Genomic DNA, 113,119 nt, shown 5'->3' on the forward strand with positions numbered 1-113,119 from the left:
ATAACCGATGTCATGCCGACGTCGGCATGACATCGGCCGGGCCCTCAGGTCGCTCTTGCTCATCCGGAACGACGCCTCGACGTGCCACAGGTCGTGATAGCTCGCGATCACCTCTCCGGCGGGCATCACCTCGGCAGGGATGTTGGTGACGTAGCCCTTGAGCCCGGCCACGCGCCGCGCCCTCGCGAGGGACGCCTCGTCCAACGTCTGGGTCCCACTCTTGGTGGTGACGAATCGTGGGGTGCGGGCGGCCTTCTCCCCGGCGACGACGGCCTTGGCCCGGTTCTCCTGCAGGGTGAGGGTCTTGCCGTCCCGGACGGCGCGTTTACGGGAGTAGGCCCACACCGCCCGCCAAGACTTCGCGTGTACGGCCGGGTCCCACACCGGCTCAACCTTCTTGTTCGAGTCGTTGATCGCAGTCGCTGCCCTGGTTGCCACCCGTGGGGTGATGGTGTCGATGACCTGTCCGTCGGTGAACGCGTCCCCGTGCCAGCGGAAGTGGGAGGCCAGGTCGGCCGGTGCCTTGGTGACGCGGGAGCCGACGATGAACCGCAGCCCGGCCTCGTCCAGGTCCTTGAGGTTGCCGGCCGACAGCATCCCGGCGTCGGCGACCACGACCATGTCCGACAGGCCGTGGCGGGCCTGGAACTGGCGGATGACCGGGATCATCGTGGACGTCTCTGCCTTGTTGCCCTCCCAGCAGCCGATCTCGAGCGGGAAGCCTCGCCGGTCCACGAGCAGCCCGACGATGATCTGCGGGTCGACCCGGCGCTCCTTCGAGTAGCCGACCTTGCGCAGCTCGTCCTCCTGCTCGGCCTCGAAGTACAGCGTGGTCACGTCGTACAGGCACAGCGACACATCCCCGCTGGCCGCGGCGTGGGTGAAGCAGGCGGTCGCGATCTGGTCGCGGTAGCCGCCCGTCGCGGCCCGCTGCAGCGACCGGAACACCGTGCGCAGCGACGCATGGGCCACGCCGATCTCGTCGAGGACCCGAAGCGAGTCGGCCTTGGACGTCGGCTCGATGATCCGCGCCAGCACCAACTGCGCGAACGCCGCATCGTCCACCGCGTCGAACCCGAGCCGGGCGTACACGCTGGCCAGCACATGCCACAGCAGTGCCGAGCGCTTCCCGGTGATCACCCCGGCCCGGCCCTGCGCCGGCACGCCGGGCAGATCCAGATCGAGCGACTCCTGGCCCGGTCGCAGTCGCCGCTTGGCCTCGGCCATCAGCACCGCGAGCTCCGCCTCACCATGCGCGGTGCCGACGTGCTCCAGAACGACATCGCGGCCGGCTCGGCGCTCCGCGATCTGGACCTTCGTGCTGCCCGACCGGCCAGGCGACTTCCGCACGAACACCACAACCCCGACCCTACCGACCGGCGGGGTGTGTCCTTTCCCTCCCGCTCAAGTCGCTGACCAGCACAAACGCCGACCCCACCCGCGATGGGCCGTCAAATGGCACGAGTCAGGACACACGCCGACGCCACTCCTGGTGCGGCTACCGCAGCCCGATCGCCTACGAGGCCTTCACCGCCGCTACGCTCCCGTCAGCGGCGTAATCCCACCCCGTGTCCAAGAACCGGGGGCAAGGCCCAACTCAGCGTGGGGCACCGACACGCAGAACCCCAGGGCTCGCATCGAATGGGGATATTCGACCCACCGAGTGATTGCCTGGTAGATCCGCCGGACCCGTTCGTGATCTCCCGTGTAGAGGCTCGAAAGCGCTCCGATGGCGTAGTCGCCAGAGTGCCAAGCCACGTCCCTTAGATCAGTTCCGTCGTCGACGCCGACATACTCGAACGGCGCCAGCAACTGGTCGTCGACCGCCTCCCAGAGCCGCAACTCCGTGGTGTAGCGACCACCGAACAGGTCGCTGATGTCTCTGCCGTCGGTACGCTCTGGTGTTGCCGTCAGTCCAACCAGGTCGCGCGGCCTAAAATGCGCGATCACCGATTCCCAGGACTCGGCTGCCGAGTGGTGTGCCTCATCGACGTACATCACTTCGTATGCCAACGGGTCGACATCAGTCAACCTGTTGTGCAGGGTCTGCACCATAGCGAACACATGGGCTTCGCTGGTGAGGCGACCGGAGGACCCGCGAAGTAGCTCCCCGAACGCCGGGTCCTGGAGAACTTGGCGGAATGTCTCACGGGCCTGCTCAAGGATCTGTTCCCGATGAGCCACGAAGAGCAGCTTGGGACGGGGGGCGCCGGGCTCACACAGCCGCGCGTAGTCAAGGGCCGCGATCACTGTCTTGCCGGTGCCAGTCGCGGCGACGAGAAGGTGGCGATGCTCATCGAACTCCGTCCGCCTCGTCGCCAGCGTGTCGAGGACACGTTGTTGATGCGGTCGCGCTCGTATCCGGAGCAGTTCGTACGCCGCTTGCAGCTGGTCGTTCAGCCTGCCGATCTCTCGACGTGCACGCCTGCCGAAGCCCGCAGCGGCGTAGCCCTTGGCTTCGTCCAGCGCGGCGTCCAATCGGTCGCGATCGTCCAGCCCGTAACGCTCATAGACGGGCGTGTTCCAGTAGGTGTCAAATACTTGCTGGATGCGGCTGAAGACCGCGGGGGCATCGGCTCGAGCGAGTCGAACGTTCCATTCCAGTCCTGTGTAGAGGGCCGCCTCGGACAAGTTCGATGATCCGATGAAAGCTGTATCGAGTTCGCCGGGGCGCCGGAAGAGCCACGCCTTGGCATGCAGCTTGGTGACCATTCCCTGGTAGTTGACTCGGACCTCAGCGCCCAAGTCGATGAGGTCATCGAGTGCTTTGCCGCTCGTCGATCCAAGGTACGTCGAGGTGATCACCCGGATACGGCCACCTCGATCAACGAGCGCCCGAAGGTCATCGCGCAGCGCTTCGATTCCCTTGTAACCCACGAAGGCGCAGATCAGATCGACCTCATCAGCGCATCGAAGCTCTTGTTGCAGGACCGATCCGAGGGACGGCTCGCCAGCACCATTGACCATGAGCTCACTCGTGCTCAGTGGGATGGATGGGTGCTCTGGTAAGGCAGCGGCGGCCAGACCGGATTCTCTGCGAATACCGCGCAAGACCTGAACTGGCGTGACCACCCGGTCGATAGCGAATTCTGTGCCGAGTGCATCGATCGCGGAGTTCACGAGTCCTGCGCTTGAGGACACGTCGTCCTCAGTAGTGGGCGCCCGTAGTCGCCTCGCAACGCGCAGGAGATGCTTTCCCAGCCGCTCGACCGCCTCGCTTCTGTCGAGCCGCGTGACGTCGACCCGATCGCTGGCTAGGAGCTCCAGCGCACCGGTCAATTCGGCAGTGATGAGCTCGTCGCGAAGGCCCGGCGGCAGTTGGTCACCACTATTCACGCGTCATCCTCCCCGAGTTCCAACTGATCGGAAGCTTAGGGCCGGACGGCTTGAGTGTGCGCAATACGACGGACGCGAACGTCGCGAACCGGAACCACCCTCGACGGCAGCTCCTCGGCGCCCTAGTCGGACGGAAGTGCCGGGTCAGTGGCGGCCCTTGCGCCCTCGACTGCTCGCGTCCTCGGGAGCGTCAGCCGAGCTGAGAGCGCACCGCGGCGATCGCTCCGGACACCTGTTGGTACCCATCGGTCGTGATGTCGCCCGAGGATGAGAGCCGGTCGACGTAGCTGTCGAGGTCGGACAGTCTGCGGCTGAGCTGGACGGAACTGCGGTCCACCCATCTGGCCACCTCGTCGGCGAGCTGGACGAGGTCCTTGCCGGCCGCGGCCGTGACGTCCCCGGCACTCACCGCGTTCCGAACCGTGGCGCGCAAGGAGCTCACCGCCTCGGTGAGGGTGCGCGGAGCGGTGGCAGCGGAGGAGGCCGTCGTCGCCGGCTCTGACGCACCCGATCTGGTTGTGGTCCGCGTGCTCGTCGTGCTCGTCGGTGTCCTGGTCGTCGTGGTGGACGTGCCGCTCGTTTCGGTTGCCGCGGGTGTCGTCGGGGAGGCCGAGGAAGCGCCCCCGCTCGTGCTGGGGTTGGCGGTGGCCGGGGCCGTCGTGCCCGGCGCCGCAACCGGTCCCTCCGTGTCGTCCCCGCCCAACGACAGGAAGAGGATCACGAGGACGAGGGCGACGGCTGCCAGGCTGCCCGTCACCCACGACCAGGGGATCGAGCTGACGCCGAGGACGCCGGCGACGCCGCGCTCCTCCGAGTCGTCCTCCTCGGCACCGAGGGCGGCGATCACCCGGGTCGGTTCGGCGTCGTCCCCCAGCCCGTCCCCCAGCCCGTCCCCCAGCCCGTCCCCCAGCCCGCCCCCCAGCTCAGCAGCGGCCCCCGGCTCAGCAGCGGCCCCCACCCCAGCGGGCAGCCCCACCGCAGCGGCTGCGCCCAGGACGGGCAGAGCCGCCACCACACCTCGATCGGCCAGATCGGCGGCGATCCGTCCGAGCCGGCTGACGACCTCGTCAGCGGACACCGGGCGGCGGGTCGGTGAGTATGCGAGGAGGTCATGGACGAGGCCGTTGAGCGCCGGGTCGACGTCTGGCTTGCCGTCCGACGGCCACGGGGCGCCGGTGCGCGCGGCTGTCGGCTCGGACCCGTCCGGCCCGGTCGCGACGACTGTCGCGGGTGCCGGAGGTCTCCCGCTCAGCAGGGTCATCATGAGGCAGCCGAGCGCGTAGAGGTCGCTGCGCGCGTCAGCCTCGTCCCCGGCGACCTGCTCGGGTGCGAGATAGGGCGAGACAACGGGCGACGGCGGCTCGTCCGCGGTCGCCGCACCACCGCCGAAGCCGCCGACCTGCACCACCCCCCGCTCCGGCGAAGCCACCACCACACCCGGCTCGAGAGAGCCGTGCACCACGCCGGCCCGGTGCGCCGCCGCGAGCGCTGCGGCGACGCGGCCTGCCGCGGCGATCGTCGCGCCATCGGTCATCCCGCCGTGCTCGTCGACGAGGGTGGCCAGGCCCAGACCATCAAGGGGTGCGTCGCTGAACTCGGCCGCCCAGGTGGACCCGTCCTCGCCGGAGCGCACCGTGACGAACTCACCGGGTTGCAGGTGGTCCTCCATGCCGTCCCCTTCAGACGAGCCGCCGGACCGTTCGGCGGAACGCGGCAAGGCTACACAGGCCGCGACCCACCCGGAGAGGGGCCGCGGCCGTTCAGCCGGGGCCCGAGTTTGAGCGACGGGGCGTGATCCTCTACGGTGACCCAAGTAATTAACTGTTCAACTACTGACTGGGAAGCCACCGTGACCTCTCTCCTCAAGCCCCTCCCCGCCCGCGATGCCGTCCTGCTGATCGCCCGCGTCGCCCTCGGCGCGATCTTCGTGGCCCACGGCTGGCAGAAGTTCACCGAGTGGGGCCTCGACGGCACCGGCGCGGCCTTCGAGCAGATGGGTGTCCCGCTGCCGGGCGTCGCGGCGACCCTGGCTGCCGTCATCGAGCTGATCGGCGGCCTCGCCCTCATCCTCGGCGCGCTCACCACCGCCGTCAGCCTGCTCCTCGCCCTCGACATGGTCGGTGCGGCCGTCCTGGTCCACGTGGCCAACGGCGTCTTCGTCACGGACAACGGCTGGGAGCTCGTCGCCGCGCTCGGCGCCGGAGCGCTCCTGCTCGCAGCGGCCGGCGCCGGCGCATACAGCGTCGACCGACTGCTCACGCCCCGCGCGCAGGTGCGCGTCGACGAGCGGGAGAAGGCCCTCGTCCACTGACCAGGCCAAGCCAGCTCAGCGGCATACGGCAGCCGTATGCCGCTGGGCTCGCCCGGGTGCCCCGAGCGGGCTCACGCCGGGCCACCGTCTCCGACGCTAGAGTCGGGAGACTCACCCGGTGAAGGAGTCGACCATGACGCACGGCACCTCGCTCGCATGAGTGCGCAACCGGTGTGGCCGGAGCTGCCCGTGGCGAGCTGGCAGCCGACCCGAGACACCCTGACCCTGTGGCTCCAGGTCATCGGCAAGATCCGCATCGCCCGCACCCCGCTGCTCAACCACTGGTGGAACGCTCCGCTCTACGTCACCTCGCGTGGCCTGACGACCTCGCCCATGCCGGGGGATGCGGGACGGAGCTTTTCCATCGATCTCGACCTGCTCGACCACCACCTCGACATCACCACCACGCGGGGCGAGCACCGACGCCTGACGCTCGAGCCGAGGACGGTCAAGGACTTCTACACCGAGCTCAACGGCCTCCTCGGGGAGCTGGGGCTCGGCACCGAGATCTGGCCGGTGCCCGTCGAGCTCCCGGAGGCCATTCCGTTCGACCAGGACACCACGCACGGCGCCTACGACGCCGAGGCGGTGACCGCCTTCTGGCGGACCCTCGTCGAGGTGCAGCGGGTCTTCGAGGTGTTCCGGGCGCGGTTCGTCGGCAAGGCCAGCCAGGTCCACCTGTTCTGGGGGGCGCTCGACCTGGCCACGACGCGCTTCTCCGGAAACGAGGCCCCACCGCACCCGGGCGGCATGCCCAACTGCGGTCCTCACGTCATGCACGAGGCGTACTCCCACGAGGTGAGCAGCGCGGGCTACTGGCCCGGCGCTGAGGGTGAGGGCATCTTCTACTCGTACGCCTACCCCGAGCCCGACGGCTACCGGGGACGTCCCGCCGGCCCGGCCGGCGCCCGGTTCGACACCGGCCTGGGCGAGTTCGTCCTCCCCTACACCGACGTGCGGACCGCTCGCGACCCGGACGCCGTGCTGCTCGACTTCCTGCAACGCACCTACGAAGCCGCGGCGGTCACCGCCCGCTGGGACCGCGGAGCTCTCGAGCGGCCGGCAGTGGCGACGTCGCGAACTTGACCTGCGTCAAGGACGGCCCGGCCTGCCCGTGGTGCACTCGGCGTGATGGCGGGACCCGCCCGCCGGAGACCGAGCTCACCACGTGAGCCGACCCGAGGAGGTCACCATGACATCGACCACCACCCACGACATCACCCCGATGCAGCGCGACGAAGCCGCCGCCGCCGCCATCCGGCGCCACCACGAGCATCTCGTCACCGAGCTCGGGCAGCTCGTCGAGGCGCTGCGCACGCCCGACGGAGCCGATGAGGGAGCCGATGACGGGGCCACCGCCAAGGCGCAGCTCGTGACCTGGGCCCGCACCGCCCTCGCCCCCCACGCGGCGGGCGAGGAGACGACGTTCTACCGGTCCGCCGCCGAGCTCGAGGCCGGCCGCCTCCTCATCGCCGGCATGGTCGCCGAGCACCAGGTCATCCTCGGCATCGTCGCCGCCATCGACGCGAGCACGGAGCCGGCCGCGACCGCCGCATGGGCGGAGGCACTGCTTCGCGTCTTCACGAGCCACGCGGCCAAGGAGAACGACCTCGTCCTCCCGCTGCTCGTGTCCGACCCGAGCACCAACCTCGCCGAGCTCCTTGAGCAGATGCACCACGACGCGCACTAGTCACGGCTCGAGCACACCCGCGGGCCCGGGCCGCGCCGTCGCCTCGCCCCGGGTCGCCTCGAGCTCGGCGATGAGGGTCTGGGCGTCGTACGGCCCCACGTGCCGGCGCTCGCCGACGAAGAAGGTCGGCGTGCCGCGGGCGCCGCTGGCCTCGGCGCTGACCACGTCCGAGCGGATGCGTTCTTCGTGCACCCCCTCGTCGATCTCGCGGATGAAGCGCTCGACGTCGAGTCCGAGGTCACCGGCGTAGCCGGCGAGGTCCTCGATCTCGAGGGCGTCCTGGTGCTCGAAGAGCAGGTCGTGCATCTCCCAGAACCGGCCCTGGGCCGCGGCTGCCTCGACGGCCGCGGCCGCGAGCTCGGCGTGCGGGTGCACGTCGGGCAGGGGCAGGTGCCGGACGACGTAGCGCAGGTCCTCCCCGAAGTGGGCCCGCACCTCCTTGATGACGCCGGTCGCGCGGCCGCAGAAGGGGCACTCGAAGTCGGCGTACTCGAGCAGCGTGACCGGCGCCGACACGGGACCGCGGATGTGGTCGTGCTCGGGGTCGACCGGGCGGTCCAGCACCATCGGCAGCCCAGCGGTCGTCTCGCCGCGCAGCACGGCGGCGAGCTTGAACACCAGCCACCCGAGCGCCGTCGCGAGGACGAGCGAGAGCAGGACGCCGACCGTCGCCTCGTCCTGGAGTTCGGGCCCGAAGGCGAGCCCGACGATGAGCAGCGACACCGTGAAGCCGATGCCCGAGAGCGCGGCGCCGCCGAGCACCTGTCCGGGGCCGAGGCACTGCGGGAGCGGGCCGACGCCGAGCCTCGCGCCGAGCAGGGCCGCTCCCCCGATGCCGACAAACTTGCCCACGACCAGCCCGAGCACGATGCCCCACGTCACCGGCGACCGGAGCGCCTCGGCGAGCACCCCACCCCGAAGGTCCACGCCGGCGTTGGCGAGCGCGAAGACGGGCACGACGACATACGCGGTCCACGGGTGGAGGACGAGCTGCATCCGCTCGTTGACCGGCACGGCACGCACCAGGGCCGCCTGGGCCGACCGACCGACATCGGCGAGCGGCGACTGCCGGAACGCGTGGAACTGCCGGGCGGCCTGCTCGACCTCGTGCCGCCGGGGCGCGTAGGCCGGGACGAGCAGGCCGGCCACCATTCCCGCCACGGAGGCGTGCAGCCCCGACTGCACCGTGGCGAACCACAGGGTGAGGATGGTGAGGGCGTACGGCCACGTCCGCCACACACCGAGGCGTCCGAGCAGGGCGAGCACCGACACGGCGACTGCAGCCAGGGCGAGTGCGAGCAGGTCGATGTCCTCCGAGTACACCGCGCCGATGACCGACACGGCGACGATGTCGTCGACGACGGTCAAGGTCAGCAGGAAGACGCGCAGCTGGGTGGAGGTCGTCGGTCCGACGAGCGCGAGGGTGCCCAGGAGGAAGGCGGTGTCGGTGCCGATGACGATGCCCCACCCGTTGGCGGCCTCACCGGACGAGTTGACGAGCAGGTAGAGCAGCGCCGGCACGACCATCCCGCCCAGCCCGGCGAGGAGGGGCAGGCGCAGCCGGCGCCGGTCGGTGAGCTCGCCGACGGACAGGTCCCGCCGCACCTCGAGGCCGATGACGAGGAAGAACACCGCCATGAGCCCGTCGTTGATCCAGTGGTGCAGGTCCATCGCGAGGCCCCGGCCGCCGACGTCGACGGCGAGCCGGGTCTCCCAGAGGTGGACGTAGGCGTCGGACCACGGGGAGTTGGCCCAGGCGAGGGCGAGGACCGTGGCGATGACGAGCAGCGTCGCCCCACCCGACTCGGTCGCGAGGTAGCGTCGCAGCGGTGCGGAGAGCTGGGCACCGAGCAGCCGCCGGTGAGTCTGTCCGGTCGTCGAGGCCACGTGCTGATCCTGCCGTGTCGCGCCACCGGAAAGCACCGGCTCGTCGTGCTGACTTCCGAGCCGACCCGGGAAGCTGTCGTATGCCGCTGAGCCGGCCCAGCGGCATACGACACCTCGGGTGGGTGGCTAGGTGACGTCCGCCTGCCGCTCACCGACGTCGAGCGCGGCGTCGAGCAGCTCCACGAGGTGGAGGACGCGCCCCTTCGAACCGCGGCGCTTGAGGCCGTTGATCATCTGCCGCTGGCACGGCATGTTGACGACGATGAGGTAGTCGAGGTCGGCCGCCTCGATCTCGTCGAGGTGGACATCGAGGACCCGTTGGGAGTCCTCGGGGCGCAGCAGCGAGTAGGTGCCCGCAGCACCGCAGCACGCCCCGGCGGACGGCAGCTCGACGTAGTCGGCGACGCGGCCGATCAGCTCCCGCGGCTGCGCCGTGACGTGGAGACCGTTGCGCAGGTGACAGGAGTCCTGCAGGCCGGCTCGGACCGGCCGCCCGTCGACCGTCACCCGGCCGAGCGGGGGCAGGCGCTCAGGATGCTCTCCCCAGAACTGGAGGAGGAACTCGGACAGCTCCCGCACCCGGTCGCGCCCCAGCACGTTGGCGACGTGGGCGCCGCAGCCACCGGCGGTGGTGAGGATGACTCCGGGCATGACCCGCCCCAGGTCCTCCGCCATGGAGTGAGCGGTCGTGGAGTCGCCGTTGTGCGCGTGGAGGGCGCCGCAGCAGCCCTGCCCGGAGGGCACGTCGACGACGCCGGGAAGCAGCCGCAGGACCGCCCGGGACAGCTGTGGGAACATCGCCCGCTCCGCGCAGCCGAGCATGAGGTGCGCCTGCACGTCGGCACGCGCCGGACCGGTCGGCTTCGCCGCGCCGCGCACCCGTCCCGCCGCCTCCAGCAGGGGCTTGGCCCGCATCCCGGCTCGCAGGGCCAGGGCCACGGGCGGGACGTGCCGCCCCCGCCACTGGTGGTCACGCCACTGCTCGAGGAGCGCGCCGTAATGGACCCCTGCGGGGCAGACCGTCTCGCACGCCCGGCAGCCGAGGCAGAACGAGGCCTGCTCCTGCAGCGTCGGGTCGTCCTCGTCGAGCCGACCCGTCTCGAGGGCCCGCATGAGCGTGATCCGGCCGCGGGGGCTGGAGCGCTCGTCCTGCGTCATGGCATAGGTCGGACAGGCCGGCAGGCAGAACCCGCACGAGATGCAGGCCGCGAGCAGGTCCTTGTCGAAGATGCCACGCTCCGTCATGAGCCCAGCTTCCCGGGGTTGAGGATGCCGGCCGGGTCGAAGGCGGCCTTGATCCGCTGGAGCAGCGCCATCTGCACGGGGCCGAGGCGGGCCGCGAGCCAGGGACGCTTGGCCGCGCCGACACCGTGCTCGCCGGTGATCGTGCCACCCAGGGCCATGGCGGCGTGGAAGATCTCGTCGAAGGCCGCCTCCGCACGGTGACGGGCATCGCCGTCGTCGGGGTCGAACACGATCGTGGGATGGAGGTTCCCGTCGCCCGCATGGCCGAACGTCGCGCACGTGACGGAGTGCCGGGAGGCGATGGCATCGATCGTCTCCACCATCTCAGCGAGGCGGGGTCGGGGGACGGTGACGTCCTCGAGCATGGTGATCGGCGCGAGCCGGGCCAGTGCGGGCAGGGAGCATCGGCGCGCGGTCAGGAGGGCCTCGGACCCGGCGATGTCCTGGGCGAGGGTCACGCCGCGGGCCCCGACGTCGGTGCACACGTCGGCCATGCGTTGCAGCGACGAGGCCACCATCTCGGGACCACCGTCGTCGCCGAAGAGCAGCAGTGCCCCGGCCTGCCGGTCGAGGCCGAGCTGGGCGTAGTCCTCGACGGCGTTGACGCACCGGTTGTCGAGGAACTCGAGGGTTGCCGGCAGGGTGCCCTCGGCGATGATCCGGGCGACGGCGCGACCGGCGTCGGAGAGGTGGTCGAAGTAGGCCAGGCCGGTCATCGCGGTCGCTGGCATGGGCAGCAGGCCGACGGTGATCTCGGTGATGACGGCCAGGGTTCCCTCGGAGCCCGTGAGCAGCCGCGTGAGGTCGTAGCCCGCGACGTCCTTCCAGAGCCGGCCACCGGTGCGCATGACCTCGCCGGTGGGGAGGACGACCTCGAGGCCGAGCACGTAGTTGCGGGTCACGCCGTACTTGAGGCCCCGCAGGCCCCCGGCGCACATCGCGACGTTGCCCGCCACGGTGGAGACGGTGCGGCTGCCGGGGTCGGGCGCGTAGAGCAGACCCTTGGCGGCGGCCGCGTCGGCGAGCGTCGCGGTCGTCGTCCCGGCCTGGACCACGGCGAGCAGCTCGCCCTCACTGACCTCGAGCACCCGGTTCATCCGCGTCAGGACGAGCACGATGCCGCCGTGCTCCGGAATCGTGGCCGCCGCGAGGTTCGAGCCCGCTCCTCGGGGCGTGACCGGGATGCCCCGCCGGGAGGCGAGCGCGAGGATCGCGCTCACCTCCTCGGTGGTGCCCGGCATGACCACGGCGTCCGGCCGGGCCCGGAAGAGGGGCGTGGCGTCGCGGGAGAAGGGTTCGACGTCCCCGTCGAGGCTCAGCACGTGCGTTGCACCGACGATGCCACGCAGCTCGGTCAGGACGTCCTCCGGCAGTCCGGGGCCGGAGCCCCGGAGGCGCGGGGTGGTGCCTTGGGTGCTCATGGCAACATCCAACCGAGAATCGGCGTCGACTGGAGGAATACGAGGACACAGAGGAAGAGGAGCAGTCCGACGCTCCACGGCAGGACCCGCCGCAGGATGGCCGACTCCTGCCCGTCCAGGCCGGCCGAGCTGGCCGCGATGGTGAGGTTCTGCGGGCTGATCATCTTGCCCACGACGCCACCGGTGGTGTTGGCGGAGACGAGCAGGCTCTCGTTGATCCCGGCGTGGGACCCGGCCGTCGCCTGGAGCTTGGCGAACAGGGCGTTGGCACTGGTGTCGGAGCCGGTCACCGCGGTGCCGATCCAGCCGAGGACGGGCGAGAGGAAAGCGAAGAAGGCGCCGGTGCCGGCGATCCACGTGCCGATGGAGATCGTCTGACCCGAGAAGTTCATGACGTATGCGAGGGCGAGGACGCTCGCGACGGTGAGGATGGCCCATCGCAGCTTGACGACGACTTCGGTGAAGTCGCGCACGGCCTGCTGGGCGCTGATCCGATAGACGATCGCCACGATGACCCCGGCCAGGAGCAGCATCGTTCCGGGGCTGGAGAGCCACTGGAACGTGTAGACGGTCGAGGAGATCGGCTTTCCGGCCGCGCTGATGACGTGCCCGTCGAGGCCGGGCCAGGCGATCTTCTGGTCCGTGCCCGCGAGGAAGCTCTTGACGGCGGGCACCAGCTTGGTGACGGAGAAGACGGCGATGACGAGCAGGTACGGGAACAGGCCCATCCAGATCCGTGCCGTCGGGAGTCGCTTGGGGGTGAGGCTGTCGGTCACGTCACCGGATCCTCCGGCGCGGCCGGGGCGGGTCATGGTCGTCGCACGTGCGGACCCAGCAGACCCGGCAGACCCGGCAGACCCGGCCGACCCGGAGACGACGCGACCCGCGGCCACGGCGTCGGCGTGCTCGAGCTCACGACCCGCCGCGAGGCGCTCGTGCGCCTCGTGGGCGCCGACGGGCGTCCACACACGCAGGAAGAGGACGGTGGCACCGAGCCCGGCGAGCGAGGCGACGATGTCGGTGAGCGCGACGGACAGGTAGTTGGAGGTGAGGAACTGGGCGATGCCGAAGGCCACTCCCGTCACGAGCGCTGCCGGCCAGACCTCACGGAGGCCGCGCCTGCCGTCGACGACGAGCAGGAGCAGGAGTGGGACGACGACGGCGAGCAGCGGCGCCTGGCGACCGACGATGGCCCCGATCTCGGACTCGGGGATGCCCGTCAGGGTGGCAGCGGTCGTGATCGGGATGGCGATGGCGCCGAAGGCGACCGGAGCGGTGTTGGCGAGCAGGACGGTGCCTGCTGCCCGGAGCGGAGCGACGCCGAGCGCGATCAGCATGGTGGCGGTGATGGCCACCGGGGCGCCGAAGCCGGCCAGGGCCTCGAGGAGCCCGCCGAAGCAGAAGGCGATGAGGACCGCCTGGATGCGGGGGTCCTCGCTGACCATGTTGAAGGTCGCGCGGAGGTCCTCGAACCGTCCGCTCGTCACGGTCAGCTGGTAGAGCCAGAGGGCCGCCAGGACGATCCACATGATCGGGAAGACGCCGAACACGCCGCCCTGGGTGGCCGAGAGGACGGCCAGCGAGGCGGGCATGCCGTAGCCGACGATCGCCACGAGGAGCGCGGTGCCGAGCCCGGCGAGGGCGGCCACGTAGGCCTGGGTCTTGATGACTCCGAGGAGGAGGAACACCACGACGAGGGGCAGCAGGCCGACCAGCGCCGAGAGCGCCAGGTTGCCGCCGATCGGTGCGAGGGACTGGGTGAAGTCGTCGGCCACGAGACCTGTGGCGATCGGGACTGTCGCGAGCATCAGGGGACTCCTTCTGCCGCCGTTGCTGGTGCGACGGCCGGCTTACGGCGCTGTAAGGGAAGGCTGTGGTGTTGCGATTCTGTGGTAGGACCACAGTAAGGTGAGGCCACCGTAGGGTGCGCCTAGGATGACGTCAAGTGGTGGGCCGACATTCGGCGGACTCGAAGGGTGCGAATGTGATGACGGCAGGTCCCGATGAGACGGGCGAGGGCTGGGCGCCGGTCACCCGGCCGCGCACCTACGAGCTCGTGCTCGACCGGATCGAGGAGCAGATCGCCTCGGGTCGACTGAGGGTCGGCGACCGCCTACCAGCCGAACGCGAGCTGGCCGCTGCGCTCGGCGTCAGCCGCGTCGCCGTGCGCGAGGCGATCAGGGTCCTCCAGGCGATGGGCCTGATCAGCCAGGCCACCGGGTCGGGCCGCGACGCCGGCACCATCCTGACCTCGGCTCCCGCGGAAGCGCTGACCCGGCTCATCCGGCTCCACGTCCTCGTCGCCAGCGTCAACTCGAAGGACCTCGTCCGCGCGCGAATCACCCTGGAGCGCGAGTCCGCCGCCCTCGCTGCCGCCCATGCCACCGAGGACGACCTGCGACTCCTGGCCGAGGCGCTCGCCACCATGGAGGACCCGGCCAGCTCGGTCGAGCAGTTCAACGACGCCGACACGGCCTTCCACGTCGCGATCGCCCGAGCCAGTGGCAATGCGCTGGTCGCCGAGCTGACCACCGCGCTGCGCAACGCGATGCGATCGACCCTGCTCACCCGGCTCAAGGGCCGTGCCGACTATCCCGATGTGGCCGCTCGGCTGAGCGGCGAGCATCGCAAGATCTACGACGCGATCGCCGCACGCGACTCCCAGCGAGCCGCGGACGAGGTGGCCGGCCACATCGAGGGCTTCTACCCCGACCTCGGCTCGCGAGAGGGGACCGCCGCCCAGACCACGAGCCCCAGCAGGGCAACGAGAACGACGGGCTGAGCCGGGAAGGTCTCGGCGTTGTACTCATACTGGATGTCGGACACCGGCTGGCTCAGAGCCGTGATCGCCCACCCGGCGAGGAAGGCACGGGCCAAGGCGGCGGGCCGGGTGCTCGTGGCCACGGCGCCGGCGGCGAGCCACGTGACGGACCAGACGATCATGATGGCCCCCCAGGTGCTGCCGGGCCGCTCCGACAGCCAGCCGGCATAGAGCATCAGCGTCACGGATCCGACCAACGCGATTCCCAGGCCGACGAGACTGCGCCGATCTGCCAGCCCGGCCCACGCGCCGGAAACCTGCCCTGAGCGCAGCACCGACGTCAGTGTGACGAGCCCGGCCGTCACGACGAGCAGCTCTCCTGCCACGCCGATCAGCAGTCCGGTGGGGATCGACGAGGTGTCCGTGGCCAGCATCCCGAATGCGGTGAGCAGGCTGGTGGCGGCCACCAGGGCGACGCCGAGGCCGAGTCCAGCCGCAACCAGGCCGCGCGGTTGGTCCACGACGACCGCGATGGCCGCAACGATCGCTGCCATCGCAACGATGAAGAGGCCCGCCGTGGGTCCGGGGAACTGGGCCTCGGCCACGTCGCCGTACACCCACGGGGCGGTGAAGCTGGCGAGGATGAGAAGGCCGCCGAGAGCGAACGTGGCTGAGACCGGTCGCCTGGCCCGGCTCGAGAGCAACGGTGAGTCGGTGACAGACGGGGTGGACCTGGGCGGTTCGACCGCAGCTGTGGGAGCTGTCTTCGGTGGTGGGGCCACCGCGGCCGCGACCGGCGTGACGCGCCGCTCGACCAAGGCATCGGCACGAGACGTGGACTCCGTCGCTTCGCTTGGGGCCTCCTCGACGGGCGTGGGGGAGGCGATCACCGGCACGACGACCGACCCGAGTGGGCTCGTGATCGTGACCTGCCCGGCGAACGGCTCGGTCGCCGGCGCCAGGGTCACGATGACCCGACCGTCGTCCTCGACCCGCGCTTCGAGGGGCGGGTCGGCCTCCACCGAGAGCTCTCGGACCAGGGCCGGCCCGTGCACCTCCACCAGCGCGCTCTGTGGCTGCGTGCCGACGCCAGCTCCGCCGAAGTCGATGGACGCTGGTACGACGGTCATCTGCGCCGAGGAGATGGCCGCCGCAGCGTCGTCCGCGACGGACTTCGTGTCGGTGCGCACGACCTCGCGCAGCGCCTCGAGCGCCCCGAGAGCAGCGGACGGGTCGTCGTGCAGCAGGCGGTCCCGCAGCTCGCTGACAGCTCCACGCCGGAAGGTGGGGTTCGCCTCCTTCAGGGCTGCCGCGACGGCCTCGGGGATCGGCGCGGCACGCAGACGCTTGCGCCGGCTGCGCGCGATGTAGAGGTCGCCGGCCATCTCGACGTCCCGGCCCGGCGTCTGCTTCGGGTTCTCGGCGCGGACCCGGTCGAAGACGTAGTCGTAGAGCTCGTCCAGCGACACGAGCCCGTCCTCGTCGCGGTCGGCGTCACCGGTCCGCAGGCCGTCGACGACGGCCGACGTGAAGACGGACGGCTTCGCGGTCTGGTCAGCAGCCAGCGCCGTGCCCTCGAAGGCGTACTCGATCGCGCTGGACGCGCTGATCACCGCACGTCCCCTGCCTCCTCCGAGACGGCCTGCCGGGAAGCTGTCCATGACGTTCACGGGACCTGCCGCTCGCACGGCGACCCCCTCACCGAAGGCCCCGCCGTAGCAGCAGTCGAGGAAGAGCACGATGCTGCGGGCCCGCGACGTCTTCATGCACCGCTGGATGAAGTCGGCGGACACGGCCGTCGATCCGAGCCGGTCAGGGCGCGTGTTCCGGGCGGCCACGAAGAGCTCCCCGGTGTCGCTCTTGATGCCGTGGCCGGAGAAGTGGAGCAGGAGCAGGTCGTCGGGGCGGCTGTCGGCGAACGCGTCCTCGATCCGCCCCTGGACCTCGTGCGACGGCTCGTTGTGCACGACCGTCACGCTGAAGCCGCCCACCTCAGGGTCGCCGAGAACCTCGGCCAGCGCGTCGGCGTCCGCTGCCGGCGCTCTCAGCTGGCCCAGGCTGGCGTGGTCGTACGTGTCGTTGGCCACGATGAGCGCGCGCCGCTCCCCGGTCATATCGACTCCTCGATGCCGTGCCTGCTGAGGAAGGTCCGAAGCAGCTCCTGCCGCTCGGCGTCGTCCGGGTCGTCGAGGACGATGACGTCACCGTCGATCTCGAGTCGGATGGATCGCTTTGCCTGCTGCCCGCGCCTGAGCCAGTCGCGGAGGCACGCGAAGAGCGTGGGCAGTCCCCCCGAGCCGAGCACGGCGACGGACAGAGCGCTGATCTCCGCTGGCCCCAGGGCGCGGGCGCCGTCCGGTGTCGCCGCAACGGTCGAGGTCGGCGAGCCGAGGTCGAGGTGGTCGGCGTGGCGGAGCTCGTCCCGAAGCTGTCGGTGCAGCACGTCACGACGTGCGCCATCGGCCCCGACCTCATCCAATGACAGCTTGAGACTCGCGTCCATTGGTCCACCTCACGGCGGTGCACCCCCTGCACCTCAGATGCTACTCGCGGAGAGGAGACGGCAACCGGCGTTCCAGATACGCACCCGTATGCCGCTGGGCTGGGGCGCGTGGTCGTGGCGCGGTCCCAGCGGGGCCGGCGAGAGACCAGCCCAGCACGAAGTGGACCAGGGCATCTCGGTCTTTACCAAGCCCTGACCAAACCCATAGGAAACGGGTCTGGCGTCCGCGTCGGCTCTGGTGTCACACTCGAGAAGCGCGGCCCAGGACGTGACGCCGCCCACATCCGTGATAGAACTTTCACCGAACCCCTCGTCAGGATGCCCAGTGCTCCGTTACACTGGACGCAGCGAAGGGTTGGGCCCGCACGAACCGCGCCCAGCCCTTCTGCATGTGCTGGCTCGCGCTGTCCCCCTGTCTGTGCGAGCCAGCTCAAGCGGAGACGGACCCGGTGCCTCAGGCACCGGGTCCGTCTGCTTTTCTGCTGGTGGTCGGTCGCTCAGGCCTTGGGGCGGGGCGTGCTGCCGCTCGTCTCGCTCGGCAGGGTGCCGACCGAGCCGTCGATGGCATCGGAGCCCAGCGTGGAGTCCACCGCCGTCACCTCGCCCTGCATCCCCGGCACAGCACCGGTCGACTCGTCGAGCTCTTCGTCGGCCAGGGTCGAGGCGCGCTCCATCTCGGTGTCGGTGACCAGATCGTCGGAGCGGTCCTTGGCGTCGGCGACGGCCGCCTGGCCCTTGGCGGCGAGGTCGCTTGCCTTGTCCTTCGCCTTGGCCGCGGCCTCGACGACCGCGTCCTTGGCGGTCCCCACCTTCTCTGCAGCCTTGTCCTTGAGCGAGCTGCTCGTGTCGTAGCCGGTGGGCGCACCGGTCGTGCTGCCGCTCACGGGCGTGGCCCACGGGTCGTCGGCCTGCTGCCGGCGATAGGCGGCGACGGCAGCAACTGCGGCAGCACCGAGGCCGATGACGATGAGCCAGGTGCGGCGGCCACGTCGGACCGGCTTCGCGACAGCCTCGCCGCTGAGCACCCGGTAGGCGTCCCGGACGCGGTCACCGCTCACCTTGGCCGTCTCGCGTGCGTGCTGCACGCGGGGGTCCGCGGACTCTCGCATCCGCTCCTTCGCCTCGTCAGCGCCTTGCGCGAGCGCGGCCGAAGCGACGCCGATGGCCGCTCCCACCTTGGGGAGCACGGACTCGACCAAGGTCGACTGGGCGGACTCGACCTTGGGTCGGGCCCGGTCCGCGAGATCCGCCGCCACTGGAGCGGCGCGCAGCTTCGCCTCGTCAAGGGCGGTCTTGACGCGCTCGGCTGCCTCGGCGGCCACCGGTGTCGCCTGCTCGCGCATGACGGCGAGGCGCTCTCCGGCGGTGTGGCCGAGCTCGCTGGCAGTCGCTGCCGCGTGCTCCCGAGCCTCGACGACCTGCATCTTGAGTCTCTCGGATCGGGTCGGTTTCGTTCGGAACATGCAACTTCCTCCTAGGTCGTCTGGTCCTTACCCACACTCCGACTGGGTCACCAGCCTCCGGAGCTCGGGACATCGGGAGCGTCCGGCTCCAGGGGCAGGTCGTCGATGGGTTCGCCGGTCTCGTCGTAGGCGCGCTGCGGGCGCGCTGCGCCGAGGCTGACATCCGGCTCCGGTGGCCCGTCCAGGGGTGCCTCCGGGTCGACCTCCACGGAGAGCACCTCCTCGGCGACCTCCTCCTCGTCGGGAATCGTGTCGAACTCGTCGGGCCTCGCCGTGGTGGCGGCTGCCCCGGTGGCAGCTCCTGCGGCACCGGCCGCCGCTGCGCCGGCCGCGGTCCCACCCTGTGCGTGGGTGCTGCCCTCGGCGAGCTTGTCGACCCCCTTGGCCACCTGCTCCTTCGCCTTGGCGATCTTGTCGGAGTACTTTCCCTCGGTCTTCTCGTCGAGCTTGGCGCCAGCCTTGTCGAGGACCGACCCGACCTTGTCCCTGTTGTCCGCCGCGAGGTCGCCGGCCTTCTCCTTGGCCTGCTCGGCCACCTTCTTGGCCTCCTCGGCCAGATGGTCCGCCTTCTCCTTGAGGCCGAGCTCGTCCGCCTTCTGCTTGAGCTTGTCGATGAATGACATGGGCGCTCCTTCGCTCGGGGGTTCTGTCTCGATCCTTCACCCGACGCGCCGCCGGGTCCACCCCTCCTCTACCCAGCGGTACGCCTGCGTCTGAGGCAGCCTGACGGGGCGTGCGAGGATTGGGCGCATGAAGGCAACCCTGCACACCAACTACGGCGACATCGTCATCGAGCTCTTTCCCCACCATGCGCCCAAGACCGTCGAGAACTTCGTCGGCCTGGCGAAGGGCGAGAAGGAGTACAAGGACGACGCGGGCCGCACCAACCCCACACCGTTCTACGACGGGCTGGTCTTCCACCGGATCATCCCCAACTTCATGATCCAGGGTGGCTGCCCCCTCGGCCAGGGCTTCGGCGGACCGGGCTACACCTTCGACGACGAGATCCACCCCGAGAAGGACTTCACCAAGCCCTACATGCTCGCCATGGCCAACGCCGGCAAGCGGATGGGCAAGGGCACCAACGGCTCCCAGTTCTTCATCACGACGGCCCCGACCACGTGGCTGCAGGGCAAGCACACGATCTTCGGTGAGGTGGCCGACGGCCCCTCCCGCGAGGTCGTCGACAAGATCGGCACCGTCCCGACCGGCGCCAACGACAAGCCCCGTGAGGACGTCGTCATCAACTCGGTCACCATCGAGGACTGAGCCGCATTGTCCGACAGTGGAACCGGCGCCCAGCCCCCCGTCTCTCCGGGGGCTGGGCCGCAGCCGGCAGGGCCCTCCGTCTGCCCGCGCCACCCTGACCGTGAGGCCTATGTCAAGTGCCAGCGATGTGGCCGGCCGGCCTGCCCCGAGTGCCAGCGACCGGCGGCTGTCGGCATCCAGTGTGTCGACTGTGTCCGTGAGGCGGCTCGCTCGGCCCCGGCGGCGCGGACGATCTTCGGCGGCCGGGCCACCGACGGGCGGCCCCTGGTCACCCAGGGCATCATCGCCGTCTGCGTGGTGCTCTTCCTCCTCCAGTGGGCGTCACCGGCAGTCACGGACGACTTCGCGTTCCAGCCGGTCCTCGGGTGGACCGAGCCCTGGCGTTTCCTGTCCGCGATGTTCCTCCACGCCCCCCGCTCCCTGTGGCACATCGGTTTCAACATGTACGCCCTGTTCGTCCTCGGCTCCTACCTCGAGCCGATGCTCGGCCGCGCCCGGTTCGCGGTTCTCTATCTGATCAGCGGCATCGGTGGGCAGGTCGCAGTGCTCCTGCTGGCCAACAACCCGACCCTCGATGCACCCCTCACGTCCGCGCACGAGTCGTGGTTCCAGCCCGTGGTGGGTGCTTCCGGTGCCATCTTCGGGCTGTTCGGCGCCCTGATCGTCCTCAACCGGCACCTGGGCCGCTCTGCGGCGGGGATCTACGGCGTGCTCATCATCAACGGCGTGCTCGGCTTCGTCATCCCCAACATCTCGTGGCAGGCGCACCTCGGCGGCTTTTTCACCGGCCTCGCCTGCGCGGGAGCGATCGTCCTCTTCCGACGCCAGAAGGTCCGTCACCTGACCTGGCTCGCCCTGGGCGCGGTGCTCGTGCTCCTCGTCCTGATCACCTTCGGCAAGTACCTCACGGTGCCGGTCGAGATCCGCGAGCTGACCGCCTTCGGGCGCTGAGCGGACGGCGCCGGCCCCATGCATCTGGTCTGTGTCATCGGGCCACCTGCCGTGGGCAAGCGACGCCGAACAGGGTTGTCCACCGCTGTGGACAACCCTGTGGAGGAGTTACATCGCTGTCATTCGTCCCCAGCTGGGGACAAGATGTGGATAACTCCGGTCAGCGCCACCGCATGGTCATGATGAACCCGCCCATGAGGAGGGCGAACCCGATGGCGAGGTTCCACACGCCGATCGCGCTGATCGGATAGCGGTACTCGGTGATGTAGTAGGTGACGATCCACAGCAGCCCGAGGACGAGAAGCGTGATGAAGGCGGGCGCCCACCACGTCGGGTTGGGCTCGGTGGCCTTGGACCTGGGCGGCGGGGTGTACGCCGCCGTCTTGCGGTCACGACCTTTGGACTCGGGCACTGCAGGCTCCTCGGATGAGAGCGTGGGTCAGAATGGGTGTCCACAGCCTAGTTGAGAGGGTTACCGCATGGTGAGCGACGTCCGGCCGGACCGCGAGTCCGACGACGCGCCCGATCTCGCGCCGCCCGATCCCGTGCCTCTCGATGACGCGTCGACCGAACCGGCTGCTCGCCCCCGGCTCGGTTGGCGTTTCCTCGTCCCGCTCGTCACCGCCGCAGCCGGGCTGATGTTCGCGATGAGCTTCCAGGCCGCACAGGGCGACGACCTCCGAGCCGACCGTGACCTCCCGTCCCTGATCATCGAGGGCAACGCCCGCAACGAGGAGAAGGCCAAGGAGCTCGACCTGATCCAGCAGGAGGTGGACGCCCTCACCCGGGCGAGCGGCCCCAAGGACAGCCGGCTCGATGCGCTCAACCATGAGTCCGAGGAGATCGCCGGGGCGGCCGCAGCCACGCCGGTCCGTGGGCCGGCCGTGGAGGTCGTGCTCGACGACTCGAGCCTGAGGCTGGACCAGCTCCCGAGCCGCTTCACCGCCGACGACATCGTGGTGCACCAGCAGGACGTCCAAGCCGTGGTCAACGCTCTCTGGGCGTCCGGCGCCGAGGCGATGATGATCCAGGACCAGCGGGTCATCTCGACCAGCGCGGTGCGGTGTGTCGGCAACACCTTGATCCTCCAAGGACGCGTCTACGCACCGCCCTACCGGATCGAGGCGATCGGCGACGTCGACGCGTTGCTGCAGGGCCTCGACGCCGACCCGACGATCCACACCTACCTCGACTACGTGCAGGCGGTCGGACTCGGTTGGGAGGTCAACACACACCGTGAGGCCGAGTTCCCCGCCTACTCCGGGTCCGTCGACCTCGACCACGCCACCCCGATCCGCTGACCAGGAAGCCGCCATGCCAGCCGCCCCCGCCCCCGCGCCCCGCGTGCTCGTCGTCGACAACTACGACAGCTTCGTCTACACGATCGTCGGCTACCTCGAGCAGCTCGGGGCCGACTGCCGTGTCGTCCGCAACGACGCGGTCGCCGCCAGCGAGGCCGCTGACTACGACGGGGTCCTCGTCTCGCCCGGCCCGGGCACGCCCGAGGAGGCGGGTGTCTCCATGGCGATCATCGAGGAGTGCGCGCGGACGCGGACCCCGATGTTCGGAGTCTGCCTCGGTCACCAGGCCCTCGGTGTCGTCTTCGGCGCCACGGTCGACCGCGCACCAGAGCTGCTCCACGGCAAGACGTCACTTGTCCACCACGATGGCACGGGCGTGCTCCGCGGGCTGCCGTCACCGTTCACGGCGACCCGCTACCACTCGCTGACCATCGACCCGGCGACGCTCCCGGCGGATCTCGTGGCCACCGGCCACACGGACTCCGGCATCGTCATGGCGGTGCGCCACACCGAGCTGCCGCTGCACGGGGTCCAGTTCCACCCCGAGAGCGTGCTCACCGAGGGCGGGCACCGGATGCTCGCGAACTTCCTGGCCGAGTGCGGCGACGCCGGGGCGGTCGACCGCTCGATCGGCCTGAGCCCGCTCGTCACCGCAGCCGTCTGAGCGAACGATCCGGTCTCCGGTCCCTCAGCGACCTCAGCCGCCGCCGCCCCCGTTGTCCGGCGGCGCAGTGGTGCTCGTGGTCGACTCCGTCGCGGTCGGCTCCTGGGTCACCGTGGTGGTCACCGTCTCGGTCGTGGGCGGAGGCTCGGGCGCCTTCGCGACCTCGACCTTGATCTCGGTCCCGATGGCGACCTTCTCGCCCTCCTTCTCCACGGAGAGCACGGTCCCCGGCGTCTTGTCCGACTCGACGTCGACCCGCTTCGGGTTGAGCCCCGCGTTGGCGAGGGTGTTGGAGACGAGGGACCAGTCACGGCCGACCTGGTCCTCGGGGACGACGGTCTTGCCACTGCCGACCACGAGGGTGACCGTCGTGTCCTTGCCGACCTCGGTCCCGATCGGCGGGTTGGTCTCGATGACCTTGTCCTTCTTGACGTTGGGGTCGTCGCGCTCCTCGACGTCGGTGTTGGTCAGTCCGGCGGACCTGAGCGCCTTCTCCGCGGCCTCTCGGTCGAAGCCGCGCACGTCAGGGATCGTGATGCTCTCGGGCCCGGTCGACACGGTGTAGGACACGACCGTCCCCTCGGCGACCTGATCGCCGGCCGACGGGCTCTGCTCGAAGACCTTGCCCGCCTCCATCTCGTTGGAGGCCTCGCTCCTGTTTCCCTGCAGCCGGTACTGCGTGAGGGCACGCTCGACGGCTGCCTCGTCCTTCCCTCTGAGGTCAGGCACGGTCGTCATGGCGACCGGGGGTTCCTGGTTGCCGAACCACGTGGCCGCGCCCCAGCCGACGAGACCGAGGACCGCGAGGACGAGCAGGGTGATCAGGGCGGCCCGGCCGCCCCCGCCGCGCTTCTGACGGGCCTCGTCCTCGTCGTGACCGACGGCCGGCATTCCGGCGGTGTTCTCGTAGCGTTGCCGCCGTGACGTGATGACCGGGGGTTGGACGGCGGTCGGTGTCCCAGCCGCGGTGTACGGCGCGGGCATCGTCTGCGTTGCGGCTGCTCCGACCGCGACGGCTCCGAGCGCGGCAGCACTGATCGGCCGACCGAGCCGGACGTTCTCGAGGTCCTCGCGGAACGACTCGGCGTCCTGGTAGCGCGTCCGCCGGTCCTTGGCCAGGGCGTGGAGGGTCACCGCGTCGAGGTCGCCCCCGACGGTGGAGTTGTACACGCTCGGCGGCTGGGGGGTCTCGCCGACGTGCTGGTAGGCGATGGCCACCGGCGAGTCGCCCTGGAAGGGGGGACGGCCGGCCAGCAGCTCGAAGAGCAGGCATCCGGTCGAGTAGAGGTCGCTGCGCGCGTCGACCGTCTGGCCCTGGGCCTGCTCGGGCGAGAGGTACTGCGCCGTCCCCACCACGGACTGCGTCTGCGTCATCGTGGCGGCACTGTCGGCGATGGCCCGGGCGATACCGAAGTCCATCACCTTGATGTGGCCGTCGGAGGTGATCATGACGTTGGCCGGCTTGATGTCGCGGTGGACGATGCCCATCCGGTGGCTGTAGGCCAACGCGTCGAGGATGCCCTCCGTGATCCTGATGGCCTCCGCCGGGGGCAGCTGCTGGTGGGTGGTCAGCGTCTGTCGCAGCGTGTCCCCGTCGACGTACTCCATGACGATGTAGGGCAGGGTCGTGCGGGTGCCGTTGGGTCCCTCGACAAACGTGTCGTCCTCGCCGGAGTCGAAGATCGCCACGATGGCGGGGTGGTTGAGCCCAGCCGCCGACTGGGCCTCGCGCCGGAAGCGCTTGAGGAAGTTGGCGTCGCGCGCGAGGTCCGATCGCAGCATCTTGATCGCGACCTGTCGCCCGAGCCGGGTGTCGTGGCCGAGGTGGACGTCGGCCATGCCGCCGCGCCCGATAAGCTCACCGACCTCGTAGCGTCCCCCCAGGACGCGCGGTGTCGTGGTCACGGCTTCTGCCTCTCGTTCGGTCCCTGCTTCGTCACTTGTTCCCCTTTCCCCGGCCGTTGCCCTTGCCGGGGCGGGTCGGCTCCTGGGGTGGCGCGTCGGCCGTCTGGGGTGGCTTCTCGCGCGGCCCCGTCGTGGTGGAGGTGGTCGACGTCCTCGTCGGCGTCCGGGTCGTCGTCGCCGATCCCGGTTCGGTGGAGGAGACGGTCGGAGCGGTGGTCGCGGGTGGCCGGGGCGTCGCCGTCGGGTCCGCGCTGCCGATCATCGACCCGAGGGCGAAGGCGCCCCACACGAGGATGGCGACGAACGGCACCGCGAGCCAGGCCACCGAGGGCCTGCGGCGCTCTTCCGTATGCCGCTCAGCTCGCTTCCGCAGCTCGGCTCGGCTCACGGGCGGGGCCGGGTCGGCCGACTCCGGGTGGTCGCCCGGACCCGCACCGGGCACGGCGGCGGCGATGGGCAGAGTCTGCGTCGGGGACGGCTGGGCGGCCACGGCCGTCGGGGAGGGGCTCAGCGGCGTACCTCCGGCTGGTGCGAGCAGCACGTCGGCGATGGCCCGCCCGTGGGCGGGGCGCTGCGCCGGGTCCTTGACCAGGCACGCCTCGACGACGGAACGCAGGTCGTCGGGGACCGTCGGCGGCAGGGGTGGCGGCTCGTCGTTGACCTGGGCCACCGCGGTCGCGACCGGCGAGCCGCAGTCGAACGGCTTGGAGCCGGCGAGCATCTCGTGGGCGATGACGCCGAGCGAGTAGAGGTCGCTGGCCCCGGTGGCGGTCTCGCCGAGCGCCTGCTCGGGGCTGAGGTACTCGGGCGTGCCGAGCACCTCGCCGGTGATGGTGTGGCCCTTGCCCTCGCCCGCGCGGGCGATGCCGAAGTCGGTGAGCTTCGCCTGGCCGTCGGGGGTGACGAGGATGTTGGCCGGCTTGACGTCGCGGTGGACCACGCCCGAGTCGTGCGCCGCCGCGAGCGCCAGCGCCGCCTGGCCGATGATGGAGCGGACCGTGGCGGGCTCGAAACCGCGGCCCCCGGAGTCGGCGATCAGCTCCGACAGCGGCTGGCCGGGCACGAGCTCCATCACGAGGTAGGGAATGTCGTTGTCGTCGCCGTAGTCGAAGACGGCGGCGATGTTGGGGTGGTGCAGCGCGGCGCTGTGGCGGGCCTCGTCGCGGAACCGGTCCCGGAAGCCCGGGTCGCGCGACTCGCGCATCAGCTTGACGGCGACGTCGCGTCCGAGCACGTCGTCGGAGGCGGACCAGACGTCACCCATTCCCCCTGACGCGATCGGGGCAACGAGGGTGTAGCGGGCGCCGAGGACGTGGCCCGGCTGGAACGAGGCGGTCACCGGCCGATCACCGCCTCCATGACGTCCTTCGCGATCGGTGCGGCGACGGCGGCCCCACCGACCTCGTTGCCGCTGACGCCGCTCTCCTCGACAACGACGGCGACGGCCACCTGCGGGTCGTCGGCGGGGGCGAAGCTGATGAACCAGGCGTGCGGCTTCTTCTCGAGGTCGTGCTGGGCGGTGCCGGTCTTGCCGGCCACGGCGACCCCCGGGATCTGCGCCCGGCGTCCGCTGCCGTTGTCGACGACCGAGACCATCATCGTCGTGAGGATGTCAGCCGTGCGGGCCGACACGGCCTGAGAGAGCTCCTCGGGGTCGGGAGCATCCTCGATGACGTCGAGGTCGGCGGTGCGCACCGTCTGGATCAGGTAGGGCGTCATGACCCGGCCGTCGTTGGCGATCCCGGCCGCGACCATGGCCATCTGGAGGGGGGTCGTGCGGACGTCGTACTGGCCGATCGCCGACTGCGCCGCCTGCGGCTCGTTGATCTCGGCCGGCATCGTGCTCGGCGCCACGCGCATCGGGATCTGGAGCGAGTCGCCGAAGCCGAACTTGCCGGCCTGGGCGCGCAGCTGCTCGCCGCCGAGCTCGAGGCCGAGGGATGCGAAGGCCGTGTTGCAGGAGATCTCGAGGGCGTGGATCAGGGTCGTCTCGTCGCCCGGGCCGCAGGGCTGGCGCGTCTCGTTGGGCAACGGCTGGTCGGTGAGCGGCAGGTCGAGCTCGGCGGGGCCGGGGACCGTGGAGTTCTCGTCCTCGACGAGCCCCTGCTCAAGGGCGGCGGCGGCGGTGACGACCTTGAAGGTGGAGCCCGGTGGGTAGAGATCACCGGCGATGGCCCGGTTGACGAACGGCTTGGACCGGTCCGTGGAGAGCTTCTCCCAGGCCGCGGCCGCCTTGTCCAGGTCGTGGCTCGAGAGCGGGTTGGGGTCGTACTGGGGGTGGCTGACCATGGCGAGGATCGCCCCCGTCCGGGGATCGAGGGCCACCACGGCACCGCGGTTCTTGCCGAGGGCCTCCGACGCGGCCCGCTGCGCCTTGGGGTCGATGGTCAGCTCGATCGTGGCACCGGCCGTCTCGCGCCCAGTGAGCAGGTCGGTGACCCGGCGAACGAAGAGGCGGTCCGCGTCACCGGAGAGCAGGTCGTCGGCGGCGTTCTCGAGGCCGAAGGGGTTGCCGACCGAGTAGGCGTAGAAGCCGGTGACCTGGGAGTAGAGCCGGGCCTGCGGGTAGGTCCGCAACCAGCGGTACTGGTCGTCGACCTCGACGGACTTGGCGACGGCCTGGCCGCCGACGAGGATCGAGCCGCGCTCCTTGCCGTAGTTGTCGAGGAGCGTGCGCTTGTTGGCGGCCATGCTGCGCATCGACCCGGCCTGTGCGAACTGGATGACTGTCGACGCGACGAGGAGCGCCCCGAAGAGCGCGGCGATAAGCACCGACAGGCGGCGGATGGCGGTGTTCACAGTCTCACCACCTGCGTCGCCTCCGCGGCGCCGGAGTCGGCCCCGACTCCCACCGGCAGCTCGGGGACGGGTCGACGGGCCTGGTCGGAGACCCGGAGCAGCAGGGACATGATGATCCAGTTGGCCAGCAGCGACGACCCCCCGAGCGACAGGAAGGGGGTGGTCAGCCCGGTGAGCGGGATGACTCGCGTCACGCCACCGATGACGATGAACAGCTGGAACGCCACCGAGAAGGTCAGGCCGATGGCCAGCAGCTTGCCGAAGCCGTCCCGGACGCCGAGGGCGGTGCGGACGCCGCGCTCGACGAAGAGCAGGTAGAGGACGAGGATCGCGACGGACCCGACCAGCCCGAGCTCCTCGGCGAGGCTCGCGAAGATGTAGTCGCTCTCGGCGAAGGGGGTGAGCCAGGGGCGGCCCGCGCCGAGCCCGGTGCCGGTGAGCCCCCCGGCCGCCATGCCCCAGAGGCCGTGGGCGAGCTGGTTCGAGCGCTCGAGGTTGTCGGGGGAGAACGGGTCGAGCCAGAGGTCGACCCGCTTCTGGAAGTGGGAGAACGTCGCGAGGGCGAAGGCCACGGCGGCGCCGAAGAGGAGCAGGCCGATGGCGATCCACGACACCCGCTCGGTGGCGACGTAGAGCATCGCGACGAAGACACCGAAGAAGAGCAGGGCCGAGCCGAGGTCCTTCTCGAAGACGAGGATGAGAAGGGCGAGGACCCAGGCGACGAGGATCGGGCCGAGGTCGCGGCCGCGCGGGAAGGTGAAGCCGAGCACGCGCTTGCCGGCCAGGCTGAGGACGTCGCGGGTCTGGACGAGGTAGCCGGCGAAGAACACGGCCAGGGCGATCTTGGCGAACTCGCCGGGCTGGAAGCTGAACGGCCCGACGCTGATCCAGATCCGGGAGCCGTTGACCTCCCGGCCCAGGCCCGGCAGGAGCGGCAGGAGGAGCAGGATGAAGCCGAGGGCGAGCGAGACGTAGGTGTAGCGGCGCAGCAGGCGGTGGTCGCGCAGCGTCCAGATCACCGCCACGGTCAGGGCGACGGCCAACGTGGTCCAGACGATCTGCTGGTTGGCGTTGCCGTCCGCCCCGAGCCGCCCCGCCGCGAGGTCGAGCCGGTGGATCATGACCAGCCCGAGGCCGTTGAGCGCCGTCGTGATCGGCAGGAGCACGGGATCTGCGTAGGGCGCCTTCCACCGCAGCACGAGGTGGACGGCGACCGCGAGGACGACGAGGCCGCCGGCGACGGGGATGACGTTGGCCGGGACGGTGCCGTTGCGGTTGAGGTCGACGGTCACCCAGGCCAGCACGACGACCGCGATCGCCACGACGAGGAGGGCCAGCTCCACGCCGCGCCGCGTCCTCGGGACGAGGGGCTCGACCGTCGTGGTCATCGGACCACCCCGGAGGTGGGCGTGGCGCTGGGGGCAGTCGTCGCGGTCGTCGGGGTCGTCGGGGTCGGGGTCGGGGTCGTCGGGGTCGTCGGGGTCGGCGGGCTCGTCGTCGGCGGCGCCACCGGGGTGTTCCCGCACGGGATGCCCGAGGCGGCGAGGCCACGACAGCGGACCGCCTCGGCGCGGAGCCGGTCAACCTTGGCCCGGGCGTCGGCCAGGTCGGCCGCCGGGATGGTCCGGGACACCGCCCCCTGCACGTCGGCAGGCAGCTGCGCCACGACGACGTCGCTGCGCACCTCGACGCCGGAGAGGTCGATCGGCCCGATCTCACCCGCGATCCCCCGGAAGATCGCGACCTGCCCGGAGTCACTGCCGACGAAGAACTGCTCCTGGGACCAGGCCCAGGCCGCGTAGCCACCGCCCACGAGGATGCCGAGGACGACGAGCGTGCCGACAGCGCGGCGCAGCCGCTTCGACCGGCGGGAGCGGCGGGTGCTCTCGGCTAGCTCGGGCGCGTCGTCGACCTCGTCCTTGCGCCCGAGCGCCTCGCGCGACAGGGCGGCCGCCTTCTCGGCGGGTGTGGTCGGGATGGCCTTGGTCTTCTCGCGCAGGCTGCGTGCAGCCGCGCCGACGACCTGCGGAACGGTGGTGGGCAGGTCATGGCCATCCGGGTCGACGACGTCCGCCACGATGACGGTGACGTTGTCGCGGGTGTGCGCCTTGAGAGCCACCTCGACGCACCGGTCGGCCGCCTCCTCCGGCGTCCTCGCCCCGGCCAGGATCTCCTCGATGACGTCGGCGCCGACGAAGTCGGAGAGCCCGTCCGAGCAGAGCAGGAAGCGGTCGCCGACCTTCGCCTCGCGCAGGGAGGTGTCGGGATCGTCGTCGGGCTGGCCCGTCATGACGCGCGTGACCACGGAGCGCTGCGGGTGGCTGCCCGCCTCCTCCTTCGAGATCCGGCCCTCGTCGACGAGCTGCTGGACGAACGAGTGGTCCTTGGTGATCTGGCTGAACGTGCCGTCGCGCAGCATGAAGGCTCGCGAGTCGCCGATGTGCGCCATCGCGATCTTGTTGCCCGTCCGGAGCATGACGATCGTCGTCGACCCCATGCCCGCGAGATCGGAGTTCTCGCGCATCGCCTTGGTCATCTTGGCGTTGGCCGAGCGCAGCGACCGCTCGAGCAGTCGGATGGCCTGGTCCGCGCCGATGTCCTCGTCGTCGAGCGGGGCGAGCTCGCCGACGATCATCGAGCTGGCCACGTCGCCCGCGGCATGGCCACCCATCCCGTCAGCGAGGACGAGCAGGTTGGGGCCGGCGTAGCCCGAGTCCTCGTTGCGGGACTTGGGCCCCAGACCCAGGTCGGAGCGCGCGGCGTAGCGCAGGGCGATGGCCATCACTCAGTCCCGGAACTCGAGGAGCGTCTTGCCGATGCGCAACGTCGTGCCGACCTCGACCGGCTGCGGCGTGGTGAGCTTGTCCCGCCCGATGAACGTGCCGTTGGTCGAGCCGAGGTCCTCGACGACCCAGCCGCCCGCACCCGAGGGGTCCTGCTCGATGCGGCAGTGGCGTCCCGAGGCGTAGTCGTCGTCGAGGACGAGGGCGCACTCGGGGTTGCGCCCGATGAGGATGGCCTGGCCCCGCAGCGGCAGCGAGGTGCCGGCCAGCGGTCCCTCGGTCACCACGAGCCTGGTGGGAACGCCCTTCGAGCGCCCCCGGCCGAACCGTCCTCGCGCGGGCGCCGGTGCCGGCGCAGCCGGCACTGCAGCGGCGGGGGCCGGCGCGCGCCGAGCCTCCTTGGCGGCCCGGCGCTGCTGACGCTCCTGCTCGCGCAGCGCCTTGCGCTGCGACCGCCTCGAGACGGAGGTGCCGTAGATGTCGGTCCGCAGGACCCCCACCACGCTGAAGACGAAGATCCACAGCAGCGCAAGCAGGCCCAGCCGCAGCAGGGTCAGGGTGAGATCGCTCATGCGGCTCCAGTCATCGCGGGCAGCGCCTCACCGGCGGCCCGCACGGAACGTGGCCGACGTCCGTCCGAGCGTCAGGCGGTCGCCGTCCTCGAGCCGCTGACTCGTGATGCGCTCGCCGTTGACGAACGTGCCGTTGGTCGAGTTGAGGTCACGGATCGACGTGACGAGGTGCGGTCCGTCGGTCGTCACCCGGATCTCGCTGTGGCGGCGGGACACGCCGGGGTCGTCGAGGACGATGTCGGCCGACTCGTCCCTGCCGAGGGTCGTCAGGCTGCCGAGGAGCGGGTAACGGTCGCCGCCGATGTCGAGCCAGGGCCGGGCAGACGGGTTGACCCGGGCCGGCCGGTGCGCTGGCTGCTCCTCGACGACGGTGCCGTCGGGCGTCTGGTGTCGTGGCGCGACGTGGCCCGCGTGGGCGGGCGTGGGCAGGTCGCTGCCGGGACGCTTGGCGGTCGCGGGGCGCACGCGGAAGACGCCGGTCTCGAGACCCTCACCCTCGATGAGGACCACCTCGAGCGGGCCGCCCGGCTGGTAGCCCTGCGAGTCGGCGTGCTCCTGGGCTGCGGCGACGAGGTCGTCCGAGAGCTCGTCCTCGTAGTCGCCGAGCCGCTCGTAGTCGGTGGGGCTCAGCTCGATCGTGTAGAGGTTGGGGACCATGGCCCGCCCGTGCCCGAGCAGGGCCGCCCGGTCGTCCATGGCACGGCGGATGGCAGAGGCGATCTCGACGGGCTGGACCTCGGACTTGAACGCCCGGGCGAAGGCACCGTGGACCGCCTTGGCGAGACCGTGCTCAACCCGGTTGATGATTCCCACGCCGTCTCCTCTTCTACCCGGCATCGCCCCGGGCGTCCCATGCTAACGGGCAGGCACTCACGACGCCCCATCCGCCGGGCGGTCCGTAGCCTCCTATTGCACTGCCCGTGAGGTCTCGGGTGGGTGTTCGCCAGATAACGATTGGGTTTGCCGTGGGGCCGATGCATGGGAGTATCGACGGGCGTGCCTGTACGGGCGCGTGCATGTGCTAGGCCAGCGAGGAGTGCTCGATGAGCAAGGACGAAAGCGGCAGTTCCGAGGGGCAGGGGATCCCCGGCTACTCCGCCAACAACACCATTCCCGGTGGGTTCTCCCTCCCACTCCCCACGGCAACGAACTCAGCACCGGACGCGATCGAGGACCAGACGCCGGAGCCCGCCGACCCCTGGTCCTCGACGTGGGACGACACGTCGTGGCAGCTGCCCGAGGCGGACTCCAGCACCAGCCTCTACGCCGCCGAGGAGCTGTCGCAGTACGCCCCCACCGGCTACGCCCCCAGGTCCGACTGGTCCGACTCCTACGACCACGGCGGCGAGCCGGCCGCCCCTGTCGGCGTCGCGCCGGGAGGCGGCTGGGAGCAGTGGGAGCCGACCGGCGCCACGGGCTTCAACCCCGACACCGGCCACTGGTCCGACCTGCAGCACAACGACGAGATCGCCGCCCGCTCCTCGGAGGAGTACTCCGGGTGGGCTCCGGCCGGCTCCCCCGCCCCGGCTCCCCTCAACGGCCTGCACTACGCGGGCAACCACGTCGCCGCCGAGCAGGCCCACGCCGCCACCCCCCCGGTCGACCCGGATGTGGCCGCAGCGGCCGTCGAGCTGGGCCGCGATCCCAGCTCAGCGGCATACGGCCCTGAGCCGGTGGCCCACACCGGTCACGAGCGACCGAGCGCCGACGACCTGATCACGGTTCGGTCCAAGGGCGAGCGGCAGAAGGTCAAGGCGAGCTCCGGCCTGCGCCGGGCCTTCGGACTGGGCCCGGGCCTCAAGGAGCTGCTCGAGCGCGACCGCATCGACCGGATCGCCCGGCCCCTGTCCGGCCGCAAGACGATCATGGTCATCAACACCAAGGGTGGCGGCGGCAAGACCCTCGTCACGCTGATGCTCGCGAGCTATCTCGGGCGCTACCGCTCCGGCTCGGTCCTCGCCTGGGACAACAACGAGACCGAGGGCACGCTCGGCATGCGCGCCCCGTCGCAGAGCCACCACCGCACCGTCGTCGATCTCCTCGGCGCGCTGCCCTCCATCGCCGCCGACCCCAACGCCGGCACGTCCGAGCTCGAGCACTGGGTCCGGGAGCAGCGCGGCCTGTCCTTCGACGTCCTCGCCTCCGCTGACGACGACGAGGCGATGCGCATCATCGGCGAGCAGGAGTTCGAGGACCTGCACACGCAGCTGTCCCGCTTCTACCGGATGATCGTCGTCGACACCGGCAACAACCGCCTCGCCCCCAACTGGCTGGCGGCCGCGGCCCACGCGGACATGCTCGTCTTCGCGACCTCCCTCAAGGACGACACGTCGGTCGTCGCGGCCAAGAACCTCGACGCGCTGGTGGCCATGGGCCGCGGTGACCTCGTCAAGAACGCCGTCTGCGTCATCTCCCACACCACGGCCAAGGGCAGCGACGTCGGTGCCGGCGTGCACACCCGTGAGCACTTCGAGCAGTGGGTGCGCGCCGTGGTCGACATTCCGTACGACCCTGCGCTCACCCCGGGCCTGCACCTCGACCCGCTCAAGATCAGCCGCAAGACGCACGAGGCCTGCATGGAGATGACGGCGGTCGTCGTCGACGGACTGTAGCCACCCCGGTTTGGCGATCTCGGGCGTCATGCAGCACACTGTCTGCTTGTCACGCGCGAGTGGCGGAACGGCAGACGCGCTGTCTTCAGGTGGCAGTGTCCTTATGGGCGTGGGGGTTCAAATCCCCCCTCGCGCACCGATCTGAGGCCCCCGTCGGAGTCATCCGGCGGGGGCCTCAGTCCTGCTCCCGCCCGCGGACCCCGCCCGACATCAGGCCTGGACACCGGGCACCGTGCATCTCGAGCTCGGCGAGGGTTGCCGCAGGTGCGAATGGTGGCCGTGACCGGCGGTCTGGGACACGATCGTCGTGAGCACCGAACCGCGGACCACGGCCGGGTCGTGCGCCCGCCTCCCTCCTGCCGGGCGGCGCGGCCACACTCGCAACGAGGCCCCGGGGCGGTGCCGAAGCACCGCTGGTGACCGGCTCGGCTCCCTCCATGCCGGGCAGATCCCACCTCGGGTCACCGGGCGGTGTCGAGCGGGCTCACGACCCGACGAGGGAACGCAGGGGTCGTGAGCCCGCTCCCGGCCGACCCCGACCGATCCGGTGCGTGTCGTCGACGCCGGACAGGGCCTGGGCCAACGGAGTCTGGGCGTAGAGCACGCTGCGTCCGGAACGCCAGCTGACGACGAGTCCGCTCGCGCGGAGGACGGCGAGGTGTCGGCTGACCGACCCCGCACTCTGCCGGAGGCGACGCGCGACCTGGGTCGTGGACATCGGGACGGCGAGCACGGCGAGCACGGCTGCGCGACCGCGGCCCAGCAGGGCGCCGAGGTGGTCGCGGTGAGCGTCGCGGTGGTCGTCGCGGTGGTCGTCGAGGTGGTCGGCGACGAGTCCCTCCCAGACCCGGCCGACGCCGCGGGCACCGTAGGTCAGCTCGACGCGCCCCGGGAGGTGGTGGGCGACGAGCAGGCACGGCCAGATGAAGACCGAGGGCACGAGCGTCAGCTGAGCGCCCTCGTAGGTGCGCGCGGCGTGGTGCGGTTTCGCGATGCGGAGGGTGTGGCCCTCGATGGAGATCTCCGGGTGCAGATCCTCGAGCAGCTCGAAGAGGCCGCCCCGCGTGGCCTGCGCGGCTCGGTGGGCCACGTCCTCCTCCAGGACGGCGGACATCCGCGACCAGTACGGGCTGATCGCGGCGTCCCAGTAGGCCCGGAGCGCCTCGGCGATGATCTCGGGTCCGCGCTCACCGGCACCGATGAGCTGCTGCGCCGCCCGCGGGAGCTCGCGCTGCGACCAGACCCACTCGACCTCCTCACGGATCCGCTCGGCTGGGAGCTGCCGGAGCTGCTCGAGCTGGTCCTCGATCGTGCTCCGGCGGGTGGCGGCCGGGGGATGGAGGAAGTCCGCATGCCGCGTGCCCGGAGGGGCGAGAGCACGGAGGAGGGCGAGATCCTGATCGGCCACCCCCCGCCGCGCGAGAGCGGCCCACGGGCGATGGAGATGGGCGAGTCGCGGGTCGCGGCCGCCCACGAGCACTCGGACGCTCGCCACGGTCTCGGCCAACGGGGAGACCGCGAACCTCGCGGTCCCCATCACGTCGACGTCCAGCTTGAGCTCGATCACACCACACCCCGTCGTCAGCTGCCCGGCCGTGGGCCCCCACGCCCGCTCCCCCGAGCGGCGCCCGCTCGGGGACCTCCCGATTGTCACTCGGGGGCGAGCGGGTGGGCAGGTCCATTGCCGGTCGTGACGCCGCCGGCCGACTGGGCCTCGCGAGGCCGACCCGGGCCTACGCTGGACGGGTGGCTTCCCTGCCGCTCTTCCCGCTCGGCACGGTCCTCCTGCCCGGTGCCCGGCTCCCGCTCCAGGTCTTCGAGCCGCGCTATGTGGCGCTGCTGCGCGATCTCATCGAGGCCCAGGAGGAGCGCTCGCCGGTCTTCGGCGTCATCGCGATCCGCGAGGGAAACGAGGTCGGGGAGGGTGCCGTCCGCTCGCTCCACGACGTCGGCTGCGCAGCCCTGCTCACCCACGTCGCCGTCCTCGGGGGCCAGCGGTTCTTCGTCATCGTCGAGGGCACCGACCGCTTCCGGCTCGGCGACATCGACTCCGGGGCGGCCACGCCGTACCTGACCGCCGAGGTGACCTGGCTCGAGGAACGGGACGGCGACCCCGCGCTGCTCGCGCCGCTCGCCGGACGGCTGCGGGCGGAGCTCGAGGCGTTCCGTGACCTGACCGACGAGGCCGTCGAGGGTGCTTCCGAGGTGGAGGTCCCCGAGGGCCCCCGCGAGCTGTCCTACGCCGTACCCCTCGTCGTCTCGCTCGACCTCGGCGACCGTCAGCGGCTGCTCGAGTGCCCGGACACCGAGACGCGGCTGAGGCTCGGGCTGGACCTGACGCACCGTGAGCGCGAGCTGGCCCAAGCCCTCGGTGCCACGCTCAAGGCGCCCCAGTCACCCTTCGACCTCGGCTGATCGGGACCACCGCGCGGCCGGCACGGGTGGCCGGCGGCCGGTCACCGAAGCGCGCCGAGAACCTCGGTGACGACGAGCCAGGAGCTGGCCGCGCAGACGACGGCGAACGTGACGTTCCAGACCACTCGCGGCACGTGGGTCAGGGCCGCGAGGACTCCGGGGTCGCTCGAGCGGTTGCCCGTGCCGGCCACGGCCGCGAGGTGACGCCAGGCGCCGATGACGAGGACGATGCCGGCGCCGACGAGGAGCTGGGCCTGGAGGACGTCGTCCCGCCACCACCACAGGGCACCGGTCGTGGCCAGCGCCGCGAGCATGACGAGCAGGGTCAGCGCGGACCGGACCCGGACGAGGGCGATGACCAGGACGACGAGAACCCCCGTGAGGAAGGCCGCTGACCAGCCGCGCCCGGCCACCCAGGCCATCGCCGCGCCGACGAGGGCCGGCGCCGGGTAGCCGGCCCAGGTCGACACGATGCGCCCGACGCCGCGCGGTCGGCCGACGGTCACCGCGTGACCGGACATGTCGCCCCGCAGGACGAAGCCGGTGAAACGTCGTCCGACCGCCATCCCCACCACGGCGTGCCCGAGCTCGTGCACGAGGGTGACCGCGATTCGCAGGACGCGCCACAGGGGCTCCACGGCGACGACCAGCAGCGAGCCCGCCAGCACCGTCCACACCGCCGCGGTGGTCAGGGTCACGCCGCCGGCGGCCGGCTCGAGTCGGGCGACGAGCTCGTCCATCCAGTCCATGGCCGCCGAACCTAGCGGACCGCGCTAACCGCTCGTCGTCGACCTCGTGTCGACCCGCTCGTCGAGCCAGCCCACGATGTCGTCCATGACCTCGTCGCGGTTCGTCTCGTTGAGCAGCTCGTGCCGGGCGCCGGGATAGAGCCTCATGGTCACGTCGCGCACCCCCACCCGTTCGTACTGAGCGGTGACCCAGCGGATCCCCTTTCCCATCTCCCCCACGGGGTCCTGGTCGCCCGAGACGAGCAGGATGGGGAGGTCCTTGGGCACCCGTGCGACGTTGCGGTCCCGGTTGACCCAGACGAGCCCCTCGACCTGGTCGAGCCACGCCCCCGTGGTGAAGAGGTTGCCGCACTCGGCGTCGGAGATGTATCTGTCCACCTCTGCCTCGTCGCGGGTGAGCCAGTCGAACGGGGTCCGGTTGGGCTTGAAGGCGGCGTTGAAACGCCCCGACGCGAGGCTGTCGAGGAACGTGCTGCGGTGCCGCCGCCCGAAGACGAGCGGCTGGAGCCGAGCGATGTTCTGCCCCAGGATGCGGACCACCCCCTGGTCCTTCGACGTCCCGGCCAGGACGAGGCCGTCGAGGTCGCTGCCCCACCGGATGGCGAAGGCCCGCGCCAGGAACGAGCCCATGCTGTGGCCGAACAGGAAGACGGGAAGGCCGGCCTGCTCGGATCGGGCCAGGGCGATGACCTCCCTGAGGTCGTCGACCACCGTGCCGAACCCGCTCTTGTCGGCGAAGTAGAGGTGGTCGGGAGTGCTCGCGTCCGCCGTCTGCCCGTGGCCCCGGTGGTCGGCTGCATAGACGGCGTACCCCGAACGGGTGAGCCGCTGCGCAAAGCGGTCGTAGCGGGCCGAGTGCTCGGCCATCCCATGCGCGATTCCCACGACCGCCCGGGGCTCGTCATCGGGGAGCCAGCGCCGGACGAAGAGCGGAGTCCCGTCGGCCGTGACCAGGGTGTGGGTGCTCGAGCGCATGCTTCTCCTTCGTGACGCCAGTGGCTCACACGGCACGGTAGCGCCGACTGAGCCCAGCGGCATACGACTGCGGCCGTCGAGGCACGTCCCTCCACCGGACCGCCGACCCCCACGGAGGCCGGTCTCGCGACGGAGGCGTTGTCCTGATCGGACAAGGCATCGGACAAGAAGCAGTCAGCGGGTCACGGGACGGTCACATGCCGTTGCCCTCACACAGGCGCTCTGCTGTCATCAGGACATGACAGCGGAGTCACGTGATCGGACGAGCCGGCCGACAATGGCCGACATCGCAGCCGAAGCTCACGTATCCGTCAAAACGGTCTCCCGCGTCGTGAACCATGAGCCGGGCGTCCGCCCGGACACGGCGGAGCGGGTCCGGGCCGTCATCGAGCGCGTCGGCTTCCGGCGCGGCGACAGTGCCAGCACCCTCCGTCAGGGCCGCACCTTCACCATCGGCTTGGTCGTCGAGGACCTCGCCGACCCGTTCTACTCGCACATCGGCGCCGCCGTCGAGCGAGAGGCGCGGATCCACCGCTACCTCCTCGTGACGGCTTCTGCCGAGGGCTCACCGACCCGGGAGCGCTCCGTCCTCAAGGGGCTGGTGGCCCGTCGGGTGGACGGCCTCGTCGTCGTGCCGGCCGGCGAGACGCCCGTCGCCGACCCGACGGTCATCGCCAGCCGGACCCCCGTTGTCTACCTGGACCGGCCCGTCCGCAGCGAGACACCGGTCGACACCGTGCTGTCGGACAACCTCGGCGGGATCCGCAGCGCCGTGGAGCACCTCGTCGCGCATGGCCACCGTCGGATCGGCTTCCTCGGAGACTCGCCCGACGTGTGGACGGCCAGGCAGCGCCGGGAGGGCTTCATCGCGACGCTGCGCGACCTGCGGCTCCCCGGCACGCCGCTCGTCGCCATGGGCCCGCACACGCCGGAGACCGTGCGCGCCGCGCTGACGCGGTGGATGTCCGGGCCCAACCCGGTCACAGCGGTCATCACCGGTAACACCCGGGTGACGATCCCGGCCCTCACCTCGCTGCACGCCTGGGCCACCCAGCTGTCGTTCGTCGCCTACGACGACTTCGAGCTGTCCGACGTCGTCGAGCCTGCGGCCACCGTCGTCCACCAGGACCCAGCCGCCATGGGGCAGAAGGCGGCCCAGCAGCTGTTCGCGCGGCTGCTCGGTGACGAGGGGCCGGCCCAGACGTTCGTCCTGCCCACGAGGCTCATCGTCCGGGCGTCGGGCGCGCCCCGCCGACCGGACCGGGACGTGCGGAAGGTGAGTGCCTCATGACGACCGTCGAGCCGCTGGTGCTCAACACCCCGCGCCGCTTCTACCGTGGCGGGGAGCGCATCCTCGCGTTCCGCGGGCTGCCCGTCCCGGCAGACTTCGACGGGCACCGCCCCGAGGACTGGCTGGCGTCGACGACGCACCTCTTCGCCGAGGGCGGCGGGGGCGTCACCCGGCTCGACGGCACCGACCTGCCGTCGGCGCTCGAGGCCGACCCCGAGGGCTGGCTCGGCGCCGCCCACGTGGCACGGCACGGCGTCGAGCCCGGCCTGCTGACCAAGCTGCTCGACAGCGGCGAGCGCCTCCCGGTGCACTCGCACCCGGACCGCGCCTTCGCCGTGCGCCACCTCGACTGCGACCACGGCAAGACCGAGGCGTGGATCATCATCGGCGCGGAGCCGGGCGCCACCGTCTGGGTCGGGTTCCGCGACGGGATCGCGGCGGACGAGCTGGCCGCCCTCGTCGAGGCCCAGGACGAGCGGCTGCTCGATGCCCTCAACCCGATCGCGGTGACGGCCGGGGACGCGATCCTCGTGCCGGCCGGGCAGCCGCACGCCATCGGCGAGGGCGTCCTGCTCGTCGAGCTCCAGGAGCCGACGGACTTCTCGGTCATGCTCGAGCACGCCCGTTTCGGGCTGGACGAGGACCATGCCTTCCTCGGCCTGCCGCGACCCACCGCGCTCGCAAGCGTCACGCGCGACCGGCTCACGTCTGACGGCCTCGCCCGGCTGCGCCGGCGCTGGACCGAGGTCCGCGGAGCCGGTTCCGCCCTGCCCGATGAGGCGGCCGAGTTCTTCCGCGCGCAGGTCGTCCGCGTCGACGGCGAGCCCGTGGTCGTCGACGCCGCCTTCGCGGTGACCGTGGTCGTCGAGGGGCGCGGGAGGCTCTCGACCGAGCACCCGAACGGCGGCGGGAGGCACATCGCGGCCGGAGACGTCCTGCTCGTCCCCCACGGCGCGGGAGAGGTGCGCCTCGAGGGCCACGTCACCGTCATCCGCTGCATGCCCCCGTCCGACGCGTCGCCGCCGGCCCCCACCGGCGCGCCCTCGACCGACCGCGTGAGCGGACCCAGCTAGCACAACCAGCCCGCTTCCGGGCACACACCACCACGCCGTGCCGGCACCCCGCAGGCATGGCAGGAACGAGGAGGATCAATGCGCAACAGGTCTGTTGCAACCGTGGCGATCGCGACGATCGCCGCACTCGGCCTCGCCGCGTGCGGGTCGTCGAACGAGCCAGAGGGGACGCCCGGTGGTCAGACGTCGTCGCTCGCGACGACAGCGGGCGGAGCCGGTGGCGAGGTCGGCGTCTTCACCTGGTGGGCTGCCGGCTCCGAGAAGAAGGGGCTCGACGAGCTCGAGAAGCTCTTCAAGGAGAAGTATCCCAACGACACGTTCGTCAACCTCGCCGTGGCCGGCGGCGCGGGCTCGAACGCCAAGGCGAAGCTGGCCTCCGACCTCAAGAACAACCAGCCGCCCGGCTCCTTCCAGGGCCACGCGGGCGCGGAGCTGCTCGACTACATCGACGCAGAGCAGATCGAGCCGGTCAACGACGTCATCCAGGCGCTCGGTGGCGACAAGGTCTTCCCGAAGAACCTCCTCGACCGCCTCACCGTGGACGGGAACATCTACTCGGTGCCATCCAACATCCACCGCGCCAACGTCGTGTGGGCCAACACCGAGGTGCTCAAGAAGGCCGGGATCAACGCCGTCCCCACCGACATCAAGGGCTGGATCGCCGACATGGAGAAGGTCAAGGCCTCCGGTGTCGCCACGCCGCTCTCCGTCGCCGGCACGTGGACACAGCTCCAGCTCTTCGAGACGATCCTCATCTCGGATCTCGGAGTCGAGAAGTACAACGGCCTCTTCGACGGCAAGACCGCGTGGGACTCCCCCGAGGTCAAGCAGGCCGCGGCCGACTACAAGACGCTCCTGACCTACGCCAACACCGCCTCCGACGGTGACGACTGGCCCGTCGCGACCGACATGGTCATCGACGGCAAGGCCGCCTACAACGTGATGGGCGACTGGGCCGTGGCCGAGTTCGCCGCCAAGGGCAAGAAGGAGCAGACGGACTACCAGTACTTCGCCGTTCCCGGCCAGGAGGGCGTCTTCGACTTCCTCGCCGACTCGTTCACCCTCCCCAAGGGCACGAAGAACCCCGGCGGCACGAAGGACTGGCTCATGCTGATCGGTTCGGCCGAGGGCCAGAAGGCCTTCAACCTGGCCAAGGGCTCCATCCCCGCCCGCACCGACGTGCCGGCGACGGACTTCCCGCCCTACCAGCAGTCCGCGATGGAGGCCTTCAAGACGAACGACATCGTCTCGTCCATCGCCCATGGTGCGGCCGTGTCCCTGGCGTGGAACGCTGACATGAGCACCGCGATCAGCAAGTTCTACACGACCAAGGACGACGCTGGGCTCGTCACCGACCTGGCCGCTGCCGCCAAGAAGTACCTGCCCTGAGTCACACTCAGCATCAAGGGAAGTGAGCCGTATGCCGCTGAGCCAGCTCAGCGGCATACGGCCCCTCCCGCTCCTCCCGTCCTTCCAAGGAGACGCACATGCGCACGGCAACCAAGGTCCGTGACTGGCTGCCCGGCTTCCTGCTGGTGCTGCCGTCCGTCATCGTGGTGGGGATCTTCGTCTACTGGCTCATCCTCCAGAACGTCATGACCTCGCTCGACCGCACCGTGACCCGCGCGACCAAACGCGTGACCAACCCCGGCGGGGTCGAGAACTACACCAACCTGCTCGGCGACGAGGGCTACCAGCACGCGTTGTTCAACCTGCTCGTGCTCACCGTCGTCTTCGTCGCAGGAACCATGGTATTCGGCCTCCTCTGGGCCGTTCTGCTGGAGAAGGGCGTCAACGCCGAGGGTGTCTTCCGCTCCATCTACCTGCTCCCGATGGCCATCTCGTTCATCGCGGCCGGCATCGTCTGGCGCTGGCTGCTCTCCCCGGGCAAGGGGGAGCAGGCGGTCGGCCTCAACCAGCTGCTCGCGATGATGGGGCTCGAGCGCTTCCAGAGCTCCTGGTGGCAGTCGCCCAACTCGTTGTCCATGGCGGCCATGGCGATCCCCGCGATCTGGCAGCTCTCCGGCTACGTCATGGCGCTCTTCCTCGCCGGCTTCCGCGGCATCTCCGACGACCAGCGGGAGGCGGCGCGGATCGACGGTGCGAGTGAGCGGCAGATCTACCGGCACGTCCTCTTCCCTCAGCTCTCGCCGATCGCCCTGTCGGCGCTGATCATCATCGGGCACATGTCGATGAAGATGTTCGACCTCATCTACGCCATCGCCGGTCAGAACTCCTACAAGGCCTCGGTGCCGGCGACCCTGATGTGGACGCAGATGTTCCAGCAGAACAACCCGACCGCGGCCGCGGCGAACGCGACGATCCTGCTCGTCCTCGTCGCCCTCGTCGTCGTGCCCTACCTGATCTACACGAACAAGACGGAGAAGGAGACCCGCGGATGACCACGGCAACGGCACAGACGGCGCCGGTGGCCCCGGGCACCGACGCGCTCGGGGGACGCGTCTCCACCGGCAAGGCTCCCGGCACGGAGGGCACGGCGCTGGGCCGGACCCTGCGCTACGCGCTCCTCATCCTCTTCGTCGTCCTCATCCTCATCCCCCTCTACGTCCTCTTCGTGACGAGCTTCAAGCGGAGCGAGGACGTCAACGCGAGTCAGGCCTGGACCTTCCCGAGCGCCTGGTCGGTCGACGGCTGGCGAGCGGCCTGGGACTCGCTCTCGCCGGCCCTGTTCCGCTCCGTGATCCTGGCGACGTCGGTGGCCGTGCTGTCGGCGGCCCTCGGCTCGCTCAACGGCTTCGTCTTCGCCAAGTGGCGTTTCCCGGGTGCGACGACGATCTTCACCCTCTTCCTGTTCGGGATGTTCATCCCCTACCAGGCCGTGATGATCCCGCTGCAAGGGATGCTGCTGGACGTCCAGGGGACTCCCGGTTTCTCGTGGTTCGACGGGATCGCCAAGCTGATCGCCGTCCACGTGATCTTCGGCATCCCGATCTGCACGCTGATCTTCCGGAACTACTACGCCACGGCGCTGCCCAACGAGATCCTCGAGGCGGCCAAGGTCGACGGGGCGGGGATGCTGCGCACCTTCCGCTCGATCGTCCTGCCGATCTCGGCGCCCGGGTTCGTCGTCACGATGATCTGGCAGTTCACCTCGGCGTGGAACGACTTCCTCTTCGCCCTGTTCCTCACGAACCGCAACACCGGGCCCGTGACCTACGCCCTCAACGAGCTCGCGGGTGGGCAGAACCCTGACTACCCGTCGATCATGGCGGGCGTCCTGCTCGCCTCGCTGCCGACCCTGCTCGTCTACATCCTGCTCGGCCGCTACTTCATCGGCGGCCTGATGAGCGGCTCCGTCAAGTAACCATCGAAAGAGCAGTTCGCGACAATCGAAAGAGCAGTTCGCGACACCCCGGGGGCGGAAGCCCCCGGCGACGTGTCGCGAACTGCTCTTTCGATTGGGGCTGGGGGGCGGGATGCTGGGGGGCATGGCCGACACGCGCAGCACCGCAGGCATCGCCACCGAGCTCCTCATCGACGGCTTCGGGCGGATCCGTGAAGGCGTCCCCGCCGTCGTCGACGGCCTGAGCGCCGACGAGCTGCTCTGGAGACCCGACCGCGACGCCAACCACATCGCCTGGCTCGTCTGGCACCTCACTCGGCAGCAGGACGAGCAGCTGTCCCACCTCGGGCACGTCCCCTCCGTGTGGCGCTCGGGCGAGTGGGCCGAACGGTTCGACCTGCCCTACCCGGTGGACGCGCACGGCTACGGGATGACCTCGGCGGAGGTCGGCGCCTTCGCCCTCACCGACCCGAGTCTGCTCATCGGCTACCACGATGCCGTCAACGAGCTCACCCTGAGGGTGGTCCGCGGTCTCAGCGCGGACGACTACGCCACGGTGATCGACCGCAACTGGGACCCGCCGGTCACGGTCTCCGTGCGCCTCGTCTCGGTCCTCGACGACGCCGCCAAGCATCTGGGGCAGGCCCAGTACGTCCGCGGGATGGTCCGGCGCCGCACCTGAGTGACCTCCGGGGCACCGGGGGGCCCATGAGGTGCCTGTGGTCCCGGTGGCTGACGGGGCAGATCAGGCGAGACATCCTGCCCACGGAGCGGACCCCGTTGGGTAACTCACCACTATGCGTGCGACCCTCGAGACGATGACCGTCGCAGCCGCCGCCACCCGCCCCGCGCCCACAAGGCGCCGCCCGGGTGTCTGGCCGACGGCTCTGGTGGTGCTCGTCCTCGTCGGCCTCAACCTGGCCAACCATGTCTTCGGGTGGGAGTCGATCTGGCTCGGCCCGCTCGGTGCGCTCGGCCTGCTCGCCTTCGCCCGATTCTCCGGCCTCACCTGGCGGCAGCTCGGCCTGAGCCGTCGCACCCATGTCGTGGGCGTGCAGTGGGGCCTGGGTGTCATCGGCGTCGTCGCCCTCGTCTACCTCGCCGGAGTGCTCCTCCCCCAAACCCGCACGGCGTTCCTCGACGCGCGCTACCACCTGCCGCCTGCCAGCGCGCTGCTCACGGCCTTCGTCATCATCCCCGTCGGGACGATCCTCCTCGAGGAGGTCGCCTTCCGGTCCGTCCTGTGGGCGTTCCTGTCCCGGCACGCCCGGATGTGGCAGGTCGTCGTCGGCTCCTCGCTGCTCTTCGGCCTCTGGCACGTCCTTCCCGCCTCGGCTGCCGTCACCGCCAACCCCGCGCTCGGCGCCGCGATGGTCGGCCTCGGCGCCTGGCAGCAGGCCGCCAGCGTCGCGGGCACGGTGCTCTTCACCGCCCTCGGCGGGCTCGTCGCCGGTGAGCTTCGCCGACGGACGGGCAGCCTGCTCGCCAGCGTGGGCATGCACTGGGCGACCAACGCCCTCGGAGTGCTCTTCGGCCTCGTCGCCTGGCGCCTGGTCTGACCCCGTCGAGTGGCCCCGTCGTCCACCTGTGGATGACGGGGCCACTCGACCGAGGGGGTGCGACCCGGCGTCAGACGGGCCTGATGCCCTGGGAGCGCAGCAGCGCCCGGGCCCGGCCGAACGCCCGGTCGTCCGAGAAGACCTGCCACTCGCCCCAGAGATCGAGCTCGTCCACCGTCCGCCGGAACCGGGCGAACGCCCCCTTGCCGCGGATCGCGACGGACAGGATCCCCGCGAAGCGATCGGAGGCGGCCTCGGCGAAGGCCGCCATGTCCGCATAGGCGGCCTCGGTGTCGTGGTCGACGTAGATCCACAGGTTGTCGACCTCCTCCTCCGGCTCCGGGGTGTCGAGGTCGTCCATGCCGTGGTGGATGAACGCGTAGACGACCTCCCCGGTGTCGAGGTGGAGGTAGCCGCCCGGGTCGTCACCGCCGTTGGCCATGACCTCGGACAGCTCCTCGATGTCGACGCTGAGGGTGCGACCGCGCCGCTCGGGGCCGCTGAGCACGACGTCGATCTCCTCGGCGAGGACCTCGTCGCCCTCCCAGCCCCGGTGGCCGAGCAGCGACTCGATCTCGCGCAGCGACGTCACGAGGCGCTCCTGGTCAGCGGGCTCGGCGGACCGATACGTGCGCAGCAACGCGTCCCCGACCTGCTGGAGCGCTGGTCCGAGGTCGCGACCCTCGATGCCCTCCAGCAGGGCGCCGACGTCGCTCCGACGGGAGGCGGCCCGCACCGCGGTCAGGTCGAGCGGCGTCGCGGTCCCGCGGTGCCGCCGCCTGGACTTCGTCGAGCGGGCGGGCGGCGTGGGGGTGGGAGTCGGCTCAACCGGCTCGGCCCGGTCGGCGCTGTCGGGCAGGCCGACCTCCTCGGGGACCGTCCGGCCGAACTGGTCCGGGACCGGCCCCCACCCGAGCACCGGCACCGGGATCGGCGCGCGCCCCTCCACCTCGCGGCGGGCGACGAACTCCTCGACGACGCACTCGTGGATCCACTTCTCGTCGTCGTCGAAGAGGTACTCGAACTGCATCCCCTTGGACACCTGGCCATGCACCGTGCGGTCGGGCGGCAGCTCACCGCTGCCGGCACCCCGGCGCTCGTGGCGCCCGTGCCAACCGGCCCGGAAGGACCGCCGGTGCGTCACGTCCCACCGTCCGAGGGCGAGGTCGACCCCGAGCCCGAAGTCCTCGAAGGTGGCCGTCGGCGGGACGAGCATGATGCGCCCCGGGGCCGGGCGGAGGGTCTCTCCACGTCCGGCCACCAGGTCGACACGGATCCTCAGCCATCGTGGTGCCACTCACCCAACTCTGCCAGCAAATCCAGGGACCAGCACATTCAGGGCGAACCGTCTTCTGTGGACCGTGGGGCCACTCGAGTGGGGCCGTCAGCGAACGTCCTGCACGTCGGCGCGGCGGGCGATCGTCGCCGTCGCCCGCCGGCAGGCCGTGACGGGGACGCGCGGCACGATGTCGTCGAGGAAGGCATAGCGCCGCCGGAGCGACCGGTGGTAGGCGTCGTCGCACCCGTCCGAGCAGACGTTGGTCCACCAGTCGGCGATGTCGCCCCAGCCGGGGGCGGCGAGCGACCCTCCGTACTGCTGCAGCGCGAGCGCGGCCGCCAGGCTCGCGAACGACATCCGGTGCGAGAGCGGCCACTCGGCGAGCGTGCCGACGAGCATCGCGGCGGCGAAGACGTCGCCCACACCGGTCGCGTCGACCTCCCGGACCCGCAGCGAGGGAACCTGCGCCTCCTCGCCGGTCCGCGTGTCGATGCCGAGTGCCCCCTCGGGCCCGTTGGTCACCACGGCGATCGGGACGCGGTCCGCGAGGGCGAAGAGGGCGTCCTGCGGAGAGCTCGTGCCGGTGTAGGCCATCGCCTCGACGGCGTTGGGCAGGAACGCGTCGCAGTGGCTCAGCCGGTCGAGGACCGAGCGGTCCCAGCGCTCCTCCGGGTCCCAGCCCACGTCGGCGAACACGAGCGCCCCGCCTCGCCGCGCGGCATCGACCCAGCTGTCGCCGGCCCGGCCCTCGAGACCGGTCGGCTCCCAGAGGCCCTGCTCGGCGAGGTCGACCATGACGGCCCGGGACCGGGGCGGGTCCCCGATCAGCTCGACCGACGTCACGGGTGGGGGATGGCCGTGCGACACCATGGTGCGGTCCCCCGCGAACGCCATCGACACCGTGACCGGGCTGTGCCACTCGGCGAACCGCCGGCTGCGACGGAGGTCGATCCCCTCCTGCTCCTCGAGGATGCGCCAGCAGAAGTCGCCGTAGTCGTCATCGCTGAAGGCGGCGGCCAGCGAGGTGCGCAGCCCGAGGCGCCGCGTGGCCACGGCGAGGTTCGCGATGCCGCCCGGACAGGAGGCCAGCCCCTCGGACCACACCTCGGTGCCCGGCTTCGGAGCGCTCGACAGCCCGGCGAAGACGAGGTCGAGGAAGACCGTCCCCCACACGAAGACGTCGACGTCCGGCGCGTCGGCTGTCCGACGGGCGCTCAGCGGGTCGAAGGTGTTCTGCGGCATCCCCATCATGATGGCGCACGCCGAGGGCGGGGTCCCGTGGTTTACGGGACCGGGCCAGCCGGGTTGGTACGGTCGCAGGCATGGTGCGGTCATGAAGCTCGCCATCCTCGGTGGAGGGGGTTTCCGGGTCCCCCTGGTGTATGCCGCTGTGCTCGGTCAACGAGTCGCCCGCGGTATCCGTGAGGTGGCCCTCCACGACACCGACGTGACCCGGCTGGGCGCCATCGGTCACGTCCTCGCGGAGCAGGCCCAGCGGCATACGGCAGGGTCTGGGGAGCCGGCCCCCGCGCGGGTCACGACGACGACCTCACTCGACAGCGCGCTCGAGGGGGCCGACTTCGTCTTCTCCGCCATCCGCGTCGGTGGCCTCGAGGGGCGGGTCGTCGACGAGCGCCTCGCCCTCGGGCTGGGTCTGCTCGGGCAGGAGACCACGGGCGCGGGCGGGGTCGGCTACGGGCTGCGAACCGTCCCTGTGGCGCTCGCCGTCGCGGAGCGAGTGGCGCTCCTCGCCCCGGACGCGTGGGTCATCAACTTCACCAACCCGGCGGGCCTGGTGACCCAGGCGATGCAGACGGTGCTCGGCGAGCGGGTCGTGGGGATCTGCGACTCGCCGCTCGGCCTCGCGAAGCGCGCAGCGGGGGCGCTGGGGCTGTCCCTCGGCGACGTCGTCATCGACTATGCGGGGGTCAACCACCTCGGCTGGCTCCACGGGCTGAGCGCCGGCGGGCGCAACGTCCTGCCCGAGCTGCTCGCCGACCGGCACCGGCTGGAGGGGTTCGAGGAGGGCCATCTCTTCGGCGCCGAGTGGCTGCAGTCGATCGGGGCGATCCCCAACGAGTACCTCTGGTACTACGACTTCACGAGGGACGCGATCGCCCGGATCCGCGAGTCGGCACAGACGCGCGGGGAGTTCCTGCTCGGGCAGCAGTCCGACTTCTACGCCGCGGTGGAGGCGGCACCGGCCCGGGCGCTCGAGATCTGGGACGCCGTGCGGCGGGAGCGCAACGCGACCTACATGGCCGAGACGCGAGCCGGTGGGGACGGAGACGACGGACCGGAGCGCACCGAGGCGGACATCGAGGGCGGCGGCTACGAAGGCGTGGCGCTCGCCCTGATGGGCGCCATCGCCCGGGACGATCCGGCGACCCTCATCCTCAACGTCCGGAACCGCGGCACCGTCCCCGGGCTGCCGGACGACGCGGTGGTCGAGGTGCCGTGCCTGGTCACGGCTGCCGGCCCGGTGACGCTGCCGGTCAGTCCGCTCCGCGGCCGCGAGCTCGGGCTCGTGCAGCAGGTCAAGGCCGTCGACGAGCTGGTGGTCCGGGCGTGCCGGGAGGGGTCGGCCGCCGTGGCGGTCCAGGCGCTGGCCTCCCACCCCCTCGTGGACTCGGTGTCGGTCGCACGGGAGCTCTGGAGCGGCTACCGGGAGCGGCTCGCACCGTTCTACGCGGGGTTCCGCTGACTCCCGAGGGGCCCACCGGCGCGGTCGCGGGCGGGGATCGAGGGGCCGCTCGGGCTAGTCATTCCCTCCGCCGAGGAGCAGGCCGACCCCCAGCGTGGCGAGGCTCACCGCGAGCAGGAGCGCGCCGGCGAAGACCAGCGCGATGAGGCGGTTGGGCCGGTCGCGACCACGTCCCATGGACGCGAAGAAGAACCCGCCCGGCATGAGGAGCGCGGCAGCCGCGACGCCGGAGCGGGCCACCCACTCCCAGACGCCGGTCAGGCCCGTCTGGTCCACGAAGAGCTGGCACACGAGCGCGAGGACGAGCAGGACGCCGGCATGGGCGTGGCCGGCCCGCGCGAACTTCTCCTGGAACGGCGTCACGCCCGCCCTGCCCGTCACGACCCTGACGAGGTAGAGGCCGCCGGTCTCGACGGTGACGAGCGACAGGAAGAGGATCCCCGCGAGAACCCGCGAGCTGTCGGAGAGCAGGACCTGGTCCATGACCGTCCTTCGGGTTGCTGGATAGTGGAACTCTCCAATACTGGATAGCGCAACTCTCCAAAGTCAACGGGTTATCGAGCGGTTATCGAGCCCTGCCGGCCGTGGGACGGCTCGATCAGGTCGCCCGGAGGCGAGCGGGCACGTATGGTCGAGGGGTGGGGATGGGGTCGTCGCGAGGAGGGCGGGTGCCTGTGCGCGCCGGGGGTGTGGTCGCCGTGCTCTGCGCCGCGCTGGCCGCGCCCGCGCCCGCCGCCCTGGCCAGTCCGACCCCCAGCCCGTCGCCGGGCGCCCCGGTGGCGACCCAGGTGGGCCCCACGTCGAGTCCCCGTCGCCGGTCGCGCCGGCCGGACGCCTGGGGTGGGGGGCGGGCGAGTCGCTGCTCCGGCTCTACGACGTCGTCAGGGTCACCGCCGGCTACGTCGCGACCGCCCGGCTCGAGCCGGGCGGCGGATCCGCCGCTCCCGGTCGCACCTCTGACTGGAGGCCCCCGCCCGACCTCCGGACCCCGCCCATCGCGCCCGGTGCCGGTGCGGTCCCGAGCCGCAGGCGGACCAAGTACGACGTGCTCGGCGCTGCCTACCAGAAGGCTGCCGACGCCCTGCCCCGCCGCTGCCACCTGCCGTTCGCGCTGCTGATGGCCATCGGCGAGGTCGAGTCGAGCTCCCTGCGCGGCCGTCGGCTCGACGCCCGCCACAACGTCGTCCCGCCGGTGATCGGGCCGTCGCTCTCCGGCGGTGGCTTCGCCGCGATCCGCGATAGTGACGGTGGGCAGCTCGACCGCGACCCGGTCTGGGACCGCGCCGTCGGCCCGATGCAGTTCATCCCCGGCACCTGGCGGGTCTGGGGTGCCGACGGAAACGGCGACGGGGTCGCCGACCCGCAGAACGTCGAGGACGCAGCGCTCGCCGCAGGACGCTATCTGTGCGCGGCCGGGCGCGACCTGTCAAGGCAGGAGGACCTCGAGGAGGCGATCCTCTCCTACAACCACTCCCGGCGATACCTCGCGACGGTGCTCGACCTCTACGACTCCGTGATGGGCGGTTTCGTCGCCGGCCCGTGACGACGGGGCTCCCCGCCGCGCTCGGGGCACCCGCCGAGCCCAGCGGCATACGGCCTCGGCCCCATTCCCACCCGGGCGGTGGGATTGGCCCAGATCATGGACGGGCTTGGGCATAGATAAGTGACGGTTATACATTGCATTACATGACCGTCACTGAGATCCCCGGCGCAGCCACGCCCGCCCGTCCGGCCGCCCGGCCGCCGCGCGCCGACCGCTCCAACGGTCAGTGGAAGGTCGACGGCCCGGCCCCGCTCAACGCCAACGAGGTGTGGAAGCAGGAGGAAGGCGGCCTCGCCGTCCGCGAGCGGATCGAGACGATCTACGCCACCCAGGGTTTCGACGCCATCCCGGCCCAGGACCTCACCGGCCGCTTCCGCTGGTGGGGCCTCTACACGCAGCGCAAGCCCGGCATCGACGGTGGTCGCACCGCCCAGCTCAGCGACGACGAGCTGAGCGACCGCTACTTCATGCTCCGGGTGCGCACCGATGGCCAGGCCCTCTCCCCCGAGGCGCTGCGGGTCCTCGGCGGGATCTCCACCGCGTTCGCCCGCGGGAGCGCGGACATCACCGACCGGCAGAACATCCAGTACCACTGGATCGGTATCGAGGACGTCCCCGAGATCTGGAGACGGCTCGAGTCCGTCGGTCTGGAGACGACCACGGCATGTGGCGACACGCCGCGTGGCTTCCTCGGCAGCCCCGTCGCCGGCATCGCCGCCGACGAGATCATCGACCCCACCCCGGTCATCCTCGAGATCAAGCGCCGCTGGATCGGGGACCCTGAGCTGGCCAACCTGCCGCGCAAGTTCAAGACGGCGATCACCGGGCACCCCAGCCTCGACGTGGTCCACGAGATCAACGACATCTCGCTCGTCGGCGTCGTCCATCCTGACCTCGGGCCCGGCTACGACCTGTGGGTCGGGGGCGGCCTCTCCACCTCGCCGCGCCTGGCCGAGCGACTCGGCGTCTTCGTCTCCGAGGAGGAGGCGGCCGACGTCTGGCACGGCGTCATCCAGATCTTCCGCGACTACGGCTACCGTCGGCTGCGCAACAAGGCGCGGCTGAAGTTCCTCCTCGCCGAGTGGGGCCCCGCGAAGTTCCGGCAGGTCCTCGAGGACGACTACCTCGGTCACCCGCTGCCCGACGGTCCTGCCCCCGAGCCGGCGACCGGCCCCGGCGACCACGTCGGTGTCCACCTCCAGAAGGACGGTCGCTACTACGTCGGCGCCGCGCCCGTCGTCGGACGGGTGGGCGGGCCGGTCCTGAGCGAGCTGGCCGACCTCATCGACGAGGTCGGCGCGGGTCGGGTGCGGCTCACCGCCCACCAGAAGCTCGTCATCCTCGACGTCCCCGAGGCCGGGCTCGAGCGACTCGTCGCAGGGCTCGAGGGTCTCGGCCTCTCCGCCCAGCCGAGCCCCTTCCGGCGCACGACCATGGCATGCACCGGAATCGAGTTCTGCAAGCTGGCCATCGTCGACACCAAGGACACGGCGGCGGCTGCGATCACCGAGCTCGAACGGCGCCTCGCCGACGTCGTCGCCGACGGCACGCTCGACACCCCGATCCAGCTCAACCTCAACGGGTGCCCGAACTCCTGCGCGCGGATCCAGACGGCGGACATCGGGCTCAAGGGCCAGATCGTCACCGTCGACGGCCCCGACGGGCCGGTCCAGCAGGCCGGCTTCCAGGTGCACCTGGGCGGCGGCCTCGCCACCGTGGAGCGGGACGAAGCCGGACTCGGGCGCACCGTGCGCGGCCTCAAGGTCACCGCCGCCGAGCTGCCCGACTACGTCGAGCGGGTCGTGCGGACCTTCATCGCCCAGCGTGACGAGGGCGAGACCTTCGCTGCGTGGGCCCTGCGCGCCGAGGACGGTGAGCTCCGGTGAGCACCGTCTCCGTCGCCACGCCCAAGGTGCCCCGTCGCCGTCGCACCGAGGAGGAGCTCACGGCGATCGTCGCCGAGTTCACCGCCCGGCTGGAGGCCCGGCTCGCGGCGGACCCCGACGACGAGCCCACCGCCGACGAGGTGGCGGCCTGGGCCGCGGAGCACTTCACCGGATCCCTCGCGGTGGCCTGCTCGATGGCCGACGCCGTCCTGCCGCACGTCGTGGCCCAGCACGCGCCGGGCGTCGACGTCCTCTTCCTGGACACCGGCTACCACTTCTCGGACACGCTGGTCACCCGGGACATCGTCGCCGCGGACCTGCCGATCACCCTCGTCAACGTCACGCCGGCCCAGACCGTCGCCGAGCAGGACGCGCAGTACGGCCCCCGCCTCTACGAGCGCGACCCGGCCCTGTGCTGCCAGCTGCGCAAGGTGGAGCCGCTCGCCCGGACGCTGCCGCTCTACGAGGCCTGGGTGACCGGGGTGCGTCGGGAGGAGGCCCCGACCCGGGCGGACACCCCGCTCGTCACCTGGGACGCCAAGAACGGCCTGGTGAAGATCAACCCGCTCGCGGCGTGGACCTTCGACGAGCTCCAGGACTACGCCGTCGAGCACCAGGTCGAGGTCAACTCCCTCCTGTCGGACGGCTACCCCTCCATCGGCTGTGAGCCGTGCACGCGCCGGGTCGAGCCCGGCGAGGACCCTCGGGCCGGGCGGTGGGCCGGCTTCGCCAAGACCGAGTGCGGCCTGCACACCTGACCTGCCGGCCGGTGCGCGGGTGACGCGCGGCCGCATCGAGGAGCACCCATGAAGTCCGCTCTCCCGCTCGTGGTCGACCTGTCGGGTCGCCTCGTCGTCGCCGTCGGGGGCGGTCCCGTGTCCGCTCGTCGCGTGCGGGCCTTCGCGCAGGAGGGTGCCGTGGTGCGGGTCATCGCGCCGTGGGTGTGCGAGGACCTGCGCGACCTCGTGATCGACGGCGCCGTCGAGTGGCAGGCCCGCGAGTACGCCGGTGCCACCGACCTCGAGGGTGCCTGGCTCGTCCACACCGCGGCCGGGGAGCCCCACGTCGACCGGCAGGTGGCCGGCGACGCGGAGGGGCTGAGGATCTGGTGTGTCGACGCGACGGAGGCCTCGGCAACGGCCGTCAGCGTGCCGGCCCGGGCAGACGTGACCACTGCCCACGGCAGGGTCACCATCAGCACGTATGCCGCTGGGGACCCCGGCCTGGCCACCTCGCTTCGCGACGGGGTCGCGGACGCCGTCACGCAGGGGCGCCTGGACCTCCGCCGGACCCGCGAGCACCGCTCCGCTGGGTGGGTCGCGCTCGTGGGTGGTGGGCCGGGCGTCGACGGGCTGCTCACGGCGCGGGGCCACCAGCTGCTCCGCTCTGCCGATGTCGTCGTCGTCGACCGGCTCGCACCGCGTGCGGTCGTCGAGCGGCTGCCGGCCTCGGTGCGCGTCATCGACGTCGGGAAGACGCCCGGACACCATGCCGTTCCGCAGTGGCGCATCAACGAGATCCTCGTGGAGGAGGCCGGCCGCGGGTTGGGCGTGGTGCGCCTCAAGGGCGGCGACCCCTATGTGCTGGGACGCGGCGGCGAGGAGCGCCACGCGTGCGAGGCCGCCGGCGTGGCTGTCGAGGTCGTCCCCGGTGTGACGAGCGCGGTGTCGGTCCCCGCCGCCGCGGGGATCCCGGTGACGCACCGCGGGGTGGCGCGCGGTTTCACCGTCGTGACCGGCCACGAGTCGGTCCCCGGGCTTCCGACGGGCGGCGACCACACCCTCGTCCTGCTCATGGGCGTCAGCCTCCTCGAGGAGACCATGGGTGCGCTGGTCGCTCAGGGCCGCTCGCCGGACTGCCCCGTCGCGATCGTCGAGCGCGGCTTCTCGCCGACCCAGCGGACGACTGTCGGCACCCTGTCCACCATCGCCGAGCTGGCCCGGGAGCGCTCGGTCGAGTCACCGGCCGTCATCGTCGTCGGCGACGTCGTCCGGCTCGGCCCCGACTGGGAGCGTGCGCGTCCGGCCTGACGCGGTCAGACGACCGCCGCCAGGATCCGGTCGATCCGGTCGAGCGTCACCGGGTCCTGCGGTGTCTCGCGGAACCACGCCTCCAGCCGGTCCCGCTCTGCGGGGTCGGTCTCGCCGATCCAGCGAGCGCACGCATAGCTGGTGATGTGGGCCTGCTCGGCGACGAGCATGGTGAAGTGGCCACGTCGCCTCACCCGAGCCGGACCACCCGCCTCGACGTAGGCGGAATGGAGCAGCCGCGCTCGGTCAGGGTCGTCGTCGCCGAACTCGTAGAGCACCATGGCCAGCTCGTGGGACGGGTCGGCCGGGCCCATGTTCTCGAAGTCGATGACGCACACCCGTCCGTCTGCGCTCGCCAGGACGTTGTCGGCCCACAGGTCCCGGTGGCACACCCGGGGATGCTCGTGTGGCTCGATGACGCCCTCGACGGCCACGAGCTCGGGCAGCAGCGCCTCGAGCTCGTCGGCGAAGGGCGCCCGCGCGGCGACGAGCCGTCGATGCATCTCTCGCCATGCTGCTTCGCCGACGCCGACGGCGAACCAGTTGCCCACCCGCTCCGACGTGGGCGCGCCGGCCCGGTGCAGGTGCGCGACCGTCCGTCCGACCTGGGCTGGGTCCAGCTGCCGACTCCGCGGGGCGAGGTCCACCCACTCCATGAGCCGCACCGGCGTGCCGGACACCTCGGCCAGGACGGTCCCCTCGACGGAGGGACGAGAACGCGGGGTGAAGACACCTGCGGCCAGGGCGGCTTCGGAGAAACCGTGGTCGGCCTCGACCGCGGTGACGTCGGGCGACGCGAACCACTCCTTGACCGCCCATGTCGTGCCGTCGACCTGCAGCCGCCAGATCTGCCCCAGCTGGCCCCGGGCCACGGTACCCGTGAGCACTGCCTCACCGTCGAGACCGAAGGCGGCGGCCAGGGCTCCTGCATCTGCGACGGAGAGCATTCGGGGCTCGGCGAGGGTCACGGAACCAGGTGCCACCAGGCGTCGGCGACCGACGCCGCCGCAAGGACCACGGCCGCGGAGCCGAGCAGCCGTCGACCCCGACGCACGAGGAGCACGATGGCGGCGGTGAGGGACAGGCCCACCAGCGCGACGAGCTCGGCCCCGCCGCCGTCGGTCGCGTCCTGGACGGCGTCGAGGACGGTGGCGCCGGGGACCTGCCGGAAGCTCCCGTCGACGAAGCCTGCCTGCGCGAGGTCGCTGCCGACGCGCACGGCTGCGAACAGCCACCAGCCGAAAGCGACCCAGAAGAGGGCGGCACCGACGCGGCTGATCCGTGTCGGACGAGGCTCGGGCCGGGGAGCCGAGCCGGGAATGGCCACGACGAACTCCTGCTCGTCGCGCTCCGCCACGTCGGCGCCGCCACCGTGCACGCTTGTCATGGGCACAACGTACTCGTGGCCGCCGCCGGCTCGCGGTTCCACGCCGGTCGGGTCGCTACTGTCCGACGCGGCCGTCGATGCGCTCACGGAGGAGGTCGGCGTGGCCACAGTGCCGCGCGTACTCGGCGACCTGCGCCACCAGCATGTCGCGAAGCTGCAGGTCGGCCCCATCGGGACCGAAGTCGGAGACACCGGCATTGCGGGTGCCGAGATCGGCGACCCCGGCGACGAAGCGGTCGGTGCGCTCGACCTCGTCACGCCAGGTCCGCCACGCCTCCGCCACGACTTCGGGGTCGGCGGTCGCGCCGTTCCAGTCGCCGTCGCGGTCCTCGTCCGTGCAGTACAGCTTCGGTGCGTTCTCCCCGGCCATGACCCGGCGCAGGTGCCGCTCGCCCTCGGCCATGTGCCGCACGATGCCGAGGAGGGACATGGTGGAGGGGGGCACCGACCGGCGCGCGAGCTGTTCGGCGTCGAGGTCCGCGCACTTCATCTCCAGCGTCAGCCGGTAGTAGCGGAGGTAGCCGAGCAGGATCCCGCGTTCGTCCGTGGCCTCCTCGGCGCTCTCACGGGCGTCGTCGGCGGGGTCCACCCACATGTCGCGATACACCGTCGACCTGGTCCAGCGGGTCGGACCGGACGACAAGGATGCACTCGTGGCCCCGCTCTGCTGCTCGTCGCGGCCGGGATCAGTCACGGGAGGCCGCACGCTGCTCGTCATCGAAGGCGATGAGCTTGGCGGCCTCCTCGGGGGTCGCTCCCGCGGCCATCGCAGCCCTGGTGCGACCGATGTTGCGGGACGTGGCGGACATCATCGCGTGGACCCTGCCGCGGCTGTAGGTCATCGCGTTGGCGGCGGCGACCCCGATGCTGGAGCCGACCTCGATGGCGTCCTGGTCGGCGCCCATGTAGAGGAACTGCCAGTGGTAGGCCTGGGTCTGCTGCTCGATGAGGGCCTTGACCGCGGCGTGGCTCCACTCGCGCGAGGCGTTCTCGTGGCCGTCGGTCATGATGCCGATGATGACCATCCCGGGGCGCTCGTCCTCCGGCAGGGCCGCCAGACGCTCCCCAGTCGTCGTCACGAGACGGCCGATGGAGTCGAGCAGGGCGGTCGAGCCGCGGGGCGCGAGGTGCAGCGGCGGCACCTCGGCGATCGGCAGGTCGCGGTAGACCTCGTCGTACTCGTTGTCGAACTGCGCGAGGGTGACGCGGCACTCGCCGTCCTGCTTCCGCTGCTCGGCGATGAAGGCGTTGAAGCCGCCCTCGGTGTCGTCCTTGATCGTCTGCATCGAACCGCTGCGGTCGAGCAGGAAGGCGATGTGCGTGAGGTTCGGGTTGGTCATGGGTCCCTCCTCGGGGTGTGGGCGAGCCTGGTCGGCTGCCGGGGCTCAGGTGGTGCGGCGAGCCCGGAAGCGCATCGGTCTGGGTGGGGCCGTCTCGGGCTCGGCGCGGCGGTGGCGCCCCTCCTCGAGGTCGTACCGCGCACGCTCGACCCCCGAGGCGGTGACGCGGGTGCCGTCGGGCGCGGCGTAGGCGGAGAGCAGGGAGGTGCGGGCCAGTCGGGGGCCGACGGCGTTCTCGGAGAGGCCGGCGAGGGAGCCGGCGGTCCGGATCGTGCTGCCCTCGGCGAGGACCGCGGCCGCCATGGCCTCGTCGATCGCCTCGGTGAGGTGGTCCTGCGCGGCCCGCAGGTGCGGAAGGGCAGATCCCGGCCGGTCGGGGTCGACGTGCCGCAGGGCCTCCTCCGCCGCAGCGACGGCGAGAGCGACGGGGCTCGGGGACTTCGGGGCTGGCATACCACGATGATACCGCACTAACTGCGGTGCCGCAATAGGCTAAGCCACTACTCCTCGGCGAGCAGGCGCCGCAACGTCCTGCCGTATGCCGCTCGGCCGGCTCGCGCGGTCAGCCACCCGAACGCGCGGGGTACCCCGGTGATCCGGATCTCCTGCCGCCAGTCGACCAGCGACCCGGCTGTCCGGGGCGTGACGCGCAGCTCGATCCACCCCCGGACGACTCGCCCCTCCTTGCGGATGCGGGCCAGGCCCGCATCCTGCCCCGCAGGCGCGGTGATCTCGTCCACCACCATGGGGTCGTCGAACGCGACCGGTCCGAGCCCCGTCCGGGCGACGAACCTGGCGCCGGGCGCGAGCTCCTCGGCGCCCACCATCCCGCTCGCGATGCGGGTCAGTGGCACGACTCGGTCGTGCGCGCGCAGGTCCAGGACGCGCCGCCACGTCTCGGGAGCTGGCAGTGGCGAGGGGAGGAGCACGCGGAAGGTCGCCATGCCGGGACCCTAGTCCGGGACCCTAGTCCGGGACCCTAGTGCGGGACCCTTGACCCGGTAACCTACGGAAGCGTAGGTTACCAATGAGTACGACATCGCCAAACCGCAGGACGAGCCCGGAAAGGCGGACCGATGAGCGCCCACACCGCGACGCTGCACGGCCATCGGCTGGCCTACGTGGACAGCGGTGCCGGACCGGCCGTCCTCTTCATCCACGGGCTCCTCGGGACGAACGCCAACTGGTCCCATCTCGTCACCTGCCTCGAGACCAGCCACCGGGTCGTCGTGCCCGACCTCTTCGGGCACGGCGCCTCGGACAAGCCGATGGGCGACTACTCGCTCGGTGCTCACGCGGCAACCCTCCGCGACCTCCTCGACCGGCTGGGCATCGACCGGGTCACCCTCGTCGGTCACTCCCTCGGTGGCGGCATCGCCCTCCAGTTCTGCTACCTGTTCCCGGAGCGGGTCGCCGGGCTCGTCCTCGTCTCGAGCGGTGGCCTGGGCCGCTCCGTCAGCCCGGTCCTACGCGCCGCGACCCTTCCGGGCGCGGAGCTGGTGATCCCCCTGATCGCCTCCCGGTGGGTCCGCGACCGGCTCGAAGGGCTCGGCTCCGCCGTCGGGCGGCTGGGCCTCCGTCCCCCGGCGGACGTCCGGGAGGCGTGGCGCGGCTTCACCTCCCTCGGCGATGCCGACAGCCGTCGGGCCTTCCTGGCCACGACCCGAGCGGTCATCGACCCCGGAGGCCAGACGGTGACGGCACACGACCACCTCCCCATGGACACGGACATCCGCACCCTCGTCGTCTGGGGCACCCGGGACCGGATGATCCCGGCGTGGCACGCGACCACCGTCCACCAGGCCATCCCGAGCAGCCGGGTGGAGCTGTTCCACGGGGCGGGACACTTCCCGCACCTCGAGGAGCCGGAGCGGTTCGCGGCCCTGCTGAGCGACTTCATGACGGAGTGAACCCGCCCCCGCCCGTGTCGAAACCGGCGTGCGCCACTCGACGGGACGGTGAAGGCTGGGGATCGACCCGGCCCCACAGCGAAGGAGACCGACATGCGCTACCTGATGATCCACAAGCTGGACGAGAGCCTCCCCGAGGCGTGGAACCCGAGTCCGGAGTTCATCGACCGGATGGGCGCCTTCATGGGCGAGGTCCAGGAGTCGGGCGTCCTGCTCGCCGCGGAGGGCGTCCACCAGAGCAGCGAGGGCGCGCTGATCCGCAAGGACGCCAAGGGGCTGTCGGTGACCGACGGACCGTTCAGCGAGGCCCGCGAGGTGATCGGCGGCTTCGCCCTCGTCAACGTCGCCGACAAGGCCGAGGCGGTCGAGCTCGGGCGGCGCTTCGCCGACCTCTTCCCGGAGGTCAGCGTCGAGGTCCGCCGTGTCTTCGAGGAGGCCGACTTCGGCGAGAACCCCGGGGCCCAGGGGGCCTGACCCCCGCGGGGGACACCCGGAGCACCCGTGACGTTGACCCCATCGGCCCCTAGGGTCGGTGGGGTGAACATCATCTTCGTCGAGCCGGCCTTCCCCGCGAACCAGCGGCGGTTCGTCCACGCCCTGGCGTCGGTGGGGGCGGACGTCTACGCGATCGGCGAGTCCGACGAGGCCCACCTCGGCGATGACCTGCGCAGCGCCCTGCGGGGCTACTACCGCGTCGGCTCGGTCACCAACGTCCAACAGCTGATCGACGCGGTCCGTCACTTCCAGGGCCAGGTGTGGATCGACGGGCTCGAGGCGACGATCGAGGCCCACATGATGCCCGCTGCGCAGGCTCGGCAGGCGACGAACATCCCCGGCACGAGTGTCCGCACGACGTGGCTGTGCCGCGACAAGCCCTCGATGAAGGAAGTGCTCCGTGCGGCGGGGGTGCCCACCGCGGCGTCGGCCGCGATCGAGTCGTCGGCCGAGGCCAAGGAGTTCGCGGACCGCGTCGGCTACCCGCTCATCGTCAAGCCGCGCACCGGCGCGGGCGCCCAGGGCACGGCGCGGGCCGACGGCGACGACGAGCTCGCCGAGGTGCTGCACCGCTTCGGCGACGAGGGCGCGACCTCGCTCGCGATCGAGGAGTTCGTCGAGGGCCACGAGGGCTTCTACGACACGATCACCGTCGACGGACGGGTCGCGCACGACTGGGTGACCCACTACTACCCCAACGTGCTCGAGGCGATGCGGCACCGCTGGATCTCCCCGCAGTTCGTCACGACCAACCGGGTGGACGACCCGTCCAACACCTTCTACGCCGAGGTCCGCGAGCTGGGTCGCCGCGTCATCGACGCGCTCGGCATCGAGACCTCGGCGACGCACATGGAGTGGTTCTACGGCCCGAAGGGGCTGCGCTTCTCCGAGATCGGCTGCCGCCCACCGGGCGTCGGCGCCTGGGACCTCTACTCCGCCGCCAACGACGTCGACGTCTACCGGGAGTGGGCGCACGTCATCGTGCACGGTCGCCCCGAGCAGGAGCTCAAGCGGTCGTATGCCGCTGGGCTCGTCGCGCTCCGACCGGACCGTGACGGGGTGGTGACGGGCTACGACGGGATCGACCGGCTCCAGCAGCGCCACGGCGAGTGGATCATCGACGCCCACTTCCCGCCGGTGGGCCACTCGACCCAGCCGGTCGAGGCCGGGTTCATGGCCAACGCCTGGGTGCGGGTGCGCCACCCGGACTACGACACGGTGCGCGCGATGCTCGATGACATCGGCCGCACCGTCAAGGTCCACGCCGGGTGAGACGCGTGGACCCCTCGTGACCACCATCCTCCTCGGGCCGCAGCGGTTCACGACGACCGTGCAGGCCGTGCTGCGCTCGCTGCCCGCCGACGGGCCGGTCGCGATGATCAACGCGGGGTGGGAGGAGCGGGAGGCCGACGACGGCGAGCTCAACGGCCTGCTCGACCAGCGCGGCGTCAACGTGCGGCTCTATCAGCGGGCGGTCGAGGCCCTGGCGGCGGAGCGCGCGTTGCGCACCTCCGTGCTCGGGCACCGGGCGCGCCACGCCGAGCTGCGGTCGTTCTACGGCATCAGGCTCCAGGCTGCCTGGGACACCGTCTTCGCAGTGCGGCGCCGGATCCCTCGACCGGGCACGGGAGACGTCGCGGACGGTGCCGTGCGGTCGTCGGTCCAGGCGCTGCGCGACGTCGACGACTGGTACGCCTACGAGGTGGCGCGGATCGTCGAGGCGACCGCCGGCTCGGACGTCGTCCGGTCGAGCGAGGTCCTCCTGCGGCACCGACGCGAGGTCGCCGAGACGCTGTCCGGCGCGAGCGCGGTCGTCCTGGCGGGCGGGCACGTCGGGATCCTCATGGACACCCTGCGGCTGCTCGACGTCGCCATCCCACCGGGCACGCCGGTGATCGCCTGGTCGGCGGGCGCGATGGCCATCTGCGACCCCGTCGTCCTCTTCCACGACTTCGCCCCGCAGGGAGTGACCGCTCCCGAGGTGCACGACCGGGGCCTGGGGCGGCTGCGGGGGGTCATCCCCCTGCCGCACGCACGGCGGCGGCTGGCTGTTGAGGACCGCGAGCGGATGGGCGTCTTCGCCGAGCGGTTCCCGGCACACCGCCTCCTGCCCCTCGATGAGGGGACCGTCGTCCGCTTCGCGCCCGAGGACGTCGACTCCGACGGCCGGGCGACGCTGCCCGCCGGGGCCCGATACGTCGCCCCCGACGGCACGATCGAGACGCAGGGCGCCTCATGACCGCCCGGCTCGCCATCAACCGGCTCCGGGACCGGGTCCCCCTCGACGGGGAGGCGGTCGACCGCTTCGTGGCCCGCCACGGGTCCCCGATCGTCGAGGGCGAGCGTGCGACCTTCCTCTGGCGCGGCTCCGCCGACGAGGTCCGGGTCCGCCATCGGGTCGTCGGCCTGCCCGACCCCCTGCCGATGACGCCGATGCCGGAGACCGACCTCTGGTCGGTGACGACGGTCCTGCCCGAGGGCTCTCGCGTCGAGTACCAGATCGAGGTCCGGCGCGGCGAGTCCTACGAGCAGTTCAACGACCCGCTCAACCCCCGGCTCGCGCACAGCCCGATGGGGTCCAGCTCCGTCTGTGCGAGCCGGGGCTACCAGGTCCCGGACTGGGTGGCCCTCGACCCGGAGGCACGGCCGGGCACGCTCGTCGAGGACAGCATCCGCAGCCGGGCCCTGCGACGCGACCAGCCCATCCAGGTCTACCTGCCGGCTCGCTTCAACCGGGCGCTGCGCTACCCGCTCCTCGTCGTCCACGACGGCCCCGACTACCTCAACTTCGCGACGATGAAGACGGTGCTCGACAACCTCATCCACCGGCTCGACGTCGACCCGCTCGTGGCCGTCCTCGTCCCGCCGGGCGACCGGCTCCGCGAGTACGCCAACCACGCGCCCCATGCGCGCTTCATCGCGCGCGAGCTCGTCCCGCTGCTCACCGACCGGCTGCCCCTCGTCGACGCGCCCGAGGCCCGGTGCCTCATGGGGTCGAGCTTCGGCGGGATCGCCTCGCTGTCGACTGCGGTGCGCTACCCCGGCTACTTCGGCTCGCTGCTGCTCCAGTCCGCCTCCCTCGTGTTCACCGACATCGGTTTCGAGCACGGCGGCGGGCCGGCCTTCGACCCGGTCGTCACGTTCGTCAACCGCTACCGCGCCCGGCCCACCGCCGTCGTGGACCGGATCTACCAGTCCTGCGGGGTCTACGAACCGCTCATCACCCCGAACCGTTCGATGGTGCCCGTCTTCCGGCAGGCCGGCATGCAGGTGCGCTACACCGAGGCCCGCGACGGGCACAACTGGGAGAACTGGCGCGACCGGCTCGGCGACGGCCTGTCCTGGCTCTTCCCCGGGCCGCAGAAGTTCGTCTACGAATGAACACGGGAGAAGGCAGATGAAGACGACTGACCGCTGGCACTCCGACCGCCTGGGCACCGACCTCACCGTGGCCCGGTGGGGCACCTACGGCGTCCCGGTCCTCGTCTTCCCCAGCGCCGGAGGGGACGCCGAGGAGGTGGAGCGGTTCCAGCTCGTCGAGCACCTGTCGCCCCTCATCGAGTCAGGCCGGGCGAAGGTCTACTCCTGCGACAGCGTCGCCGGCAAGGCCATGCTCGAGCGCAGGGGCACCCCCGACCAGCAGCTCGCGCTGTTCAACGCCTTCCACCAGGCCGTCGCCGAGGAGGTGATCCCCGCGATCCACAGCGACTCGGGCGGCCCGCTGCCGGTCGTCGTCGCCGGCGCCTCGATCGGGGCGTTCAACTCGCTCGCCATGATCTGCCGCTACCCGCACCTCGTCGACTCGGCCGTGTGCATGAGCGGCACCTACGCCATCGAGAAGTTCATCGGCGGTCGCTTCACCGACGACCTCTACTTCAGCTCACCGCTCCACTTCCTGCCGGGCCTCGAGGGCCCGGCCCTCGACACGCTGCGGCGGCGCATGGTCATCCTCGCCTCGGGCAGCGGCCAGTGGGAGGACGTGGGCGAGTCCTGGGCCGTGGCCCGGGTGCTCGGGGCCAAGGGGATCCCCAACCGCGTCGACGACTGGGGCCCGGAATACAGGCACGACTGGCCCACCTGGTGGGAGATGCTGCCGATGTATCTCGACGACCTCCTCCCCTGAGTCCCAGCCCCGTTGGGAGGGCGGCCTCCAGCGGGAGCGGGCGCAGCGGCATACGGGCGGGTGGGTATGGGATGCGCGGACGCCCCTCGGACCCTCGCGGTTAAACTGTCCTCCCGGAGGGGGGCCGAGTCGCTGCCTGCTCCGTCGCCACTCGCGCCCCGGCCCCGGCCGGTCGCGCCTCCACTGAAGAGGATCAGTCCATGCGCCGACCCACCGCCCCCGGACCGGGCGTCGGCGTCGGCATCCTCACCGCCCTCGTGCTCGCGGCGTGCACCACACCGGCCCAGACCGCGGCGCCGGTCGAGCCGTCCGCGACCACGGCCACCGCAACGGCGCCGCGCCCGGGGAGCGCCACCGCGACGACGTCCTCCGTCGAGCGCCCGTCCCTCGTCGTCGAGACGGTCTTCGACTTCACGTCGCTCGACCCGCACACGCTTCTCGAGCGCAGCGGCCTCGTCGTGGCCGATGCCACCTACGAGACGCTGACGACGCTCGACCCGGAGGACCCGACCAAGGTCCTGCCCGGCCTCGCGGAGTGGACGATGTCCCCCGAGCGCAACTGGCTCACGCTGCGACTGCGTCCTGACGCGACCTTCTCCGACGGGAGCCGCGTCACCTCCGACGACGTCGTCTTCACGCTCGCCCGGGCGCGCGGCCTCGGGGGCGCGGCGGCCGAGCTGCTCGGTCCCATCGGCCTGACCAAGGTCGACGACCGCACCCTCACCGTCACGTCGCCGGGCACCAACTTCGCCCTCCCCGCCGTGCTCGCCAACCCGGCCCTCGGAATCCTCAACGCTGACGTCGTCATCGCCCACGGCGGCGCGATCGGCGAGGAGGACACGGCGGCGAGCTGGCTCAGCTGGAACTCCGCCGGCTCTGGCCCCTACGTCATCGCCGAGGTCGACGCCGGTCGGAGCATCACGCTCGAGCCGAACCCGCACTGGACCGGTGAGGACCCGGTCTTCCCCGAGGTCATCGTGCGCAACGCGACACCTGCCCAGCAGGTCACGGACATCGAGTCCGGCGCCGCCGACGTCGTCCTCGACCTCCCCCCGGACCGCGCCGACGCGATGAAGCTGCGACCGAAGGTCTCGAGTGTCGCCATCACGTCACAGACCTCACCCGCGCTCGCCTTCCTGCTGCTCAACGACGACCAGTCGATCAACCGCTGGACCGGCAACCCCGACTTCGTCACGGCGGTGCGCCTGGGGCTCGACGTCGAGGCTCTCGCCGAGCGGGCGGGACCGGGTGCCGTCCCGGCGCTCGGCCTGGTGCCACGCGGACTGCCCGGCGCGTTCGAGCCACCCGCGCCGGCCCCGACCGGGGAGCCCACCCCGGGTCGGACCGGCCCCACCGCCTCCCAGCCGACGCCGGGCACCAGCCCCACACCGACAGGGCCGGGCACCGAAGCGGCGACCCCCACGCCGAGCGGAACCAACGCCCCGATCCCGACCGCGACGCCCACCGTGGCCCCGGTCCGCGACCTCGCGGCGGCCAAGGCTGCACTGGCCCGCTCCGGCTACGACGGCCAGCCGATCCCTCTCGCGTATGCGACCGGCCGGCCCCTCAACGGCCTCGACCTCACCGTGGTCGCCACCTCCGTCCGCGCGCAGCTGGCCCGCGTCGGGATCCGGGTCACGCTGGCCCCGGCCCCCGTCGCGAAGGCGCTGGCCGCCTACGAGAAGGGCGTCAACGCGATGGGGCTGTGGAGCTGGACGCCCGAGTACGCCGAGCCCGAGGCGGCGCTCGCCTTCGCGCCCGGCGGTCACCTCGGCCACCGAGCCCGCTGGGTGCGTGGGGTCAACTCCGCCCTGGACACGCTGACCGCGGCGACTCGCACCTCCTTCGGCGACGAGCGCCCCGGTGCGTTCGCGCGCTGGCAGCTCCAGATGCAGCAGTTCGGCCCGTTCGTCCCCCTCTTCCAGCCGGCCGCCCACGTCGCGCACGGAGGGCGGGTCACGGCCGTGCCGCGGACGCCCATCGGGTCCGTCGACCTCGCCGGGATTCGCTGACCGGCCACAATGGCCGTATGCCGCTGAGCTCGATCCCCCACGTCCGTGGCCTCCTGCTCGCGGCCGGGTCCGGAAGCCGGATGGGGGGACCCAAGGCGCTGCTCCGTCCCTCCGGCGCCGGGCCCACGCTGGTCGAGCGGGCGGTCGCGGTCCTGCTCGAGGGGGGCTGCGACGGAGTGACGGTCGTGGTCGGGGCGGCGGCCGCGGAGGTCGCGGCAGTGGTGGCCGGTGGCTTCCCGGAGCCCAGCACGGTCGGAGTCGACGTCGTCCCCTGTCCCGAGTGGGCCGAGGGGATGGGCGCCTCGCTCCGGGCCGGGCTCGCCGCGGCAGCCACGCGTCGTGACGTCGAGGCGCTCGTCGTCTCCCTGGTCGACCTGCCCGACGTGGACGCCCCAGTGGTCCACCGGCTGCTGCAGTCTCGCGAAGGGCACTGGACCGCGGCGCTGAGCCGAGCGGCATACGGCGGCCGGCCCGGCCACCCGACGCTCATCGGCCGAGACCACTGGACGGGGGTCGTCACCGTGGCGCGGGGGGACCGGGGTGCGCGCGACTTCTTCCACGCCCAAGAGCACGACCTCGTCGAGTGCGGCGACCTCGCCACCGGACGCGACGTCGACGCCCCCACGGATCTCGACAGCTGAGGCCGAGGGGCGAATTCCGGCCGCTCCTTTCCCGTTCGGGGTTTGTCGGTAATGCTCAGGTCATGGACACCGTCTCTGGGTCTGTCTCTGGTCCTGCCGCCGGCGCGGTCGCCGGCCCGGTCGCCGGGCCGGGCGCTGGGCCGGGCGCTGGGCCGGTCGCTGGGCTCGCCACCGGCAGCCTGCCCGTCGACACGTTCGCCGGCCCGGGGGACGTCGCAGCAGCGCTCGCGCGCACCGGCTACCTCGCGGACGACGCCCTCGCCACGGCGACCTTCCTCGCCATCCGGCTGGGGCGCCCGATCCTGCTCGAGGGCGAGCCCGGCACCGGCAAGACCGCCCTCGCCGAGGCCCTCGCCGAGGCGCTCGACCTGGCCCTGATCCGCCTGCAGTGCTACGAGGGGATCGACGCGACCCAGGCTCTCTACGACTGGGACTTCCCCCGGCAGATCCTCCACCTGCGGGCCGTCGAGGCGCTGACCCGAGAGGAGCACCGCGACCCGCGCGAGCTCGAGAACGAGCTGTTCGACGAGCGGTTCCTGCTCGCCCGACCGGTCCTGCGCGCGCTCCGTGAGGCGCCGTGCGTCCTGCTCATCGACGAGATCGACCGCGCGGACGACGAGTTCGAGGCGTTCCTCCTCGAGGTGCTCTCCACGTGGCAGGTGACGGTCCCCGAGGTGGGCACGATCGCCGCGCGGACACCGCCGATCGTCGTGCTCACGTCGAACCGCACGCGCGAGCTGCACGACGCCCTGAAGCGGCGCTGCCTCTACCACTGGATCGACCACCCGGGCCTCGCCCGCGAGCTGGAGATCGTCCGCACCCGACTCCCCGAGGTGCCGCCCCTGCTCGCGGAGCAGGTCGTCGGCGTCATCCAGCGCCTGCGCACCGACGCGGGCCTCATCAAGCCGCCCGGCGTCGCCGAGACCCTCGACTGGGCCCGCGCCCTCGTCGCCCTCGGTGCCGCTGCGGTCGACCCGGAGGTCGCCGCCGCGTCGCTCGGGTCCGCCGTGAAGTACCGCGAGGACGCCGAGCGGGTGCGCGCCATGCTCGACCGGCTGCTGACGCCATGACCGCAGCACCAGCAGGCTCGACGCCGAGCGAGACCGTGCCCACAGTGCCCCCAGTGCCCCCAGTGCCCCCAGTGCCCCCAGCGCCCCCAGTGCCACCAGTGCCGCCCGTCCCCCGGTGGGCCGCTGACGAGTGGCTGCTCGGCTTCGCCCGGGCGCTGCGGGCCGCCGGGCTCCCGGTCACGGCAGACCGGGAGCGGACCTTCCTCGTGGCGCTCGCCGAGGTCGGCCTCGGAGAGCGGCGGCACGTCTACTGGACCGGCCGCGCCACCCTGACCTCGTCTCCCGCCGACGTCGAGCGCTACGACCAGGTCTTCACGTCCTGGTTCAGCCCCGAGCAGCCGACCCAGACCCGGCGCCCCGAGCGGGAGGTCCCGCCCGCGACCCGGGCCGCTCTCGACGAGCCGGACGGGGAGCCGGGCGGCAACACCGACGACGAGGCCGTCCACGCACGCGCCAGCGGCCGTGAGGTGCTCCGGCATCGTGACCTCGGGACGCTCGGCGTCGAGGAGCGCCAGGCGCTGGCCCGGCTCTTCGACCGGCTGCGCCCCAGGCCGCCCCGCCGCCGCGCCCGGCGCCACGTCCGCTCGCGCATCGGAGAGGTCGACGGCCCGGGGACACTGCGGGAGCAGCTGCGCCGGATGGGCGAGCCCGGTCGCATTCACCACCGGACCCGGGGCAGCCGTCCTCGCCGTGTGGTCCTGCTCATCGACGTGTCCGGGTCGATGAGCGCCTACGCGGACAGCCTCCTGCGGCTGGCCCACGCCTTCGTCCGGGCAGCCGGCCCCAGGGGACCCGTCGAGGTGTTCACCATGGGCACTCGACTCACGCACGTGACGCGCGCACTCCGGGCCCGCGACCCCGACCGCGCGCTCATCGCCGCGGGCGAAGCGGTCCCCGACTGGTCCGGTGGGACCCGCCTCGGGGAGTCCATCGGCGCCTTCCTCGACCGCTGGGGCCGCCGCGGCATGGCGCGCGGAGCGGTCGTGGTGGTCTTCTCGGACGGCTGGGAGCGGCAGGGCCCAGAGCTGCTCGCGGAGCAGATGCGCCGCCTCGCCGCGCTCGCCCACCGCGTCGTGTGGTCGAACCCGCATCGCGGGAAGTCCGGCTACCTTCCCGTGCAGCAGGGCATCGTCGCCGCCCTCCCGCACGTTGACGACTTCGTCGCCGGGCACTCGCTGGCGACGTTCGAGGAGCTGATCGAGGTGGTCGCCCGTGCGTGAGGTGCTGCAGGAGCTCATGACCTGGTGGGAGGCGGGTGAGGCGGTCGGTGTCGGCACCGTCGTCGGCACGTGGCGCTCGGCCCCGCGGCAGCCGGGGGCCTCGATGCTCGTCGGACCGCGCGGCCAGGCCGTCGGCTCCGTCTCCGGAGGGTGCGTCGAGGGCGCGGTCTACGAGCTGGGGCAGGAGGTCGTCGCCTCGGGGTCGCCCGTGCTCCAGCGCTACGGCATCAGCGACGACGACGCCTTTGCCGTCGGCCTGACCTGCGGAGGCATCCTCGACGTCTTCGTCGAGAAGGTCTCCAGGGAGACCTTTCCCGAGCTCGGTGCGGTCGCGGCCGACATCGAGGCGGGCCGCCCCGTCGCTGTCGCGACGGTGATCGAACATCCCGATCCTGCGTGGCTCGGCCGCCGCATCGTCGTCCACCCGGAGCCTGTGGACGACGAGGCCACTCGAGTGAGCGGTGACGGGGAAGCCAACCCAGCGGCATACGGCCTGAGCATGTCCCTCGGCAGCGAGCGCGCGGACGCCGCGGTGCGCGACGACGCCCGGGGACTGCTCGCGCAGGGCCGCACGGCGACCCTCGGCTACGGCCCCGACGGGGAGCGCCGCGGTGAGGGGATGCGCGTCTTCGTCCAGAGCCACGCCCCCAAGCCGCGGATGCTCGTGTTCGGCGCCATCGACTTCGCCGCGGCTGTCGCGCGCGTCGGGAGCTTCCTCGGCTACTACGTCACCGTCTGCGACGCCCGTCCGGTCTTCGCGACGGCGTCCCGCTTCCCGGAGGCCGACGAGGTCATCGTCCGCTGGCCGCACGACTACCTCACCGAGGAGGTCGAGGGCGGGCGGATCGACCCCCGGACCGTGATCGCCGTGCTGACGCACGACCCCAAGTTCGACGTGCCCGTCCTCGAGGTGGCCCTGCGCCTGCCGGAGGTCGCCTACATCGGGGCGATGGGCTCCCGGCGCACGCACGAGGACCGCCTCCGCCGCCTGCGTGAAGCCGGCATGACGGAGGAGGAGCTGGCGCGGATGTCGTCACCGATCGGGCTCGACCTCGGCGCGCGCACCCCTGAGGAGACGGCGATCTCCATCGCCGCCGAGATCATCGCCTTGCGGTGGGGAGGTCGGGGGGACCGGCTGAGCGGGCTCGAGGGGCCGATCCACCACCACGAGCACGAGCCGGCCCCCTGACCGTCCGGGGTCACGCCGTCAACGGGTGCTGACATAGATGTCGCCGGCGCGGCCGAAGTACAGCCGCTCGGCCTTCCAGGAGAGCGACGGCCGCGTCTCCCCCGCAGCGGTGTTGACCGCCCCGCCGAGGTTGACGGGCGTCGACCAGGCCGCGTCGGTGCTGGCGCGGGTCGAGGACCAGATGTCGAACGAGCCCTCCCCGCCCGGCCGCGTCGAGGCGAAGACCACCTCGAGCCCGTCCTTGCGGACGTTCGGCATCATGTCGTCCACCCCGGTGTTGAGGGACGCCACTGCAGTGGCAGGGCCGAACCGCAGGTCGCCCACCATCGGGCTGACGTAGATGTCCTGCGTCCCCGAGCCGACAACTCCTGCGCCGCTCGAGAAGTACAGTTCGGTCCCGGTCGCCGTCTCGACGACGGAGGGGCCGAACTCGTTGCCGGTGCTGTTGGGGCCGTTGGTGCCGCAGCCGAGGTTGCGCGGCGGCGTCCACTGCTCACGGGCCGGACTCCAGTGGGTCAGGTAGATGTCACCGCCGCCGCAGGCCACCGTCCCGTAGGCATCGATTCCGCCCCGGTTGGAGACGAAGAGCAGGTGCCCGCCGCGCAACGGTGTCGGACAGAAGTCGTTGGCGTCGGAGTTCACCGGGGCGGGCAGTTGCACCGGAGTCCCGAACGGGTCCGTGACGCTGCCTCGCTCGGCGACCCAGATGTCCTGGTCGCCACCCGCGCCGCGGGTCGAGGCGATGTAGAGGCTGAGCCCGTCCGGCGACTCGATCGGGCAGCCGTCGTTCGCGGCAGCGTCGTTGACCGCGCCGACCGCTGTGGCCTGCTGCCAGTCCCCGTACTGTCCGGCGTGTGCCGCCCCCACGGCGAGCGCGGACGTGGCCAGCAGGCCGGACAGGAGTACGCCGAACAAACGCATCCGTGCAGCCATGATTGGTTCCTTTCACATGTTCCAGCGGGCAGGCCGAGCCATCTCAGCCACCCGGTGCCGCAGAGGTCTCGCCGAAGCGAATGGAGTCGAGGACCTGCTGCAGCTCTGCCAGGTCACTCGGCGCGGTCGCGTCGTGATGATGGGACAGGAAGACCTGCCGCCGCCCGTCGATGTCGAGCACATGAACGCTTCCGACACCGTCGGCGCCCAACACGAAGTACTTGTCGGCGGGGCGGCTGTACCACACCTGGAGTCCGGCGACGCCGTCCTGCCAAAGACGGCATGACGTGAGGTCCAGCCCCTGGGGAATCCTGAGGTCGATCCGGGTCGTCAGGCGATCTCCCAGCCGCGCCTGGACCGGGGCGCCCTGCTCGGTGCCGGGCTGCTCCTGCAGGGCGGTGACGAGGTCGTCCCAGCTCGGACCGACGCGGATCGGCAGGCCTTCACCCTTGCAGGGGTCGTCGTAGATCTCGTCGACGACGACGGCGTAGAAGCCGAACTCGGTGTCCTCGTCCGGGTGCTTGGAGTAGACGTGGCCGTACTGCTCGGTCCACCCGGGTGGGAACGTCACGGTGAAGTCGACGACCGACCAGGCGGAGCGTTCGACCGAGTGCGCTCCCGCCTCGATCGGCATCGGGTCCTCACCCGAGGTCCCGAAGGTGGTGGCCGGAGCTGCCTTCGCTGAGGCGGTTTCGGGCGCGGGAGCGGTCACGGCGGTGGTCGAGCACGCTGCCAGGCCGAGCAGCATGGACAGCAGCATGGACAGCAGCATGGACAGCTGCATGGACAGCAGCAGCGCAGAGGACCAAGGCTGTCTGCGCCGTCGAGTGGCCGATCCGGTCATCACGTCACCTCCTGCCTCGTCGCCGCGCCAGTGCACACCAAGGCGCCTCGTATGCCGCTGAGCCCGGCCCGCTGGGTCCCTCCCACCCAGCGCGGCCGGGCCACCTGCGAGCCGGTTCAGTTGAGCTTGACCCACGTGTCGCTCGAGGCGTTGAGCCGACCGCAGCTGTTCTCGGCCAGCTCGAAGTCAACGGTGCTGCCGCGCGTGATGCCCGACGAGTACACGGTCGAGCAGTCCGGACCCGTGTCCGACGTGAGGACGAAGGACCCGTTCTTGGGATGCAACACCTTGCCGGTGACGCTGGCGGCGGGGTCGCCGAGATCGACGACGCGATAGCCCTCGTACGTGACGAGCACGAGTTTGCCGGTCCCCTGAACCAGCCAGGTCCCGTAGAGCTCGTCGGTGGCGTCGAGCCGCTTGGGATCTGATGTCGGCAGGCCCGTCACGATGCTGGCGCCCTCGGCCGAGACCGGCGTGAGCCGGATGAACACCCAGTCCGTTGCCACTCCCGCTTCGGGGCAGGCCGGGGTGGTGGTGGTGAGCCGCGCCTGCATCCGTCCGGAGGCCGTGATCGACGCCGTGGCGTCGAAATGGCACCGACTTGACCCGTTGCCCCGGTCCATCGTGAAGCCACCGGGAGCAGGCCGGACCGTCCAATCCGACACGTCGCCCCCGACAATGGCCATCTCTTCCGCCGAGCCCAGTTGCGTCAGCCGGCCGTCCTCGGTGAAGTACCAGAGCCACATGCTGCCCGGGCCGTGTCCCACGTTGGCCCAGATCCCTGCGAGCTGGCTGAGGCTGAGCGGCGCGGGACTGGCCGGGACCGGCCGCGGCTCCGGGTCGCTCCGCAGTGCGAGCGCGCCGAGCACCACCCCGGTCACGGCGCATGCGGCGACCGCGGCCTGCCAGATCCTTCCCCGTCGCTCCTTGCGGTGCGTCTCGTCCCTGACCTCGAGCTCCTGCTCCAGCCGGTCGATGTCCTGCGTTGTCATGTCGAGTCCCTCCCCATAGCCCCGCAGCGCTTCGCTGACCTTGCGCTCGAGCGTGTTCATCGTGATTCCTCCAGTCGTGCCTGCAGTGCGGCCAGGCCGCGGTGCGTGTGGGTCTTGACGGAGCCGATCCCGATCTCAAGGAGCTCGGCGGTCTCCCGCTCGCTCAGCTGGAGGTAGTAGCGGCAGGTGATGACCTCCCGCTGACGGCGAGGCAGTGCCCGGACGAGCTCCACGAGCCGGCCGGCCTCATCCTTGGCGACCACATCAGTCGCCGTGTCGGGCTCTGTCTGGACCCACGGAAGGCTGGCCCGCAGGAGCGGCTCGCCGCGCCGGGCGCGGATGGTGCGCCGCTGGTCCGACCGGCACTGGTTGACGACACCAGCCCTCAGGTAGGCCAGCGCGGACCCTTGGTCCCGCGGCGGCCAGTGCCGGAAGAGGGACAGGTAGACCTCCTGGACGGCTTCCTCGGCGCGTTGCCGGTCGCCGAGCAGCACGTAGGCGAGGCGGACGAGCTCGACGCAGTGGGACCTGAAGAGCCCGGTCAGGATCTGCTCCCGCTCCCGCTGCGCCGCGAAAGACCCCATCCGGATCGCTCCCGTGACCATTGCCGACCTCCTGACAGCTGAACTGCGTGTCAGGGGATAGGTCGCTCGATCTCCTCAAAGGTTGACACCCGCCGCGCATCGACGCACTGCGTTCCGCGAGATCGGTACCGCGTCCCGCGCGATCGCGTCGCGGCCCCGCTGGTCGCTTCCTCCCCAGCGGGGCCGGTTCTCCTTCCCTGCTGGCGAAGATCCGGCTCGACTCGTCCTGGGCGATCACCGACGCCTCGGAGCTGGGCACGGTGGTCGTTTGGCTCAGGGCCACGAGTGGAGCCCGTGATCGGGCCCGGATCAGCCGTCGCTGGTCGGAACGGCAACGGTTGACGACGGTGGCCCGCAGGTAGGCGAGCGAGGACGACTCCTTCCGCACGGTCCGCCAGTTTCGGTACAGGGAGAGGTAGGCGTCCTGCACCGCCTCCTCGGCCAGCTCGCGCTCGCCGATGAGGCAGTACGCCAACCGCACGAGACTCTCGCCGTGCCGCGAGAAGAGTTCGGTGAGCACGAGCTCTCTCTGGTCCTGTTCGACCGCCCAGCGGACCGGAATGGCTGCCGCATCCATGTCGCCACCTCCCGCCACCCGCAGACTCTCTTGCCCGGGAGTCGCGGCCGACTCTCAAAGGTTGACGCTCTTCACGGAGAAATGTGCGAGAAGCCGGAACCCAGGAGAAGCAGTCCAGCGGCAGGTGGCGGAGACCTCACTCGTCACAGGCCCTCGGCGAAGCCGACCCGCCAGGTCGGGTACCTCAGAACCCAGCCGAGCTCGCGCTTGGCCTTGGCGTTCGACGAGCCCCGGGAGGCGGTCATCCAGGTGACGCCGTGCTCGCCGATCAGCGGACGGGCGAGCCAGACCGGGACGTGCCGCGGCGGCTCCGCACCGAGGGCCGCCGCCAGGGCGGGGATCCACTCGGAAGCGCGGGCCGGCTCGTCGTCGACGATGTTGTAGAGCCCCGGGGCCCCGCGCTCGACGGCGGCCACGGTGGCGTCGGCGGCGTCCACGGCGTGCACGAAGGACATCCGCCCGGCGCCGCTCCCGACGACGGGTAGCTTTCGAGCGCGCACGAGGGCCACCATCTCGCCGTCCTCGCCGTGGGCGATGCCCGTCCCCGGACCGTAGAACCCGCCGTAGCGCAGGACGAGCCCCTCGAGGTCGGTCGCCGTGGTGACGGCCTCCTCGAGGTGGCGGATGGCTGCGAGCGACTCGCGGGACTCCCTGGCCGGGTGGGGGTCGAGGCGCTCGCTCTCGTCGGCCGCCACGGACGGGTCACCGGACTCCGGGCGGGGATTGGTCCATCCGGTGAAGCTCTGAGCCAGGAAGCGCGCCACTCCCACGGCCCGGGCCGCCTCCAGGAGGTGGTCCGTGCCCTCGGTGCGCAGGCGGTTGGTCATCGCGAGGTCCCTGTCGAAGTGCTTCGGATTGATGCCGGCCCGCAGTGAGGTGAGCTGGTGGATGATGACGTCCGGCTTCGCCTCCTCGACGGCCGACCTGACCGAGTCGCGGTCCAGACCGTCCATCTGCAGCGGTGCGGCACCGGCTGCCGTGATCGCGGCCGTGCTACCCGAACGGGTCGTGCCGAAGACGTGATGGCCGGCCGCGACGAGGGCGGGCGTGAGGCTGTGTCCGAGGGCGCCGCTGGCGCCGGCGAGCAGAACTCGCACGATGGCTCCTTCGTGTGGAGGGTCGGTGTCGATGCCCCGTTCGACGAGGTGACCGCCCTCGTTGTGACAGCCATGCCATGTCACTGTGGAGTCGTGACCGTCATCGCCGAGTACCACGACGAGCTCCGGCCGCTGATGTTCTCGATCGCCTACCGGATGCTCGGGAGTGTCGCCGAGGCCGAGGACGTCGTGCAGGAGGCGCTGCTGAGGATGACCCGCGCCGCGGCTGACGGGGTCGAGCCCGACAACCTCGACGCGTGGGCCACGACGGTGACCACCAGGCTGGCCATCGACACGCTCCGCTCGGCCAGAGTGCGCCGCGAGTCCTACGTCGGCACTTGGCTGCCGGAACCGCTGCGGACGACGGCGGGCGACGATCCCGCCCATCGCGTCGAGGTGGACGACTCGGTCTCCACCGCGATGCTCGTGCTCATGGAGACCCTGACCCCGCACGAGCGGGCCGTCTTCATCCTGCGCGAGGCGCTCGGCTACGACTACGCCGACATCGCTGCCGTGGTCGAGCAGAGCGAGGCGACCTGCCGCCAGCACTTCTCCCGTGCCCGAAAGCACCTCGAGGCCGGGCGGGCGAGGTTTCGAGCGTCAGCGGCGCGTCGGGACGAGCTGGCTGCGGCCTTCCTCGCGGTCGTGCAGGGCGGTCGTGCGGAAGAGCTGGAGCGCCTCCTCGCCGACGACGTCGTCTTCTGGGCCGATGGCGGCGGCAAGGCTCCGGCCGCGACCCATCCTCTGTCCGGTCCCGTCGCCGTCGCCCGCTTCGTCGCCGGGTTGGTACGCCGCGGCGGCCCGTTGGGCTTCACGCTCCGGCCGACCGTTCTCAACGGCGAGCCGGGGCTGCTGACCCTCGGCCCGGCCGGGGAGCTCGTCGGCGCGCTCACCCTGACGTTGGACGAGGACGGTCGAGTCGTCGGGATACGCAACCAGATCAACCCGGACAAGCTCCACCACCTCGGTGAGGTCGGAGATCTGAGGGCGCTGATGCGCGGCGACGGCGCCCCGGACGAGCCGCTGCCCCCAGTCAGCCGGCCAAGCGGTCGATGAGCCACGCCTCGAGCGGGCTCGCCGTCTCACCGGAGACCAGGTTGCGCTGACCGGGCAGCACGGGTGGCGCCACGGAGGTGTGATGGTGACCCGTCGGTGTGGTGAGGACGACCTCGTGGAGGCCGGGCCCGGCCACCCCGCGGTCCACCCGGTGGCGCCAGCCGGGTTGCTCCTTGACGTGGTTGCAGCGCACGCACAGGCCCTGGCCGTTGCCGGCGCTGGTCGAGCCGCCGCCGGCCCACGGCTCCACATGGTCGGCGTGCCGGATCGGCGCATCGCACCACGGAGTGCGGCACACGCCGTCACGGGCGATGAGGAACCGGCGCAGACCCGCCGGGAAGAGCCGCCGCTTGGAGTCCAGGGCCACCAAGTTCCCCGTCGCCGGGTGGGTGTAGAGCCTGCGGAGCCATCTCCTCGCGCGTGCCGGGGGTGAGCCTCCGGACGCATCCGCGGGTGGTGGCCCGAGGTCCCGGGTGAGCAGCTCGCGCGCCCAACCCGCCGGGACGGGCCCGTATCCGGGGATGTGCGCCGGGGTCTCGTCCCCCTCGAGCAGCGCCCGGTCGGTGATGACGACCTGCACCTCGACGGGGATGTCTGGCGGCAGGCTCGGCAGAGCTGGACCCGCCTCGTCGGCGCCCGAACCCACCGCAGAGCACAGGACCCGGTCGACGAGCGTGTCGGCCATGACCTGCCCCTTGCCGCGCGGATCACCGCCGGCCTGCGCCGTTGCCGCGGCGGCGGTCAGGGCGGCATAGAGCGCGACCGCCTGCGCCACGGGCAGGACCGCGGTGACGACCGCCATGGTGTCGGGGATCGGCCGGAGCGTCACCCGGCGCTCGCTCTCGGCCGTGCGGGCGCGGGCCACGGCCGCCTCGGCGTCGATGCGGTCGGCCACGGCGCGCACCGTCGCCTCGAGTCGGCGGTCTCCCCACGTCGCGATGCCGGCCGGGACGTCCGCGGCTGGGTCCGCCAGATTGGCACCGACCGCCTCGGCGTCCACAGCGAGCCGCTGGTCGCGGCTGAGGTGGCTCGTCAGGCGAGCGACGAGCTCGGCGCGTCGCTCGTTGAGCTGCCCTGTCGTGAGCGCCTCGAGGGTGTGTGGGAGGTCCTCGACGAGCGCGACCGCCGTGGTCGCCAGCCGAGCGCCCCGGTGCGGCGACTCGTGCCGCGCGAGACCCACCTGCGCGGCGATCCCGGCCTTCTCGTGAGCCCCGCGTCGACTGCCACGTGACGACTCGCGCTCGTGGGGACGGCCGTTGAGCGGCACGGGCGCGAACTCGTGACGACGAATGGAGTCCTTGGCGGCGCAGTACCCCTCGAAGTCGCTCGCGTCGAGGCACTCCTGCGCGCGGTGCCGCCAGTGGTCCGCGACGTGGGCCTCCGCGGCGACGAACGCCGCCGTGACCTTGGCCTGTGCCGCGGCGCAGCTGGCCTTGGCCCGCTCCAGGGTGGCCAGGAGGTCGACGAGCTCAGCGGCCCCGAGGTCGGCCCCGTCGAGGCCAGCGAGCGCCGCTGCCCACTCCTCGAGGTCCTTGGCAGAGAGGCCGCCCGGCATGGAGCCGGAGCCGACACCTGCCGGCTCCGCCACCAGGCCAAGACCCCTGTCCATGCGGTCAATCCTACGCCAGGACGACTGCCTCCAGCAAGTCAATTGACGTCGAATCTCCCTGACTACCAAGATGATTCAGCAAATCAACGCACTGTCGGTCGTGCGTTCTAGAGTGTCGTCGGGGAGGGTTCCGGCATCCCGGGTCAGACGACCCCGGAAGCGAGCCCAGCGGCATACGGAAAGTGTCGTATGCCGCTGGGCTGGGACCCGCGCGCGACGCTCAGACCGAGCTCGACGACTTCCAGAGGTTGATGCCGGCCTCGACAGCGTGCTCGTCGATGCGGTCCAGCTCGTCCTGCGAGAAGCCGAGCCCGTCGAGGGCGCCGAGGCTGTCCTCGAGCTGGGCCACGCTCGATGCGCCGATCAGCACCGAGGTGACCCGGTCGTCCCGCAGCGCCCAGGCGAGCGCCAGCTGGGCCAGGGACTGGCCGCGGGACTGCGCGATGTCGTTGAGCGCGCGGACGTGCCGCAGCGACGCCTCGGTGAGCAGGTCGGGGCTCAGGGACTTGCCCTGGGCCGCGCGGGAGTCCTCGGGGATGCCGCCGAGGTACTTGTCCGTCAGCATCCCCTGCGCCAGCGGCGAGAACGCGATGGCGCCGACGCCCTCCTCACCCAACGTGTCGAGCAGGTCCTCCTCGATCCAGCGGTTGAGCATCGAGTAGCTCGGCTGGTGGATCAGCATGGGGGTGCCCAGCTCGCCGAGGATCTCGATCGCCTCGCGGGTCCGCTGGGGCGAGTAGGACGAGATGCCCGCATAGAGCGCCTTGCCGCTCCGCACCGCGGTGTCGAGGGCGCCCATCGTCTCCTCGAGCGGGGTCGTCTCGTCGAACCGGTGCGAGTAGAAGATGTCGACGTAGTCGACGCCCATCCGCGCGAGGGACTGGTCGAGCGAGGCGAGGACGTACTTGCGGGAGCCACCACCCTGGCCGTAGGGGCCGGGCCACATGTCGTAGCCCGCCTTGGTCGAGAGGATCAGCTCGTCCCGGTACCGCGTGAAGTCCTGGGCGAAGATCGTGCCGAAGTTGCGCTCAGCACTGCCGTAGGGCGGTCCGTAGTTGTTGGCGAGGTCGAAGTGGGTGACCCCGAGGTCGAAGGCGCGACGAAGGATCGCCCGCTGCCGTTCGATCGGGACGTCGTCGCCGAAGTTGTGCCAGAGCCCGAGGGAGATCGCGGGCAGGTCGAGTCCGCTGGCACCGCAGCGGCGGTACGTCATCGAGTCGTAGCGGGTCGGGGCTGCCTGGTAGTCGTCCACGTGGTACGTCATGCGCCCCAGTCTGCCGGTCCGGGAATCCGGGCGAGGGGTTGTGGTTCCGGCAACCGCGGGCAAGACTCCGAAGAAGCACCCCCGTGGACCAAGGCAGTTCGTCATCTGCGCGCGGCAGGAGGCCGAGGAATGACTCGTATCACCGTGAAAGTCGACGGAGTGGAGTACTCCGACGACGTCGAGCCCAGGACCCTGTTGGTCCATTACCTGAGGGAGACCGTCGGCAAGACCGGCACGGTCGTCGGTTGCGACACGAGCAACTGCGGCGCCTGCACGGTGCACCTCGACGGTCGCAGCGTGAAGTCCTGCAACGTCCTCGCCGTCCAGGCAGACGGTCATGAGGTGACGACGATCGAGGGACTCGCCGGGACGGCCGGGTCGGACGGCGCACTCCACCCCATGCAGGTCGCCTTCCACGAGGCCCACGGCCTCCAGTGCGGCTACTGCACGCCCGGGATGATCATGCAGGCCTGTGACCTGCTCAAGGAGAACCCCGACCCGACCGAGGCCGAGATCCGCGAGGGCCTCGAGGGCAACCTCTGCCGGTGCACGGGATACCACAACATCGTCAAGGCGGTGCAGCAGGCGGCAGCCGCGATGTCGGGCGCCGTGTCCGCCGGGGCCGGCACAGCGACCGCCGAGCCGGACCGCGAGGAGGTGACGTCATGACCATCACGGAGGACACCTCGACGACCGAGAACCCGAAGGCCGAGGTCGGCCGGGCCCGCAGGCGCAAGGAGGACCAGCGCCTCATCACCGGCCGCACGCGGTGGACCGACAACATCACCCTGCCCGGCATGCTCCACATCGCGATGGTGCGAAGCCCCTTCGCCCACGCCCGGATCACCGGCATCGACACCGCTGAGGCCAAGGCGTCCCGCAACGTCGTCGCCGTCCTCACCGGCGAGGACCTCAAGGACGTGCAGGGCGTCAACGCCAACGCCTGGCCCATCAGCCCGGACCAGGTGACGCCGACGCACCTGCCGATGGCCGTCGACCACGTCGCCTGCGCCGGTGAGATCGTCGCGTGTGTCGTGGCACGGTCCGCGGCAGAGGCGCGCGACGCCGCGGAGCTCGTCGACGTCGACTACGAGGAGCTGCCCGCCGTCCTCGACATGAAGGAGGCCCTCAAGGACGAAGTCCTCGCCCACCCCGACCTGGGGACGAACAAGTCGGCCTTCTGGAAGCTCGACTCCAAGGAGGCGGGCACTGGCGAAGACGTCGATGCGGCCATCGCCAAGGCGCGCGAGGCCGGTGTCGTCATCGAGCGCGAGTACCGCCAGCAGCGGCTCATCCCTGCGTTCATGGAACCGCGCTCCGTCGTCGTGGACCCGACCGGTGAGCAGATCACCATGTGGTCGGCGACGCAGATCCCGCACATCCTGCGCTTCCTGCTCGCCGCGACGACCGGCGTGTCCGAGGCCAAGATCCGCGTCATCGCACCGGACGTCGGCGGTGGCTTCGGCGGCAAGCTCCAGACCACGCCCGAGGAGTTCATCGCCTTCGCGGCGGCGCAGCAGCTCGGCAAGCCGGTCAAGTACACCGAGACCCGCTCCGAGTCGCTCCTGTCCGCGCATCACGGCCGCGACCAGTGGCAGAAGCTGACCCTGTCGGCCACCCGGGACGGCACGGTGACCGGTCTCAAGGTCGAGCTGCTCGCCGACCTGGGCGCCTACGTCGCGCTCGTCGGCGGCGGCGTGCCGGTGCTCGGCGCGTGGATGTTCAACTCGATCTACAAGTTCCCGGCCTACCGGTTCACGGTCCAGACGCTCCTCACCAACAAGACCTGGGTCGACGCCTACCGTGGCGCCGGGCGTCCCGAAGCGACCTTCGGCATCGAGCGGATGATGGATGAACTCGCGGCCGAGCTCGGCATGGATCCGCTCGAGCTGCGCGAGAAGAACTGGATCAAGCACGAGGAGTTCCCGTTCACCACGGTGGCCGGGATGACCTACGACTCGGGCAACTACGAAGCGGCGACCGCACGGGCGCGCGAGCTCTTCGGCTACGACGAGCTGCGAGCCGAGCAGCAGCGGCGGCGCGAGAGCAACGATCCGATCCAGCTCGGCATCGGCATCTCCACCTTCACCGAGATGTGCGGTCTTGCTCCCTCGCGAGTGCTCGGTTCGCTGAGCTACGGCGCCGGCGGGTGGGAGCACGCGAGCATCCGCATGTTGCCGACGGGCAAGGTCGAGGTCGTCACCGGCACGTCGCCGCACGGCCAGGGCCATGAGACCGCGTGGAGCCAGATCGTCGCCGATCGGCTCGGAGTGCCCTTCGAGGACGTCGAGGTGCTCCACGGTGACACGCAGATCAGCCACAAGGGGCTCGACACCTACGGGTCGCGCTCCCTCGTCGTCGGCGGTGAGGCGCTCGTCCTCGCGGCGGACAAGGTCGTCGAGAAGGCGAAGCCGATCGCGGCGCACCTGCTCGAGGCCAACGTCGACGACCTCGAGTTCACCAGCGGACGGTTCGGCGTCAAGGGCACCGACAAGGGCATGACGATGGCCGAGATCGCGCTCGCCAGCTTCGCGGCCCACAACCTGCCCGATGGCATCGAGCCCGGACTGGACTCCGAGGCGACGTACGACCCGGTCGACTTCTCCTTCCCGCACGGCACGCACCTGTGCGCCATGGAGGTCGACACGGAGACCGGCGCGACGTCGATGCGCAGCTACGTCTGCGTCGACGACATCGGTGTCGTCGTCAACCCCCTCATCGCCGACGGCCAGATCCACGGTGGGCTGGTCCAGGGCATCGCCCAGGCCCTGTGGGAGGGCGCTGAGTACGACGAGAACGGCACGCTCGTCACGGGCTCGTTCGTCGACTACACGCTCCCGACGGCTGCCGACACGATCAGCTTCGTCACCGACTACACCGTCTCCCCGTCCACGACGAACACCTTGGGCACCAAGGGAGTCGGCGAGGCCGGCACCATCGCGTCGACCCCGGCGGTGGTGAATGCGATCGTCGACGCGCTCCGCCCGATGGGCGTGCACGACGTGCCGATGCCCTGCACGCCGGAGCGGGTCTGGCGGGCCATCCAGTCCGGTGGATCGGACCGTCAGGTCGAGTCCTCCGGGGAGGCCCAACCGCACTTCGACGCAGGTGCGCCCAACCAAGACACCCCCGAGCCGGAAGGCGGTGCCCAGTGATCCCCGCATCGTTCGACTACGTGGCTCCGACGACGGTCGCGGACGCCCTCGCGGCGCTGGCTGAGCACGGCGACGAGGCCAAGGTGCTCGCCGGCGGGCAGTCGTTGCTGCCGATCCTGCGGATGCGGCTCAACGCTCCCGACACCGTCGTCGATCTCGGGCGCATCCCCGAGCTCCAGGGGATCTCGGAGGAGGGTGACGCCATCGTCATCGGCGCCATGACGCCGTATGCTGCTGTGCTCGCTTCCGAGGTCGTGTCCCGTCACGCCGGGCTGCTGTCCAAGGCGGTCGCGACGGTGGCCGACCCGCAGATCCGGCACCGTGGGACGGTCGGCGGCGCTCTCGTGCACGCTGACCCGGCGGGTGACGTGGGCGCGCCGGTGCTGGCCCTGGGGGCCGAGATGGTCATCGCCGGTGCTGGCGGCGCAACCCGGACCGTGCCCGCGGACGACTTCTTCGTCGACCTCTTCACCACGGCCGTGGGGGAGGGCGAGCTGCTGACGCAGATCAGGATTCCCAAGCACACCGACTGGGGGTCGCACTACGAGAAGTTCGTCCGGGTCAGCCATCAGTGGTCGATCGTGGCGGTCGCTGCGGCGGTCCGCGTCGACGGCGGGACGATCGCCGAGGCGCGGGTCGGACTGACCAACATGGGCGCCACCCCGTTGCGGGCCAGGGCGGTCGAGGATGCCTTGGTCGGTCAGGCTCCGACCGAGGACGCCGTGCGCGCTGCCGTGGCGCAGGTGGCGGAGGGCACCAACCCACCCTCCGACCTCAATGGCGGGTCCGACTACCGCAGGCACCTCGCGACCGTGCTCACCCGACGGGCGGTCCTCGCCGCGGCAGGGGCGTGACGGCGGATGGAACTCACCCACTCCTTCACCGTGCCGACCTCCGTCGACGAGGCGTGGTCCCTGCTCACCGACCTGAAGCGGGTCGGGGACTGCTTCCCCGGCGCGACGGTCACCGAGGTGACCGACGAGGGCTTCACCGGCACGGTCAAGGTCAAGCTCGGCCCGATCTCCCTGGTGTACGGCGGCTCGGGATCCTTCGTGGCCAAGGACGACGAGGGCCACCGGGCGGTGATCGAGGCCAAGGGCAAGGACAAGCGGGGCAACGGCACTGCAGGCGCCACCGTGACCGTCCAGCTGACTCCGGACGGTGGTGGTGCCCGAGCCGATGTCGTCACCGACCTGGCGGTGACGGGCAAACCCGCGCAGTTCGGACGGGGCGTCATGCAGGACGTCTCGGACAAGCTCCTCGGCCAGTTCATCGCCTGCATCGAGCGGGAGCTCGGCGGCGGACCGGCCCCGGACACCAGCGGCGCTGAGCTCATCTCGGAGCCCACCGTCGCCCAGGCGACGTCCCCGCAAGCCGCGCTCCCCCAGGCGACGGTGCAGGACGCAGCTGAGGCCGCGAGCCGGCCCGAGATCATCACCGTGGCCGTGCCCGAGGAGGTCCGCGACACCGGCGCACCACTCACCCTGTCAGAGGAGGTGGCGCGGTCGAAGGCGGAGGCCAGCGAGGCCGCGGCAGCGGCCGCTGCCCTGCGGCGCCCGACGTCGGCAGCCGAGGCCGCCGACGACGCCCTCGACCTGGGCTCGGCGGTCCTGCCCGTCCTCGTCCAGCGCTACTCCGGCTACGCGGTCGCCGCGGCGCTCGGGGTCCTCGTGGGCTGGCTCCTCGGCAGACGCCGCTCCTGATCGAGAGAGCAGTTCGCGACACAGCTTCCCGTCGCGAACTGCTCTCTCGATCAGAGGGGGCGATGTCGCGAACTGCTCTCTCGATCAGAGGGGGCGATGTCGCGAAGGTCCGTCAGGCGTGCGCGATGCCCGCCGCGATGACGAGGTCCTCCCATGACATGCCCACGCTCTTGAAGACGTTGGGTCGGTCGGTGGCCCGAGCCAGCTCCCCCGTGACGAGGGCCTTCATCGGATGCAGCGCCTCGGGAGCGAGGGCGCCCTCACTGATCGCCATGACGACGTCCCCGGCTTCGCGGAGGGCGGTCCCGACGTCCTCGACGACCACCAGCGCACGTCCCATCAGCCCGGCGTCGAGCTCGCGACGGTCCGGCTCATGGGAGCCGATGGCGACGACGCAGGCTCCGTCCGACACCCACCTGCCGTCGAGGACCGGCTCGGCTGCCGACGTCGCGGTGACGATGATGTCCGAGGCGGTGACTGCCTCGGCGACCCGCTCGTCCGCGACGGCCAGCGGGGTGGCGGAGACACCCAGGTCGGACACCTGGCGGGCCGCCGCGCGGGCGTGGTCGAGGTGTCGCGTGACGATGGTGACGTGGTGCGGCCGGCGGATCGCCAGGATCGCCTCGACGTGACCGATGGCTTGGGGACCGGCACCGAAGACGGTCACCCGAGTCGAGGCAGCGGGGGCGAGGGCGTCGACGGCGACGGCTGACACCGCAGGGGTGCGGAGCGAGGTGATGGCGCTCCCGTCGAGGATGTCCGTCGGGGTCAGCGTGTCCGCGTCGAACAGGACGTAGAGGGCCTGGATGCGCTCGAGCCCACGCGCCGGGTTGCCGGGGGCCACCGAGAGCACCTTGACCCCGACCGAGCCAGGTGTCGACGAGGGCATGATGAGCAGCTGCCCTCCCGGGACGAGCGGCGACATCCGGGGTGGGTCTGCCGAGGGGTCGACGTCCCGCTCAAGGGCCTCGCGGATCAGCCGCCGGGCGAGCTCCGGTGACAGGACTCGGCGGATCTGGGCGGAGCCGGTCCAGCGCGGGGCCTCCATCATGAGTCCTGACGATGGGAGCGGGCCGCCTCGGCCAGCCGGTCGACCCGGCGGACCGCCTGATGGCGCAGGAGCCACTGGGTGGGCTCATGAGCGAGCACGCCCAGCCAAGCCGGCCCAGCGGCATACGAGATGGTGTGGATGGCGAGCGTTCCGGCGCCCGCCGGCCGGAACCGCCACGAGGTGCGGAGGTCGCGGACGTGCGGAGGCACGCGCAGCGGCGGATGGGTGAGCGACTCGGCGACGGCACCGGCGAGGTCGGGCGGCAGGGGGACGTGGGCGTCGGCGCTGACCTGCGGCATGACCCGACCCTATGCCGTCAACCCCGACGGACCGGGATGGCGATGAGGAGGCTGATCTCGTCGTAGTTCTGGGTGGCGCTGTTCCAGTCGCCACCACACGTCGTGAGGAAGAGCCGCTCGGGACCGCCGAAGTCGTAGAGTCGCTCAGACATGACGATCTGGGGATACTCGCGGGCAGCGTTGACCTCCCGCCAGACTCGCTGGACCCGGTAGGAGCACGTGGAGCCGTTGCGCTGCCGGACGTGGATCAGTTGGCCGACGTCGAGGCGCTTCGCGAAGTCCTCCTTGAAGATGGCCGAGTTGTCGCGGTAGGTGTGGCCGTTCGTCAGCACGGTGCCCTGGCCCGAGCCGGGCTCCGGCCCGTCGGCGTACCACCCGGCCCTGGTGCGGTCGGTCGGGTTGCCCAGCGGCCGCCTGCCGTCGGAGTCCGGCTCAGCCGTCCGGTCGAGGCCGATCCGCTCGAAGGGCGCATCGACGTCGAGTGCCGGGATGACGAGACGCGCGGGTGCACCCGCTCGACACGCTGACGGCGCCCGGGTTGACGTCGCAGGTGCACTGCCGGACGCCACCGACCCCGCGGAGGCCTGGCCAGAGCGACTCGTGCTGCCCGTCGTCAGCGGCCCTGCCGTGGACGGTTCCGCAGGGCCAGCACCGAAGGGCCGTGCGAGCAGCACCCAGACCGCGAGGAGCACCATCACGGCGGTCACGACGTAGCCGGTGGCGAGCCGCGGACTCGGAGTCACCTCGTCCTCCCATGACGTCTGGAGCGCAATGACTGTGTTCTCAACATGATGCAGGGCCGCCGGTCGTGACGACCGGCGGCCCTTGGTCGTGCGTCAGCTGTCGGCGTTCTCGCGGCGTCGACGCAGCGCTTCAGCAGTGAGGATGCCAGCGGCACCCATCAGCAGGCCCGTGCCCACGAGCCCGTTGACCGGCGACGAGTCGCCCGTGCCACCCGCGGGGCCACCGCCGGTGTCAGGGGCGCCGGGACCGGGAGTCACTCCACCACCCGCGCCCGGGGTCGTGGGAGGTGTGGTGGTCTCGGTCGGAGGTGTGGTGGTCTCCGTGGGAGGCGTGGTGGTCTCGGTCGGAGGCGTGGTGGTCTCCGTGGGAGGCGTGGTGGTCTCGGTCGGAGGCGTCGTGGTCTCCGTGGGAGGTGTGGTGGTCTCGGTGGGGGGAGGCGGAAGCACTGGCGGGCACTCCGGCGCCGGCTCGCCGGCCTGTCCACCGCCGGGCTCGCCGAAGCCGATCACCACCGAACGTCCTTGGGCATCGTTGAACGGTGCGCCAACGACGATCGGCTCCGCGACCGAGTTGACCGAGACGAGGATCGGGTTCTGCCCTGTCTGGAGCCGCTCATCCACCCCCGGCTTGCCGACGTACTTGCAGACGTACACCCACTGGTTGTGCTCGTCAGCTGTAGCGGGCGATGCGGATGCAAAGACAAACGCCCCTGACGCGGCGAAGGCCACTGCGGTGATGAGCGAAGCAGTTCTGCGCCGCATGCCGATCGTGGTGGTCATCAGATTTCCCCTAACTCCAAGTCTGCCGGGGCCTCATGGCACCCCCGAGGGCACCGGCTCGGCCGCCCCTGAGCGTGCTGGACGGTCCGGTCATGTCAGTCCTACCCAGTTTCTGCCGGGAGCACCACCCGAGGGCCGATGACGTCACCGGGACGTTATCGAACCACTCGAGGCGAGTTTGCGCCGGATGTGCCGAAACACCTTGCCGCACAAAAGGGTTGACGTGTTCGCAGGCTGAGTTCAAACCGGACCAACCACCACTTTACCGACACGAGGTCCTAGGCTCTTCCTCTGCCAGCGCCCGAAGGGTTCGGGCGAGCAGAGGAGATGCCATGACTGATCAGTTCCCGCCCGAGCAGGGCTCCCTGGGCCACGACCCCGCGGAGCCGCCGGTGTTCGGGGAGCCCACCGACCCGACGACTCCGCTCTCCCCACCCCGGTCGGCCCCGACCCAGACGCTGTCGCCGCAGGCCGTCGCCGTCCCACCGCTCCAGAGCGCCGCCGGGGTCGCGCAGGAGTCGAAGGGCGTCCTGACGGCGCTGTTCGACTTCAGCTTCACCCACGTCGTGACGCCGAAGCTGGTCCGCTTCGTCTACCTGCTCGCCACGGTCGCTCTCGGGTTCGTGTGGCTCGTCTGGCTCGTGGTCGGCTTCGGCCGCGGGGCGGGGGCAGGGGTCGTTGTGCTCCTGCTCGGACCTGTCCTGCTCGTCATCTACCTCGCCGTCATCAGGATGACGCTCGAGTTCTACCTGTCGGTCGTCCGCATGAGCGAGGACATCCACCGGAGGCTCCCGCAGGCCTGAGTGCCCTCGGACAGCGCCCTGCCGACGCGGCACACCCGCGAGCCCGTATGCCGCTGAGCTCCCTTCCGGACGCAAGCCGGCTCAGCGGCATACGGGCTCTCCGACCTCGGTGGGTCACATCGCGCGGGCGACGCTGCGGCGGAGCGCCCAGGCTCCGACGACGAGGGCCACGACGGCCATCCCGGTGAGCGCGCCGAGCTGGGGCAGGATGTCGACGAAGGACGCGTCGTGCCGCTGGATCTCGGCGAACGCCTCGTAGGCCCAGGAGTGCGGCGTCACCTTCGACACGGAGCGCAGCGTGTCGGTGAACAGCTCGAGCGGGACCATGCCGCCGCCGAGCCCGGCGAGGACGAGGCCGACGCCGACGCCGATCCCGGAGGCGGCGCCCTCGTTGTCGAGGACGGCACCGAGCACCATCGCGGCCCCGGCCGAGACGGCGGAGAAGCTGATGAGGACGAGCCCGGTGAGCCAGGGGCTGCCCCAGTCGACGCCGAAGAGGATGCCGGTCGCGACGACGATGTAGACGGCTTGGAAGAGGGCGATGGTGAAGCGCCCGGCCGCCTGGCCCAGGAGGACCTGGCTGGTGGACACCGGGGCCGCGAGAGCCCGGGCGATGACCCCCTGGCGGCGCGCCTGGATGAGGGTGGTGGCACCGGTGAGCGAGGAGAGGAAGGTGAAGAGCAGGACCATCGACGAGGCGCCGAGGTCGAACTGCCCCAGGCCGGAGAACTCCTGGGCGAGCCGGTCCACGTCCTCGACGCGGACGGTCGGTGCGGTGACGTGGGACCGGGCCGCAGTGATCGACTCTGCCGCGGCCTCGGGAGGAACCCCTCGCGAGACCAGTGCGGAGATCTGGGCGCCGTCGAGCTGGACCTGCTCGATGGCTGCGCGCACCGCCTGCTGGACGGCCATCGCGGCCGACTGTGAGCTGGGCAGCATCTCCAGCTCGACGGGCTGTCCAGCGGCGAAGGCGGCGTTGGCGCCGTCGGGGATCTGCAGGCCCACCGTGGTGCGCCCGCGCGACACCTCCTCGACGATGTCGCCCCAGTCGCCGGATGCGACGGAGGTCCGGTCGCTCTGGAGTGCGGCGACGACTGCCCGGCGCAGCGGACCGTCCTCGCCGGCGATGCTGACGCGGCCGCTCGAGGACCCGCTGCCGAACTGGGCGCCGATCACGACGACGAGCAGCAGGGGGAAGATGAAGACGAAGAAGATGTTGGACCGGTCGCGCAGGAAGCGGCGCAGCTCGGCGCCGGTGAGGGCGAGGACGGGCCGCAGCCGGGTCATTGGACGGCCCCCCGGTCCGGGACGAGACGCGAGACGACGAGCACGACCGCGGCGAAGCCGAGCATCGTCAGGAGCGGGATGCCGATGTCCCCCAGCCCTCCACCGCCGGAGGTGATCCCGAGCCCGCGAATGAGTGCCGAGACCGGGTTGAGGTCCATCACCGAGCCGAGCCAGCCCCGTGCGGTGATCTGGAAGAACGCGCCACCCGCGATGCCGAGGACCAGGGCGATGATCGACTGGGCGATGTTGGACTGCTCGGCGGTGCGGGCGACTCGGGCGATGACGAACATCAGTGACGTCGCTGCGAGGACGGCGGCCAGGATGAGCACGGCGACGGCGATCGGCGCACCGAAGCTGACGCCGAAGAGCCGTCCGCCGACCGTGAGCAGGATGGTGGTCGCCACGACGCCGAGGATGAAGCTGACGAGAGCCTTGGCCGTCACGATGGTCCAGGCCGGCATCGGCATGGACCTGAGCCGGGCCAGGGTGCCCTGCTCGCGTTCCGTCACGAGCGAGGTGACGCCGAAGCCGACGGTGAAGAGGAGGAACAGCCCGGCCTGGCCGGCGACCAGTGCGCCGGTGCTGGACAGCTGCTCGTCGGACGCGACGCCTTCGGTGAGCGTGATGGTCGGCTGGCCCCTGGCGACCTCCTGCCCGATCGCGGCCAGGTCGGCCGGGTCGAGGCCTGCATCGGCGCCGGCCGCTGCGGCCAGCGCCCCGGCGGAGAAGCGCTCCACGGCCGACTCGACCACGGAGGTGACGATCGACTGCTCGATGCCGGTGCCGCCGCCGGAGACGATGGTGACCTCGATGGGCCGGCCCTGCTGGAGGGCGGCCCCGAAACCCTCCGGCACGATGAGTCCGACCTGCACCGCGTCGTCGCGGGTGAGGCCGTGCACCTCGTCGGCCGCAGCCGTCCGGACGGTGAGGTCGAGGCCCTCGACCCCGTCGAGGCTGCGGACGACGTCGAGGAGGGCGACCGCGAGAGCGTCGTCTGCCGGCGCGGCGGCCGCGACCTTCGTCGGCCGCAGCTCGGGGTCGGCCAGGTCACCGAGCACGAGGTCGAGGACGAACATCAGGGCGAGCGGCACGATGATGGCGAAGATGACGACGGACCTGTCGCGGATGCGCTGACGCAGGTCGTACTGCGTCATCGTCCAGAGCTGCTTCATCGGTCCCCTCAGTCCCGCAGCGCCTTGCCGGTGAGGTGGAGGAAGACCGACTCGAGGTCGGGCCTCGTGATCTCCACGTCGGCAAGGCTCATGCCGGCGCCGGTTGCGCTCGTGACGATCTGCGCGACGGCCGTGGGCGCGTCGGACACCGTCAGCCGGAGCGAGTGCCGGTCGCCGCTGACCTGGTGCACCGCCGGCAGGGCGCGCAGGGCAGCAGCGGCCGCAGCGGTGTCTCCCGTGCCGGCCAGGCGGATGATGTCGGCCCCCGAGGTCAGCCGGACCAGCTCGTCGCGGGTGCCCTCGGCCTGGAGGTGTCCGGAGTCGATGATGCCGATCCGGTCGCAGAGGCGCTCGGCCTCCTCCATGTAGTGGGTCGTGTAGAGGACGGCCATGCCCTCGACGGAGAGCCGCTCGACCGACTCGAGGATCTGGTTGCGGGACTGGGGGTCCACGCCCACCGTCGGCTCGTCGAGGATGAGCAGCGTCGGCTGGTGCAACAGCCCGACGCCGATGTTGAGCCGACGCTTCATGCCGCCGGAGAACTCCTTGCTGAGGTCCTTCGCGCGCTCGGTGAGGCCGATCAGCTCGATCACCTCGTCGACGCGCGTCGTCAGCGTGGCGCCCGTCATGCCCTGCAGCTTGCCGAAGAGCGTGAGGTTCTCGCGGGCGGTGAGCTCGGGGTAGATCGCGAGGTCCTGCGGGACGAGCCCGATGTGACGCTTCGGCTCGACCTCGGCCGGGCCCATCCGCTGCCCGGCGACGGTCACGGTCCCCGAGTCGGCGGCGATGAGGCCGGCCACCATGGAGATCGTCGTCGTCTTGCCGGCGCCGTTGGGCCGAGCAGGCCGTAGGTCTCGCCGCGCCCGATCCGGAACGAGACCCCGTCGACCGCCGTCAGGTCACCGAACCGGCGGACCAGGCCGTCCGCGACGAGCACGTCGTCCGCTGCTGAATGGCCTTGCACTGCATCCGCACTCGTCATGATCCCCCCGCAGGCGCCGGCTTCGTGGCTGTCGCTGTCCCGGCCAGCCTAGGGGCGGATGGTCGCGTCTGCACCGGAGATGCGGGTGGCCCGGGGAGGCACGTCGGTGAACTCCACCACATCCCACCGTGCCGTATGCCGCTGAGCCCGCCCAGCGGCATACGGCCGGCTGGGTGCGGGGTGGGGTCCCGCGACGGTCAGGCGGACAGCGCGCGGCCGCGCCACTCGGGCAGGGCCAGCGCCGCGGCCGCGGCCAGGGCGAAGGCGACACCGAAGACGGTGAACACGAGCCCGGATCCGCCGAGGTCGAGCATCCAGGGCACCGACAGCGGCGCGATGATCGAGGCGATCCGGCCGAACGCCGCCGCGGACCCGGAGCCCGTGCCGCGCAGGAAGGTCGGGTAGACCTCTGGTGTCACGGCGTAGAGGGCGCCCCAGGCGCCGAGGTTGAAGAACGACAGGGCGCAGCCCGCCGCGATGATGGCGCCCTCGCTGCCGGCCTGCCCGAAGGCGTAGGCCGAGACGGCGGAACCGACGAGGAAGGTGGCCAGGGTGGCGCGTCGGCCCCAGGCCTCGATGAGGAACGCCGCGACGCCGTAGCCGGGGAGCTGGGCGAGCGTGATGATGAGGGTGAAGCCGAACGAGCGCGTCAGTGAGAAGCCTTGGGAGACCAGCAGGCTCGGGATCCAGATGAACGCGCCGTAGTAGGAGAAGTTGATCCCGAACCACGCGGCCCAGAGCGCGGCCGTCCGCCCGCGCAGGCCGTCGGACCACAGCTCGGACCAGCGCGGTGTCCGGGTTGGGGGCGCCTCCGGTGACGCGACCGGGGCCACCCCCGAGGCCGCCTCGAAGGTGCGCACGGCCTCCTCGGCCTCCGCCGTGCGGCCACGCCCTTCGAGGAAGCGCACCGACTCGGGCAGCCGAGACCGGACGTAGAGGGCGTAGAGCGCGGGCACGATGCCGATGAAGAGCGCCCAGCGCCACCCGTCGTCCGAGGCGGGAACGACGAAGTAGCCGATGAGCGCGGCCAGGATCCAGCCGACCGCCCAGAACGCCTCGAGGATGACCACGACCCGGCCCCGGATGCGCGCCGGCGCGTACTCGCTGACGAGGGTGGACGCCACGGGCAGCTCGGCCCCGAGCCCGAGCCCGACGACGAAGCGCAGGCCGATGAGCATGGCCAGCCCGGTCGACAGGCCGGCGGCGCCGGTGGCCACGCCGTAGATGAGCAGGGTGAGGGCGAAGACGTTGCGGCGGCCGATCCGGTCGGCCAGCAGGCCGCCGAGGGAGGCGCCGATCGCCATGCCGACGAAGCCGATGGAGCCGATCCAGGACAGCTGGGTCGGTGAGATCAGCCACTGCTTGGCGAGCGCCGCCATGACGAAGGAGATGAGCCCGACGTCCATGGCGTCGAGGGCCCAGCCGATGCCGGAGCCGAGGAGGAGTCGCCGGTGCTGGCCGTTGAACGGCAGCCGGTCGAGCCGCTCGCTGCGGCTGGGCAGCGGGGCGGTGTCGGCGCGCGCGGAGTCAGTGGGAGCGGACATCGTCGTGGGGGTGGCTGTGGGGGTCGTCGGCCCGGATGGCGACCGGCGTCAGGGTGATCGCTTCCTCCCAGTCGGGGCCGTCCATCTCGATCGCCGCGGCGGGGAAGAGGCCGTTCTCCTCCTTGTCGATGTGATCGCGCAGCTCGACGACGAACCGGTCGATCAGGGCCGTCTCACCGTCTCGGATCCGCTCTGCCAGCGCGTCGAGGGCGGCGTGCTCGGCGCAGAGGGCGTCGACGTGGTCGGTGAAGTCGGGGTTGCGCCGCAGCACCCCGAAGAGGCCCAGCTCCTCGGCCGACGTGTGGGGGTGCAGGTGGGCGATGGCGTGGTCCAGCGCCTCTCGCACGCCGTGGGGGTCGGTCCCGTCCGCCGCGCGCTGGAGGATCCCGGCCGCGTTGACGATGTCCTCGTGCTCGTCCATGAAGCGACCGATGAGCGAGATCGAGCGGCATCCGCAGTAGCTGCACACGGCCGGGATCCTCCTTCGCGTCTGCCGGTCAGGCGGGACGCGTCAGGCGCAGCGTCCAGGCTTCCGGGCCCTCAACAAGGTACTCGATGCCGATGTCGCCGAACTGCTGCTGGAGCTGGGCGAGGAGCGGGAGCGGGTTGTGCGGTGCGACGAGGTCCATCGCGCCGCCTGCGGGGATCGCGCTGAAGGCGCCGAAGACGGTCGCGTGCCGGATGGCGTGGGGGATGACGGTGACGTCGAGCGTGGGGACGCCCTCGTCGGTGCAGCCACAGCCGCACGAGTGCTGGCTCTTCTCGGTGAGGGACAGTTCGGTCACGGGAGACTCCTGATTCGGTGGGTCCCAGTCGGTGGTCGACGGGCCTGACAATGGCCGGGGTTGGCGGTCCGGCCGACCGCGAACTACATTTTATACGGTGATGAACGTGGAAAAGAACGAGGGTTGGGGACCGAGGCCGTCCCGGAGCACCGCAGCGGACGCCGTCGCGGGTCTGACGGCGCAGCGGCGACGCGTCCTGGAGGCCCTCGACGTGGAGCCGCGCCCGGTGACCGCGGTGGCCGCGGCCCTCAACCTCCACGTCAACACGGTCCGCGAGCACCTGGACGGCCTCGTCGACGCCGGGCTCGCCGAGCGTTCCCGGCTCACGCCCTCCGGACGGGGCCGACCCGGATGGGGATACGCTGCCCGGCCAGGGGTGGGGTCTCCCTCGGCTGGCGAGTACGCCTCTCTTGCAGCGGTCCTCGCTGAGCATGCGGCAGCCCAGGGTGGCGATGTCGCGGGTGACATGGCCAGGCTCGGTAGTGGCTGGGGGCGCGGGCTCGTCGAGTCCCTCGACCGGGTGGACGAGCCGGAGCAGGTGGTCATGGACGTCCTGGGGACCCTGGGCTTCGATCCGGAGCAGCGCGCCGACGTGGTCCGACTGCGGCAGTGCCCGATGCTCGACGTGGCGCGCCGCCATCCCGAGATCGTCTGTCAGGTGCACCTCGGCCTCGTGCGCGGAGCGCTCGAGGCGGCCGGTGGGGACGCGGAGGCGGTGGGCCTCGAGGCGTTCGCGGAGCCGGACGCGTGTCTCCTCCACCTCGGCGCCCGCCCCGGCCGCCCCGCCGCTCGCCCCGGCGCCTGACCCCGCCCGCCTCAGCGCGGCGCCGCTGGGCGTGTCATCCGGCCCGACCGGCGTGCGACAGACTGGGCTCCGTGCCTCACACGTCCGTCGCCGAGCACCGCATCGCGCTCCGCCAGGTCATCGGCCCGTCCGCCACCGAGAGGGTCCCCCTCGACCGGCACGCGCTCGGCCGGCGGCTCGCCGAGCCCCTCCTCGCCGTCGACGACCTGCCCCGCTTCGACAGCTCGGCGATGGACGGCTACGCGGCGGCTCCGGCCGCCCCGGACCAGCGGACCTATCCCGTCGTCGGGGACGTCGCAGCCGGGGACGCCGCCGGCTTCGAGCTCGAGCCCGGCCGGGCCGCCCGCGTCATGACCGGTGCCCGACTGCCGGCCGGCACGGTGGGCGTCGTGCCCGTCGAGCAGACCGACGCCGAGCGGACCGGCCCCGCACCCCGCGAGGTGACCTTCACTGCACCCGTCGAGGTCGGCCGCCATGTCCGGCGCCGGGCCGAGGACATCGCCGCCGGCGTGCCCGTCGCCTCGGCAGGAGCGCCGCTCACGGCAGCGGTCATCGCGCTGGCCCGGTCCGCCGGCTGCACCGAGGCAGTCGTCCACGTCCCCACACGGGTCGCCGTCGTGGCGACGGGTGCCGAGCTCACCGTCCCGGGGGCCGACCCCGGCCGCGGCGGCATCCACGAGTCCAACTCGGAGATGGTGGCCGCCCTCGCGTCCGGCGCCGGCTGCGCCGTCACGCACGTCGAGACCTGCACCGACGACCCCGACCAGCTCAGCGCGCTGCTCGATGCCCTTGCCGCGTCACCCGACGTCGACCTCGTCGTGACGACCGGTGGAGTGAGCGCGGGTGCCTACGAGGTCGTGCGGCAGGTGTGCGAGCCGCGCGAGTCCTTCAGCTTCGTCCACCTCGCCATGCAGCCCGGGGGCCCCCAGGGGCTCGGCCGCTGGGGCGACACCCCGGTCGTGTGCCTCCCGGGCACGCCGGTCGGTGCCTTCGTGTCCTTCGAGATGCTCGTGCGACCGGCCCTCGACGCGCGCCACGGTGCCCCTCCGCGCAGAGCCGGCTCAGCGGCATACGTCGGGAAGCCCCGGCACACGCGCGCGGGGAAGGTGCAGTTCATCTCGTGCGTCGTCGCGGACGACGGCACCGTCACCGCCCCGGACGCGCGGCACCTCTCCGCGCTCGCGCGGGCCAACGGCCTGATCGAGGTGCCCGAGCCCGTCGACCAGATCGTCGAGGGCGACATCGTCACGGTCCACCCGCTCTGACCGCGCGCCGGGGCAGAGCTCAGGCGTTGCCCTGGCTCGCGTCGGCCACCCACGGGCCGAGCGGGGGGTTCCACTCACGCACGACCCGGCGCAGCACGTAGCCGCCGACCCAGTAGGGGTCGTCCTCGAAGGTCGTCAGCACGTCGGCGAGCGAGTCCGCCTCGACGACGATGAGGGCACCGTTGGGCGGCTCCTCAACGGTCTCCTCGCCCTCGGAGAACTCGTCGTGGCCCGCCTGGTACATCCCCGCGGCGCGCAGCCCCGGCAGCCCGGTCAGCCACTCCCGGTGCTCGGGCCGGATCTTGAGCTGCTCGGTCATGTCCTCGGGGTAGGTGTACTGGATCGCGAAGATGCCCATGGCTGGAGCGTAGTCAGCCCACGGACACCCGGTCACCGCGCGAGTACACGTTGAGGGTCGCGCCCCGGACGAAACCGACGAGGGTCATCCCCGCGTCGGCTGCTGTCTCGACGGCGAGCGACGAGGGCGCCGACACGGCGGCCAGGCACGGCACGCCGGCCATGAGGGCCTTCTGCGTCAGCTCGAACGACGCCCGACCGGACACCATGAGGACGGACCCCGCTGCGGGCAGCCGACCGGCCAGCAGCGCCCAGCCCAGCACCTTGTCGACGGCGTTGTGCCGGCCGACGTCCTCGCGGACAGCGAGGAGCTCGCCGTCGGCGGCGAAGAGCCCGGCGGCGTGGAGCCCGCCGGTCTTGTCGAAGGAGCGCTGCTCGGCCCGCAGCTTGTCCGGGAGGGCCGCGATCAACGCCGCGGGCCATCGGGTGGCGTCGTCCCGGACCGGCCAGCGCGTCCGTGCCCGGAGCTGCTCGATGGAGGCCTTGCCGCAGACGCCGCACGACGAGGAGGTGAAGAAGTTGCGGGCCAGCTCGGGCGCCGGCTGCGCGACTCCCGGGGCGAGGGTCACGTCGATGACGTTGTAGGTGTTCTCGTCGAAGCCGCTCTCACCGGAGACGACGGCTCCCTCGCAGTAGCGGGCGAGCGACACGTCGTCGGCGTCGCGGATGATGCCCTCGGTGAGCAGGAAGCCGTGGACGAGCTCGATGTCGCTCCCGGGCGTCCGCATCGTCACGGTGAGCGGCGTGCCGCCCACGCGCAGCTCGAGCGGCTCCTCGACGGTGACGGAGTCGGAGCGGGCGCGCACCACCGGCTCGTCGGCCGACACGTCGACGACGGTGACCTTGGTGCGCTGCGTGACCCGTCCCATACGGCAAGCGTGCCAGACTCCCAGCGTGCAGCCATCCCCCTCCCGAGCCGCGGCGATCGTCCTCACCGGTGGGGCGTCCACCCGGATGGGCCGGCACAAGCCGGCGCTCACGGTGGGCGGCCGTGCGATCGTGGCGCGCGTCATCGACGCCGTCCCCGGTTGGCCGGTCGTCGTCGTGGGGAGTGGCGCGCGGGTGCCCGAGGGCACGCGCGTCGTGTCGGAGCAACCGCCGGGCGGTGGTCCCGTCGCGGGGATCGCCGCGGGGTGGGCGGCTCTCACCGACGGGTCGTATGCCGCTGAGCTCGGTCCGGACGGACCTGACGTCGTCGTCGTGCTGGCTGGGGACCTGCCGTTCCTGACCCGGGACCACCTCGAGGCGCTCGTCGCTGCGGCCGACGGCGGCGTCGCGGTGACGGTGTCGACCTCGGGCCCGAACTGGCTCTGCTCGGCCTGGCCGGCGCAGCTGCTCCGGTCCAGGCTCGCGGCGGTGGGCGCGCCGGCGGGAGTGAGCGTGCGGCGGCTGCTCGGTGACGTCCCGCGCGTGGAGACCCCGGACCGGCACGACATCGCCACCGACGTCGACACGCCGGAGGAGCTGGAGGCGGCCCGCCGCCGGGTCGACGGTCAGTGACGGGTCAGGTCACGCGGCCGCGTCAGACCCTCAGGCCGTGTGTCTGCTCACGTGGCGGGGGCGGGAACGGGGCTGGTCGGGGTGGTGCACTGCGTCGACGCCGGCGTCGACAGCGTGACGTCCGAGACGAGCGCTCCCACGAGGCCGGCCACCTCACCGAGCGACGGGTCGCTGAGGTCGAGGGGACGCAGCTTGTGGTCGGTGATGTTGATGACGATCGCGTCGTTGGCCGTCTCGCCGTCGCCGTCCGGTGGAGGGGGAAGCGTGCCCTCCGCAGAGCCGGCCGTCGGGAGCTCAGCGGCGTCGACGAGCCGCAGCGTGCCGAGCAGCGAGAGGAGGTGCTTCTGCTGGGCTCCGGTCAGCTGGCAGACGCGGCCGTGCACGGCGCGGGTGTCGACCAGCACCTTGCCGTCAGCGTGGAGCACGACGGTGTCGTCGTATCCTGCGATGCCACCCGTGCGGTGGAGGGTGAGGGGGAAGACCGGGTTGGTCAGCGGCTCCGTGGAGTCGCCCAGCGGGCCGCCGGCGAAGGTCCGCGTCGCACGCGCGGAGTCGATCGGCTCGGGCGTGCCGGTGCTCGGGGTGTCACTCGCCGCGCACCCGCCCAGACCGACGGCAAGGGCCATCGCGACCACGGCGTGCCCTGTCCTCCCCATGTCGACCACTATGCGCCCTTCACGTGCCCGTCGCGCGCCGACGTGCGCGCACCTTTGCAACACTACGGTGAACTTTTGGCCGACCTTCTCGCCATGCACGTCCAGCTGCTGGTCCGGTCAGTCCGCGTCCGCGGCGTCGTACGTCCTGAGGAAGTCGACGATGAAGGGGGCTGCGTGGCTCGTCCCGCTCGGCCCCTCCTCGTTGTACGCGGCCACCGCGATGTCCCCGCGGCCCGCCACCATCCACGCATGGGTTCGGGGCGGGTTCGTCGTCCCGAACTCCGCGGTGCCCGTCTTGGCGTACTCCACCCCGACGGACTGCAGGACCCTGCCGCTCCCCTCGGTGACCACGGCGCGCAGGGTCTCGCGCAGCACCTCCGCCTCGTCCGCCTCGAGCGGCCTCGCGGGCGCGGGCAGCGACTCGTCGGTGACGACGAGTCGGGGCCGCACCGTCTCGCCCTTCATGACCGAGGCCATGACCAGCGCCATGGTGAGCGGAGACGCCTCGATCCGGCCCTGGCCGATGAACGAGGCTGCGTGCTCCACGACGTCGTCCGTGGGCGGCACCGACCCGAGGAAGCCGGTGAACGGCAGCTCCAGGTCCTCACCCATGCCGAGGGACTGGGCAGCCGAGACGAGGTCGTCCTGCGAGACCTTCTCGTGCTGGCTGATGAAGGCCGTGTTGCATGAGTACGCCATGGCCCGCCGGAGCGGGATGTCGCCGAGCTGAGCGGCCGGGTATCTGCTGTAGTTGCCGAAGACCCGCCCGTTCACCGTCAGGGTGTCGGTGCAGGGGAGGTCGGTCTGGGCCGTGGCGCCCTGGCGGACCAGGGCGAGCGCGCTCGCGATCTTGAAGGTCGAGCCCGGCGCCTCCTTGCCGGCGAGGGCGAGCGGGGCCCCCTCCGCGCCGGGGCCTACGGCGGCGGCGAGGATCTCGCCCGTGGAGACCTTGACCGCCACGAGGGCCGTGGGCCGCTTCGTCTGGCCGGCGAGCGACTTCTCGGCGGCCGTCTGCGCCTCCTCGTCGAGGGTCACGGTGAGGGGCTCGGCCTCCTCCGACGGCTCGGCGAAGAGCTCGCGCTTGTCGAGGGCCGATCCGTCGGCTCCCCTCTTGACCGCATGCACCGCGACGCCGGGCCGGCCCCGGAGCCGCTCGTCGTAGCGCAGCTGCAGGCCGTTCTGACCCACCGTGTCGCCCGGCTCGAGCACGCCGTCCGACTTCTCGATCTGCTCGGCCGTCGCCTCGGCGACCCGGCCGAGGACGGGCGCGGCCCACGTGCGCGTCGGGCCGAGGACCTGCATCGCCGGCACCCGCAGCGCCCCGTCGATGGCATCGATGCGGTCGACCTCGTCCGACAGGAGGGGGTCACCGACGCGGAGCGTGATGGCGCCGACGAAGGCCTTGGGTCCGGCGGCGGCGACCCGGTCGGCGAACGCCCGGCCGTCGATCCCGACGATCTCGGCGAGAGCACGGGCCGAGCGTCGGGCCGCCTCGCCGGACACCTTCGTCTTGTCGATGCCGACGTTGGCGACCTCCCGCTCCGTCATCAGCTTGGTGCCGTCGCGATCGACGATGTCGGCCCGCTGTGGCCAGGTGCGGACGAGGTCGAGGGCCTCGTCGGCGGCGAGCTCGGGAGCCACGATCGTCGGGGTCCACCGCACCCGCCAGGCATCCTCGACGAGGGTCAGCGAGACCTGCGTGTCGTAGGTCCAGTCCGGGTCGGTCGGCGAGACGTCCCACGTCGTGCGGAGCGTCGCCGTCGCGCTCGTCCCCTCGTCGTCGCGGAGCACCTGGGTGACGGCCACCGCGGGCCGCAGGTCACCGAGGTCCTCGTAGGCCTCCGTGACGAAGGTGGTGGCCTGCGCAGCGGTCGTGCCCGTCAGCGTCACGCCGGTCAGGTCAGCCTTGGCGAGGCCGCTCGCGAGTGCCCTGGCGGTGTCTGCCGGGTCCGGCTCGGACTCGAAGAGGGAGCAGCCGGACGCCAGGCTCGTGGTCAGGACGACTGCGACGATGGCTGAGAAGGAGCGACGTGTGGAGGGTCCCCTGGGCATGTCGTCCACCGTACGGGTGGTGGGCATCGGCCCGTGAAGTAGGTTGGCGCCATGTCCCGACCGCACGCGGCCGCCATCATCGAGGACGCTCTCAACCTGCAGGTCGAGCGGGTCCTGCGCAGCCGGGGCTGGGGCAACCGCGTCGTCACCCACATCGGCTACGGGACGAGCACCTACGTGCGGGTCTTCGCTCGCATCGTGCTCGGTCGCCAGGGGGAGGAGGGCCCCCCTGAGCGCCAGGACGCAACGGGCGCCCTCGCACCCCGTCCCTACAACCGCGGCTGGCGCGTCTTCGTCACCGCCCCTGCCGCCGGGGTCCCGGTCGTGGTGACGATCGGTGACCGGGAGGTCTACGGTCGGTCCGACCGCGGGGGCTACATCGACCTCGTGGCCCACGACCACGGGCTGGAGCCCGGGTGGCAGCAGGTGGTCGTCGCAGCGCAGGGGACCGACCCGGTGCCGGCCGACGTGTTCATCGTCGGCGACGACGTCACCTACGGCATCGTCAGCGACATCGACGACACCGTCATCACGACGATGCTGCCCCGGCCCCTGATCGCCGCCTGGAACACCTTCGTCCGCAGCGGCAAGTCCCGGCGAGCCGTGGCCGGCATGGCGCCGATGTACCGGCGGCTGCTCTCGGCGCACCCGGGCGCGCCGATCGTCTACCTCTCGACGGGCGCGTGGAACACCACGCCGACGCTGACCCGGTTCCTCGTGGAGAGCGGCTATCCGCTCGGACCGCTCCTCATGACCGACTGGGGCGCCACCAACACCGGCTGGTTCCGCAGCGGGCAGGAGCACAAGCGCACGTCGCTCCACCGGCTCGCGCGCGACTTCCCCGGCATCACGTGGCTCCTCGTCGGGGACGACGGCCAGCACGACCCGCAGATCTACGCCGAGTTCGCCGAGGCCCGTCCCGACAGGGTCAGGGCCGTCTGCATCCGGCAGCTGACTCCGACGGAGCAGGTCCTCTCCCACCCGATCGGGCGGGCCGAAGGGCCGCACCGCGACTGGGCGAGCCGGACGGTGCCGACCTACCTCGCTCCGGACGGCGACGGCCTGATGCGGCTCCTCGACCAGGCCGGGATGGTCGGCGAGCCGGTCGCCGCCGACGAGCAGCCCTCGCGCCCGCCGCTCACCTGACCGCGTCGTCCTTTGGCAGGATGGACCCATGCCTGAGCTGCCGGAGGTGCAGGCGCTCGTCGACTTCCTCGCCGAGCGGACGGCCGGTCTCGCCGTGACGAAGGTCGAGCTGGCCTCGATCAGCGTGCTGAAGACGTTCAACCCGCCGCCTCAGGCCCTCGAGGGTGCCCCCATCGACGGCGTCCATCGCCACGGCAAGTTCCTCGACCTCGACTGTGACGGCACGCACCTGGTCTTCCATCTGGCCCGAGCGGGCTGGCTGCGCTGGAGCGAGCAGCTGCCGACGACCCTGCTGCGGCCCGGCAAGTCCCCGATCGCCTTGCGCGTCAGGCTCTCCGACGGGTCCGGGTTCGACCTCACCGAGGCGGGGACCAAGAAGTCCCTCGCCGCCTACATCGTGCACGATCCGCGCGAGGTGCCGGGAATCGCGCGGCTCGGACCGGATCCGCTGGCCGACGACTTCACCGTGGAGCGATTTCGGGAGCTGCTGGCCGGGCGGCGCACCCAGATCAAGGGACTGCTGCGCGACCAGGAGGTCATCGCCGGTGTGGGCAACGCCTACAGCGACGAGATCCTGCACGTGGCCAGGATCAGCCCGTTCGCCATCGCCGGCACCCTGGCGCCGGAGGTGGTGGACCGGCTGTACTCCGCCCTGCGCGAGACCCTGACCCATGCCGTGGCGACAGCGTCCGGCAAGCCGGCCAAGGAGCTCAAGGACGCCAAGCGGGCGGGCATGCGCGTCCACGCCCGCACCGGCGAGGCGTGCCCGGAGTGTGGCGACGTGGTGCGGGAGGTCAGCTTCGCCGACACGTCGCTGCAGTACTGCGCCACGTGCCAGACCGGTGGCAAGCCGCTCGCCGACCGACGGATGTCCAGGCTGCTCAAGTAGCTCCGTGCCTCAGAGCACGAACGGCTCCGGGTGGTCGCCCTCGAGCGGCTTGCCGGCGCTCGCCCAGGCACGCATCCCTCCCTCGAGGTTCGCGACGTCGAAGCCCTGCTGGACGAGCCAGGCCACGGCCCGGGAGGAGCGGCCACCGCTCCGGCAGACGATCGCGACCGTGTCATCCGTGTCGGGCAGCTCGCCGAGACGTGCCGGGAGCTGTGCGAGCGGGATGTGAATCGCATTGGGGGCGTGGCCCGCCGACCATTCGCTTGGTTCGCGGACGTCGACGACGACAGCGTCGTGGGGAACGTCGTGGACGGTGGTCGTCGGCACACCGCTCTGGCGCTCAACGGGAAGACTCATGCCCGCCATCCTGACACGAGCCCGCGGCGAGCTCCGGCTGTGGACAGCAGGGCCACTCGCGAACGTCGACCTCGCCACTATCGTGACGGAGGTGAAGGTCCTGTCGATCCAGTCCCACGTCGCCTACGGCCACGCCGGCAACTCGGCGGCCGTCTTTCCCCTCCAGCGCCTCGGTCACGAGGTCTACCCGGTGCTGACGGTCACCTTCTCCAACCACACGGGCTACGGGGCGACCCGGGGGCCGCTCATCGCCCCGGACGACATCGCCGAGGTCCTCCTCGGCATCGAGGAGCGAGGGGTGTTCCCTCAGGTCGACGCCGTGCTGTCCGGCTACCAGGGTGCGGAGTCGGTCGGTGCGGTCATCCTCGACGCGGTCGCTCGGGTCAAGGCGGCCAACCCCGCGGCGCTCTACTGCTGCGACCCGGTGATGGGTGACGTCGGGCGCGGCTTCTTCGTCCGGGCCGGCATCCCGGAGTTCATCCGCGACGCGGTGGTGCCGAGAGCCGACATCGTCACGCCCAACCAGTTCGAGCTCGAGTTCCTCGTCGGGCGCTCGATCGCGACGCAGCAGGAGCTCGTCGACGCAGCCGACGAGCTGAGGGCCGCCGGCCCGGAGGTCGTCCTCGTCACCTCGACCATCACCGACGACACCCCTGCGGACTCCATCCAGATGACGTGCGTGACGGGTGAGGGCGCCTGGGTCGTCACCACGCCGCTCCTGCCCATGACGGTCAAGGGCGGCGGCGACGTCACGGCGGCCCTGTTCCTCGCGCACCACGTGACCGACGGTCCGAGGCTCGCGCTGGTCAGGACCGCTGCGACGATGCAGGCCGTCCTCGAGCGCACTCACGCTGCCGGCAGCGAGGAGATGCTCCTCGTGGAGGCGCAGGACGCCATCGCCGCGCCGGGCCAGGACGTCGCAGTTTCGGCGATTCGTTGACGGAGACCCATCACACCGCGTTATGCTCGCTTCGCGCCGTTCCGCATGACCACCCCTGACCGTGCGGAACGGCGTCTTTTCATGTCCGGACGCGTCCAGCCGTATGCCGCTGGGCCCGGTTGCGTCCATTCGTCACCAGAGCCGACGGTGGCGACACGATCGGTCTCTCTGCCGATGTCTCAGGTTTTCCCTAGATGCGCGTATAGCCTCCGATCGTGGACCCCATCACGAACCCGTACGCCCCGGGTGCGGGGCAGCGCCCGCCTGAGCTCGCCGGGCGTGACGAGCAGCTGAGGACGTTCGACGTCGTCCTGGAACGCATCGCCCGCGGTCGGTCCGAGCGGTCCATCGTCCTCACCGGCCTCCGCGGCGTCGGCAAGACGGTCCTGCTCAACGCCCTGCGGTCCTCGGCGGTGCGAGCGGACTGGGGCACCGGCAAGCTGGAGGCGCGCCCCGACCAGCGGGTGCGCCGTCCGCTCGCCGCGGCTGCCCACCAGGCCGTGCGTGAGCTCGGCCACCCCCGAGGCGACCAGGTCGACCACGTCCTCGGGATCATCAAGTCCTTCGCCCTGCGCGACGCCCCGAGCGGCGCGAAGCTGCGGGACCAGTGGCAGCCGGGCATCGACGTGCCGGCGGTGTCCGGACGCGCGGACTCGGGCGACATCGAGATCGACCTCGTCGAGCTCTTCACCGACATCGGTGGCCTCGCCGCCGACCTCGGCAAGGGCGTCGCCTTCTTCGTCGACGAGATGCAGGACCTCGGCCCCGAGGACGTCTCGGCCGTCTGCGCGGCCTGTCACGAGATCTCGCAGTCCGGCCTGCCGGTCATCGTCGTCGGCGCCGGACTGCCCCACCTGCCCGCGGTGCTGTCGGCGTCGAAGTCGTACTCCGAGCGACTCTTCCGCTACCAACGCATCGACCGCCTCCCGCGCGACGCCGCTGACCGGGCGCTCGTCGGCCCGGCCGCCGAGGAGGGGTGCGAGTTCACCGCCGAGGCGCTCGAGGCGATGTACTCCGTGACCGCCGGCTACCCGTACTTCATCCAGGCCTACGGCAAGGTCGTCTGGGACGTCGCCCCGAGCTCCCCGATCTCGGCCCAGGACATCCGCGTCGCTGCCCCCGAGGCCGAGTCCGAGCTCGCCGTCGGCTTCTTCGGCTCCCGCTTCGAGCGAGCCACCCCGGCCGAGCGTGAGTACCTGCGGGCCATGGCCGACGCTGCCCTGCTCAGCGGCTCGGGTCACCCAGCCGATGCGGAAGGCGACGGCGACGCGGAGGCGCGCTCAGCGGCATACGGCATCGTCAACGAGCTGGACGCCGTCGCGACGTCGGCGGTGGCTGACGTCCTGGGGCGCAAACCCCAGTCCCTCTCTCCCGCACGGGATGCCCTGATCAAGAAGGGACTGATCTACTCCGGTGAGCGGGGACAGATCGCCTTCACCGTGCCGCACTTCGGGCGCTATCTCCGGACCCAGGCCTGAGCTCAGCGCCTAACCATGGCCATGACTCTCAGCACGACGACGATGAGCAGCGCGCCCGTCGCCGAGGTGACTCCCGAGGCCCAGGCATCGATCGTCATCGACGTCTCTGCCGCGCTGAGCATCTCGTCCACCCCAGTGGCCCGGTCGAGCTGACGGCTGGCATCCCGGCCGACCGCTTGCGCCAGGGCCATGAGCAGCCAGCCGACCCACCAGAGCATGACCACCGGCGGGGTGCCCCCGAGATCGCGCGATGTCCCGAGGTCGCGGGCGCGGGCGGCATCGGCGCCGTGCCAGAGCTGGGTCAGGGCCTTGCCACTCAAGACCAGGTTGGCCAGCGGGATGACCCACCCGCCGACCGCGAGACCATCGCTGAGCCGGTGCGCATCCGGATGGGACCGGTCCGAGACCCACACGAACCGGAGCCAGCTGAGGAAGACGATCCCCGTTGCGACGTAACCAGCGACGGACAGTGCCGGCATCATCTCCAGCCGCTCCGACAGCGCCACCAGGCCGTCGACGTCACCCCGGGCGAGCAGCGTCAGACCGCGCAGGTTGAGCCAGACGTTGACGAGCTGCAGGAGGATGGCCGCTGCCAACAGCCCGACCGTGAGACGCCCGAGGACGTCCCCCGTCGGGCTCCAAGGCCTCCGCCACGCGGCCTCGATCGGGAAGGCCGGAAGGGGGCTGCCGCGGTGCCCGGGAGCCGTGCCCGTCCCCGGGGGTGGCGGGAAGTCGAGCGGCGGCCCCGAGGGGGGCGCCACAGAGTGCGGGTCGAGCGGGTGGTGTGGGTTCACGGTGACGTCCTCCCCTGTCGGATGGCGGACCGAAACCTACCGAACACCAACGCGATCGGCTCGCTGAATCCTGTCGGGCCCGGTCAGGGGAGGGTTGGCGATCGGCGGGCTATCCGGTCGCGCAGCCCGGTTGGTCCACGGAGCTGATGCGCGACCGGCTCCATCAGGAGCACCAGGGGCGACCCCACTGGTGCCGGAAGGCCCGCTCGTAGATCGGCAGGTAGCTGCGGCGGTAGGCGCTCTCGCCGGCCCAGGCCTTCGCCTGGTCCGCGATCCGGCAGCGGTTCTCCACCGCGACGGGATCGGCGCTCCCGGTGATGAGCTCGGCTTGGGCCCGCTCGAAGATGACGTAGTCAGCAGTCGCGCGCTGGGTGCTCAGGGCGGCCACGGTGGTCGGCCAGCCGAGGACGCCGACGAGAACCGCGGCGGTCGCGAGGGCGGTCACCGACACGACCCTTCTGGTCCAGTCGGTGCGCGGGACGACGAGCAGGGCCACGGCGAGCGCACCGGCGAGGCAGGACCAGATCCACGGCGTGCCTCGGTAGGTGGCACCGACGAACCGCACGATCTGGTGGGCCTGCTCGGAGACTGACAGGATGACGGCGGCGGAGAGCGCGGACGCCCCCAGTGCTCCGGCGAGCACGACGAGCGGCTGGCGGTCCTCGTCGGCCGTGCTCGTGCCGCTCAGCCTGGCCTTGGCGAGGAGCAGGACGATGCCCACGGCGAAGAGCGCACCCCACAGCCACCCGGTGCCGGCGAACGGTCGGGGCGTCGGCAAGCCCGCGCCGAGGCTGTGGAGGCTGTAGGGGATGCCCGTCCCCGGCAGGGCGTTGACCAGCTGGAGGCCGATCACCTTGAGGACGGGTCCGCCGAGGTCCGGCTGCAGTCCGACGTAGACGCTCTCCGCGGCTGCCCCGATGAGCTGACGGGTCCACAGCACTGCGGCCAGCCATCCGCCACCCAACGGGAGTCCGACGACGAGCCGGTGTCGCCACGGCGAGCAGCCGATGAAGGCGAGCATGACCAAGGCGAAGGGCACTGCAGCCCAGTGCATCTCATAGCTGAGCATGACGCCGACGCCCAGAACCGCCAGCGCAACGGCGGCAGCGGCGCGCCCGACACTGCCCCAGCGGCCCCAGGTCCGCAGGGTCCACAGGCAGACCGCTCCGACGAGGAACATCAGGGCGATGCCGCCCATGCACAGGACGACGAAGCTGACCCAGCCGTTGCGGCCGGGGGAGGTCGTGGTCACCCCGAGCAGGAGCAGGATCGTGAAGAGCGTGAGGGCGCTGCGACGCGTCGCTGGGTCGATCGGGTCCCCGGTGCGCCGCCGCAGCTGGGTGAGCAGCAGTGCGAAGGCACCGACGACGACGAGGGCCAGACCGAGCTTCACCATCCCGTGCACGACGAAGAGTGGGACGCCGGTCGAGAAGGCGAACTGCATGCCGAGCAGGTAGATGACGTGCTGGACGACCACGCCGACGGGCGCGATGCGCCCGGCCCGCATGCGCCATTCCATGTCGTTGACGGCCCAGGGGAGGACTCCCAGGACGTTGTCTCCCGTGCGGCCGGGTGCGGCGGGGTAGTGGTAGCGCTCGTCGGACGGGACCGGGGCGAGCAACCACGGCAGCAACAAGCCGAACGCACCCACCGTCAGCAGGACCCACGGCACCCACTTGGGTCGGGAGAGCGCGCGACGCATGAGCTCGGTCACCTGCCCGGTCCCGTCAGCACGGTCAGTGGGTCAGGTCGGGCCAGTTGTCCGGAACGCGGTCGCGCGGAGCCGGGACCCCTTGTTCCACGGGATGGCTGGCGGGAGGGGCCAGCTCCGGACCGGTGACGACGTCCTCGATCCGGTAGTCGTAGAACCAGGACTCGCCGGGCTCGAAGCTGCGGACGACCGGGTGGCCGGTCGCCCGGAAGTGCGCCGTCGCGTGCTGGGAGGGCGAGGTGTCGCAGCAGCCGATGTGGCCGCAGGCGGCGCAGCGCCGCAGGTGGACCCACCAGCCGTCCGCGGCGAGGCACTCCGCGCAGCCGGTCCCGCTGGGCGGTGCTGCGGGGTCGATCTCGGGGGCTGATCCGGGCGCGTCGACCATGAGCGCAGCCTACGGCCCGGGTGGCACCTGCGGGCCGTGGGCGCGCTGGCTAGGCTGAGGCGACGTGAACGACCGACGTGCCTCGCTGAACGGAGTTGCCGATGAACGCTGAGCCGCAGCACGGAGCTGAACCTGTCGCACCGGGATTCTGGATGACGATCCTCGGCGCCATCCTCGCGGTGATCGCCCCTCTGGCCGGCTTCCTCGGAGGGAGCAGCACCGGAGCCGTCGCCCGCGAGAACGCGCTCGGGCTGTGGCTCCTCGTCGGGCTCGTCATCGGAGGGCTGGGCGTCCTCGTCGCGTTCGTCGGCGCGCAGCGCTGGTGGCGGGCGACGCACTGAGGGGCCGTCCAGCGGCTCGAGCGGGCCGCTGTGTCCCGCCCTCCTCTAGCGCATCGGGCGCGCACCCGCCAGACTGTCCGGCGTGATCGGCGCAGACTTCGACAGGGTCCTCGCTGACGCGCAGGCAGGTGACGAGTACGCCTTCGCCCGCCTCTGGCGAGACCTCAACCCAGCGCTGCTGCGGTACCTCAGCCTCGGCGGCGAGATGGCCGAGGAGGTGGCCGCCGAGACGTGGACCACCGTCGTGCGGGGCCTGACCCGCTTCGTGGGCGACGAGACGGCATGGCGCGCCTGGGTCTTCACGACAGCTCGGCGTCGAGCGGTCGACGCCGGCCGGAAGCGGGCCCGCGAGGCCGGCCTCGGCTGGCGCGCCACCACGTGGGGGTCCGACATCGCGCCGGACTCCGCCGACGAGGTCATCGAGGCCGAGACGACGGAGGACATGTTGCGTCTCGTCCGCAGCCTTCCGGCAGCGCAGGCGGAGGCGGTGCTGCTCCGCGTGGTCGCGGGCTTGCCGGTGGCCGAGGTCGCGGAGCTGCTCGGACGCAGCCCCGGGTCGGTTCGGGTCGCCTGTCATCGGGGACTCGAGGGCCTCGCGAGGAAATTGGCCAAGCAGGACGTAACGGAGAGCGACCTTCGGGCGCTTCGGGGGTGACATGAGCAACGACAAGCCGACTGAGGGCGCCCACCCGGCCGGGTCTCGTCATGACGACGACCTGCTCGACGACGTCGCCGCCAACCCAGAGCTGGCACGGGTGGCCTTCCTCCTGACCGCCCGGCCCAGCGAGCGGGAGCTCTCCGGTCTCGACGGCCCTCTCGAGGCGTTCCGAGCTCATGTCGCAGCCCCGCCCCCGAAACGACGGAGACCCTCCATGATCTCGACGCTCGCCGGCGCGAAGCTCGGCGCGACCATCGCTGGCATCGCTGTGGGACTCGGTGGCGCGGCCACCGTGGCCTACGTCTCAGCCAGCACGCCGGCCACGCCCGAGACCCGCGCCACCGCCGCCGCCAGCCCCGAGCGGGCCGGTGCCGCCGAGGAGGCGAGCGAGGGGGCCAAGGACGCGAAGGACAAGAAGGACAAGAAGTCCACCCCCGTCGGTCCGGACGCGACCGGGTCGGCCGCCCACGGTCTCTGCACCGCGTGGCAGCACGTCGCCGGCAACGGCAAGGCGATGGACGCCATTGCGTTCCGGAACCTCATCACGGCCGCCGGTGGCGAGGACGAAGTCGAGGCGTTCTGCGCGAAGGTCGATGCGCCCGGCAGGTCCGGCGACCACGCGACCGGCAAGCCCGAGTCCGCCCCCACGGTCAAGCCCGACTCGGTCCCCTCCGCGAGAACGACTGGCGCCCCGACGAGCCGACCCGCTGCAACCCCCACACCTCCGGCACAGCCGGACACAGTTCCGACCGCCTCACCCTCCCACCCGACCGGGCGGTCGTGAAGGCGCGGTAGCTAGCACCGCGCAGCCCCCAAACCCAGCCGTATGCCGCTGAGCCCACTCACCGGCATACGGCTGGGTCGTTCTGTGGCTGGCCTCGAGATGCCCTCGAGGCCAGCACTCAGTCGGAGCGGCCGGCCTCCAGGGCCGTGATGATCCTCGGCCGCAGGTCCCTGGCCTCGATGACCTCGTCCACCGAGCCGACGGCGACCGCACGATGGATGCTGTGCACGCTGTCGAACTCCGACGCGACCTCACCGAGCTTCTCGGCACGCACCGTGGCGCGCAGCTCCGCGAGCTCGGTGGCGAGCCGGGCCCGCTCCACCCCGTCCGCGGCATCGACCCGGGCCGCGAGCCCGGTCACCCGAGGGTCGGCGGCGGTCCGTGCGTCGACGTCCCGCGAGAAGACGACTGCGGCTGCCGGTGCTCCGCCGATGACGGAGGCGAAGGACCCCTCGATCGCGAGGACGGTCATGTGCGGGTTGAGGGCCTTGGAGAAGACGACGAAGGCGCCACCGTGGTAGCGGGAGACGACCGTGAAGACGATCGGCCCCTCGAAGTTGACGATGGCGCGCCCGATCTCCGCGCCGTACTCCAGCTGGAGGTTGCGCATCGACTCCGGCGACCCGTCGAAGCCGGAGAGGTTGGCGAGGATGACCACGGGCCGGTTACCGCTGGCGGCGTTGATCGCGCGGGCCACCTTCTTCGACGACCGGGGGAAGAGCGTCCCGGCGGTGTAGGTGTCGGGCCCGTCGGTGGGCGGGAAGCCGCGCCGTGGGACGGACTTCGACTCGATGCCGATGAGGCACACGGGGATCCCACCGAGGTGGGCATCCTGGACGACTGCGGTCTCGGCATCAGCCATGCCCGCCCACCGCTCGAGCGTCGCGTGGTCCCGGTCGGCGAGCGCGCGCATCAGCGTGCGGATGTCGAAGGGCTTCTTGCGGTCGGGGTTCTTGTCGGCCGAGAAGATGTCGCCGACGGTGGTGAAGCCGGAGTCGGGCATCGAGTGCGGGTAGGTGGTGACGTCCCGATCGGCGGGGTCGCTCGTCGCGACGCGGCGTGGACCGTGCTCGCCCGGAGCCACATAGGCATGGTCGTAGTGCGCCATGAGGATCTCCCGGGCCGCCGCGAGGTCCTTGGCCCAGTACTGTGCCTGACCGTTCGGGCCCATGACCCGGTCATAGCCGCCGATGCCGAAGTTGTCCTCGGCTGAGACGCCGCCGGAGAAGTCGAGGGACTGCTTTCCCGTGAGCACCATCGCGCTGTCCGGGGTCATGACGAGGATGCCCTTGGTGTGCATGAGCATCGTCGCCTCGGCGTTCCAGTAGGGCTGGGCGCCGACGTTGATGCCGGCCACGACGATGTTGATCTCGCCGCCGGCCTGGGTGAACTCGATGATCCGCTTGAGCGCTCGGGCGACCCAGTCCATGTTCTCGGTCCCGGAGTCCATCGAGATCCGGGCTCCCGCAGACAGGGAGTACCACTCGACGGGGATCCGTCGCTCCTCGGCGAGGTCGAGGGCGGCGATGACGCGAGCGCACTCGGCCTCGGCGACCGAGCCGAGCGAACGGAGGGGGTCGCCGCTGAGCACGACCCGCTGCACACCTTCGGGGTGGCGCCCCGTCGGTGACGTGACGACCGCGACGATGATGCCGGCCTTGTTGAGGCCCAGCGGGCGGTCGACCGCCACGAGCCGTCCGGTGTCGTCGAGGTCGTGCTCTGCGACCGTCCCGCCCTCACCGGCGATCATGCCCTGGAGCTCGTAGGGGTAGACGAGACCGCGGCGGCGGGCACGGACGACCTTGGAGGCGTAGTCGTCGAGCGGCTTGAGGGGCTCGCTGGGTGGCTGGCCCACGGTGCCGACGACACCGGACCCCGGCTGGTAGGAGAAGCGCCCGGCGATGGTGAGCGGTCCCTCCTCGGGGTCGAGCACGACCCGGGCCTGGACGAGCACCTCCTCGATGCCTGCGCCGGCCGTGAGCGGGGCGATCTTGGCCTGGAGCGCGGTGAGCTGGTCGAGGTCGGCCTCGATGACCGGCCAGATGGTGACCCAGACGTAGTTCATGTCGAGCCGTGACCCGGCCGAGCCTCGGGACTCCCGCACTCGGCGGACGGCGTCCAGACAGTTGGCGATGGCGCGCTCGGCCTGCGGCACACCCGTGACCCGTCCGTTGTTGTCTCTCACGACGACGAGCTGGCGGACCTGGGCGGTGGCGACGAGGCGACGGTCGTCGGGGTTGTCGCGTGCGACGCACTCATAGACGAAGACGTCCTCGGGAGCCTCGAGTCGGGTGACGTCGAAGTCGCGCAGCCGCCAGAGCTGGAGGCGCCGGCCGACCATCGGGTGCACGCCGCGCACGAGACGGTCCTCGACGAGGTCCTCGCCGTGGGGGCGGAAGGTGAAGTAGCCGACGGGCTGGTCGGGGGAGCCCGTCACTGCCACCGCCACGCGGCGCACGTCGTTGGTCCAGTCGAGAGCCTTGAGGCGCGCAGCCAGGGCGGCGCTCAGCTCCTCGGGGTCGGCGGGCTGGTCGCGCCACCGCAGGTAGAGGTCGACGACGGCGTCGTGCCCCTCGGCGCGGCTCCACACGTCGTTGCCGACCGACACCGTCAGGTCGCTGCCCGGTGTCAGCTCCGCGACGTCCCCGATGGTCGAGGTGAGGTGGGTGGGCCGGTCGTCCAAGGTGTAGTCGGCGACGGCGAAGGGCCGGCCGAGCGCGTGGAACCGGTGCGGGCCGTGCAGCTCGTGCTCGTGGTAGTGCCGCTTGACGAGCACCTCGATCATCGGCTCGTGGTGCGGGATGTCGTCGTCGGCCCGGTCGAGTCGCTCGGCGAGGAAGCGCACGATCTGCTCGGGGATCGACGCGAGCTCGTCGATGCCCGCGGTGTACTCCCTGCTGATGTCCTCGGGGCCCGCCTCGCCGTGGTCTCCGACCAGCTCGGCCTCGGCAACCAGGGCATCGAGCCGGTCCCGCACTCCCGCGAGCACGCTCTGCCGCTCGGCGTCCACGAGTGGCTGCTCGAACCAGCGGAAGCGGACGCTTCGGGCGAGGTCGCCGACGACGGGAAAGCGCAGCTGGGTCGCGAGAACCAGCCGGTCGAGCATCTCTCGGGCGGCGGCGTCGTGGGGCGGTGTCGGGGCCGGCTCGCCGAGCCAGCGTTGGAGCAATGACGTGGCCAGGGCGACCTCGGGAGACGTCCGCTGCTGGGCGAGGAACACCCGGAAGACGGCCTCCTCCAGGTCCGGCGTCCGGTCGAGCTCGGTCACGCCGTAGTGCCTCAGCACCCGGGCGAGCTTGTCGCGGAAGGCCGCTGGCAGACCGGCGCGGTCGGCGTCCAGGCTCTGCAGGTAGGTGTGGAAGTGCTCCTTGGGGGTGTGCACCAGCAGCTCGGTGTGCCGCTCCTCCTCCGCCGGCCGGTTGCGGCTCAGCTCGGCGAAGTCGGCGACGAGCTCGAGGAGGAAGATCTCGTCGGCGATCGGGCGCTGCCCGGCTGCCGCGGCCTCGTCCCGCGCCGACACGTAGGCGCTGAGGCTGCGGTGGGTGCCGTTGTCGTCGTTGTCGAAGCCGAGGACTCCCGCGGAGAGCTCGGACACCCCGCGCGCGATCCGGTCGCTGAGCGTCTCGTCGTCCACCGTGCAGTCGGGCAGCTCGAGGTCGACCGCGGCGCCCGGAGCCTCTGCGGCGCCCGCCTCCTCCTCGTCCCCGGTCGGCTCGAGCCGGACGAGGGCGGCGCCGGTCTCGACCTGTCCACCCACGCCGACGAGGATCTCCTTGACCCGGGCGGCGAAGGGTGCTGCCAGCACCGTCTCCATCTTCATCGACTCGAGGACGAGGACCGGAGCGCCGGCCGCCACCTCGGCGCCGACCTCGACTGGCGTCGCGACGACGAGCGCGGGGGCGGGGGACCGCAGCACCCCACCCTCGTCCCGGGACACCCGGTGGGTCACCCCGTCGACCTCGACGAGGAGGACCGGGCCGTGCAGGGCCGTGATGAGGCGGTGGTTGCGTCCACCGATGACGATGCGGCTCTGGTAGTCGTCGATCCGGTCGAGCTGGGCCTCGACCACCTGT

106 protein-coding genes, 1 tRNA gene and 1 pseudogene (1 of these 108 cut by a window edge) are annotated in these 113,119 nt (G+C 71.5%); 50 read left to right on the forward strand and 58 right to left on the reverse strand.

Translation table 11 applies throughout. The features are described from left to right. From ABWV20_RS08375 to ABWV20_RS08385, 3 genes are all read right to left on the reverse strand, one after another. Window positions 1–1,359, reverse strand: a 1,359-nt coding sequence (locus ABWV20_RS08375; RefSeq protein ID WP_353354516.1) for an IS1634 family transposase, incomplete at its 3' end; no start/stop codon positions are given. 177 nt (window positions 1,360–1,536) lie between these two features. Then, window positions 1,537–3,336: a DEAD/DEAH box helicase gene (locus ABWV20_RS08380; protein WP_353354518.1), complete on the reverse strand. Its 1,800-nt coding sequence runs from the start codon at window positions 3,334–3,336 to the stop codon at window positions 1,537–1,539. 190 nt (window positions 3,337–3,526) lie between these two features. Next, the gene (locus tag ABWV20_RS08385; RefSeq protein WP_353354520.1) at window positions 3,527–5,005 is read right to left on the reverse strand and encodes a protein kinase domain-containing protein; all 1,479 of its coding nucleotides are present in this window, start codon (window positions 5,003–5,005) and stop codon (window positions 3,527–3,529) included. A gap of 180 nt (window positions 5,006–5,185) precedes the next feature. Between ABWV20_RS08385 and ABWV20_RS08390 the strand changes: the two genes are divergently transcribed. From ABWV20_RS08390 to ABWV20_RS08400, 3 genes are all read left to right on the forward strand, one after another. Next, window positions 5,186–5,647 (forward strand): DoxX family protein, encoded by a 462-nt coding sequence (locus ABWV20_RS08390; protein WP_353354522.1) that lies wholly within the window; start codon window positions 5,186–5,188, stop codon window positions 5,645–5,647. Window positions 5,648–5,803: 156 nt separating this feature from the next. Further along, the gene (locus tag ABWV20_RS08395; protein WP_353354524.1) at window positions 5,804–6,733 is read left to right on the forward strand and encodes a DUF5996 family protein; all 930 of its coding nucleotides are present in this window, start codon (window positions 5,804–5,806) and stop codon (window positions 6,731–6,733) included. A 106-nt stretch (window positions 6,734–6,839) separates the two neighbouring features. Next, on the forward strand, window positions 6,840–7,337 hold the full coding sequence (locus ABWV20_RS08400) for a hemerythrin domain-containing protein (RefSeq protein ID WP_353354526.1): 498 nt from the start codon (window positions 6,840–6,842) through the stop codon (window positions 7,335–7,337). On the opposite strand, the gene nhaA is transcribed toward ABWV20_RS08400, so the two are convergent. From nhaA to ABWV20_RS08420, 4 genes are all read right to left on the reverse strand, one after another. Next, window positions 7,338–9,224 carry a Na+/H+ antiporter NhaA gene (gene nhaA, locus ABWV20_RS08405; protein WP_353354528.1) on the reverse strand — a complete coding sequence of 629 codons (1,887 nt, stop codon included), beginning with the start codon at window positions 9,222–9,224 and terminating at the stop codon, window positions 7,338–7,340. A 126-nt stretch (window positions 9,225–9,350) separates the two neighbouring features. Continuing rightward, window positions 9,351–10,469 (reverse strand): (Fe-S)-binding protein, encoded by a 1,119-nt coding sequence (locus tag ABWV20_RS08410; protein WP_353354530.1) that lies wholly within the window; start codon window positions 10,467–10,469, stop codon window positions 9,351–9,353. After that, window positions 10,466–11,890 (reverse strand): FAD-binding oxidoreductase, encoded by a 1,425-nt coding sequence (locus ABWV20_RS08415; RefSeq protein ID WP_353354532.1) that lies wholly within the window; start codon window positions 11,888–11,890, stop codon window positions 10,466–10,468. The genes ABWV20_RS08410 and ABWV20_RS08415 overlap by 4 nt, the downstream gene beginning before the upstream one ends. Further along, complete coding sequence (locus tag ABWV20_RS08420; RefSeq protein ID WP_353354534.1) at window positions 11,887–13,698, reverse strand: L-lactate permease; 1,812 nt, start codon at window positions 13,696–13,698, stop codon at window positions 11,887–11,889. Before ABWV20_RS08420 ends, ABWV20_RS08415 begins: the two co-directional genes overlap by 4 nt. A gap of 179 nt (window positions 13,699–13,877) precedes the next feature. On the opposite strand from ABWV20_RS08420, the gene ABWV20_RS08425 reads away from it, so the two are divergent. Further along, entirely contained in the window at window positions 13,878–14,672 is a 795-nt protein-coding gene (locus ABWV20_RS08425) for a FadR/GntR family transcriptional regulator (RefSeq protein ID WP_353354536.1), read from the forward strand. Here the strand turns inward: ABWV20_RS08425 and ABWV20_RS08430 are convergent. The 4 genes from ABWV20_RS08430 to ABWV20_RS08445 all read right to left on the reverse strand — a co-directional run bounded on the left by ABWV20_RS08430 (window position 14,594) and on the right by ABWV20_RS08445 (window position 19,240). Then, window positions 14,594–16,765, reverse strand: coding sequence for a caspase, EACC1-associated type (locus tag ABWV20_RS08430; protein WP_353354538.1), 2,172 nt, complete (start codon window positions 16,763–16,765; stop codon window positions 14,594–14,596). The two genes, ABWV20_RS08425 and ABWV20_RS08430, sit on opposite strands and share 79 nt — an antisense overlap. Then, entirely contained in the window at window positions 16,762–17,154 is a 393-nt protein-coding gene (locus ABWV20_RS08435) for an effector-associated constant component EACC1 (RefSeq protein ID WP_353354539.1), read from the reverse strand. The genes ABWV20_RS08430 and ABWV20_RS08435 overlap by 4 nt, the downstream gene beginning before the upstream one ends. 497 nt (window positions 17,155–17,651) lie before the next feature. Continuing rightward, entirely contained in the window at window positions 17,652–18,617 is a 966-nt protein-coding gene (locus ABWV20_RS08440) for a hypothetical protein (protein ID WP_353354540.1), read from the reverse strand. 47 nt (window positions 18,618–18,664) lie between these two features. Continuing rightward, on the reverse strand, window positions 18,665–19,240 hold the full coding sequence (locus ABWV20_RS08445; protein ID WP_353354541.1) for an antitoxin: 576 nt from the start codon (window positions 19,238–19,240) through the stop codon (window positions 18,665–18,667). A gap of 127 nt (window positions 19,241–19,367) precedes the next feature. Here ABWV20_RS08445 and ABWV20_RS08450 point away from each other — a divergent pair, with 127 nt between their 5' ends. After that, complete coding sequence (locus ABWV20_RS08450) at window positions 19,368–19,886, forward strand: peptidylprolyl isomerase (RefSeq protein ID WP_353354543.1); 519 nt, start codon at window positions 19,368–19,370, stop codon at window positions 19,884–19,886. A gap of 6 nt (window positions 19,887–19,892) precedes the next feature. Further along, window positions 19,893–20,837, forward strand: a complete 945-nt coding sequence (locus tag ABWV20_RS08455) for a rhomboid family intramembrane serine protease (protein ID WP_353354545.1) — start codon at window positions 19,893–19,895, stop codon at window positions 20,835–20,837. Window positions 20,838–20,997: 160 nt separating this feature from the next. Here the strand turns inward: ABWV20_RS08455 and ABWV20_RS08460 are convergent, their stop codons facing one another. After that, on the reverse strand, window positions 20,998–21,249 hold the full coding sequence (locus ABWV20_RS08460) for a cell division protein CrgA (RefSeq protein WP_353354547.1): 252 nt from the start codon (window positions 21,247–21,249) through the stop codon (window positions 20,998–21,000). A 67-nt stretch (window positions 21,250–21,316) separates the two neighbouring features. Here ABWV20_RS08460 and ABWV20_RS08465 point away from each other — a divergent pair, with 67 nt between their 5' ends. Both ABWV20_RS08465 and ABWV20_RS08470 read left to right on the forward strand, forming a co-directional pair. Beyond that, window positions 21,317–22,138 carry a DUF881 domain-containing protein gene (locus ABWV20_RS08465; protein WP_353354549.1) on the forward strand — a complete coding sequence of 274 codons (822 nt, stop codon included), beginning with the start codon at window positions 21,317–21,319 and terminating at the stop codon, window positions 22,136–22,138. Window positions 22,139–22,151: 13 nt separating this feature from the next. Then, window positions 22,152–22,802 carry an aminodeoxychorismate/anthranilate synthase component II gene (locus ABWV20_RS08470; RefSeq protein WP_353354551.1) on the forward strand — a complete coding sequence of 217 codons (651 nt, stop codon included), beginning with the start codon at window positions 22,152–22,154 and terminating at the stop codon, window positions 22,800–22,802. A 33-nt stretch (window positions 22,803–22,835) separates the two neighbouring features. On the opposite strand, the gene pknB is transcribed toward ABWV20_RS08470, so the two are convergent. Genes pknB through ABWV20_RS08505 form a run of 7 tightly spaced genes read right to left on the reverse strand, consistent with a single transcriptional unit; the run spans window position 22,836 to window position 31,674 of the window. Beyond that, window positions 22,836–24,707 (reverse strand): Stk1 family PASTA domain-containing Ser/Thr kinase, encoded by a 1,872-nt coding sequence (pknB, locus tag ABWV20_RS08475; protein ID WP_353354552.1) that lies wholly within the window; start codon window positions 24,705–24,707, stop codon window positions 22,836–22,838. A 31-nt stretch (window positions 24,708–24,738) separates the two neighbouring features. Continuing rightward, window positions 24,739–26,046, reverse strand: a complete 1,308-nt coding sequence (locus ABWV20_RS08480) for a serine/threonine-protein kinase (RefSeq protein WP_353354553.1) — start codon at window positions 26,044–26,046, stop codon at window positions 24,739–24,741. Next, window positions 26,043–27,506, reverse strand: coding sequence for a peptidoglycan D,D-transpeptidase FtsI family protein (locus ABWV20_RS08485; RefSeq protein WP_353354554.1), 1,464 nt, complete (start codon window positions 27,504–27,506; stop codon window positions 26,043–26,045). Before ABWV20_RS08485 ends, ABWV20_RS08480 begins: the two co-directional genes overlap by 4 nt. Beyond that, window positions 27,503–28,894: an FtsW/RodA/SpoVE family cell cycle protein gene (locus tag ABWV20_RS08490; protein WP_353354555.1), complete on the reverse strand. Its 1,392-nt coding sequence runs from the start codon at window positions 28,892–28,894 to the stop codon at window positions 27,503–27,505. Before ABWV20_RS08490 ends, ABWV20_RS08485 begins: the two co-directional genes overlap by 4 nt. Beyond that, window positions 28,891–30,288: a PP2C family protein-serine/threonine phosphatase gene (locus tag ABWV20_RS08495; protein WP_353354557.1), complete on the reverse strand. Its 1,398-nt coding sequence runs from the start codon at window positions 30,286–30,288 to the stop codon at window positions 28,891–28,893. Before ABWV20_RS08495 ends, ABWV20_RS08490 begins: the two co-directional genes overlap by 4 nt. 3 nt (window positions 30,289–30,291) lie before the next feature. Beyond that, the gene (locus ABWV20_RS08500) at window positions 30,292–30,861 is read right to left on the reverse strand and encodes an FHA domain-containing protein FhaB/FipA (RefSeq protein WP_353354558.1); all 570 of its coding nucleotides are present in this window, start codon (window positions 30,859–30,861) and stop codon (window positions 30,292–30,294) included. Between the two features lie 27 nt (window positions 30,862–30,888). Next, entirely contained in the window at window positions 30,889–31,674 is a 786-nt protein-coding gene (locus tag ABWV20_RS08505) for an FHA domain-containing protein (protein WP_353354559.1), read from the reverse strand. 230 nt (window positions 31,675–31,904) lie between these two features. Here ABWV20_RS08505 and ABWV20_RS08510 point away from each other — a divergent pair, with 230 nt between their 5' ends. Both ABWV20_RS08510 and ABWV20_RS08515 read left to right on the forward strand, forming a co-directional pair. Beyond that, window positions 31,905–33,473, forward strand: a complete 1,569-nt coding sequence (locus tag ABWV20_RS08510; protein WP_353354561.1) for a hypothetical protein — start codon at window positions 31,905–31,907, stop codon at window positions 33,471–33,473. Between the two features lie 53 nt (window positions 33,474–33,526). After that, a tRNA-Leu gene (locus ABWV20_RS08515) sits at window positions 33,527–33,609 on the forward strand. Window positions 33,610–33,957: 348 nt separating this feature from the next. Here the strand turns inward: ABWV20_RS08515 and ABWV20_RS08520 are convergent. Next, on the reverse strand, window positions 33,958–35,040 hold the full coding sequence (locus ABWV20_RS08520) for an ArsR/SmtB family transcription factor (protein ID WP_353354562.1): 1,083 nt from the start codon (window positions 35,038–35,040) through the stop codon (window positions 33,958–33,960). 179 nt (window positions 35,041–35,219) lie between these two features. On the opposite strand from ABWV20_RS08520, the gene ABWV20_RS08525 reads away from it, so the two are divergent. After that, a complete protein-coding gene (locus ABWV20_RS08525) occupies window positions 35,220–35,888 on the forward strand; it encodes an LON peptidase substrate-binding domain-containing protein (RefSeq protein WP_353354563.1) in 669 nt (222 codons plus the stop codon). A 41-nt stretch (window positions 35,889–35,929) separates the two neighbouring features. Here the strand turns inward: ABWV20_RS08525 and ABWV20_RS08530 are convergent, their stop codons facing one another. Further along, window positions 35,930–36,637 (reverse strand): M50 family metallopeptidase, encoded by a 708-nt coding sequence (locus tag ABWV20_RS08530; RefSeq protein WP_353354564.1) that lies wholly within the window; start codon window positions 36,635–36,637, stop codon window positions 35,930–35,932. A gap of 24 nt (window positions 36,638–36,661) precedes the next feature. Further along, the gene (locus ABWV20_RS08535) at window positions 36,662–37,612 is read right to left on the reverse strand and encodes an alpha/beta hydrolase (protein ID WP_353354565.1); all 951 of its coding nucleotides are present in this window, start codon (window positions 37,610–37,612) and stop codon (window positions 36,662–36,664) included. Window positions 37,613–37,889: 277 nt separating this feature from the next. Here ABWV20_RS08535 and ABWV20_RS08540 point away from each other — a divergent pair, with 277 nt between their 5' ends. From ABWV20_RS08540 to ABWV20_RS08570, 7 genes are all read left to right on the forward strand, one after another. Continuing rightward, window positions 37,890–38,903, forward strand: a complete 1,014-nt coding sequence (locus ABWV20_RS08540) for a LacI family DNA-binding transcriptional regulator (protein WP_353354567.1) — start codon at window positions 37,890–37,892, stop codon at window positions 38,901–38,903. After that, window positions 38,900–39,976, forward strand: a complete 1,077-nt coding sequence (locus ABWV20_RS08545) for a class I mannose-6-phosphate isomerase (protein ID WP_353354568.1) — start codon at window positions 38,900–38,902, stop codon at window positions 39,974–39,976. The genes ABWV20_RS08540 and ABWV20_RS08545 overlap by 4 nt, the downstream gene beginning before the upstream one ends. A gap of 78 nt (window positions 39,977–40,054) precedes the next feature. Further along, complete coding sequence (locus ABWV20_RS08550) at window positions 40,055–41,365, forward strand: ABC transporter substrate-binding protein (RefSeq protein ID WP_353354569.1); 1,311 nt, start codon at window positions 40,055–40,057, stop codon at window positions 41,363–41,365. A gap of 98 nt (window positions 41,366–41,463) precedes the next feature. Continuing rightward, window positions 41,464–42,378: a carbohydrate ABC transporter permease gene (locus ABWV20_RS08555; protein WP_353354571.1), complete on the forward strand. Its 915-nt coding sequence runs from the start codon at window positions 41,464–41,466 to the stop codon at window positions 42,376–42,378. Then, window positions 42,375–43,301 carry a carbohydrate ABC transporter permease gene (locus ABWV20_RS08560; protein WP_353354573.1) on the forward strand — a complete coding sequence of 309 codons (927 nt, stop codon included), beginning with the start codon at window positions 42,375–42,377 and terminating at the stop codon, window positions 43,299–43,301. The genes ABWV20_RS08555 and ABWV20_RS08560 overlap by 4 nt, the downstream gene beginning before the upstream one ends. Window positions 43,302–43,425: 124 nt before the next feature. Then, the gene (locus ABWV20_RS08565; protein WP_353354575.1) at window positions 43,426–43,962 is read left to right on the forward strand and encodes a mycothiol transferase; all 537 of its coding nucleotides are present in this window, start codon (window positions 43,426–43,428) and stop codon (window positions 43,960–43,962) included. 136 nt (window positions 43,963–44,098) lie between these two features. Beyond that, entirely contained in the window at window positions 44,099–44,839 is a 741-nt protein-coding gene (locus ABWV20_RS08570) for a CPBP family intramembrane glutamic endopeptidase (RefSeq protein WP_353354576.1), read from the forward strand. 70 nt (window positions 44,840–44,909) lie between these two features. Here the strand turns inward: ABWV20_RS08570 and ABWV20_RS08575 are convergent, their stop codons facing one another. After that, window positions 44,910–46,136 carry a hypothetical protein gene (locus ABWV20_RS08575; RefSeq protein ID WP_353354578.1) on the reverse strand — a complete coding sequence of 409 codons (1,227 nt, stop codon included), beginning with the start codon at window positions 46,134–46,136 and terminating at the stop codon, window positions 44,910–44,912. 87 nt (window positions 46,137–46,223) lie between these two features. Beyond that, window positions 46,224–47,369: a carbohydrate kinase family protein gene (locus ABWV20_RS08580; protein ID WP_502901771.1), complete on the reverse strand. Its 1,146-nt coding sequence runs from the start codon at window positions 47,367–47,369 to the stop codon at window positions 46,224–46,226. An 82-nt stretch (window positions 47,370–47,451) separates the two neighbouring features. On the opposite strand from ABWV20_RS08580, the gene ABWV20_RS08585 reads away from it, so the two are divergent. Beyond that, entirely contained in the window at window positions 47,452–48,822 is a 1,371-nt protein-coding gene (locus ABWV20_RS08585) for a family 4 glycosyl hydrolase (protein ID WP_353354581.1), read from the forward strand. 54 nt (window positions 48,823–48,876) lie between these two features. Here the strand turns inward: ABWV20_RS08585 and ABWV20_RS08590 are convergent, their stop codons facing one another. After that, window positions 48,877–49,305, reverse strand: a complete 429-nt coding sequence (locus ABWV20_RS08590) for a hypothetical protein (protein ID WP_353354583.1) — start codon at window positions 49,303–49,305, stop codon at window positions 48,877–48,879. Window positions 49,306–49,867: 562 nt separating this feature from the next. On the opposite strand from ABWV20_RS08590, the gene ABWV20_RS08595 reads away from it, so the two are divergent. The 4 genes from ABWV20_RS08595 to cobA all read left to right on the forward strand — a co-directional run bounded on the left by ABWV20_RS08595 (window position 49,868) and on the right by cobA (window position 54,281). Next, window positions 49,868–50,365, forward strand: a complete 498-nt coding sequence (locus tag ABWV20_RS08595; RefSeq protein ID WP_502901772.1) for a lytic transglycosylase domain-containing protein — start codon at window positions 49,868–49,870, stop codon at window positions 50,363–50,365. Between the two features lie 143 nt (window positions 50,366–50,508). Beyond that, complete coding sequence (locus ABWV20_RS08600; RefSeq protein ID WP_353354584.1) at window positions 50,509–52,251, forward strand: nitrite/sulfite reductase; 1,743 nt, start codon at window positions 50,509–50,511, stop codon at window positions 52,249–52,251. Then, a complete protein-coding gene (locus tag ABWV20_RS08605) occupies window positions 52,248–53,009 on the forward strand; it encodes a phosphoadenylyl-sulfate reductase (RefSeq protein WP_353354586.1) in 762 nt (253 codons plus the stop codon). The genes ABWV20_RS08600 and ABWV20_RS08605 overlap by 4 nt, the downstream gene beginning before the upstream one ends. Window positions 53,010–53,057: 48 nt before the next feature. After that, the gene (gene cobA / locus ABWV20_RS08610; RefSeq protein ID WP_353354588.1) at window positions 53,058–54,281 is read left to right on the forward strand and encodes a uroporphyrinogen-III C-methyltransferase; all 1,224 of its coding nucleotides are present in this window, start codon (window positions 53,058–53,060) and stop codon (window positions 54,279–54,281) included. A 5-nt stretch (window positions 54,282–54,286) separates the two neighbouring features. Here the strand turns inward: cobA and ABWV20_RS08615 are convergent, their stop codons facing one another. The 6 genes from ABWV20_RS08615 to ABWV20_RS08640 are packed head-to-tail and all read right to left on the reverse strand — an operon-like array spanning window position 54,287 to window position 57,952. Beyond that, window positions 54,287–55,249 carry a phosphotransferase enzyme family protein gene (locus ABWV20_RS08615; protein ID WP_353354589.1) on the reverse strand — a complete coding sequence of 321 codons (963 nt, stop codon included), beginning with the start codon at window positions 55,247–55,249 and terminating at the stop codon, window positions 54,287–54,289. Continuing rightward, window positions 55,246–55,668 (reverse strand): hypothetical protein, encoded by a 423-nt coding sequence (locus tag ABWV20_RS08620; protein ID WP_353354590.1) that lies wholly within the window; start codon window positions 55,666–55,668, stop codon window positions 55,246–55,248. Before ABWV20_RS08620 ends, ABWV20_RS08615 begins: the two co-directional genes overlap by 4 nt. A 55-nt stretch (window positions 55,669–55,723) precedes the next feature. After that, on the reverse strand, window positions 55,724–56,362 hold the full coding sequence (locus ABWV20_RS08625; RefSeq protein WP_353354592.1) for a DinB family protein: 639 nt from the start codon (window positions 56,360–56,362) through the stop codon (window positions 55,724–55,726). Beyond that, complete coding sequence (locus tag ABWV20_RS08630) at window positions 56,355–57,008, reverse strand: VWA domain-containing protein (protein ID WP_353354594.1); 654 nt, start codon at window positions 57,006–57,008, stop codon at window positions 56,355–56,357. Before ABWV20_RS08630 ends, ABWV20_RS08625 begins: the two co-directional genes overlap by 8 nt. Window positions 57,009–57,053: 45 nt before the next feature. After that, complete coding sequence (locus tag ABWV20_RS08635; protein ID WP_353354596.1) at window positions 57,054–57,461, reverse strand: hypothetical protein; 408 nt, start codon at window positions 57,459–57,461, stop codon at window positions 57,054–57,056. A gap of 47 nt (window positions 57,462–57,508) precedes the next feature. Next, the gene (locus ABWV20_RS08640) at window positions 57,509–57,952 is read right to left on the reverse strand and encodes a hypothetical protein (protein ID WP_353354597.1); all 444 of its coding nucleotides are present in this window, start codon (window positions 57,950–57,952) and stop codon (window positions 57,509–57,511) included. A 132-nt stretch (window positions 57,953–58,084) separates the two neighbouring features. Between ABWV20_RS08640 and ABWV20_RS08645 the strand changes: the two genes are divergently transcribed. From ABWV20_RS08645 to ABWV20_RS08695, 11 genes are all read left to right on the forward strand, one after another. Beyond that, window positions 58,085–58,918 carry an alpha/beta fold hydrolase gene (locus ABWV20_RS08645; RefSeq protein WP_353354599.1) on the forward strand — a complete coding sequence of 278 codons (834 nt, stop codon included), beginning with the start codon at window positions 58,085–58,087 and terminating at the stop codon, window positions 58,916–58,918. Window positions 58,919–59,011: 93 nt separating this feature from the next. Beyond that, complete coding sequence (locus tag ABWV20_RS08650; protein WP_353354601.1) at window positions 59,012–59,392, forward strand: YciI family protein; 381 nt, start codon at window positions 59,012–59,014, stop codon at window positions 59,390–59,392. Window positions 59,393–59,455: 63 nt separating this feature from the next. Then, entirely contained in the window at window positions 59,456–60,685 is a 1,230-nt protein-coding gene (locus tag ABWV20_RS08655; protein WP_353354603.1) for an ATP-grasp domain-containing protein, read from the forward strand. Window positions 60,686–60,701: 16 nt separating this feature from the next. Beyond that, window positions 60,702–61,652, forward strand: a complete 951-nt coding sequence (locus ABWV20_RS08660) for a Type 1 glutamine amidotransferase-like domain-containing protein (RefSeq protein WP_353354605.1) — start codon at window positions 60,702–60,704, stop codon at window positions 61,650–61,652. Next, window positions 61,649–62,794: an alpha/beta hydrolase-fold protein gene (locus tag ABWV20_RS08665; protein WP_353354606.1), complete on the forward strand. Its 1,146-nt coding sequence runs from the start codon at window positions 61,649–61,651 to the stop codon at window positions 62,792–62,794. The genes ABWV20_RS08660 and ABWV20_RS08665 overlap by 4 nt, the downstream gene beginning before the upstream one ends. A gap of 16 nt (window positions 62,795–62,810) precedes the next feature. After that, complete coding sequence (locus ABWV20_RS08670; RefSeq protein WP_353354607.1) at window positions 62,811–63,536, forward strand: esterase family protein; 726 nt, start codon at window positions 62,811–62,813, stop codon at window positions 63,534–63,536. Between the two features lie 200 nt (window positions 63,537–63,736). Continuing rightward, window positions 63,737–65,548, forward strand: a complete 1,812-nt coding sequence (locus ABWV20_RS08675; protein WP_353354608.1) for an ABC transporter substrate-binding protein — start codon at window positions 63,737–63,739, stop codon at window positions 65,546–65,548. A gap of 17 nt (window positions 65,549–65,565) precedes the next feature. Further along, a complete protein-coding gene (locus ABWV20_RS08680; protein WP_353354609.1) occupies window positions 65,566–66,189 on the forward strand; it encodes a nucleotidyltransferase family protein in 624 nt (207 codons plus the stop codon). Between the two features lie 62 nt (window positions 66,190–66,251). Further along, window positions 66,252–67,259, forward strand: coding sequence for an AAA family ATPase (locus ABWV20_RS08685; RefSeq protein WP_353354610.1), 1,008 nt, complete (start codon window positions 66,252–66,254; stop codon window positions 67,257–67,259). Window positions 67,260–67,357: 98 nt separating this feature from the next. Next, complete coding sequence (locus ABWV20_RS08690) at window positions 67,358–68,479, forward strand: vWA domain-containing protein (RefSeq protein ID WP_353354611.1); 1,122 nt, start codon at window positions 67,358–67,360, stop codon at window positions 68,477–68,479. Next, window positions 68,472–69,668: an XdhC family protein gene (locus ABWV20_RS08695; RefSeq protein ID WP_353354612.1), complete on the forward strand. Its 1,197-nt coding sequence runs from the start codon at window positions 68,472–68,474 to the stop codon at window positions 69,666–69,668. Before ABWV20_RS08690 ends, ABWV20_RS08695 begins: the two co-directional genes overlap by 8 nt. Before the next feature lie 18 nt (window positions 69,669–69,686). Here the strand turns inward: ABWV20_RS08695 and ABWV20_RS08700 are convergent, their stop codons facing one another. The 6 genes and pseudogenes from ABWV20_RS08700 to ABWV20_RS08725 all read right to left on the reverse strand — a co-directional run bounded on the left by ABWV20_RS08700 (window position 69,687) and on the right by ABWV20_RS08725 (window position 74,695). Beyond that, on the reverse strand, window positions 69,687–70,601 hold the full coding sequence (locus tag ABWV20_RS08700) for a TolB-like translocation protein (protein ID WP_353354613.1): 915 nt from the start codon (window positions 70,599–70,601) through the stop codon (window positions 69,687–69,689). 43 nt (window positions 70,602–70,644) lie between these two features. Then, window positions 70,645–71,445: a hypothetical protein gene (locus ABWV20_RS08705; RefSeq protein WP_353354615.1), complete on the reverse strand. Its 801-nt coding sequence runs from the start codon at window positions 71,443–71,445 to the stop codon at window positions 70,645–70,647. Between the two features lie 116 nt (window positions 71,446–71,561). Next, a complete protein-coding gene (locus tag ABWV20_RS08710; protein WP_353354617.1) occupies window positions 71,562–72,497 on the reverse strand; it encodes a hypothetical protein in 936 nt (311 codons plus the stop codon). Continuing rightward, window positions 72,494–73,042: an RNA polymerase sigma factor gene (locus ABWV20_RS08715; RefSeq protein WP_353354618.1), complete on the reverse strand. Its 549-nt coding sequence runs from the start codon at window positions 73,040–73,042 to the stop codon at window positions 72,494–72,496. The genes ABWV20_RS08710 and ABWV20_RS08715 overlap by 4 nt, the downstream gene beginning before the upstream one ends. 304 nt (window positions 73,043–73,346) lie before the next feature. Then, window positions 73,347–73,598, reverse strand: a pseudogene (locus ABWV20_RS08720) (RNA polymerase sigma factor); the annotation flags it as partial. A 143-nt stretch (window positions 73,599–73,741) separates the two neighbouring features. Further along, window positions 73,742–74,695: an NAD-dependent epimerase/dehydratase family protein gene (locus ABWV20_RS08725; RefSeq protein ID WP_353354619.1), complete on the reverse strand. Its 954-nt coding sequence runs from the start codon at window positions 74,693–74,695 to the stop codon at window positions 73,742–73,744. 93 nt (window positions 74,696–74,788) lie between these two features. Here ABWV20_RS08725 and sigJ point away from each other — a divergent pair, with 93 nt between their 5' ends. Beyond that, window positions 74,789–75,751 carry an RNA polymerase sigma factor SigJ gene (gene sigJ / locus ABWV20_RS08730; RefSeq protein ID WP_353354621.1) on the forward strand — a complete coding sequence of 321 codons (963 nt, stop codon included), beginning with the start codon at window positions 74,789–74,791 and terminating at the stop codon, window positions 75,749–75,751. On the opposite strand, the gene ABWV20_RS08735 is transcribed toward sigJ, so the two are convergent. Together ABWV20_RS08735 and mgrA are read right to left on the reverse strand one after the other, a co-directional pair. Next, window positions 75,729–77,360, reverse strand: a complete 1,632-nt coding sequence (locus ABWV20_RS08735) for an HNH endonuclease (protein ID WP_353354623.1) — start codon at window positions 77,358–77,360, stop codon at window positions 75,729–75,731. The two genes, sigJ and ABWV20_RS08735, sit on opposite strands and share 23 nt — an antisense overlap. Before the next feature lie 220 nt (window positions 77,361–77,580). Next, window positions 77,581–78,624, reverse strand: a complete 1,044-nt coding sequence (gene mgrA, locus ABWV20_RS08740; protein WP_353354624.1) for an L-glyceraldehyde 3-phosphate reductase — start codon at window positions 78,622–78,624, stop codon at window positions 77,581–77,583. Between the two features lie 129 nt (window positions 78,625–78,753). Here mgrA and ABWV20_RS08745 point away from each other — a divergent pair, with 129 nt between their 5' ends. The 4 genes from ABWV20_RS08745 to ABWV20_RS08760 are packed head-to-tail and all read left to right on the forward strand — an operon-like array spanning window position 78,754 to window position 83,482. Then, window positions 78,754–79,293, forward strand: coding sequence for a (2Fe-2S)-binding protein (locus tag ABWV20_RS08745; RefSeq protein ID WP_353354626.1), 540 nt, complete (start codon window positions 78,754–78,756; stop codon window positions 79,291–79,293). Next, window positions 79,290–81,779 carry a xanthine dehydrogenase family protein molybdopterin-binding subunit gene (locus ABWV20_RS08750; RefSeq protein WP_353354628.1) on the forward strand — a complete coding sequence of 830 codons (2,490 nt, stop codon included), beginning with the start codon at window positions 79,290–79,292 and terminating at the stop codon, window positions 81,777–81,779. The genes ABWV20_RS08745 and ABWV20_RS08750 overlap by 4 nt, the downstream gene beginning before the upstream one ends. After that, window positions 81,776–82,633: an FAD binding domain-containing protein gene (locus tag ABWV20_RS08755; protein ID WP_353354629.1), complete on the forward strand. Its 858-nt coding sequence runs from the start codon at window positions 81,776–81,778 to the stop codon at window positions 82,631–82,633. The genes ABWV20_RS08750 and ABWV20_RS08755 overlap by 4 nt, the downstream gene beginning before the upstream one ends. Window positions 82,634–82,639: 6 nt before the next feature. Then, on the forward strand, window positions 82,640–83,482 hold the full coding sequence (locus ABWV20_RS08760; protein ID WP_353354631.1) for an SRPBCC family protein: 843 nt from the start codon (window positions 82,640–82,642) through the stop codon (window positions 83,480–83,482). A 112-nt stretch (window positions 83,483–83,594) separates the two neighbouring features. Here the strand turns inward: ABWV20_RS08760 and ABWV20_RS08765 are convergent, their stop codons facing one another. The 4 genes from ABWV20_RS08765 to ABWV20_RS08780 all read right to left on the reverse strand — a co-directional run bounded on the left by ABWV20_RS08765 (window position 83,595) and on the right by ABWV20_RS08780 (window position 86,355). After that, window positions 83,595–84,533: an ornithine cyclodeaminase family protein gene (locus ABWV20_RS08765; protein WP_353354633.1), complete on the reverse strand. Its 939-nt coding sequence runs from the start codon at window positions 84,531–84,533 to the stop codon at window positions 83,595–83,597. Then, complete coding sequence (locus ABWV20_RS08770) at window positions 84,530–84,832, reverse strand: hypothetical protein (protein ID WP_353354635.1); 303 nt, start codon at window positions 84,830–84,832, stop codon at window positions 84,530–84,532. Before ABWV20_RS08770 ends, ABWV20_RS08765 begins: the two co-directional genes overlap by 4 nt. A 17-nt stretch (window positions 84,833–84,849) precedes the next feature. Next, window positions 84,850–85,575, reverse strand: coding sequence for a class F sortase (locus tag ABWV20_RS08775; protein WP_353354636.1), 726 nt, complete (start codon window positions 85,573–85,575; stop codon window positions 84,850–84,852). Window positions 85,576–85,668: 93 nt separating this feature from the next. Then, complete coding sequence (locus ABWV20_RS08780; protein ID WP_353354638.1) at window positions 85,669–86,355, reverse strand: hypothetical protein; 687 nt, start codon at window positions 86,353–86,355, stop codon at window positions 85,669–85,671. 332 nt (window positions 86,356–86,687) lie between these two features. Between ABWV20_RS08780 and ABWV20_RS08785 the strand changes: the two genes are divergently transcribed. Then, window positions 86,688–87,158: a DUF4282 domain-containing protein gene (locus tag ABWV20_RS08785; RefSeq protein ID WP_353354639.1), complete on the forward strand. Its 471-nt coding sequence runs from the start codon at window positions 86,688–86,690 to the stop codon at window positions 87,156–87,158. Window positions 87,159–87,272: 114 nt separating this feature from the next. Here the strand turns inward: ABWV20_RS08785 and ABWV20_RS08790 are convergent, their stop codons facing one another. The 6 genes from ABWV20_RS08790 to ABWV20_RS08815 all read right to left on the reverse strand — a co-directional run bounded on the left by ABWV20_RS08790 (window position 87,273) and on the right by ABWV20_RS08815 (window position 92,928). Further along, a complete protein-coding gene (locus ABWV20_RS08790; RefSeq protein ID WP_353354641.1) occupies window positions 87,273–88,445 on the reverse strand; it encodes an ABC transporter permease in 1,173 nt (390 codons plus the stop codon). Then, window positions 88,442–89,617, reverse strand: a complete 1,176-nt coding sequence (locus ABWV20_RS08795) for an ABC transporter permease (RefSeq protein ID WP_353354643.1) — start codon at window positions 89,615–89,617, stop codon at window positions 88,442–88,444. The genes ABWV20_RS08790 and ABWV20_RS08795 overlap by 4 nt, the downstream gene beginning before the upstream one ends. An 8-nt stretch (window positions 89,618–89,625) precedes the next feature. After that, window positions 89,626–90,420, reverse strand: a complete 795-nt coding sequence (locus ABWV20_RS08800) for an ABC transporter ATP-binding protein (protein WP_353354644.1) — start codon at window positions 90,418–90,420, stop codon at window positions 89,626–89,628. A 376-nt stretch (window positions 90,421–90,796) separates the two neighbouring features. Further along, window positions 90,797–92,143 carry an MFS transporter gene (locus tag ABWV20_RS08805; RefSeq protein ID WP_353354645.1) on the reverse strand — a complete coding sequence of 449 codons (1,347 nt, stop codon included), beginning with the start codon at window positions 92,141–92,143 and terminating at the stop codon, window positions 90,797–90,799. Then, window positions 92,127–92,612, reverse strand: a complete 486-nt coding sequence (locus ABWV20_RS08810; RefSeq protein ID WP_353354646.1) for a hemerythrin domain-containing protein — start codon at window positions 92,610–92,612, stop codon at window positions 92,127–92,129. The genes ABWV20_RS08805 and ABWV20_RS08810 overlap by 17 nt, the downstream gene beginning before the upstream one ends. Window positions 92,613–92,640: 28 nt before the next feature. Next, entirely contained in the window at window positions 92,641–92,928 is a 288-nt protein-coding gene (locus tag ABWV20_RS08815) for a DUF2249 domain-containing protein (RefSeq protein WP_353354648.1), read from the reverse strand. Between the two features lie 106 nt (window positions 92,929–93,034). Here ABWV20_RS08815 and ABWV20_RS08820 point away from each other — a divergent pair, with 106 nt between their 5' ends. Together ABWV20_RS08820 and ABWV20_RS08825 are read left to right on the forward strand one after the other, a co-directional pair. Beyond that, window positions 93,035–93,733, forward strand: coding sequence for a helix-turn-helix transcriptional regulator (locus tag ABWV20_RS08820; protein ID WP_353354650.1), 699 nt, complete (start codon window positions 93,035–93,037; stop codon window positions 93,731–93,733). Between the two features lie 71 nt (window positions 93,734–93,804). Next, the gene (locus tag ABWV20_RS08825; RefSeq protein WP_353354652.1) at window positions 93,805–94,998 is read left to right on the forward strand and encodes a molybdopterin molybdotransferase MoeA; all 1,194 of its coding nucleotides are present in this window, start codon (window positions 93,805–93,807) and stop codon (window positions 94,996–94,998) included. 19 nt (window positions 94,999–95,017) lie between these two features. On the opposite strand, the gene ABWV20_RS08830 is transcribed toward ABWV20_RS08825, so the two are convergent. Both ABWV20_RS08830 and fdhD read right to left on the reverse strand, forming a co-directional pair. Beyond that, entirely contained in the window at window positions 95,018–95,356 is a 339-nt protein-coding gene (locus ABWV20_RS08830; RefSeq protein WP_353354654.1) for a YciI family protein, read from the reverse strand. 13 nt (window positions 95,357–95,369) lie between these two features. Beyond that, window positions 95,370–96,224, reverse strand: coding sequence for a formate dehydrogenase accessory sulfurtransferase FdhD (gene fdhD / locus ABWV20_RS08835; protein ID WP_353354655.1), 855 nt, complete (start codon window positions 96,222–96,224; stop codon window positions 95,370–95,372). Between the two features lie 25 nt (window positions 96,225–96,249). Between fdhD and mobA the strand changes: the two genes are divergently transcribed. Further along, window positions 96,250–96,855 (forward strand): molybdenum cofactor guanylyltransferase, encoded by a 606-nt coding sequence (gene mobA, locus ABWV20_RS08840; protein ID WP_353354657.1) that lies wholly within the window; start codon window positions 96,250–96,252, stop codon window positions 96,853–96,855. Between the two features lie 47 nt (window positions 96,856–96,902). Here the strand turns inward: mobA and ABWV20_RS08845 are convergent, their stop codons facing one another. Together ABWV20_RS08845 and ABWV20_RS08850 are read right to left on the reverse strand one after the other, a co-directional pair. Beyond that, window positions 96,903–97,511, reverse strand: a complete 609-nt coding sequence (locus tag ABWV20_RS08845; protein WP_353354658.1) for a hypothetical protein — start codon at window positions 97,509–97,511, stop codon at window positions 96,903–96,905. A gap of 117 nt (window positions 97,512–97,628) precedes the next feature. Next, the gene (locus ABWV20_RS08850; protein WP_353354659.1) at window positions 97,629–99,563 is read right to left on the reverse strand and encodes a penicillin-binding transpeptidase domain-containing protein; all 1,935 of its coding nucleotides are present in this window, start codon (window positions 99,561–99,563) and stop codon (window positions 97,629–97,631) included. A gap of 51 nt (window positions 99,564–99,614) precedes the next feature. Here ABWV20_RS08850 and ABWV20_RS08855 point away from each other — a divergent pair, with 51 nt between their 5' ends. Next, window positions 99,615–100,709: an App1 family protein phosphatidate phosphatase gene (locus tag ABWV20_RS08855; protein WP_353354661.1), complete on the forward strand. Its 1,095-nt coding sequence runs from the start codon at window positions 99,615–99,617 to the stop codon at window positions 100,707–100,709. Window positions 100,710–100,737: 28 nt separating this feature from the next. Then, window positions 100,738–101,598: an Fpg/Nei family DNA glycosylase gene (locus ABWV20_RS08860; RefSeq protein ID WP_353354662.1), complete on the forward strand. Its 861-nt coding sequence runs from the start codon at window positions 100,738–100,740 to the stop codon at window positions 101,596–101,598. Between the two features lie 9 nt (window positions 101,599–101,607). Here the strand turns inward: ABWV20_RS08860 and ABWV20_RS08865 are convergent, their stop codons facing one another. Continuing rightward, a complete protein-coding gene (locus tag ABWV20_RS08865) occupies window positions 101,608–101,955 on the reverse strand; it encodes a rhodanese-like domain-containing protein (RefSeq protein ID WP_353354664.1) in 348 nt (115 codons plus the stop codon). A 91-nt stretch (window positions 101,956–102,046) separates the two neighbouring features. Here ABWV20_RS08865 and pdxY point away from each other — a divergent pair, with 91 nt between their 5' ends. Then, entirely contained in the window at window positions 102,047–102,895 is an 849-nt protein-coding gene (gene pdxY / locus ABWV20_RS08870; protein WP_353354848.1) for a pyridoxal kinase PdxY, read from the forward strand. A gap of 215 nt (window positions 102,896–103,110) precedes the next feature. After that, on the forward strand, window positions 103,111–104,373 hold the full coding sequence (locus tag ABWV20_RS08875; protein WP_353354665.1) for an ATP-binding protein: 1,263 nt from the start codon (window positions 103,111–103,113) through the stop codon (window positions 104,371–104,373). A gap of 2 nt (window positions 104,374–104,375) precedes the next feature. Here ABWV20_RS08875 and ABWV20_RS08880 read toward each other — a convergent pair whose 3' ends face one another. From ABWV20_RS08880 to ABWV20_RS08890, 3 genes are all read right to left on the reverse strand, one after another. Beyond that, window positions 104,376–105,167: a DUF4328 domain-containing protein gene (locus tag ABWV20_RS08880; RefSeq protein WP_353354666.1), complete on the reverse strand. Its 792-nt coding sequence runs from the start codon at window positions 105,165–105,167 to the stop codon at window positions 104,376–104,378. Window positions 105,168–105,330: 163 nt separating this feature from the next. Continuing rightward, window positions 105,331–106,881, reverse strand: coding sequence for a hypothetical protein (locus ABWV20_RS08885; protein ID WP_353354668.1), 1,551 nt, complete (start codon window positions 106,879–106,881; stop codon window positions 105,331–105,333). A gap of 22 nt (window positions 106,882–106,903) precedes the next feature. Then, window positions 106,904–107,263 carry a UBP-type zinc finger domain-containing protein gene (locus ABWV20_RS08890; RefSeq protein ID WP_353354670.1) on the reverse strand — a complete coding sequence of 120 codons (360 nt, stop codon included), beginning with the start codon at window positions 107,261–107,263 and terminating at the stop codon, window positions 106,904–106,906. 101 nt (window positions 107,264–107,364) lie between these two features. Between ABWV20_RS08890 and ABWV20_RS08895 the strand changes: the two genes are divergently transcribed. From ABWV20_RS08895 to ABWV20_RS08905, 3 genes are all read left to right on the forward strand, one after another. Then, a complete protein-coding gene (locus ABWV20_RS08895; protein WP_353354671.1) occupies window positions 107,365–107,604 on the forward strand; it encodes a hypothetical protein in 240 nt (79 codons plus the stop codon). Window positions 107,605–107,686: 82 nt separating this feature from the next. Further along, window positions 107,687–108,259, forward strand: coding sequence for an RNA polymerase sigma factor (locus ABWV20_RS08900; RefSeq protein ID WP_353354672.1), 573 nt, complete (start codon window positions 107,687–107,689; stop codon window positions 108,257–108,259). A gap of 1 nt (window position 108,260) precedes the next feature. Then, on the forward strand, window positions 108,261–109,046 hold the full coding sequence (locus tag ABWV20_RS08905) for a hypothetical protein (protein WP_353354674.1): 786 nt from the start codon (window positions 108,261–108,263) through the stop codon (window positions 109,044–109,046). A 118-nt stretch (window positions 109,047–109,164) separates the two neighbouring features. On the opposite strand, the gene ABWV20_RS08910 is transcribed toward ABWV20_RS08905, so the two are convergent. Next, window positions 109,165–113,119: the 3' portion of an ATP-binding protein gene (locus ABWV20_RS08910; RefSeq protein WP_353354675.1), read on the reverse strand. It continues 1,667 nt past the right edge of the window; only the last 3,955 of its 5,622 coding nucleotides appear in the window; its start codon lies beyond the right edge, outside the window — the gene reads right to left on this strand; its stop codon occupies window positions 109,165–109,167.

This window comes from Intrasporangium sp. DVR, assembly GCF_040365325.1.
In the GTDB taxonomy this organism is placed as follows: Bacteria; Actinomycetota; Actinomycetes; order Actinomycetales; family Dermatophilaceae; genus Intrasporangium.

Bases quoted from the DNA above. Each gene is read 5' to 3' on its own strand.
- cobA (WP_353354588.1), top strand. From the start codon at position 53,058: ATGAAGTCCGCTCTCCCGCTCGTGGTCGACCTGTCGGGTCGCCTCGTC.
- ABWV20_RS08785 (WP_353354639.1), top strand. From the start codon at position 86,688: ATGACTGATCAGTTCCCGCCCGAGCAGGGCTCCCTGGGCCACGACCCC.
- ABWV20_RS08435 (WP_353354539.1), bottom strand. From the start codon at position 17,154: ATGGACGCGAGTCTCAAGCTGTCATTGGATGAGGTCGGGGCCGATGGC.
- ABWV20_RS08715 (WP_353354618.1), bottom strand. From the start codon at position 73,042: ATGGTCACGGGAGCGATCCGGATGGGGTCTTTCGCGGCGCAGCGGGAG.
- ABWV20_RS08765 (WP_353354633.1), bottom strand. From the start codon at position 84,533: ATGATGGAGGCCCCGCGCTGGACCGGCTCCGCCCAGATCCGCCGAGTC.
- ABWV20_RS08620 (WP_353354590.1), bottom strand. From the start codon at position 55,668: ATGACAAGCGTGCACGGTGGCGGCGCCGACGTGGCGGAGCGCGACGAG.
- ABWV20_RS08790 (WP_353354641.1), bottom strand. From the start codon at position 88,445: ATGACCCGGCTGCGGCCCGTCCTCGCCCTCACCGGCGCCGAGCTGCGC.
- ABWV20_RS08630 (WP_353354594.1), bottom strand. From the start codon at position 57,008: ATGACCAACCCGAACCTCACGCACATCGCCTTCCTGCTCGACCGCAGC.
- ABWV20_RS08430 (WP_353354538.1), bottom strand. From the start codon at position 16,765: ATGACCGGGGAGCGGCGCGCGCTCATCGTGGCCAACGACACGTACGAC.
- ABWV20_RS08465 (WP_353354549.1), top strand. From the start codon at position 21,317: ATGGTGAGCGACGTCCGGCCGGACCGCGAGTCCGACGACGCGCCCGAT.
- ABWV20_RS08680 (WP_353354609.1), top strand. From the start codon at position 65,566: ATGCCGCTGAGCTCGATCCCCCACGTCCGTGGCCTCCTGCTCGCGGCC.
- ABWV20_RS08645 (WP_353354599.1), top strand. From the start codon at position 58,085: ATGAGCGCCCACACCGCGACGCTGCACGGCCATCGGCTGGCCTACGTG.
- ABWV20_RS08585 (WP_353354581.1), top strand. From the start codon at position 47,452: ATGAAGCTCGCCATCCTCGGTGGAGGGGGTTTCCGGGTCCCCCTGGTG.
- ABWV20_RS08705 (WP_353354615.1), bottom strand. From the start codon at position 71,445: ATGACCGGATCGGCCACTCGACGGCGCAGACAGCCTTGGTCCTCTGCG.
- ABWV20_RS08650 (WP_353354601.1), top strand. From the start codon at position 59,012: ATGCGCTACCTGATGATCCACAAGCTGGACGAGAGCCTCCCCGAGGCG.
- ABWV20_RS08530 (WP_353354564.1), bottom strand. From the start codon at position 36,637: ATGGACTGGATGGACGAGCTCGTCGCCCGACTCGAGCCGGCCGCCGGC.
- ABWV20_RS08450 (WP_353354543.1), top strand. From the start codon at position 19,368: ATGAAGGCAACCCTGCACACCAACTACGGCGACATCGTCATCGAGCTC.
- ABWV20_RS08640 (WP_353354597.1), bottom strand. From the start codon at position 57,952: ATGGCGACCTTCCGCGTGCTCCTCCCCTCGCCACTGCCAGCTCCCGAG.
- ABWV20_RS08800 (WP_353354644.1), bottom strand. From the start codon at position 90,420: ATGGTGGCCGGCCTCATCGCCGCCGACTCGGGGACCGTGACCGTCGCC.
- ABWV20_RS08675 (WP_353354608.1), top strand. From the start codon at position 63,737: ATGCGCCGACCCACCGCCCCCGGACCGGGCGTCGGCGTCGGCATCCTC.
- ABWV20_RS08895 (WP_353354671.1), top strand. From the start codon at position 107,365: ATGAACGCTGAGCCGCAGCACGGAGCTGAACCTGTCGCACCGGGATTC.
- ABWV20_RS08565 (WP_353354575.1), top strand. From the start codon at position 43,426: ATGGCCGACACGCGCAGCACCGCAGGCATCGCCACCGAGCTCCTCATC.
- ABWV20_RS08865 (WP_353354664.1), bottom strand. From the start codon at position 101,955: ATGAGTCTTCCCGTTGAGCGCCAGAGCGGTGTGCCGACGACCACCGTC.
- ABWV20_RS08600 (WP_353354584.1), top strand. From the start codon at position 50,509: ATGACCGTCACTGAGATCCCCGGCGCAGCCACGCCCGCCCGTCCGGCC.
- mgrA (WP_353354624.1), bottom strand. From the start codon at position 78,624: ATGACGTACCACGTGGACGACTACCAGGCAGCCCCGACCCGCTACGAC.
- ABWV20_RS08670 (WP_353354607.1), top strand. From the start codon at position 62,811: ATGAAGACGACTGACCGCTGGCACTCCGACCGCCTGGGCACCGACCTC.
- ABWV20_RS08700 (WP_353354613.1), bottom strand. From the start codon at position 70,601: ATGGCTGCACGGATGCGTTTGTTCGGCGTACTCCTGTCCGGCCTGCTG.
- ABWV20_RS08420 (WP_353354534.1), bottom strand. From the start codon at position 13,698: ATGCTCGCGACAGTCCCGATCGCCACAGGTCTCGTGGCCGACGACTTC.
- ABWV20_RS08395 (WP_353354524.1), top strand. From the start codon at position 5,804: ATGAGTGCGCAACCGGTGTGGCCGGAGCTGCCCGTGGCGAGCTGGCAG.
- ABWV20_RS08560 (WP_353354573.1), top strand. From the start codon at position 42,375: ATGACCACGGCAACGGCACAGACGGCGCCGGTGGCCCCGGGCACCGAC.
- ABWV20_RS08570 (WP_353354576.1), top strand. From the start codon at position 44,099: ATGACCGTCGCAGCCGCCGCCACCCGCCCCGCGCCCACAAGGCGCCGC.
- ABWV20_RS08440 (WP_353354540.1), bottom strand. From the start codon at position 18,617: ATGTTCCGAACGAAACCGACCCGATCCGAGAGACTCAAGATGCAGGTC.
- ABWV20_RS08830 (WP_353354654.1), bottom strand. From the start codon at position 95,356: ATGGGCATCTTCGCGATCCAGTACACCTACCCCGAGGACATGACCGAG.
- ABWV20_RS08905 (WP_353354674.1), top strand. From the start codon at position 108,261: ATGAGCAACGACAAGCCGACTGAGGGCGCCCACCCGGCCGGGTCTCGT.
- ABWV20_RS08410 (WP_353354530.1), bottom strand. From the start codon at position 10,469: ATGACGGAGCGTGGCATCTTCGACAAGGACCTGCTCGCGGCCTGCATC.
- ABWV20_RS08500 (WP_353354558.1), bottom strand. From the start codon at position 30,861: ATGAGCGATCTCACCCTGACCCTGCTGCGGCTGGGCCTGCTTGCGCTG.
- ABWV20_RS08665 (WP_353354606.1), top strand. From the start codon at position 61,649: ATGACCGCCCGGCTCGCCATCAACCGGCTCCGGGACCGGGTCCCCCTC.
- ABWV20_RS08795 (WP_353354643.1), bottom strand. From the start codon at position 89,617: ATGAAGCAGCTCTGGACGATGACGCAGTACGACCTGCGTCAGCGCATC.
- ABWV20_RS08685 (WP_353354610.1), top strand. From the start codon at position 66,252: ATGGACACCGTCTCTGGGTCTGTCTCTGGTCCTGCCGCCGGCGCGGTC.
- ABWV20_RS08535 (WP_353354565.1), bottom strand. From the start codon at position 37,612: ATGCGCTCGAGCACCCACACCCTGGTCACGGCCGACGGGACTCCGCTC.
- ABWV20_RS08890 (WP_353354670.1), bottom strand. From the start codon at position 107,263: ATGGTCGACGCGCCCGGATCAGCCCCCGAGATCGACCCCGCAGCACCG.
- ABWV20_RS08850 (WP_353354659.1), bottom strand. From the start codon at position 99,563: ATGCCCAGGGGACCCTCCACACGTCGCTCCTTCTCAGCCATCGTCGCA.
- ABWV20_RS08805 (WP_353354645.1), bottom strand. From the start codon at position 92,143: ATGTCCGCTCCCACTGACTCCGCGCGCGCCGACACCGCCCCGCTGCCC.
- ABWV20_RS08855 (WP_353354661.1), top strand. From the start codon at position 99,615: ATGTCCCGACCGCACGCGGCCGCCATCATCGAGGACGCTCTCAACCTG.
- ABWV20_RS08445 (WP_353354541.1), bottom strand. From the start codon at position 19,240: ATGTCATTCATCGACAAGCTCAAGCAGAAGGCGGACGAGCTCGGCCTC.
- ABWV20_RS08415 (WP_353354532.1), bottom strand. From the start codon at position 11,890: ATGAGCACCCAAGGCACCACCCCGCGCCTCCGGGGCTCCGGCCCCGGA.
- ABWV20_RS08710 (WP_353354617.1), bottom strand. From the start codon at position 72,497: ATGAACACGCTCGAGCGCAAGGTCAGCGAAGCGCTGCGGGGCTATGGG.
- ABWV20_RS08540 (WP_353354567.1), top strand. From the start codon at position 37,890: ATGGCCGACATCGCAGCCGAAGCTCACGTATCCGTCAAAACGGTCTCC.
- ABWV20_RS08385 (WP_353354520.1), bottom strand. From the start codon at position 5,005: ATGGAGGACCACCTGCAACCCGGTGAGTTCGTCACGGTGCGCTCCGGC.
- ABWV20_RS08580 (WP_502901771.1), bottom strand. From the start codon at position 47,369: ATGATGGGGATGCCGCAGAACACCTTCGACCCGCTGAGCGCCCGTCGG.
- ABWV20_RS08770 (WP_353354635.1), bottom strand. From the start codon at position 84,832: ATGCCGCAGGTCAGCGCCGACGCCCACGTCCCCCTGCCGCCCGACCTC.
- ABWV20_RS08845 (WP_353354658.1), bottom strand. From the start codon at position 97,511: ATGGGGAGGACAGGGCACGCCGTGGTCGCGATGGCCCTTGCCGTCGGT.
- ABWV20_RS08495 (WP_353354557.1), bottom strand. From the start codon at position 30,288: ATGGCCATCGCCCTGCGCTACGCCGCGCGCTCCGACCTGGGTCTGGGG.
- ABWV20_RS08510 (WP_353354561.1), top strand. From the start codon at position 31,905: ATGAGCAAGGACGAAAGCGGCAGTTCCGAGGGGCAGGGGATCCCCGGC.
- ABWV20_RS08470 (WP_353354551.1), top strand. From the start codon at position 22,152: ATGCCAGCCGCCCCCGCCCCCGCGCCCCGCGTGCTCGTCGTCGACAAC.
- ABWV20_RS08760 (WP_353354631.1), top strand. From the start codon at position 82,640: ATGGAACTCACCCACTCCTTCACCGTGCCGACCTCCGTCGACGAGGCG.
- ABWV20_RS08590 (WP_353354583.1), bottom strand. From the start codon at position 49,305: ATGGACCAGGTCCTGCTCTCCGACAGCTCGCGGGTTCTCGCGGGGATC.
- ABWV20_RS08550 (WP_353354569.1), top strand. From the start codon at position 40,055: ATGCGCAACAGGTCTGTTGCAACCGTGGCGATCGCGACGATCGCCGCA.
- ABWV20_RS08555 (WP_353354571.1), top strand. From the start codon at position 41,464: ATGCGCACGGCAACCAAGGTCCGTGACTGGCTGCCCGGCTTCCTGCTG.
- ABWV20_RS08635 (WP_353354596.1), bottom strand. From the start codon at position 57,461: ATGCCAGCCCCGAAGTCCCCGAGCCCCGTCGCTCTCGCCGTCGCTGCG.
- ABWV20_RS08400 (WP_353354526.1), top strand. From the start codon at position 6,840: ATGACATCGACCACCACCCACGACATCACCCCGATGCAGCGCGACGAA.
- ABWV20_RS08425 (WP_353354536.1), top strand. From the start codon at position 13,878: ATGACGGCAGGTCCCGATGAGACGGGCGAGGGCTGGGCGCCGGTCACC.
- ABWV20_RS08545 (WP_353354568.1), top strand. From the start codon at position 38,900: ATGACGACCGTCGAGCCGCTGGTGCTCAACACCCCGCGCCGCTTCTAC.
- ABWV20_RS08750 (WP_353354628.1), top strand. From the start codon at position 79,290: ATGACCATCACGGAGGACACCTCGACGACCGAGAACCCGAAGGCCGAG.
- ABWV20_RS08490 (WP_353354555.1), bottom strand. From the start codon at position 28,894: ATGACCACGACGGTCGAGCCCCTCGTCCCGAGGACGCGGCGCGGCGTG.
- ABWV20_RS08745 (WP_353354626.1), top strand. From the start codon at position 78,754: ATGACTCGTATCACCGTGAAAGTCGACGGAGTGGAGTACTCCGACGAC.
- ABWV20_RS08860 (WP_353354662.1), top strand. From the start codon at position 100,738: ATGCCTGAGCTGCCGGAGGTGCAGGCGCTCGTCGACTTCCTCGCCGAG.
- ABWV20_RS08735 (WP_353354623.1), bottom strand. From the start codon at position 77,360: ATGGACAGGGGTCTTGGCCTGGTGGCGGAGCCGGCAGGTGTCGGCTCC.
- ABWV20_RS08780 (WP_353354638.1), bottom strand. From the start codon at position 86,355: ATGACCACCACGATCGGCATGCGGCGCAGAACTGCTTCGCTCATCACC.
- fdhD (WP_353354655.1), bottom strand. From the start codon at position 96,224: ATGGGACGGGTCACGCAGCGCACCAAGGTCACCGTCGTCGACGTGTCG.